Below are 90,995 nucleotides of genomic sequence, written 5' to 3' on the forward strand. Positions count from 1 at the left end.
CCGAGGCACGAGGCTGCGATCGGCTGCGCAGCAGTCGTCAGCTCTCTAGAACGACAATGGGTAGCTCACAATCAACCGCGTCTGGTCAAAGTCGCTGTTGAAGCTGCGCCGGTTGGTGGCGTTGTTCACCCGAATGCTCAAGCGCTGAAAGGTGCCGCTCTGGATGGTGTAGCCCAGCTCGGTGTCACGCTCCCATTCCTTGCCATTGCTGCCCGCAGCCGTGGTCGCGTTCTCGCCATGCCCGTAACGTACCATCGCCAGCAACCCAGGTACGCCCATGGCGGCAAAGTTGTAGTCGTACCGCACCTGCCAGGAGCGCTCGTCGGCATTGCTGAAGTTGCCGTTGAACATGTCGTTACCCAACGTCCGACCACTGCTGCCGTACACCGACATCCACTGGCTGTCGCCACTGACTTTCTGCAACCCCAGGTACAGCGTGTGGCCACCGGTCGCGGCCGACAGCAACGCATACCCGGTACGGCTCTGGATGTCGCCGATACGCGCCTGGCCATCTTCCTTGTCGATGAAGTATCCCAGGTTGGCACCCAGCACCCAGTTGCCCATCGGCTGCTTGTGCAGCAGGTTGAAGTAGCTCTGTTGATAGATGTCTTCGAGCTGTGAATGCCACACACCTACCAGCGTGCGCTGCAGGTTGAATCGGTACTCGGCGCCGGCGTAGTTGAACCCGTCGGAGGTCACCCCTGGCGCCGCCCAGGCCGACAGGTCCTGCATGTCCGAGGAGTTGCGCAGGCTTACTTCACGGTACTGGCCCGCCTGCAGGCTCAGGCCTTCGATTTCCCGCGAATCGAGCATCCCGCCGCGAAATGTCTGCGGCAGCAGGCGACCATCGTCGTAACGCAGCAGCGGAATGTCCGGCATCAGCTCGCCCACCTTGAGCTCGGTGGCGGAGATGCGCATTTTTGCCGCCAACCCGGCCCGGCCGTAGTCGTCTGCCGCGCGCCCGTCGTCATGTACCGGCAATAGTTCCGAACCGCTGACATCACGGCTGCTGTCGAGCTTCACGCCAAACATGGCGATGCCATCGAGGCCAAACCCGACAACGCCCGGGGTGTAGCCCGAAGTGAACTTGAGAATGAAGCCCTGGGCCCATTCGTCAACCTTGCTCTTGGCCGCCCCCGGGTCACGAAAGTCGCGATTGAAGTAATAGTTGCGCAGTAACAGGTCGGTCTTGGCATCCTCGAAAAAGCCGCCGTCCTGGGCCCAGGTCGGCAGGCTCGTGGCCAGGATCAAAGTCGCGGTGGCGACCGAACGCGCCAGGGTGCAAGGAGTGTGGATCATTATTATTGTTCTCCGCTTTTCATGGGCGCAGCCGCTCCCCGACAGGCCAGCCGGGCCCGTCCATCAGAGGCTGCGTAAAAGCCCGGCAAACGCCGGGCAGTACTCAGTGACTCAAGGCATCAGAAGGGATACTGGCGCGGCGAATGCTGCACGCTGATCCAGTGATCACGGGTGAACTCGTCAATCGCCCAGTCACCGTTGAAGCGCCCCAGCCCCGAGTTTTTCTCGCCGCCGAAAGGCGCGTTGGCCTCGTCGTTCACCGGGATGTCGTTGATGTGGGTCATGCCCGCGCGTACCTGCCGGCCAAAGCGCACGGCGCGCTCCAGGTTGTTGCTGAACACCGCACTGGAGAGCCCGAATTCGCTGGCGTTAGCCAGCTCCAGGGCATGGGCTTCGTCACGCGCGCGAATCAGCCCCACCAGGGGACCGAAGATTTCATTGCGGGCCAGGTCCATGTCGAGGGTCACCTCGCCATACACATGCGGCGCCAGCAGGTTGCCGTCTACCCCGCCCTCGTACAGCGGCTCGGCCCCTTCGCGTCGCGCCAGGGCGATCTTTTCCTCCAGGCCCTGGAGCTGACGGGCATTGATCAGCGGGCCGATCACCGTGTCTTGCAGGTTCGGATCACCGACCGCAAGGCCTTTGACCCGCGCGACAAAACGCTCGGCGAAGGCGTCGTACAGGCTGTTGTCGATAATGATCCGGTTGACCGCCATGCAGATCTGCCCCTGATGCAGGAACTTGCCAAACACCGCTGCGTTCACCGCCTGTTCCAGGTCAGCATCGTCCAGCACAACGAACGGGCTGTTGCCGCCCAGTTCCAGGGCCACGTGCTTGAGGTGCTCGCCGCCACTGGCGATTCGGCCGATGCCTCGCCCCACTGGGGTGGAGCCGGTAAAGGTGATCAACGACGGCAGTTCATGCTCGACGAAGGCGTCGCCAATCTCGCTGCCGGCACCGACCACCACGCTGAGCACGCCCGCCGGCAACCCGGCTTCTTCAAAGATCCGCGCCAGCAACAAGCCACCGCACACTGGGGTATCGCTGGCGGGCTTGACCACCACCGCATTGCCCAGCGCCAATGCCGGGGCAATCGAGCGCTGGGTCAGGTGCAGCGGGAAATTCCACGGGCTGATCACCCCCACCACGCCCAGCGCACTGCGGTACACCCGGCTTTCCTTGCCCGGCACATTGGATTCGACAATGCGTCCGTGTACCCGCGCTGGAAACGACGCCGACTCCAGCGCAATGGCCCGCGCTGCGCCCCACTCCAGCTGGGCCTTGAGCCGGGTGCTGCCCGACTCGCGGATGATCCAGTCGATGATTTCGTCGCGGCGCCGGTCGAACACCGCCACCACCTCGTACAGCACCGCCGCCCGCGCCGACGGCCCCAGTGCCGCCCACTGCGGCTGCACCCGGGCGGCCTCGCGGTAGGCGGCATCGAGGTCGTCGCGGTTGGCCTGGGGAATGTCCAGCAGCAGCGCATCATTGAACGGGTTGGTCACGCGCAGGCTTTTGCCGGCAGCGCCGGTGCGCCACTGGCCGGCAATCGGCTGCAGGTGCAGGTCGCTGTAACGAGGGCAGGTATCAGACATGAAATGCTCCTTGGACAGGTAAGGGTCAAACAGTGGGTTTGCTGGCGACTTCAGGCTCGCAAGCCTGCTGCGGCGCACGCACGTGGATACAGACGATGGCCAGCGCGCCGATCACCCCCGGCAGGGCAAAAGCGAGAAAGTTCTGCTGGAACGGCAGCTCCAGCGACAGCAGGCTGCCGCCGAGCATCGGGCCTGCGATGGCGCCCAGGCGACCGATACCGGCAGCCCAACCGACCCCGGTGGAGCGGATATGCGCAGGGTAGGCAATCGAGGCATAGGCATGGATCACCGCCAACGTACCGATGGTGGTGGCGCCGGCGATCAACAACAGCAGGTTCAGCACCAGCGGGCCTGGTTTGAAACCCAGTGCGGCCAACGACAGGGCTGCCAGCACAAAGAACAACGCCAGGGTGCGTTGTACGCCCAGCTTGTCGGCGAGCCAGCCGCCGAACAGCGCGCCCACCGTGGCGCCGATGTTCAGGGTCACCAGGAACGCCAGGCTCGAACCCAGCGGATACCCCCCGTGTGCCATCAGTTTGGGCAGCCAGGTATTGAGGCCGTAGCTCATCAGCATGCACATCGCGAACGCCACCCACAGCAGCACGGTCGCCAGGGCCTGGCCCTTGCTGAACAGCTGCGGCAGGCGTGCCGCACGCACCTGCGTGTCGTTGCCTGGCAGGCGCAATTCGGTGCCGGGACGAAAACCTGGATCAACCTTGACCAGCAATTGATCGAGTTCGGCGCGGCGCCCCTTGAGTTCGAGGAACGCAGCAGACTCCGGCAGGTAGCGCAGCATGAATGGCACCGCCAGCACCGGCAGCACGGCCACATAGAACACCGTCTGCCAGCCCCACTGCGGGATCACCGCAATAGCCAGCAGGGCCGACAGCACTGCGCCCACCGAGTAGAAACTCGACATCACGGTAATCATGGTGCTGCGCCGGCCTTGCGGGGCGAACTCGCTGATCAGGTTCACCGCACTGGGCACCAGCGCGCCCAGCGCCAGGCCGGTAACCAGGCGGCAGGCGCCCAGCTGGATCGGGGTGCTGGCATGGCCGGTCATGAACGCCGCGAGGCTGGCCATCAAGGTCGTCACGATTATCAGCTTGCGCCGGCCGAAGCGGTCGGCCAGTGGCGCCAGCAAGGTTCCGCCAAAGAGCATGCCGAACAGCGCACAGCTGCCCAGGGTCCCGGCCTCGATGGCCGTGAGCTGCCACTCCTGCATCAGGCGCGGCACCACCGAGCCGTAGATCACCATGTCATAGCCATCGAACAGCATGATGAAGCAGCCCCACATCAGGATCAGCAGATGGGTGCGATTGAAGGGTGCAGCGTCGATCACTTCACTGACGGAAGTCGTTTTCATAGCCACCTCTTGTTTTTATTGTTGTGCAGGAGCGGGCCCCTTCAGGGCTCGATGGTTTGCGTGGGCACCTCGATCAACACCGGCCGATTGCCCGCCAGTGCTTCGCTGAACGCACTGGCAAATGCCTCGGCGGTGGCCGCCTGTACCGCTTGCACGCCGTAGCCCTGGGCGATGGCACAAAAATCCAGGCCGGGTACATCCAGCCCCGGTGCATCGCTGACATCGAGCACATCGGCGAACCAGCGCAGGGCGCCGTAGGTGCCATTTTTAAGAATGATGAACACCACCGGGATGTTGTATTGGGCGGCCGTCCACAACGCCGTGATGCCGTAGTTCGCCGAGCCGTCGCCGATGATGCCGATGACGCGCCGATCGGACTTCGCCAGTTGCACACCCACCGCCGCAGGCAAGCCAAAGCCGAGCCCACCGGCGGCCGGGAAGAAATAGCTGCCGGGCTCGCGCATCTCCACACGCTGCCAGAACGCACCGACGGTGGAGGTGGATTCCTTGACGTAAATGGCATCCTTGGGTGCCAGCGCGTTGATCAGGTCGAACACTGTTTCCGGGCGCAGCAGGCCGCCTTCCTCGGCCACCGGTTGCGCTTTGGACAGGGCCACCGGCATGGGTCGATCAACCTGCGGCACGCTGTCGACCAACGCTGCCAGGGTCAGGGCGATATCACCCACCAGGGCATCGCCCATGGGGGCACGGGCAGCCTCCCCCGCGTCGCAGGTGATGTGCAGCAACTGGCATTCGGCGGGCAGGTAGTCGCCTGGGGCGTACTGGTGGTAACGGAACACCGGTGCGCCCACCACCAGGATCAAGTCGTGGTCGGCCAGGCAGCGGCTGATACCGGCAATCGCCGCCGGCAGCACACCCCGGAAACACGCATGACGGGTCGGGAACGGGCACCGCGAGGCCGAAGGTGCTACCCAGGCCGGCATCCGCAGTTTCTCGGCAAGTTGCACCGCAAGGGGGTTGCCGCCGCTGCCATCGACATCCGGCCCCAGCACCAGCACCGGGTTGCGCGCCGCCGCCAGGCGCTCGCACAGGTGCTCAAGCTGCGCCGGTGAAGGCAGGCCGGCGTTGACCACCTGGCGCCGGGCCAGGTGCTCGACCCCGGCAGGCGCTTCACAGGCCCAGTCGTCATAGGGAATCGACACGTACACAGGGCCGCGAGGCGCCAGGCTGGCCATGTGAATCGCCTGACTCAGGGTGCGCGGCACATCCTGCGCCGAGGCCGGCTCGTGGCTCCACTTGACCAGCGGCTTGGGCAATTGTGCGGCGTCGACGTTGGCCAGCATCGCTTCCACGCCGATCATCGAGCGCACTTGCTGGCCGGCCGTAATCACCAGCGGGCTGTGGGAATACCAGGCGTTGGTCAGGGCGCCCATGCCATTACCGGTGCCGGCCGCGGCATGCAGGTTGACGAAAGTCGGCTGGCCGGTGGCCAGGGCATAACCATCGGCCATGCTTACTACCGCCCCTTCGTGCAGGCCGAGGATGTAGCGGAAATCTTCAGGAAAGCCCTTGAGAAACGGCAGCTCGTTGGAGCCGGGGTTACCAAAGATGGTGGTCAGGCCGTGCTGGCGAAGAATGTCGTAGGAGGCGCGGTGAACCGTTTTCATAAAGACCCTTGCAGCTCGTTTTTAGAATGTGGGTTACTTTTGCAGTCACCACCAGATTGATCAAATTGATACTATCTCTATCAAAAATAGAACCTATCTATATCGTTGCGCGTGTTACGAGGCCCCATGAGCCACATTGACCTGAACCTGATCCGCACCTTCGTCACCCTCTTCGAGGCCCGCAGCGTGACCCTGGCCGCCGAGCGCCTGTTCGTCACCCAGCCCTCGGTCAGCTACGGCCTGGCGCGCCTGCGCGAACTGTTTGACGACCCCCTGTTCAGCCGCACCCGCGACGGTATCCAACCGACCTTTGTCGCCGAACAGCTGTACGCTACCTTGCGCGACTCGCTGACCCGCATCGAAGGCGCAGTGCAGAGCACACGCCAGTTCGACCCTGGCAGCACCGAGCGCAGGTTTCGCATCGCCCTTTCCGACCTTGGCGAAATGGGCTTCTTGCCGTTGATCCTGGCGCGCCTCAACCGCGAGGCGCCCCACGCTGAAGTCGAAGTGCTGCCCCTGCAGGTGGACCAGGTCGGCGAGTGGCTGGCCAGCGGCAAGATCGACGCCGCCATCTGCCGCCCGCCCGTTGCCGGTACCCGCAGCCAGGTACTGATGCGTGAGCGCTACGTGTGCCTGTTGAGCCTCGACCATCCACGCATCGACCAGGCCCTGAGCCTTGAGCAGTTCATTGCCGAGCGTCACATCACCGTGACCCGTACCACCGGCCACGGCAGCGTCGAGGATGTGCTGAACGCCATGAGCGTGCAGCGCCGGATCAGCCTGCAGGTACCGCACTTTTCGGTGCTGCCCAAGATCATCCCCGGCACCGACCTGCTTGCGGTGCTACCGGCGCAGATCGCCCGGTTGTTCGTTCAGGAAGGCGGCTTGAAGATGCTCGAGCTGCCGTTCCAGGTGGCCGAGTTCAACGTGTCACTCAACTGGCACCCCAACAGCGACAGCTCCGCCGCACTGCAATGGTTCTGCGCAACCGTCGCCGAGGCGATCATCGACGGCCAGGCCTAGGCACCGGCCATCATCGGCTGCGCCGGTGTGTGAGACGGCTTGAGCAACAGCAGGCAACCGGCAGCCAGCACAAAGACACTGGCAAACACGCCATACAGGTGCAGCGGTTGCCAGCCGCCATCGAGCAGCACACCGGCCACGGTCGGCGACAGGATCGCGCCAATCCGGCCGATGCCGATGCCCCAGCCCACCCCGGTGGCGCGCACCGAGGCGTCGTAGACCACCGGCGACAACGCATAGAGCCCGGCCACGCAGCCGTTGGAGAACAGCCCGATCAACACGCCAAGCCCCAGCGCTGTGCTGGCCGATGAACCACTGCCGACAAACAGCACCAGCAGCCCGGCCGTGATCAACATGAACAACGCCAGCACCCGCCCCAGCGGCCAGCGCGAGGAAAGCCCGCCGATCAGCGCCGCGCCGACGATTCCGCCGACACTGAGCAACACCCCGCCGGTAATACCTTGCTCGGCCGACAAACCTGCGGCCACCAGCAGCTTGGGTGTCCAACTCATGACGAAGTAGAAGCCGAACATCACCAGGAAGAACAACAGCCAGATCAACAAGGTGGTACGGCGCATGGTGGGGGTCAGCAACTGCCGGAACCCGGTGGCGGTATCGGCCTCATGAACCTGCGGCGCTGGCAACTGCGCCAGTGCCGGCTGCCCCAGCCGCAGCGCCAGGCGATTGACCCGCGCCAGCGCATTGTCCGGGCGGCGTGCCAGCAAGAAGTCCAGGGATTCGGGCAGCCACAGCAGCACCAGGGGAATCACCAGCAAAGTGGCAAGGCCGCCAAACAGGAACACCGAGCGCCAGCCCCACTGCCCCAGCAGCCACACCGCCAACAGGCCGCCCAGGGTTGCACCGAGGGCATAGCCGGTGGACTGCAGGCTGACCGCCAGACTACGCCAGCGCTTGCTGGCATATTCACTGGCAATCACGTTGCTGCTGGCAAGGATGCCGCCGATCCCGAGCCCGGTGAGCCCGCGCAACAGGGCCAGTTGCAGCGGGCTCTGGCTCAGTGCCGAGAGCAGCATGCCGACCCCCGACAGCGCCAGGCAGAACAGAATAAGCGGGCGTCGCCCCACGCGATCGGCCCAGGGTGCGATAAACAACGAGCCGGCCGCCATGCCGAACAACCCGGCGCTGAGCAGCAGCCCGATTTGCGCCCCGCTCAGGCCCCACTCGGCAGAAACCGAGGCGGCGGTGAAGGCCATCACCAGCACATCGAAGCCGTCGATCATGTTCAGGAAAATGCAGATACCGATGGCCAGGCACTGGAAGCTGCCCATCGGGCCATGGTCGACGCGGTGCTTGAGATCAAGGCTCATGGGCTCACCTGCAGGCCGGCAGCGACCAGCGGCGAAATCACAGATAGACGTGTGCACACACAAAGCGAGCGGCGCGAACCCTGGCAGTTACGCACCCTTGGTAAGCCATTCATGACTGAACCCTTTTTGTAATTGTTATCGCCTACGGTCGAGAGGGCTCCCGCCGTTGCCAGGGGCTAATCAATCAGATAATGGATCCATAGACAACAGGGCGAATCATGAAACGCCAGTACTATTGACGGTTTAAACTGCCTCATCACATAAGATTGATTTTATTTAAATGATATATATCAGATTCTTATATCGTGTTGTTAAAGTAAATAATTCTGTTCGATTATCGCCCGAGAACGCTGAGGCGTGCCTCGCTGCACGTGACGCTAATGGATCCATAAGAACCGCTGCGACCGCTGCGCGGCCAATCGCAGGCTATCGCCAGCGGCTACAAGCCCTGTAGCCGCTGCCGAGGAAACGAGGCTGCAATCGACTGCGCAGCAGTTGCCGTCAACTCAGCTGGCCGCTCTCCCGCAGCCAGGCTTCGGATCGGCGCAGGCCTTCTTCCAGGCTGACCTTGGGCGCATAGCCAAGCAGGCGCCGGGCCTTGTCGATAGAAATACCCCCCGTGCGCGAGAACATGTACATGGCGTCGGGCGTGATCTCGTCGGCGCGCTTGATCAGTCGGTTGAAATTCCAGAGGCCACGGGTCAGCGCCACGGCCAACCACAGTGGCAAGCTGCGCGGCGCGCCGGAGCGCCCTGCCCAGCGCCAGTGATGGCTGAAAAACGCCTTGCAGCTCACCGATTCGCTGGCGCTGATGTGAAAGATCTGCCCGCGCGCCTGCGCCAGGCCTGCAGCAAGCATCACCCCGTCGAGCAGATCGTCGATGTACACCGGCGTCCAGCGCCCTTCCCCCCGATTGGGCAAGATCAGCGCCCCGGCCTGGGCCATCTTCAGGGGCTCGCTGAGCCACGCACGCGAGCCGGGGCCGTAGACATCCCCTGGACGCACCACGGTGCAGTCGATTTCACCCGCAGCGTGGGCCGCCAGCACCAGGTGCTCGCTGGCCCCTTTGGCCACGCCATAGCGATAGTGATCGCCAATAACCACGTCGCAACGCTCGTCCGCTTGATCGGGGTATTCCCAACCCAGCGCGGCAATCGAGGAAAACTGCACGAAGCGCTGGGCGCCCGCGCTGATGGCGACATCCAGACAATTGCGTACGCCACGCACCGAGACCTCCCGGTACAGGCGCCAGGGCGCGGCCAGAGAAACCACCGCCGCCGTGTTGATGAACAGCTCGCAGCCGCGTGCGTGTTCTGCCCATTGCTGCGGCTGGGTCAAGTTGCCGGCGACGATGGCATTGCTGTCGTCGGCGCGCAGGTCCATGCCGCGCACCTCTGCGCCGAGCGCCTTGTAACGGCGCACCAGCGCCTGGCCGATAAAGCCGTTGGCACCGGTGATGAACACTGAACGCGGCACCTCAGGGGTTTGGCCCTGGGCACCGACCGGCATAACAGGATGGCTCATTGTGTGCGCTCCATCGGTTGTCAAGAAAACAGCACCTGGCTCACTGCACCGACGTTGCCCTGGCGCTAGGTGGAAAGGTGTTGGCATTGGGTGCCAGTCTTGGATAGGCCGCTTATTGGTTCTTGGCATTTACTGCCAGATTTTTATCATTTCGCGCCAGTCGCGCAGATATTCGCAACGGTTGTAGTGCGCCCACTACACACCTTTCGTGCCTCCCCGATACCGCAGAACCGTGCCTCCCTCGACCATGGTGTCCATCACGCCACAGTCGAGGAGAGCCATCATGGGCGCACGAATTCGAGTGATCTGGCACACGGTTGTGCAGGCCTGCGGCGGCACCTGGGCCCGCAACCGCGCAGCCACGGACGGCCGCGCCGCGTTGCTTGCCGCCCAGGAAGATGAAGAAGCCAGGAGCCTGGCCTGGGTCATGCAACTGCATGACCCGAAGAACGTCCGGCAACGCAAGGCGCAGCGCCGGGAGTGAAGCCGTGCCACGACTGCTGTGCGGGCAGCTTCGGATAAGTGGTCAGTAAATGGACGACGCACCAGAGGTTGTACGACTAAATTTAAAGGTCCGCATTGCCAACCCGGCATTCTTGCAGCGGTGACTCCTATGGAAAAGATCGCGAAAAAGTGGATCGGCTCCTCTGTAACCCGCCTGACCGAAGTGGGCCTTGTCACAATCATCGGATGCGTAGGGTCAACCGCCCTCCAGGCCGATGAGGCCTATGCAAAAAATCTGATCAAGAACATGTCCGACTATATGTCGGCGCAGAACAGTCTGTCGTTCAACTACGACACCATTCTTGAAGTTGTCACCGAGGATCATCAACGACTGGCGTTGGCCGGTTCCGGGACGGTTGTCATCAACCGTCCCGACAAAATACGCAGCACCCGCTCCAGCGGCTTTGCCGACATCGAGATGCTATTCGATGGCAAGACGCTGACCCTGGTCGGCAAGGGCAAGAACATCTACTCGCAGCTCGACGTTCCGGGCAGCCTCGACCATTTGCTCGATGTGCTCCGCGACAAGTACGACCGCCCGCTTCCGGGGGCTGACCTGTTCATGTCCGATCCCCAGGCGAAGCTGATGGAAGGCGTCACCGACATCAAAGACCTGGGCAGCGGGGTGATTGGCGGAGTCGAGTGCGATCACCTGGCCTTCCGGAAAAAAGAAGTCGATTGGCAGATATGGATCGCCCAGGGCGAGCGGCCCTATCCCTGCCGCTATGTCATCACCTCCAAGCAGATTGCCGGCGAACCGCAATACAGCATTCAGCTCAGCGACTGGAAAAGTGGTGAAGGTGCAAAGGCGGATGACTTTGTCTTCAGCAATCCTACCCAGGCCAAGAAAATAGAACTCAAGGACTTGCCCAATGCCGAGGACTTGCCGCTCAACTTTGTACGAGGTAAAGCCAAATGAACCTGCTGTTGAAGTCCGGTGGCCTCGTTGTTGTCGGGTTCGTGCTGATGTGCGCGCTGGAAGTGGGCGAACACCTGTCCATTCCGGGGGTTCACAGCCTGGTGCCAGAGGCCCAGGCAGTTGTCGGGCGTCCACTCACCCCGGTGAGTGTTGCCGGGGTGGCCAGACGTACGGCACGACGTAACTAGCGCTCCTGCCTGGTCCTGTAGCCGCTGGCGATAGCCTGCGATCGACCGCGAAGCGGTCGTAATTCAGAGGAAGATCGACAGCACGGCAGTGACACAAGCGGTCAATGTCACTGCCGTTGCGCCAAAAACCAAAGTACCAGCTCGGCTCGGCGGTGCTCGCCCTGGGCTACCCGTTGCTGGCCAGCCTTAACATCCGCCAGATTGCGCGGCCGTTCATAAAAGAGCTGGCCGACTATATTCGCGGCTCGGTGTCACTGGGCATGCACGACCGCTTGAGCGTCGTGTACCTGGAGAGCAGCCGCAGTGCCGCGCCCATGAGCCATCCGCCGGACGTCGGCCTGAGTTATCCCATCGTACCCACGGCGATGGGCCGGGGAGCATCGCCGCCTCCGGGCGTGACGAGCGCACGGCGCTGCTCAACGAGATCAAGGTCAGGACGCCTGAAGACTGGAATGTGTTTTACCCCCGGATCGAAGAAAGCATCCAGGAATTTCAGGCGCGGGGGTTTTGCGTGTCGTACGGCGACCTGCGCAAGGAAATCCACGCCGTGGCCGTGCCCATGCGGGCTATGGGCGACGGCGAGATCCTGGTGTTCAACTGCGGCATTCCCTCGTTCATGCTCAGCGAGGGACAACTGATCAAGGACGTGGGGCCACGGCTGGTATCGATGGTGCGCAGGCACGAGGCTGCGATCGGCTGCGCAGCAGTCGCCATACAGTCGACCGCCCTTGTATAGATCGAACCACTACCGACGCTGAATGTCGGTTGCAGTAAGCAGTCAAATAAAAGGCCCCCACGATGCCAACCAGAGCCAGAGCCACGATCGTCTGCCTGCGCAGTGGCAAGGTATTGCTCGTCAAGAAACGCCATGCCAAATGGAACTTGCCCGGCGGGGCCATCGAAGCGGGTGAAACCCCCTTGCAGGCAGCGCTGCGCGAGCTTGAGGAAGAAACACGACTGCAAGCCGAGAAAATGCTCCAACTCTGCGAGATTGCCATCGGCGACACCCTGCACTACATCTTCTGTCTGCAGGTAGACGACCAGACCAAAGCCATCCCCGCCAGAGAGATCAGCCAATGCCGCTGGGTGCGCAAAAAGTCGCTCAACGGCATCCCCCTGACGCTGCGTGCGGGCAAACTGGTGCGTCGCGAACTACCGGTACTGATCCCCTGAGCGTCGGGCTTTACGCGGGAACACCATAATGCCCATTTCTTTATCGCAAGCGACCGCCAGGCAAGCTGCACTCATGCTGGCGATAGCAGTGGCCATGCTGGCGGCCTCCGGCATCGAGCCCCATAGCCGGGTAGACTGGCTGCTCGAAAACGCCCTGCCGGCAATATTGCTGGTAGGCCTGGTAGTGGGTTGGCGTTATCTGCGCCTGTCGGCCAGCGCATATGGGGCGATCCTTGCCCTGTTGGCTATCCATGAACTCGGCGCCCACTACACCTATGCCAAGGTGCCCTACGAGGCATGGGCCCAAGCGCTTGCCGACCGCTCACTGAACAACGCCCTGGGCTGGGACCGCAACCAGTACGACCGTCTGGTGCATCTGAGTTATGGCGTGCTGTTCTGCCTGCCCCTGCGCGAAGTGCTGCAACGCTGCACCCCCTTACGGGGAATGTGGCTGGCCCTCCTTGCACTCAACGTCGTACTGAGCACTTCGGCGATGTACGAATTGATCGAATGGGTTGGCGGCCAGTACTTGGGAGAGGACCAGGCCAAGGCTTTCCTGGCGACCCAGAAAGACCCCTGGGACGCGCAAAAAGACATGGCACTGGCCGTGTTCGGCGCCTGCATGACTCAGGCCGCGTTGCAGTCCAAGCGCTGGCTGGGGTGCCGCGCCAACGTTTGAACCTGGCCTGGATCGTCCCTACTGCCCCCGCTGAAAATTCAAGGCCCTGCACACACCTAATGATGCGCGTGCAGGGCCTTGATCAGTTCGGCCTTGGTCATGGTCGAGCGCCCGCGGATGTCCTTGCTGCGGGCCTCCTTCATCAGGCTTTGCTTGGTCTGGCTGTCGAGCGAGGCGGTGGAGCTGCGCGCGTGCCCTTCACGGGTCTTGGCAGCACGCTTGGCTGAATCGGAGCGGGCCGTCTTCTTCTCGCTTGTCGACGTGCTCTGGCCCGAACCGCCGGCCTTTTCACCCCCACCCGACTGCTTGTTCACCGTCGCCCAGGCACGGGCTTCGGCTTCGTCTCTGGACACGCCCTTGTTTTCGTAGCGCTGCTCGATGTGTTCGGCCTTGCGCTTCTGTTTGTCGGTGTACTTGGCTTTGCTTCCCCTGGGCATGACGGCATTCCTCTACGGTGTTTCCCGTTGGAGAATGCCGCGCCGGCCAAGTGCCGCACGAGGGATGAACGGTCGTCAGCACGCCGGACCAGGCCCGCCGCCGCAGTACAGCGTTTGCCTAGACAAGTAATCGGCCTGTGGCAGGCACAGCAACACGACCGCACCCGCTGCTTCGCGCGCATGGCCAGGACCGCCCAGCGGAGAAGTCGATGGCGCCGTAGTGGTCCATCGCGGCCTTGACCAGGCGCTCGGCGAAGTCCCGGCCGGTGACGCTGCCTGCGCAGGCCACCGCTTCACCACTTGCCAGTGGCAGCGCCACTGCGCGTCCGATACCACGACCGGAGCCGGTCACCCGTGCGACGTTGCCTTCAAGCATGTTCATTGCGTGTTGCTGTTGCGTTGTTGTTTTCAGGCTCAAACGGCTCAACGGCCCCAGAGCCCGGCGAGATCGCCGGCTTCGAGGGCACCCAGTACCTGTTCGGTATGAGCGCCACGGGTGGGAATCGGTCCAGGGGTGACCACCTGCCCGTCAAAGCGCGGGGCCGGGTGCGCCTGCAGCAGGCCGTCGCGCTCGAAATACACGTCGCGCTCGACCATGTGCGGGTGCTGCGAAGCTTCACGGGGGCTGAGCACCGGGGCAAAACAGGCATCGGTGCCTTCCAGCAGATCGCACCAATGCTCGCGCGGCTGGCTGGCAAACAGCGTTGCAAAGGCTTCACGCATCGCAGGCCATTGCCTGGCGTCCCATTGGCGGGCAAAACGGGGATCGTCCTGCAGGCCGAGCTTGTTCAGCAGCAAGGCGTAGAACTGCGGTTCCATCGAACCCAGGGCGACATAACGGTCATCGGCGCAGCGGTAGGTGGCATAGAAGTGCGAGCCGTCGTGGACGCTCTTGCCACGTTGTTCGTTGAGCAGGCCCCTGCTGCCCAGCGACATCATCAGTTGCATCATGTGTGCCGAGCCATCGACGATGGCGGCATCCACCACGCTGCCCTGCCCGGTCTGGCGCGCCTTGAGCACCCCGGCCAGTACTCCGATGGCCAGGTACAACGCACCGCCGCCGATATCACCGATCAGGGTGATCGGCGACGAGGGTGCTTCACCTGCGGTACCGCTGTGGTACAGCGCGCCCGACAAGGCGATGTAGTTGTTGTCATGGCCGGCGGCGTTGGCCATCGGTCCGTGCTGGCCCCAGCCCGTCATGCGCCCGTACACCAGCCTGGGGTTGCGCGCCTGGCACTGCTCCGGGCCCAGGCCCAGGCGTTCCATGACACCGGGGCGCATGCCCTCGATCAGGACATCGGCACTTTCAATCAGTTTGAGCACCAGCTCGCGACCTTCGGCGGTCTTGAGGTCGGCCACCACCGAGCGCTTGCCACGGTTGAGCGGGTTGGTGGCGGCATTGGCCTCACCGGTGATCGAAGTGGACGTGCCACGCTCCACGGCAATCACATCAGCCCCCAGGTCCGCCAGGTGCATGGCGCAGAACGGCCCTGGGCCGATTCCGCAGATCTCGACAACATTGATACCTTGCAGCATGTGCTCTCCTTAGGGGTGTCCTTGTTGTTATTGGGGGGAACGCTAGCAGAGGATGGCGATGTAATCCTGCCCCCCGCCACGGGTGGCTATGGCCGCCGGAGCAGCGGGCTACTCTGGGCCCGCAATCGCTGGCAATAACAACAAAAGGAAGGAATGAGCGTATGTTCGAGTTACCTCCCCACTGGGCCCTGTGGGCAACCTGCTGCCTCGCCGCACCGGCGGTGGCTACCGCACAAACCCAGGTAGCGCCACCCAACCCGTACCTGGCCCAGTCCTACAACAACCAGACCCATTGGAACGACGGCGCTTCGGACAGCACCTCGATCAGCGTGGCGCGTGGTTCATACAAGATGACCCCGCAAGCCTACCGCGTGGTCCCGAACGAATCGGGCAGCCTGATGCAGTACACCGACAAGGTCGGTGGCACGGATATCTACTGGTACTGGGCCGGGTTCTCCTTGCGCAAACTGAAGATCGACGACGACTTCAACTTCAAGGAAATCGCCCGCGTCGACCTGCCGGTCAAACTACCCAACTACACGCCGGTGTCCACCGAGAAACGCCTGGAGCAAGCCGCCCAGGCCCGTAAGTTCCTCGACGCCAAGGATGAGAAAGGCCTGCTCGACTACATGCAGTCGCAGCCCAACCGCATGCTGACGGCCACCACCGACCAATTGCTGGGCGGCGCCATCTACTCGCTGCTGACCCGTGACAACGCCTTCATCGGCGCCAGTGCCCGCCGGGTGTTCCGCATCGACCAGAATGACGCCAAAGACCCTGCCTCGGGCATGAAACTGACCCACGAAGTGCAACTGCCCGACGCACTGTTCGACAACGAAAAGACCAAGCGCAGCGTCGGCATCCCGATGGACACTGCCTTTGGCATGGGCATGACCCTCAACGGCTACCTGGTGGTCAACACCATGGGTGGCACCGTGGCGACCCTGGACCGCACCACGCTCAAGCTGATCGACACCTACCGCATCGAAGGTAATGACGAGGTGTTCCTCAACTCCTTCGCCACCGGCCCTGAAGTGGATGGAGGCGCGGTATATGTGGCCTCCAACCAGAACATGTATCGCCTGGTGGTCGACAAGAACGGCAAGCTCCACGCCGACGAAGCCAGTGGTGCCTGGAAAGCCCCCTACGAGCGCGGCCCGCGCTTCACTGCAGTCAAAATCGGCGATGGCACCGGCTCCACCCCTACCCTGATGGGCTATGGCCCGGACGAAGACCAACTGGTGGTGTTCACCGACGGTTCGAAAAAGATGAACCTGGTCGCCATGTGGCGCGACAAGATTCCGGCGGGCTGGAAACAGAAGCCGGGCACCCTGTCGCCACGGGTTGCCGACCAGCGCCAGGTTGACCTGGGTGACGCGATCCCGACCGTGCAGTCGGAGCAATCGGTGGCGGTGTATGACGGCCATGCCTTTGTGGTCAACAACATTCCGGCACAAGACAAACCGGCGCTGGCCAAATCGGGCTACTACGTCACCATGCTCAACGGCATGACCCGCCCGGCGGCCAAGGGCGTGGCAATGCTCAAGTGGGACAGCGCCAAGGACCAATGGACCACCCTGTGGACCCGCACCGACGTCGGTTCGGTCTCAGTGGTGCCAATGATCAGCGGTGGCAGCCGCATGGCCTTGATCAACGGCGTGTACACCGCGCGCCAGGGTGAGGGTTACCACATCGGCATGGACCTGGACACCGGCAAGACCGTGCTGGAAATTGCCACGGGTAGCGACCCGGTGTTCAACGGCATGTATGCACCGATCAAAGTCGATGCCCAGGGCCGCTTGATGTATGGCATGGCCTTCGGCCTGGTATTGATGGACACCAACCGCATGCAGAAAGTCGAGCAGGTTGCCAAAAGCCAGTAAGCCACACCCTCGTTGACCAAACGCCCGGTGCCCAACACCGGGCGTTTTGCATGCCTTGTGGGCGCTGGCTTGGCGGCGATGGGCCGGTGCAGCTAGCCGATCAAGGGGCGCGGCCGATTGCCAGCAAGCCCCGCTCCCACCGTTCAAGCGCGGGGCGCATTAATCGCTCAACTGGCTGTCAATGACAATGCTGCCACTGAGCAGTTTGTGTACCGGGCAGGCATTGGCCACGCCCAGCAGTCGCTCGCGCTGGGCAGCATCGAGATCACCGTGCAGCTCGATTACACGCTTGATCTCGGTGCGCATGGGTGCGCTCTTCTCTTCCTTGATGATGTCCAACTGCACATGCACGTGCTGCAGCGGCCACTCCTTGCGGCGGGCATACATCGACAGGGTAATCGCGGTACACGCACCCAAAGCCGAGAGCAACAATTGGTGAGGGTTCGGGCCACTGTCGTGGCCTCCAAGCGCCTCGTTCTCATCGGCCAGCCACTGGTTCACGCCGGCGGACAGGTTGACGGTGTAGGGAATCTCTCCCAGTTCGGCATGCACGGTCGAATCGGTCATTTACGGGGGACTTCCTTGGCAATGGCCAAACCAGAAGGGCCTGGCGCGAGTGTCTTAACACTAGCGTCAGGCCCTCTGTCTGTGAAGTCACAATCACGATCTGCAGCGTCCTGTGGTTAGAACAGCTTGAGGAAGTTGAAGTACAGCCGCGGCTCCTTGCCGTTGTGATCCTCCAACGCTTCGGCCGACACCGAGCGAGTCAGCGGGAACGCCAGTTCAGGCGACAGGTACATGTCCTTGGCAACCTGGAAGTGGGCGCCGAAACCTGCCGACGACAGGCTCTGTGAGCCGAAATAGTCAGGGCTGTTGTTCCACACCTTGCCCACGTCCCAGAAACCGTAGTATTGCGTGGGCACGCGGTAGTCCTTGACCTGGTGGGCGGTGTTGTACTGCAGTTCGACCTTGCCCGCGATACCGTTGTCAGCAGCGACTTCCGAAGGGTCGTAGCCGCGGCCGAACTGGCTGCCGCCCACACCGAACTGCTCGGGTGACAACAGCGCATTGCCGAAGGCCGTCTGCCCTGTAAGGGCCAGGTACAGGTTCAGCCCTTCGAGCACCTTGCTCAAGTCCTGGATGCGCTGGGCGTCGTATTGCAGCTTGGTGAAGTCGGTCTGGCCGCCCTCACGCGAAGGGTTGGCGCGACCTTCGTCACTGGCGCCAAGCACGTCCAGGCCCTTGCTCACTTCGGCCTTGAGCAGGTTGCGGCCACCGTACTGGTCGGTGAAATCCCAGCTGGCGCCCAGGCGCAGGGCACGAATGCGGTCATCGCTGGACGGCGCCTGGTCGGGGTCGTCCAGGTACTCGGCCTTGCCGTTGAACCAGGTGAACGCCGCGGACGTCTTGAAGGTTTCGGCACGGCTACGAATCCAGGGGTGGGCGATGCGCACGGCCAGGGTATCGCCACTGCTGTTGGCATTGAGGAAGTCGAAGGTGTCGGCGTTGCCATCGTTGTGCTGGGCGAGCACGCTCAGCACCGTGCCCTGACTGCCCAGCGGCAGTTCGTACTGGCCTTCGTAGAAGGCCATCTTGTCGCCTTCGACCGAACGTCCAAGGCGCAGCGACAGGTGATCGCCCAGGCCCAGCGGATCGTTCACGCCGATCCCGCCATACACCTGCCAGGGCCCGAAGTAGCGACTGTCGCGGTTATCGAAGCCGATGAAGCCTTCCCAGCGGCGCAACTCGTTGGCAACGTCCAGGTCGGTCCCCTGCCCCACGCTCGAAGGTGACAGCACCGCCCGGCTGTCCAGGCCCGAGAGGTCGTTCATCAGCAACAGGTTGCGTTCCAGGGTCTTGCCGGTCAGTGGCGCTTCGTTGCGAATGTTCGCAGCATAGCGTTCCACGGCCTTGTTGCTGGGCCCGCTGATCTTGACCTGGTTGACCTTGCCTTCGACCACCTGCAGGCGTAACAGGCCCTTGTCGACCTTTTGCGCAGGGACGAAGGTGCGCACCAGTAAAAAGCCGTCGTCGCGGTAGCGCTGGGTGATCTGGTCGGTCACGGCGTTCACCTCGCCGAGCGTTACCTGGCGACCTTCGAGCCCCTTGAGTACGCTGGCAAAGGTACCTTGAGGGTAGTGATCGGCACCTTCGAGCATCACCTTGCGGACTTCAAAGCGAGTGCTGCTGGCGGTCAATGGTCGTGGTTGGGCAGGAGCCTGCACCTCGGGCGTCTGCGGCGACACCCGGGTAGGCGACAGCTCCAGGCTGCCTGGCATCTGCACCGCCGGACTGCGCCGACCGTCGGGACCGGGGGTTTCCACACGACCTGGGTCCAGGCCGCTCAGTGGCGCTGCCAGTACCGGTTGAACCGCCAGGGCGACGGCAATGCACAGGGCCAGGGCCGATTTTTGCGCGAAAGTGTTCATGATTACTTGCCTCCTTTTTGAGGCTGTTCCAGGTGACGGGGGATCACACTGCGGTTCCAGTCAGGGATCTGGAATTTGCCGTCTTTGAGTAAGCCGTTGGCATACGTCAGCACGTCGGAGACGTCTGGCAGGCGGTCCTGCTTGTCGCCGTAGGCGCGAGGCTTGCACACCAGCTGAACGTCGTAAGTGCGGGCAACCGCCGGGGTTACCGAGTAGTTCGCAACCACCGCCGACGGGGACTCCAGGGCGGTGCAGCGTTCGCTGCCCGGTGCCTGGGCGCTGATTGCAACGCCCTCTGCCCGGGGCTGGGGCGGTGTTGGCGGTGCTGCCGAGTCGCTAGGATCAGGCAGGTTGGCCGGTGCGGGTACGTCACCCGGCACGTCACCCGGTACATCAACAGGTACATCGGGCGGCACCATGGGCCCGGTAATGGTCAAGGTGCCGTCATAGAAGGTCACCTGGTAGTTGGCACCGGCATCGATACCGTTCTGGCGAATGGCATAAGGCCCCACGGCTTCACCCGGATCACGCTTGAGGCCCACCGCGACCGAGTCGTTGTACTTGAGGCCTTCGACACTGTGGGTCAGCGCAGGATCGGCCTGGCCCTGGACCTTGGTCTTGTCATCGGCACGGATCACCAGGGGCGCCGGGGTAATGGTCAGCACGCCGTCCTTGAAGGTCAGGCTGTAGTTGCCGCTGGTACTGCGCAATTCGCCTTGGCCGATCTGGTACTGGCCGACGTTTTCGCCGGCGCGGGTGCCGGCACCGGCGCGTGCCAGAGCACCACCGTTGAGCAGTTGATCCGGGGTTTCGTCAAACTTCTGTCCGCTCATGTCGTAACCCAGGTGCGGGTCGCTGTCGCCATAGACCTTGCTCTGGTCACGGGCGGTAACGGTCAGGGGGGCCGGAGTGATGCTCAGTACACCGTCGCGCACTTGGGTCTGGTAGCGCTGGTTGACGAAGTCACCGGTGCTGGCAGTACCGCTGATGGCATAGCGGCCAACATCGGAGCGCTGGGTAGCGTTGGTCTGTGGGGTCAGGCCGAGCGCAAAGCGTGGGTCGCCCAGTTGCTCTCCCACATACTGATCGAGTGCCTGCACGGCCTGGGTGTTGCTGTCGGCCGGGTTGGCCAGCACCAGGGGTCCATGGCTGAAGGTGGGATTGGCATCACCATACTGGCGGCTGGCGTCGTCGATCTGCACGGCCAGCTTGGCCTGGTTGGCGTTGAGTTTGACGGCATCGGCACTGGCGTCCTGGGTTTCCAGGAAATGCACCCGCGCCCGCTCCAGCAGCGGCCCGGAAGGCGCCTTGCCATCCTTGGGCTGTGCCCAGGCCTGGTCGTTCATCAGCCAGGCCAGCACGCCGTCCACGCGCGTGACCTTGTCGCCCAGAGCCACCAGCAATTGCTCGGAGGTGCCGTCCTGGCTGTTGTGCTGGATCTCGCCCTGGTTCATGGCGCCGCCGATGGCGTAGTCGTCCACGCCCCAGCCTGCGTCGGTGCCATTGCGAGGGTCCTTGGCGACCATCACTACGCCCTTGTAGGCGTCCAGGGCAAAGCCGACCGGCAAGTCGCCCACCTCGACGCCGTTTTTCTCGACCCGGGTCAGCGAAGTCTTGCCGGTATCGGGCATCAGTTTCCAGTGGTCGCCGTGGCTGTCGGTGAAGCTCAGGCCGTTGACCAGGTAGTCGGAGCTGTCCAGGTAGTTCATGAGGATGTTGGGGTCGATGGGCTGGCCGTTTCTATCGACGAAACCGGCAGCTTCGAACACCAGGTAATCGAAGCGCTGACCACCCTGCTCCAGGGTCACGTTGACTGGAGAGTCCACCCCGGACGCGGGCGATGCCGTGACGTCTTGATAGCCCACGTACTTGATCTGCTGGGCGCTGACGCCACTCATGCTTTCACCCGAATAAGGCGCCACCACGGTACCGGTGGTGGTCGCGCCGCTGGCGTTGGTCTGGTTGAAATGGAACACCCCGTTGCTGGCCTGGCCGGCCAGGATGCCGGCGTGGTTCAGGGAGCTGTCGAGCAGGACGCTGGCGCCCTGCACGGCCACTTTGGAACCGATCAGCGCCGTGTTGGCATCCTGGATCACCGAGGCGGTGTTGGCGGTCTTGATCCAGATGGTGCCGTTGCCGACATCGATGATCGCGCGCTTGCCGTAGGCAGCAGCGCCACTGTCGGCCGGGGTCGAGAGGTCGTTCAGGCGTACATCGCCGGTGGCAGCGACGTACAGGTTGCCATCCTTGAGCAGGATCGGCGCGTTGATATGAACCGAACCGCTGTCATTGCGCTTGGCCTTGTCCAGCGCAGTGCCGCTGCCCTGGCTGTCGTAGTCGGTGACGCTGCCCACGGTGCCACTGGCAATCAGTGCAAGGGTCTTGCCGCTACCCACTACCGGCGCAACGATCGGGGCGTTGACGTTGATGCGCTCACGGGCCTCGATACGTACATCGTTGTTGGCCAGGCTGTTGGCGATCACGGCGTTGCTGACGTTGTCACCGGTGGGCACCTCGACGATGTCGATGCGGTCCGGGTCCAGCAGCCACAGGCCCGATTGAGCGCCACCGGAGGCATCCACCGCGGCGTCGCGAGTGACACTCAGGCGCTTGCCCGAGGTTTCCACCACGCCCCCCTTGATGCCGCCCTTGGCACTGGCCTTGCCGGCAAACTCGGTGCTGCCTGAAGACCACACCACGACCTTGCCACCTTCGCGGGCGCCGTCGGCCTTGAGCTGGGCACCCTTCTCGACCCGGGTAGCCTGGGCAGCCTGCTCGGGGCCTTTGCCCTGGAAGCTGCCACCGATCAGGGCAGTGCCGCCGTTGCCAGCGCTGCCGGATACATCGACCTGGGCACCGCTGGCCAGGGTCACCCGATCACCCAGCACACTGATCTGGCCACCGTCACGGCCCTTGGCCGACAGATTACCGCTGACCTGAGTCTGCTCGGCGTTGCCCAGCACGATGGTACCGCCCTGGTTGCTGACCGAGTCGGCAATCACGGCGCCACCGACACTGATCACCGAATCCAGGTGCTTGGCGGCGCGTTGGGCACTCATGGCTACCACGCCTTCCCCGACCTCGATCTGTCCGCTGTTGCTGACACCGCCCTTGAGGCTGGGATCGACGCTATTGGCCTCGGCCGGGGAGCCGTCAACGGCCAGGCTGATCAGGCCATCGCCATGAAAGTCGAGGGTGGCCTTGGGGCCCGTGGCGAGGTTGACCTGGCCTTTGCGCGCCTGGATGACACCGGCGTTCTCGACCTGGGCCCCGAGCAGCGCCACGGTACCGTTGTCGAACACGCTGATCTTGCCGTCGTTGCGCACCAGGCCTTTGAGCTGAATGTCCAGCTTGCCGCCGTTGGCAAACTCACGTGCCTGCTCATCGGTGATGACTCCAGCACTGGCCAGCAAGGCACTGGTCGATACCCGAGAATTGGGGCCAAACCAGATGCCGTTGGGGTTGAGCAGCAACACCTGACCGTTGGAGGTGAGCACGCCCATGATCTTCGACGGGTCGCTGCCGATGACCCGGTTCAGGGTCACCGAGGTGCCGTCGGGCTGCTGGATATGCACCTTGTTGTCAGGGCCGATGCTGAACTTCTGCCAGTTGATCCCGGTGCGCGGGGTACTGGTGTCGATCTGCAGGGTGGACCCGCTCTGGTTGATGGAGCCTTGGCCCGAAATTACCTGGCCACCCTGGGGCAGCTCATCGGCGAACAGTTCATGGGGGGCCATGGCATCGCCTGCTGCCAGGGCAATGGCCAGGAACAATGGCGTCAACGCCAGGCGCTGGGGGCTGCTGAGTCGGGTGGATCGTTTCATGGACCAGTCTCCTCAATCTACGCAGCGAAGCGGCTGCGGGGTTGAGGCAATCATTGGCCGTGCGGGGAGTGCCGAGGGATCAGGGGATCATGAGAGTGATGTAGGGGATGCACTACAGACCGGGAAAAGGGTGACTCAATGCTGTTGCCTCTGCCGCGCACTCAACAGCCGTGGCCGCTTCGCGCCCAATCGTAGCCTCACGGCAGCGGCTACGACGTGGCCTGGGGCAGGCGCAGGCGCAAGGTCAGGAGGTTGCCGCCCTGGGGCGGCCAGTGCCAGCGCAACTGCCCGCCCATCAATTGCGCCAGGCGCTCGCACAACACCAGCGCCGGCTCCAGGCTATCGCTCGGGGCATTGAGTGGTGCATCGGGCGGCTGCGGACCGATCCGCAACTCCCAGAGCATTTCGGCATGCCCCAACAGTGCGCTGCTGGCCGTTACTTGCAAGGGCGCCGCCACCCACTGCCCACAGTGCCGGAGCAATAGGCCGACAATCTGCTGGTAGCGCTCACGATCGACCCAGGCTGGCGACGGTGCTTGCGGCGCCTGCCACTCGGCACTCAGGACGCCGTCGGCGGTGACCGCCTGCAGTGCATCACGGGTCAGGCGCACCAGGTCGGTCGCCCGCGGCCTGAGCAACAAGGTCCCACTCTCAAGGTCCGCCAGGTCCAGCAGTACGCCGATGCGGTCAAGTATCTGCCGCGTGTCTTGCCGCGCCTGTTGCAAGGCCGCGCTGTCTTCAAAGGTGGCGGCCACCTCGTGCAAGCGACTGGCGATCATTTCCAGCATGTGCCGGAACTCCTCGCCAACCCGGTGCAGAAACATCAGGCGCGCCCGCCTCACCGCCAGGTTCTGTTCGTTGGCATGGGTCAGGCTGATCAAAGCCTGTTCGTGTTCAGTCATGTCGACGAAGGAGCACAGCATGCCCACCAGCACCCCTTGTGCATCCCGGTACGGCGCGCCCCAATGATGCAAGGCAATTTTCCGGCCCCGGTCGTGCAGCACCAGTTCCAGGCTGTAGGGCTGCTGCGCTGCGGCCGCTTGCAGGTACTGCTGGTGAAACTGCAGGGCCTCCTGCGGGGGCACGCGTTCGCTGTCGATGACCCGCTTGCCCACCGCTTGCTCAAGGGTGGTATCGAGTACTTCCAGGAAGCGCCGGTTGCAGGTCAGCAGGTAGCCTTCGGCATCGCGCAGGCACACCGGCATCGGCATGGCCTCGAACAACGCGTGAAAGTACTGGTCGCGGCTTTCGTCGGGCAAGGCGCCGGCGGTGGCCGGCAGGCGTTCGAGCAAGCCACCGCGCCAGGCGATTTCCAGCAGTTCGGCAAGCGAGCCGGCATTGAGCTTTTGCAGCAATCGCGCCTTGTAGGTACTGACCGTACGGTCGCTCAGGCTCAGTTCGTCGGCGATGTCCTTGTTGCTGCGACCATTGACCAGGTACTGCAGCACGGTACGCTCCCGAGGCGACAAGTTGCGCAGTTGCTCGTCTTCGGCCTGCAGGCCTTGCGGTGCAGCAACGCTGCCCAGGCTTCTGACCGGGAACCACGCCCGGCCGCGCAGCAAGGTGCGCACGGCATCGCCGAGCTCCTCCACCGCTTCAAGCTTGCTGACGAAGCCCGAGGCGCCCGCCTGCAGGCACAAGCCGGCAATGTGCTCGGTGCATTGCGCGGTCAGTACCAGGGTGCGGGTGGGGCTTTGCCGTTGATGCAGGCGGCGGATCACTTCCAGCCCGCCCAGCCTGGGCAGTGCAAGGTCCAGGATCAGCAGCTCGGGCTCCAGGGCCAGCGCCTGCTGCAGGGCTTCGGCGCCGTTGTCCAGGGCCGCCACCACCAGGTGGCCTTGGGCATCGAGCAAGGCTTGCACGGCGGCGCGCAGCAAGGGTTGCTCGTCTGCAATCACGATTGTGTGCATGGCCATCGCTCCTGCGAAGTATCCGCTACAGCGTAGTGCATGGCCTTGCATTCGCAGCGCCGGGCGCGGTGCTCACACCCCCGGCGCCTCAGTGGGTCAGGCGAGGAAGGAGTAGAGAATCGCCGACAGGGTAATCAGGCCGATGGAATGTATCGCCATCATCTGGAACGTGGTGGAATTAAAAGTTGGAGCGGGAGGCTCCAACTTTTGGCCAAGGTATATTATACCGGCACAGCTACTTCAATAAGCCGATGCCCCATGCAATGAACCCGCCATGCTGGATCTGAATTGAGCGCCCCAGTGGCCATCTACACTTGTAATAATGTAGAAAGAGTCAAACGTATGACCAGGAATAGGTGTTCCAGCTTTATCCAGACGCGTGAACGAAAGCGCGACATGATACTTGTTTGCATTGCCTTTCCCGTCACTGCCGGACTGAACAACATACCGGTAATTCCAACGTGTATTTTCCCATCCAATGGCCTTGGAAAGCTGTTGCAAGTTCTGGTCTTTTGCATACGCCTCAGGTGTTTCCCAAACAGTGACTTGGTTACCCGACATACGCACGTGTGGGTAGTTCAATGTCTTGGCCCACGCCCGTTCATCTTTAGCGTTGAATGTGGTTAAGAATCGGTCCAGCGCCTGACAGGGAACATCAAACGCCTGGCTATAATTCCCCTTCGCATCTTTTGCACAGCTATCGGGCAAATGCGTTTGAGCAGGCGCTGCAAAAACGTGGGTGGCGGCCATCCCAGCAGCCAAAAACAACGATGCTTTCATTACAGGCTTCATATTTATTCCTTATTATATTTTACGTTAAAAATTTGTTTGAACCCTGTGATAAAACAGGGATTGTTTACGTTCACTTGAACGCTCAAGCACCGTCAGCATGAACAATCATTTCTAATGATTCACACCTTTCATTACAGACTCGCCAGGGTGGCTGAACTGATTCTTCGAATTGAACCATCCGTCAGTAATTTCGACTGCTCTGGGTCATGCCCATAGAGTACAAATGCGCCTTTGGACTTTAGCTGCTTAAACAAATTAAAGTTATTAATCATTCCTTGAGCATCATTGACCACCATGGCATCGGGGAGTGTCATCTTTTCAAGAGAGGCCTTTAAGTAGCACGCATCTGCAGTAATGACGACCGCTTTACCCTCTACATTGACTTTCAGTGACTGGTGCCCGGGTGTGTGCCCAAAACTAGGAATCAGTACAACCGAACCATCACCAAACAGATCATGTTCGCCATCAATTTCGAGGCGGTCGTGACCTAAATCATAATGGCGAGGTGCATATATTTCTTTTTCAATATTTTCCTCATTCTTAGCCGCTTCCCACTCACGCTTTTGAATAACCAATCGTGCATTAGGGATACACGCATTACCCCCACAATGATCGAAATGCAGGTGAGAGTTAATGATAAAATTAATTTTCAATGGGTCGACACCGAACGCTTCCAAGCGTTTAGCTACATCCTCACCCGGTACAAAATTAACCGTGGTTAAATCAGCAAAAACCCCCAGTGATTTTTTGACCACGTCTGGATCGCTCGATTGCAAAGGCAACTCAAGGCCCGTATCAAACAACACAGTACCTTTAGGATGCTCGACTAAATAGCACGGCACTGGAATAGCGAGATCACCTGTTTCACCCGCCATAAAAAAACCATAAGGCATCGTGATCCAGCCACATGTCATTGCATATAATTTAACGTCTTCCATCGCAATAGCCCTTTACGTGATGATGGTCAGCCTGCCCGATTTATCAGGTAGTTACCAGGCAGCCCGGTAGATCGCCTCGATATCTGCAGGCGTGAGTTTGCGGGGGTTATTGCGCATCAACCGATCAATCGTGCTGGCCTCCTCGGCCATCGGTGCCAAAGCGTCCTGCGGAACGTTGAAAGCGCGAAGGCCGGTGGGAATGTCTACGGCAGCACACAGTTCAGCCATCGCATCGACACTGGCGTCTGCAGCCTGACTATCGCTTAAACCGGCGATATTCACGCCCATTGCCTGAGCGACGTCGCGAAGACGCTCCGTACAGGCAAGCTTGTTCCAGCGCATTACATAGGGCAGCAGCAAAGCGTTGCTAACGCCGTGTGCTATGTTGAAGCGCCCCCCCAGCGGATAGGCCAGCGCATGTACTGCCCCCACGCCTGCGTTTCCAAACGCCATGCCGCCCATCAGGCTCGCCGTAGCCATGTCTTCCCGAGCAACAAGATCATCGGGGTTGGCATACGCTTTAGGCAAAGCGCGGGCAATTAACTTGATGGCGCCGAGCGCAATGGCATCGGTGATCGGCGAGCGATTGATCGAAAGGTACGCTTCGATCGCATGCACAAGCGCATCGACACCGCTGGCAGCGGTTACGCTACGCGGGCAAGTGCGCGTCATAACTGGACTCACGAGAGCAACGTCAGGCAGCAGGTAGTTGCTCACAATGCCTTTCTTGAGCTGCGCTTTTTTGTCGGAGAAGATCGCCACGTTAGTGACCTCCGAACCCGTGCCGGCAGTAGTAGGAATCGCGATCAGCGGAGGTCCCTTGCGGCTTACTTGATCGACGCCGAACAGCTCGGCCAGGGTGCCGTCATGTCCTGCGAAGGCCGCGACACCTTTCGCGATGTCGATAGCACTTCCACCGCCCAGCCCAATGAGCCCATCATGGCCACCCTCGCGAAAGGCGCGGGTACAATCTTCGACCAAACTGATTTCAGGCTCTGGTTGAACGTGGTCATAGAGGCCATACCGACGGCCACCCAGGTGGGCCAAGGCGAGGTCAACGGTGCCCGACTTGACCAGGATCGCATCGGTCACGATTAATGGATTATTAACTTTCAGCCGGGTCAACTCAGCGTCCAGGTGTTCAACCGCGCTGGCGCCAGTCAGGAGTTTATTGGCGATTTGAAAGGCAGAAACACTCATCGGCTCGTCCTCGTTTTTTTATTTGAGATGAGCCAAGAGATAACAAAACCTGTGCCAAATTCTTGAAAGGCCCGTGTTTGCTGGGCTTTGCCTCGTTTCTGCTAGCCTCAGACACGGCTAGCGATCACGATTTCAATCGGAAAAACGGCTGTCGATCAGAAACCTAATCAGACCTCTCCCAGCGTTTCATCTTCTGGACGATGGTTGCCTGGCTTACCCCGAGCGCTTTGGCTGCTAGGCGCGTGGTCTTGTGTACGCGCATTGCTGAAAGAATCGCGATCCGCTCTGCATTTTCTAGAACCTTGCGCAGCGGCAGGCGATTCTGATTCAAGCGATCATCGTGAAGGTTGAGAATTTCCTCAGGGAGATCCAAGGCCTCAATCGTGTCACTTTCGCAGACAACTACCAAACGCTCGACCAGGTTGATCAATTCGCGAATATTTCCAGGCCATGCATACTCGCAGAGCAGATCCAGGGTCTCTAGCCCCCACGTCATGTTGCGCTCATAGCGCTCGTTGAACTGCCTTAGGTAATGCTCCAACAGCGTGGAGATCTCTCCGGCACGCTCACGAAGCGCGGGAATGTGGATGGGCACCACGTTCAGTCGATAGTACAGGTCAGCACGGAACAACCCCTGCCCTACCCTCTGTCGCAAATCATGGTGGGTGGCGCTTATGATTCGGACATCTACTTCGCGCAATTCAAGCCCACCCACTGGTATGAACTGGTTGTCCTCGATAACCTTCAGAAGCTTGACCTGAAGCGACAATGGAAGATCGCCAATTTCGTCAAGGAACAACGTTCCGTGATTTGCCAGCTCTAGGAGCCCCCGCTTCCCTTTGGCCGCTGCGCCAGTGAACGCCCCTGGCGCGTAGCCAAACAACTCCGCCTCGATCAGGTTTTCTGGCATTGCTCCGCAATTGAGCGGTATGAAAGGTTCCTTAGCCCGAGCGCTGGCATTGTGGATGTACTGAGCGACGAGGCTTTTGCCGACACCGGTTTCCCCTAACAGCAGCACCTTCACGTCACTGCCTGCTACACGTCGTGCCTGTGCGAAAAGCGGGCCTGTTTGCGCCTGGTCAAAGACCAGCGAAGATTGAGCCAGTTTTTCATATTTTCCAGCATTCAACTGCGCTGTGCTCTGACGCAGCTTCTTGAGCCCAGCGAGTTCATCCCTTTCATGCTTCATGCGCAGAAGCTCGGTCATGTCACGTACGGCGCTGACGACGTAGCTGATGCGACGATCCTGGAAAATAGGTGTTGCGCTCACCAGCAGCTTCTTCCCGTTACTGAGGCTCTGCATAACGGAAACCGGAGCGCCTTGCTGGAGTACGCGTAAGGATGCGGATTGCGAAACGACACCGTCGCGTACCAGGTCGTGCATGCTGCGTCCAATGAGCTGATCGCTCTGCAGTCCAGTCAGACGCTCGTACGCGCTGTTTACCTTAACGGTAATTCCTACCCCATCCGTGATGTAAACACCGTCGTGCAGTGCGTTCAGAATCGTATCGAAGGTTTGATCAGTGAAGTTCACAGCGACGCTCTGAGCTAGCAAAAACGTTAGTGTAAGACGTTTGCTCGCGCAGTGACCCTACACTTTCAGAGATAGCGGCAGGCGTGAAGCCATGCTACCGCGGGACACGCCCGCGCCTACCGGGGGTTCAGCACTCGACGAAGGCAACCGCCAGGCCGCCGCGCGAGGTCTCCTTGTAGTTGGCATGCATGTCGGCGCCGGTGTCGCGCATGGTGCGGATCACCCGGTCCAGCGAGATGAAGTGTTCGCCGTTACCGCGCAGGGCCATCTGCACGGCGTTGATAGCCTTGACCGCAGCAATGGCGTTGCGCTCGATGCAAGGCACCTGGACCAGGCCCCCGACCGGGTCGCAGGTCAAGCCCAGGTTGTGTTCAAGGGCGATTTCGGCGGCGTTTTCCACCTGCATGGGCGTTGCGCCCAACACGTCTGCCAGCCCCGCCGCGGCCATGGCACAGGCAGACCCCACCTCGCCCTGGCAACCGACTTCGGCACCCGAGATCGAGGCGTTTTTCTTGCACAGGATGCCCACGGCAGCGGCGCTGAGCAGGAAGTCGACAATGTCGTTGTCGCAGGTCTCGGGGTTGAACTTCATGTAGTAGTGCAGCACGGCGGGGATGATGCCCGCGGCGCCATTGGTAGGCGCGGTCACCATGCGCCCGCCGGCGGCGTTCTCTTCGTTGACCGCCAGCGCAAACAGGTTGACCCACTCCATGGCACTCAGGGTCGAGCCGATCACGTTGGGCTTGCCCAGTTCCTGCAAGCTGCGGTGCAACTTGGCGGCACGGCGCTTGACGTTCAGCCCGCCCGGCAGGATGCCCTCGTTGCGCAAGCCGTTGTCGACACACTCGCGCATGGCCGCCCAGAGCTTGAGCAAGCCGCTGCGCACCTCGGCCTCCGGGCGCCAGGCGCACTCGTTGGCCATCATCAGCTCACTGACGCGCAACTGGTGCTGCTTGCACAGCGCCAGCAACTGCGCGGCACTGTCGAAATCGTAGGGCAACTGCACCTGCTCGGCGGTGTCCTGTGCCTGGCCGATCTGCGCGGCCTCGACGATAAAGCCACCGCCCACCGAGTAGTAGGTCTGCTGCAGCAGGCAACCGTTCTCGCTGCTGGCTTCCAGGGTCATGGCGTTGGGGTGGTACGGCAGGCTTTCTTCGAGCAGCAAGAGATCACGGCTGCACTCGAAGGCAATCGCGTGGCTGGCGTCGAGCAGCAGCGTCTGGCTGGCGTTCAATTGCGCAATGCGCGGCTCGATGCTGTGCGGGTCGATCTGGTCCGGCCACTGGCCCATCAGGCCCAGCAGGCAAGCGCGGTCGGTGGCATGGCCCACGCCGGTGGCCGACAGCGAGCCATACAGGCGAACCTCCACCCGACTCACCTGTTCCAGGAGGCCCTGCTCGCGCAAAGCCCTGGCAAAGGTGGCAGCCGCCCGCATCGGGCCTACGGTATGGGAGCTGGACGGCCCGATACCAATCTTGAAAAGGTCGAAAACACTGATAGCCATGCTAATGCCTGCACGCTCAAGCGACGACTGTCACCCTGCGGCGTTGTGAAAAAATTGATGGGTGTCGCGAAGTTGCGCGATACTGCCCGGTCACCGTGGCATTGACCAACGAATCTTTCTAAGCAAGCCTTTAGCAGCACTAAACAATGAGACGACAGATGAATGGCCAGATGTATGTCTGGCTCCACGTGTTTTCCTGTGCGGCGCGGCACCTGTCGTTCACCCGCTGCGCCGAAGAACTGCACATCACACCCGGTGCGGTGAGCCAACAAATCCGACAACTGGAAGAGCGCCTGGGCTTTCGCCTGTTCTTGCGCCGCGCCCGTGGCGTGGAACTGACGGCCGAAGGCCAGCGCCTGGCGCAGACGGTCAGCGAAGCCTATGGCAGCATCGATGCCGAATTGCGCCGCCTGGATGCCGGCGAGATTCGCGGCACCCTGCGCCTGCGCTCGATCCCCTCATTCCTGGCCAAGTGGCTGACCCCGCGCCTGCCGCGCCTGCAGCAACGCTACCCGGATATCCAGTTGCGCCTGGTGGCCGAAGACAGCAGCCAGGCCCTGCACGAGGGCGACTTCGACCTGGCCATCGACCTCAACGACGGCAGTTACCCGGGCATGCATTCAACGCCGCTGCTCGATGAGCAGATCTTCCCGGTCTGCTCCCCGGCCCTGCTTCGCGGCCGCCCGCCGCTGCATGGGCCAGCGGACCTTGCGCACTATCCATTGCTGCACGACATTACCGCCTGGCGCGGCAGTTCCGAGTTCGCGGAATGGGAGTTCTACCTGCAGGGAATCGGCGCCGGCGACCTGGATGTACGCCGCGGCCATACCTTCAACCGCAATCATTTGACCATCGAGGCGGCCATTGCCGGGATTGGCGTGGCGATTGCCCGGCGCACCCTGCTCAATGACGAGCTCGAGCGCGGTGCGCTGATCGTGCCGTTCGGCTCGGCCATCGCCAACCACAAGCGCTATGTATTGCACTACCCGCCCGGCGGCCTGGCGCATCCCGGCGTGCGGGCGGTACACGACTGGCTGGTGGAGGAAGCAGGCGGCTTCCGCACCCTGCACACGCCGACATAACGATCAACCCGGCCGTTCGCGCTCTACCTGGGCTGTACGCAACCATTGATTGAACTGCTGGGCGGGCATCGGCCGGCCGATCAGGTAACCCTGTCCGTGGTCGCACCCGGCGTTGCGCAGGAATTCGTATTGCTCGCGGGTTTCGATGCCCTCGGCAGTGATGCGAAAACCCAGGGCATGCCCCAGGTCGATGATTGCCCGAGTAATCGCCACGCCGTCGTCATCGCCCGGCAGGTCCTTGATGAAGGCGCGGTCGATCTTCAAGTGATCGATCGGCAGCATCTTCAGGTACGCCAGCGACGAGTAGCCGGTGCCGAAATCGTCCACCGCCGTGGCCACGCCCAGGTGCTGCAACTGCGCCAGCACTGCACAGGCGTGTTGCTGGCTTTCCATTAACAGGCTTTCGGTGATCTCCACCTCGAGCATGCTCGGCTGCAAGTCGAAGCGCTGCAGGGCCTGGGTCAGGCTGGCGACATAGTCGCTGCGCTCGATCTGCAAGGCCGCCACGTTGATCGCCACCGGGCCTGGCAGGCAATCGGCACTGCGCCAGGCGGCCAACTGCGCACACACCAGCTCCAACACCCGCTCGCCCAACGGGATGATCAGCCCGCTGCGTTCGGCCAGGGGGATGAACTCGGCAGGCGACACCAGCCCGTGCTCGGGGTCATGCCAGCGCAGCAACGCTTCGGCCCCCTCGACACGACCGCTGAACAGATCGACCTTGGGCTGGTACCACAGTTCGAACTCGTTGTGCTGCAAGGCACGCCGCAAGGCGCGCTCCAGGCACAGTTGCTGCTGCAGGCGCAGGGTCATGTCCGGGTGGTAACGGCGCCAGGCATTGCGGCCGCTTTCCTTGGCCGCGTACATCGCCGTGTCGGCATGGCGCAGCAGTTCATCGTCGCTGTATCCGTGGGCCGGGTACCAGGCCAGGCCGATGCTGCCGGTAACCAAGGCCGTGTTGCCATTGAGTTCGAAGGGCTGTTGCAGTGTTTGCAGCAGGCCCTGCACCCGGGCCACACATGACGATTCGGTGCCGACCAGAAAAAAGGCGAACTCATCGCCGCCCAGGCGGCATACGCAGTCGCCAGGGCCGATCATTCGGGCAAAGCGCGCCGTCGCCTGCTGCAACAGCAGATCGCCCATGTGATGGCCGAGGCTGTCGTTCACCTGCTTGAAGCCATCGATATCCAGCAACAGCACCGCCAGGGATTCTGTATCGACGATGGCGCTGCACAAGCGCTGCTGGAACAGCAAGCGATTGGGCAATCCGGTGATGGCGTCATAATGCGCCAACCGCTCCAGTTGCGCCTGGGACTGCTTGAGTTCGCGATTGCGTAAATTGATCAGGTGGTTGCTGCGGTTAAGCTGGGCAACGAACAGGCTGAACAGCCCCGTGCATGTCAGGGCGAACAGGAACAACGGCGAGGCGAACAGGCTCATCGACGGCCAGCCACCCAGGGGGCTGGCCGCCAGTTGCCAGAGCCCACCGGGCACATCGACATTGACGGTGACCGGATGGCGCTCGAACAACAGCGGGTCGCCCCAGATCATCCCGCCCACCGCGCCCTGGCCGTCGGCACCGCGCAGGGCCAGCTCGAAACCCGGGTCCAGGTCCAGCCCCGCGGCGCTCAGCAGGCGGTCGATGTCGGCAACGATGGAGACATTGCCCCAGTACAGCTTTACGCCTTTATGGCCCTTGAGAAACACCGGTCGCCGGTAGATCAGCCCGCGTCCGCCCTGGTACAGCTGCAACGGCCCGGCCAGCACCGGGCTGTAATGCTCTCGCGCACGCTGGAGCAACGGGTATTGAGCCGGCAGGTGGCGGTAGTCGACGCCGATCAGGCTCTGGTTGCCGTGCAGTGGGTAGACATCGATAACTTCATCGCCGGGTGCGATGGAGATATGGCGAATGTGCGGTACCGAGGCGATGGCCTGGCGGGCCATGTCGTGAAAGTGCTCGGGAGTAATCTGCCCGTCGGCGCTGATGAGCTGGGCGATGCCTTCGGTCTCGCCAAACGCCGAGCGCAACTGGGCCTCAAGCGCAGCACGCACACCGGATAAGCGCGCACTGGCATTGGCGATCACTTCGCTTTCCTGGCGCTGCACATCGAGGCGGCCGAGCGCTACCGATAAGCCGATGCCGATCAGGGCAAAGCCGATCGGCAGCAGGCGATTGAGGGTGGAGCGCAGACTCCTGGGCAGGACCAGACTGTCATCAAGGGCGAGGATTCTTGTGCTCATAGGTCCATTATTTGCGCAGGCTTTATGCGTTATCGGCGTTCTGGACGCAAAATTGAGCGAGGCTGGCTTTTTTTAGCGCGCTGGCGTTATGCTCAAACTGAAACGTTTCACCCATTATAGAAAAAGAGGTGCTGCGCCCATGGACCGTCTGCTCGATTCGCTCTTTCCCACCGCCAACGAGATCCCCGAGGCGTACCGCCTGGGCGAGCCGCTGGAGCAAACGGAGTACCTGGTCAACGGCCAGTTGCAGCGCTGGGACGGCCCCCTGGCCACGGTACGCAGCCCGGTCTGGCTCAAGGAAGGCGATCAGGAAACACAAGTGATCCTCGGTAAAACGCCGCTGCTCGATGCCGACACCGCCCTCACCGCCCTGGACGCCGCCGTACAGGCCTACGACAAGGGCCGTGGCGCCTGGCCGACGATGCGCGTTGCCGAGCGTATCCTGCACGTCGAGACCTTCCTGGCCAGGATGCGCGAACAGCGCACTGCCGTGGTCAAGCTGCTGATGTGGGAAATCGGCAAGAACCTCAAGGACTCGGAAAAGGAGTTTGACCGTACCTGCGACTACATCGTCGACACCATCGGCGCGCTCAAGGAGCTGGACCGGCGCTCCAGCCGGTTTGAGCTGGAACAGGACACCCTCGGCCAGATTCGCCGCGCGCCATTGGGCGTGGCGCTGTGCATGGGCCCTTACAATTACCCGCTCAACGAGACCTTCACCACCCTGATCCCGGCGCTGATCATGGGCAACACCGTGGTGTTCAAACCGGCCAAGTTCGGCGTGCTGCTGATTCGCCCGCTGCTCGAAGCCTTCCGCGACAGCTTCCCGGCCGGCGTGATCAACGTCATCTATGGCCGCGGCCGCGAAACCGTCAGCGCATTGATGGCCAGCGGCAAGGTGGATGTGTTCGCCTTCATCGGTACCAACAAGGCCGCCAGCGACCTGAAAAAGCTCCACCCACGCCCGCACCGCCTGCGCGCGGCGCTGGGCCTGGACGCCAAGAACCCGGGGATCGTGTTGCCCGAGGTCGACCTGGACAACGCTGTCAACGAAGCCGTCACGGGTGCCCTGTCGTTCAACGGCCAGCGTTGCACGGCGCTGAAGATCCTGTTCGTGCATGAGGCCGTGGTCGAGAGCTTTCTCGACAAGTTCCAGCGCAAGCTGGCTGCGCTCAAGCCGGGTATGCCCTGGGAACCGGGCGTGAGCCTGACGCCGCTGCCGGAAGCCGGCAAAATCGACTACCTCAATGGCCTGGTGGCCGATGCCATCGACAAAGGCGCCCGGGTCATCAATGAAGGCGGCGGAGCCAGCCGTGGCTCGTTCTTCTACCCGGCGCTGCTGTACCCGGTGAATGCCCGGATGCGCGTGTACCAGGAGGAGCAATTCGGCCCGGTGGTGCCGGTAGTGCCTTACCGCGACCTGCAGACGGTGATCGACTACGTGCTCGACTCGGACTTCGGTCAACAACTGAGCATCTTCGGCACCAGCCCGGCCGAGGTCGGCCGCCTGGTCGACACCTTCGCCAACCAGGTCGGGCGTATCAACCTCAATGCCCAGTGCCAGCGTGGTCCGGACACCTACCCATTCAACGGGCGCAAGAACTCCGCCGAAGGCACCCTCTCGGTTCACGATGCGCTGCGGGTGTTCTCGATCCGTACCCTGGTGGCCACCAAGTTCCAGGAGAGCAACAAGCAATTGATCAGCGACATCATCCGCAACCGCGATTCGAGCTTCCTGACCACCGACTACATTTTCTAGTTGCCGTCCGTCCAGCGCCGAAGATTTTGATTTGCCCAATGGCCGAAACTGTACAAGCATACAGTTTCGCGCCATTAACCCACGGCGCTTTTAAGGAGGATCTATAAAATGGCCGTCAAACCAATCCCCGAAGGACAACACAGCATCACCCCCTACCTGGGCATCAAGGATGCCGCCAAAGCCATCGACTTCTACAAGGCCGCGTTCGGTGCGGTCGAGATGTTTCGCCTCGACGGCCCCGACGGCCGCGTCGGTCATGCAGAGCTGAAGATCGGCGACTCCTCGATCATGCTCGCCGACCCCTGCGACCAGGCCGGCGGGCTGACCAGCAGCCAGTCACTGGGCGGCGCTGCCATTGGCCTGCACCTGTATGTCGAGGATGTCGATGCACGCTATGCCCAGGCCATCAAGGCCGGTGCCACCCAGGTCAGTGCCGTGCAAGACCAGTTCTACGGCGACCGCAGCGGCACCCTGAAAGACCCGTTCGGCAACCTGTGGTTCGTCTCCACCCACAAGGAAGACCTCACGGTGGAAGAAATCCGCGCCCGCGCAGCGAAACTGTTCGCCGGGCAGTAGCCTCGAATGCCCGGCGGGCGAATGGCCGCCAGCCGGGCTTTGCATTAAGGTGGCAGGCACAGGAAGGCTGGCCAGGATTGTCCATGAGAATCATCGAGAAGAACGCCGCGCTGGTGCGCACCCTCACCCCCGCCGAGGACGACCTGCTGCGCGGCTTTGTGCAGGGCAGCCTGGAGGGTCCGCGCCTGCTGCAAGCCAACCAACTGCTGCTCAAGGTCCGCGCCGCCGGGCACTGGCTGGCCTGTGACTGCCTGCCCCAGGCGATGCCGATACTCAACGTCAACCTCAACAGCAACACCGGCACGCTGTTCTTGAAGAACAATCCCGGTACCGCCGAGCATGACCCCGACTGTGTGTTCATCAAGGATGAGCGCGAAGCCGGGCGTGCCGAGGATGTCGACAGCCTGCCCGCCACCTGGCTCCCCCCCGATACGCCACTGCGCCTGATCGGTGAGTTTTCGCGCGCCACCGCCGGCACGGGCCAGGAAGGCAGCGGCGGTGAGAAGCGCGAGCAGCAGCGCCTGTTGTCGCTGCTGTTGACCCTGATCGAGGCCAGTGGCCTGAACGTCTATGCCACCCACCTGAAAAAAGACCTCACCAGCCAGTTCGCCGAACTGCGCAACGTGGCCAGCCGCTACCCGCTGATCGAACGCGTTCCTGCCAGCAACTACCTGGAAACCCGCCTGGACATGAAGCACATGATGATGCTCAAGGCCCGGCTGCGTGACTCCAGCGCCTTTGGCAACCATCGTCGCTACGGGCTGATGCTCGACTGCGTCAATCAGATCAAGACCCGCAAGGTGTACAACGAGCGCAGCGAAGACGGCTTCGACTTCCAGGGCCATCACCTGCTTTGGGGTGGCAGCAAGACCCCGGGTCCGTTGCTGGCCCTGGCGATCTACTCCCCCGCCACCGCCGGCAGCCACTTCTATGAACTGATCCATGTCGCCAGCGTGCCGGTGCTGTCGCGCGGCCAGTTTTTCCCGGTGTATCGCGACGAGGAACGCGAGCCACTGAAGATGCTCGTCTCATTGATCGATTGGATGGCCAGCAAGGGCGTGAGGGTGATCATGCGCCGTCCGGTGATCGGCAGCCAGGGTATGGATACCCTGGTACTGAGTGCCGACCAGGACCGGGTGCTGTCGATTTCACTGACCGAGCAGCCGCTGGGGCCGGAGCCCGAAGGCGAGACATTCAAGCGCTATGCCGACTTCAAGAGCCTGGATACCTTCCGCAAATACGTCGCGGGGTTCTTCATGCGCGGGCGCGAGTAGCGCCGCTGGTCGCCTGCATCGCACCCCGGGCGAGTGTGGCGGCCCAATGTCTGGACAGTTCATGAAAAGGAGTTTGGCCATGACCCGCAGCGCACTTGCCGCCCTGATATTCACCGCCTTGCTCGGCACCCAGGCTTTTGCCGGCAGTACAGGCCCCACCAACCCCAACCCCGACACTGCTCCGGCGACACCGGCGCTGCCGGGGGTCAACACGGGCACCAATCCCACCGATACCCCGCTGCCCAACGGCACCGACCCTCGAACCCAAGGCAATGACAACGGCCGACAGGGCGGTGTCGAGACCGATGGCACCCGGCGTGAGCCCCGCGATGGAACGGGGTCGGAGAATGGCGATCACGGCAGGGAGGGTGGAACCGGGACAGGCAGCTACTAGGCAGTACGACCGCTACGTGGCCGATCGCAGGCTGTCGCCAGCGGCTACACAGGGTTAGGACCGCGTCTACCACTGCCGCTTGTCTGGCCGCGTCAACCCCAGTTTCTCGATACGGTAACGCAGCATATCCCGGCTCAACCCCAGCAACCGCGCCGACTTGGTGACGTTCCAGTCGGTACGGTCGAGCATCTTGCGGACCATGTCGCGTTCCACCTCCGGCAAACTGGTGGTGCCCGGAATTTCCGCACTGCCTTGCAGCTCATGGGCATGCGCAGGCACCATCGGCACGTCCAGCGGTTCGTCCACCAGGCTCATGCAGACATTGAGTTGATGCGGGGCAATTTCCTCGTCCGGTGCAAGCAGCACGGTCTGCTCGAGCATGTTGCGCAGCTCACGCACGTTGCCCGGCCAGCTGTAGTTGAGCATCAACTCTTCGGCCTCGGGGCTGAAGTACAGGTGGGTCTTGCCATAGCGCTTGCCATGCAGGGCCAGAAAATGCCGGGCCAACAGCAGAATGTCTTCGCCTCGGGCATACAGCCTGGGCACTTTGATCGAGATGATGCGCAGCCGGAAGAACAGGTCGCGACGGAATTTGCCCTGCTGCACCATCTGCTCAAGGTTGCAGTTGGTCGCGCTGATGATGCGCAAGTCGACCTTGCGTTCCTTGACTGCACCGATACGGCGGATGGTGCGGTCTTCCAGCAGTTTCAGTAGCTTGGCCTGCAATACCAGGTCCATTTCGCCAATTTCATCCAGAAACAGGGTGCCGCCATCAGCCGCTTCGACCAGGCCAACCCGGCGGTCCTTGGCATCGGTGAAGGCGCCTTTTTCATGGCCGAACAGTTCCGCCTCCAGCAGGTTGGCCGGGATCGAGGCGCAGTTGAACTCGATGAACGGCCCCTTGCTGCGCACGCCGTCAAAATGCAGGGCACGGGCTACCAGTTCCTTTCCGGTACCGGTTTCGCCTTCAACCAACACCGGCGGCAGGTCGCCGCTGGCCATGCGCCGCTCGGCGTCGAGCAATTGCCTGAGGGTGTGCTTGAGCCCGAGCATGGCCGGCGATTCGCCGATCAAGGACTGGCCGCCGGACTTCTGCGCCTCGCGCTCCTGGTAGAACGACAAGGTGCGTTCCATGCGCTCCGCCGCCAGAGCCTTGTCGAGCATCAACTTGAGCTCGGCCAGCACCACCGGTTTGGTCAGGTAGTGGAAAGCGCCCTCTTTCATCGCCAGCACGGCATCCTCGACGTTGCCGTAGCCGGTCATCATGATCACCTTGAGCTCGGGCGCCCGTTCCGCCAGGGCCTTGATCAACTCATGGCCGCTCATGCCAGGCAGCGAGTTGTCGGTCAGGACCGCATCAGGCTGGCACTGCTGCAACTGGTCCAGCGCCTGTTCGGCACTGTGGCAAACGGTGACTTCAAAGCCTTTACGTTCCAGATAGGTCTGGATGTTCTCAGCGAGGATTTCATCATCCTCCACTACCAGGATGCTGTGCTCCATGGTCCCCTCCCGACGCAACATTAAAGATCAGGCATACACGGGTTCCCTCCTCCTCGCGGCTGCTCAAGGTGATTGAGCCGCCAAATCGTTCCATGATGCGCTTGACCAGCACCAAGCCGACCCCTAGGCCGCCCTGCTTGGTGGTAAAAAACGGTTTGAAGACCATGCGCTCCTGTTGCTCGCTCATGCCCTTGCCGGTATCACTCAAGGTTAGCTGGACCTTGCGTTCACCGGTGATTTCAAGCACCTCCAGGCTCAACTGCCCACCGCCGGGCATGGCCTCCAGGGCATTGGAAAACAAGCTGTTGAGGATTTGTGTGAGCAATACCGGCTGACTCACCACCTGAGCCGAGGGCGGCAAGCTGACCTGCAGTAGCACCTGGTTGCGCTCGATCTGCTGGGCGAAGGCATTGCAGGTGTCTTCGACGGCAGCCACCAGGTCGACTGCTTCGGCATCATCCTTCAAGGGCCGCAACGACACCAGCAGCTCGCGCACCCAGCGTGACATACGGTCGACCTGGCTGATGATGTCGCCGATATTCTTCTGCGAGCGGTCGCTGGCAATCTCCTGAGCAAGCTCGGCGCTGGAGCGGATCGTGGCCAGGGGGTTGCGCAGGCTGTGGGCCACGGCCGAGGACATTTCGCCCAGGGCGACGAAGGTTTCGCTGGCCACCAGTTGCCGTTGCTGGGTCTGCAACAGGCTCGCGGCGCGGCGTACGATCCAGAACAGGCCGAAGTAGATCAGCGCACCGCCCAGCAGGGTCGAGGTCCAGATCAGCACATAGCCACGCTGGATGCGCCGCACCAGGTCCTGGGGCTCCTTGTACACCTCCACCATCGACAGCACCTTGGTGCCACTGTCGTCGAACATGGGGATGTAGTTCTCGATGAACAGGTACTCGGGTTCACGCAGAAACTTCTGTTCTTCGCGGTCCTCATTGGCCTTGTGGTAGCTGGCGGACACCGGCACCTGTGAATTGAACGACTCGTCGAGGTCATGATCGGCGTCGATCTTCTTGCCGATCAGCTGCGGGTTGGTGGACCAGACGATGGTCCGGTCCAGGGCATAGACATTGCTAAGCAAAGTGTCGGGCAGGTGCTCGACATGGTCGAGAAACTCGTTGCGGGTGGCCGCTGCCAGGCCGGCACTGACGTGGGCATGCTGGCCATCCAGGCGTGGGTCGAGCAACTCGGCCATGGTGGTGCCCGGTGGAAGGCGTGAGTGACGCACTTCGGCCTTGGCCATGGCCTGGATGAACTGGGCGGTGAGCATGGCATCGCGCTCGACGCTGTCGTTGACCACGAAGCGCGTCGAGACATAGCCGAGGCCGATCGCCACAGTGGCGATGATCAACAGGCTGACCACGGAAAACCAGCGCAGCAGGTTGAACTCGCGCAAATTGCGGTTGGGAATGGATTGCGTGTCGCGGCCCTCATCGGCCAGTTTCTTGTTCAGCACCTGCATCGGGTTTTCCTGGCGGGCTGCATTTTCTTAGAACTTATAGCGCAGTCAGGTTCCAGCGTTTTACATCAATTCTTATGGCCATTCGCCCAGTGATAGTATTTTGCCTTTAGTCGGTCTCTACTGCTCCACCACCCGCCGGGCCGTGCCCCCAAAGTAGGGGAATCCTCGCGGTGTCATTCTTTGGCAGGCCGTTCGTGAACCACACGGAAGGTCAATTGTACGCAGGTGCCCTCGCCCTCGCTGCTGGTCAGGCGCACAGCGCCACCAAAGCGCTCCATGATCCGCTTGACCAGCACCAGGCCCACACCCAGCCCGCCTTGCTTGGTGGTGAAAAAGGGCTTCATGGCCATGCGCAACTGCTCCTCGGCCATGCCCTTGCCACTGTCACACACGCGCAGGATCAAGGCCTTGCGGCTGCAACTGACCTGCTCGATACGCAAGGTGCCGCCTTCAGCCATTGCCTCCAGCGCGTTGGCGATCAGGCTGTTGAAGATCTGCCCCAGCAGCACCGCCTGGCTGAGCACCTGCACACCCCCCAGCGCGTCTACCTTGACCTCGATGCCCTGGCGCTTGACCGGCAGGGCGAAGGCCTGAAGGCTGTCTTGCAGTACCCGCTCAAGCTCCACCGGCGCGGGCTCATCGTTGAGTGGGCGCAAGGACTGCAGCAATTGGCGTACCCAGTGCGACATGCGATCGACCTGGCTGATGATGTCGCCGATGTTCTTCTGGGCCGGGCCTTCCTCGAACTCCTGGGCCAGTTCGGCACTGGAGCGAATACTCGCCAGCGGGTTGCGCAGGCTGTGGGCAACGGCCGAGGACATCTCGCCCAGCGCCACGTAGGTCTCGTTATTGATCAAGCGTTTTTGCTGCACCGCCAGTTGACGATTGGCGCGATACATCAGCCAGTAAAGCCCGCCGTAGACCAGCGTCGCGCCCACCGCGACCGCCAGCCAGATCAACAGCAGGCCTCGCTCGATACGCAGGATCAGGTCGCGAGGCTCCTTGTAGATTTCCACCATGGCAGTGACGTTTTCGCCCTCGGCATCGAACAACGGGATGTAGTTCTCGATGAACAGCTGCTCGGGCGGGGTAATGAACTTCTGCTCGCTGCGCGCCTGGTCCACGTCGTGATAACTGGCCGAGACCCGCACCTTGTTTTCGAAGGCCGTCTCCAGGTCGTCATCGGACTCGATCATCTTGCCCACCAGCGCCGGGTTGCTCGACCAGATCACCATGCGATCCGGCGCATAGATGTTGGCCAGGAGCATATCGGGCAAGTTGGCCACATGATCGAGAAACTCGCCCCGGGCGCTGCGCCGGGCCTGGGGATCGACATCGGGAAAGCTCTGGTCCAGGCGCGGGTCGAGCAATTCGCCCATGGTGCGCACATTGGGGATGGACACATGGCGCACCTCGGCCAAGGCGATTGCCTGGATGAACTGCGCCGTCAGCAGCGCATCGCGCTCGACGCTCTCGTTGATCACGAAGCGGCTGGATATCAGCCCCAGGCCCACTGCCACCGAAAGGATGATCGCCAGGCTGACGAAGGCATACCAACGCAGCAGGTTGAAGGGCCGCGTGCCAGTGCCTGCGGGGTGGTTGGCTTCTTGCAGGGGCGGCGAATCCAGGCGTGATTGCAAGTCCATCGCGAACTCCGGCAGATGCGTTCTAAGGTTATAGCCCAGTTCCCGTCATTACCCCGCGCTGTTCCCCCAATCGCCCCCAACCCTGGGTCATCGGCCCCGGCGCTGCAGCGTCGAAAACGCCTTCGAATGCCCCGCAGGCCTTGCGCCAGGCGTGTTTGACAATTCTGGTACGGAAGTTGCCGAGCTTCGTGCAGACGACCCAAGTCCTATGGGCCCGATTGCAAGAGGGAAGACTCATGCACCGTCCAACGCCCCACCCGCTGGCTTTGCTGATCATGGCAAGCCTGATCCAGGCACCCGCCCAGGCCGCGCTGTATGAAGTAGACCCCGGGCCCTACCTCCCCGCAACCGGCGGTTTCGCCGCCTGGTATCAGGACACCCACGGTCGAGTTCTCGACCTGTGCCTGACCAAGGCCGTCAGTTCACGGGTTGGCGGCGCCCCCGGCGCCCCATCGTACATGTGTGTGCTCAACCCGGCACCCGGGGTGTTCGATGACACCCAGCCGATCAGCTTTCCCACCAACTACCCCGATGAAACCTTCTGGTTCACCGCCGATGCCGCGATTGTCGATGCTGCCCGCGGCATAGACCTGAGCTACGGCACCGCTATCGAAGCGGCGTTTGCCGCCGAGGAAGTAAAAGAAGGCGAGCAAGTCAGCTTCGCCCGGGTCCGTATCCGCGTCGATGTACCGACCGCAGGTACCTACATCGTCACCCACCCGTATGGCGTCGAAGTCTTCGACGTACCGGCAGCGGGACGCCGGGCGATCAACATGACTCGCGACATTGGCATCGGCTCGCCGAAAACCTATACCGGTGCTCTCAAGGGCGATGTCGGTCCGTTCCTGCGTGGCGTCGGTGGCCCTTACACCGAGACCAACCCGGCCACTGGTGCCAGCGAGCGCTTCATTGGCGACCCGAACCTGGAGGAAGCCGTCACCGGCAGCCCGTTCAACACCAACTTCGTGCGCATTGAAGGGCCCAACGGCATCGACTTGCGCACCGAGCTGTTTTCGGTATCCGGCAAACTGTCGGAGGTGATTCGACCCACCCCGGTCATCGCCCAGCGCAGCACCTACTCGCGCCACAGTGAAAACGGCGATCTGCGCGCCCAGCAGGATGTCTTCGTGCTAGCCCCACCACCTCCCGGTACCGCCACGCTGATCAGCCAGACCCCGAACCTGACGCTCACCGAAGCCAACAGCACCGGTGCCTGGTACGGCCAGTCCGCCTTGAACCCTGCCCTGCCGCTGGACCTGCAAGTGACCGCCGACAACCAACTGGCGATCCCCAGCAGCACTCCCACCACCCTGACGATGCCGCTGACTGACCTTGTAGTGATCCAGCGCGCCGAGTTCAGCCTGAACGGCGGGCAATTGACCCTGGTCGCCTCGACCAGTGATGAAACCAGCCCGCCAGTGCTCACCGCCACCACTGGCAATGGCGCCCCGATCGGCACCTTGAGCGGCAATGGCGCGGTCAAGACCCTTACCACCGGGCTTTCGCCTCTCCCGCCAGCCAGGGTCACGGTGACCAGCGGCAATGGCGGTAGCGACAGCGAAGAAGTGGTGCTCGTGCCATGAACATCATCTCGCCACGTCCCGTAGCAGGAGGCACCATGAACAACTGGCCACGCCTGGCGCTCTGCGCAGCCGGGCTTTCCCTCTCGCTGGCCGGCACTGCCTGGGCCGGCCTCAAGGCGGTCGATCCCGGCCCCTACACCCTGGCCACCGGGCGTTACCCGATGTGGTACCAGGACCACGACAACCTGTCGCTGGAGCTCTGCCAATCCAGGGCCGCGAGCTCTCGCTTGCCGGTCTCGGTGCCACCAAACTACATGTGTACGTTGCTACCGGAACCCGGCGTGTACGACGATAACCTGCCCCTGGTGTTCCCGGACAACTGGCCGCCAGAGATGTTCTGGTTCCTGGCTGAAACCGAGATCCCTGCGGTAGGCAACAGTGGCTATGAGCTGGATGTCTACGTCGCCGGTATCGAGGCGGCATTCGCCAGCGAAAACCCGATTGATGGCGACCAGCAGAGCTTTGCTCGGATCCGCCTGCGGGTCTCGGTGCCCGTGGCCGGCACCTACGTGATCACCCACCCCTACGGCAAGGAAACGGTCAATGTCACCACCCCGGGCCGGCGGGCAATCAACATCACCCGGGATATCGGCATCGGCGCACCGGGCGACTTCAGCGGCGTGCTCAACGGCGCCGTCGGACCGTTCCTGCGCGGCGTCGGTGGTCCTTATACCGAGATCAACCCCGACACCGGCGCGACTGAAACCTACATTGGCGACCCGAACCTGACCGAGCGGATCACCGGTAGCCCGTTCAACACCAACTTTGTGAGTATCGAGGGCCCGCCCGGCATCATTCGGACCGAACTGTTCACGGTTTCCGGCAAAGTGCTCGATCCTCGCGCGCAGGTGGCGGCGGAGCTGGAGCGTGCCAGCTACCATCGCAATGCCGCGGGCACCCGTGTCGAGATATTCGCCAAGGCACCCAACAACGCCACCCTGTGCTTCCGCCAGACCCTGGCGCTGGTACCCGGCACCCCGCCTTCGCCATGCCAGTTCAACCTGCTGAGCGACCACAACGGGCTGTTCTTCGCCGATCACCTGAGCAGCGCAGCACCACCACCTGTGATCGTCGTCACGGCCACCGACCCTACCGGCGCCAAGCGCCCTACGGCTTTGTCGAGAAAGCTCGCCGACGTGGTCAAGGTGCAGACTGCCCGCTATGACTGGGCCAATAAGCGCCTGCGGATCGAGGCCAGTTCCAGCGACGAAGTACAGGTCCCCGACCTGGTTGCCCAGGGCTACGGTCGCCTGTCCAAGTCCGGCACGCTGCAGACCCTCACCGTCAATGACGTGGCCCAGCCGCCTTCGCACGTGACGATCAAGTCCGCCGCCGGTGGCAGTGACACCGAACCCGTGGTGATCGTCGGCAATGCACCGGTGGAAGCCGACAACCAGGCGCCACTGGCACAAGCCGACATCGGCAGCACGACCTTCGGTGTTCCGCTGACTCTGACTCTGCTGGCCAACGACAGCGATCCGGACGGCGACGTGCCGCTGACCATCAGCGACCTCACTCAACCGGCCAGTGACCAAGGCACTGTCGCTTTGAGTGGCAGCACTGCAGTGATCTATACCCCACCGGCGGTAGTCAATGCGCCCATGGTTGCCACCTTCACCTACCGTGCCCAGGACAAAAAAGGGCTGAAGTCCGAAGTAACCACGGTGACCGTCAACGTCGCCCCCAACCAGGCGCCAACAGCCGTCAACGACACGGCTGCCACCCTGGGTGTGACGCTGCCGATCAACGTGCTGCTCAACGACACCGATCCGGAAGGCAACGGGCCACTGACCGTCGCCAGCGTGAGCCAGCCGGCCGGTGGACGCGGCAGTGTGAGCACCGATGGCAACCTGGTCACCTACACCCCACCGGCCACCATCACGGCAGCCTTCACGACCACCTTCACCTACGTCGCCCGGGACAGCCTCGGCGCCCTGTCGGCACCGGCCACCGTCACCGTGCAGGTCTCGCCACGGCCAGCAGCGGAAACTTTCGCCGTAACCGCCGCGACCGTCACCGCGCGTTCCAACAACCGCTTCAACTGGGACCTCTCCGGCACTTCCTCGGTGACGACCGGCAACACCATCACCGTGCAGGTCACCACCCCGACCGGGCTGGTCACCCTGGGCAGTACCACCGTGCCGCTGACCGGGCGCTGGCGGTTGACGGTGAGCAACAGCACCACGGTGGTTCCGACCGCAGCACCGACGGCGACCATCCGCAGTAGCCAGGGCACCGTTCGTACCGTGCCGGTCACCGTGCAGTAACCCGCGGCAACAGGAGATACGACCATGGCGCGCCTGACCACCCTGCTGATGTGCCTGACCTTGATCGGTCAGGCCGCCCTGGCCGATGACCTGATGGACAACGCCGACCTCGCCGTTGGCGGTGATCTGGGCGAACCGCTGTCGATGCAGCCACTGCCCGCTGGGCAGCAGGCACTAATAGACCAGAACGGCCAGTCCAACCGCGCCGCCATCGGCCAGGACGGTCAGGCCCTTCTGGGCCGCATCGTCCAGTCCGGCGGGGCACAGGAGGCGTACATCCTGCAGCAAGGCAGTGACCTGATGGCAACCATTACCCAGCAAGGTTACGGCAACGACGCTTCGATCACCCAGAGCGGCAGTAACAACCGCGCCCAAATCGAGCAATACGGAAATAGCAACAGTGCCAGCATCGTCCAGGCCGGTACGGGGCTCTCAAGCTCCGTGATCCAGGCCGGTAGCGGGCAGCACGTGCAAGTCAATCAATACCGTTAAACCTGGAGGCAACACCATGTTCAAGCTCGCTCCCCTAAGCGCCGCCATTGTTCTGGCCCTTGCCGGCCAGGTCATGGCTGACAACAGCCAGTCTACCCAGAACCAGACCGGTACCGAAAACATCGCCGAGGTCAAACAGACAGCGGCGGCCATGAGCACAACCACCCAGAACCAGATAGGCCTGGGCAACAACCACATGACGGTGCAGGAAGGAGGCAACAGCAGCATCAACCAAAGCACCGTGGGCGACTACAACGCAGGCTATGCCGAGCAACTGTTCGAGTTTGGCAGCCAGATCAATCAGCAGTCGGCCGGGGCGTTGAACAACACCCATGCCAGCCAGTCCCTGGGCACCGAGAACCAGGCCCTGCAGACCCAGGAAGGCAACGGCAACTTCTCGTTCGTCTACCAGGACACCCAGACCAGCAGCCAGGCCACCACGCTGCAATACGGCAACGACAACCGTGCCTTCGCCGAGCAACTGAACCCCACCATGGTCACCAGCGGCATCAACAGTGCGCTGGTCATCCAGAACGGCACCAACAACTACGCCGCCGCCGAACACATCACCCACAACAGCGGTCAGGTCGGCATCTACCAGACCGGCGACGACAACTGGGCCTATGGCGACCAGCGCGAAGGCCAGGGGGGCACCGTGGCTATCACCCAGATCGGCACGGCCAACTCCACGGAAGTCTGGCAGGACACCCAGGCCAACAGCCAGGCGACCGTCACTCAGATCGGCCAGACCAACGAAGGCGTGATGGACCAAAGCTTTGGTGACAACAACGTGGCCAGCATCTTTCAGGTTGGCGATCTGAACGCCATCTATGCCGACCAGTTTGAATCGATGGGATCGCTTGCAACCCTGGTGCAGTCCGGTAGCGGCAACGTCAGCTACACCTACCAGACCGGCGACAACCATGTGTTGTCGGTGACGTCCTCGGGCACAGGCAACAAGGTGCTGGCCAGCAACTGGAAAGGTGACAAATCCGGTGGCCAGTTCGGCAGCAACCAGCGCGCCGAAATCAACCAGGCCGGCACCGGCAACAGCGCCAACCTGACCCAGAAGGACATGAACCAGTTGGCACGTCTTAACCAGAACGGCACCGGAAACACCGCCGAACTGACCCAGGCCGAGACCCATAACGAGCTGTATTTCGAGCAGAACGGCAGCGACAACCTGTTGATCGCCGATCAGCGCGGCAGCGAAAACTACGCCTCAGGCACCAGCATTGGCGCGAGCAACAACATCAAACTGGACCAGTCCGGCAGCGGCAACCAGAGCTACACCTGGCAGCTGTATGGCGACAACAACAAAGCCACCATCACCCAGACCGATGGCGTCAATGTTGCTTTCGTGACCCAGGGTGGCTCGGGTAACCAGGCCATGGTCGATCAGAGTGGTGCGAGCATGACCGCAACCGTGCAGCAGTTCGGTACCGGCAACCAGGCGACGGTGCTGCAGCAGTAAGTGCTTCACGGGGCAGGCCCGTTCCCACATTGCCCCGCCATGGACAACCGCGCGTTTTCCCGCTTGGCCGCTACCACCGATGGGGGTGATAGCGGTCCTTTTTCTTTGCGCTCCCGCCACAACTCGCAGACCAGAGCCTCGCCTTAATATTTTATTTTTTTCCTGACACCTTTACTTGCGAATGATAATCCATATCATTCTCGACCTTCCGAGAGCCCTGGCCTTTTGCCAGCCCCGCTCACCTTAGGTACCAGGAGAGATCTGACATGGCGTCGCGCTTCACATTCTGCCCCTTGAGTCTTGCCGTGCTGGCAACACTGGGCACTACTTCCCTTACCGCTGCTCCCCTGCCCCTGGATCACGGCGAAGTCCAGGTCCAGCCCACCGACCTGCCGGTCGCTGGCAGCCGCCAGGCCATTGAATTGGAGAACACCCGGGTACTGGGCACGGCCGAGGAGGAACTCAAGCAAGCACCCGGGGTGTCGATCATCACGGCCGAAGACATCAAGAAGCGCCCGCCGGTCAACGACCTGTCCGACATCATTCGCCGCGAACCAGGGGTGAACCTCACCGGCAACAGCAGCAGCGGCGCCCGCGGCAACAACCGCCAGATCGACCTGCGCGGCATGGGGCCGGAAAACACCCTGGTCCTGATCGATGGCAAACCCTCCACCTCGCGCAATGCCGTGCGCTATGGCTGGAGTGGCGACCGCGACACCCGCGGCGAAACCAACTGGGTACCGGCCGAAGAAGTCGAGCGCATCGAGATCCTGCGCGGCCCGGCGGCGGCGCGCTACGGCTCCGGCGCCATGGGCGGCGTGGTGAACATCATCACCAAGCGCCCGACCCAGGATTATCGTGGTTCGATGACCGTCTACAGCGTGTTCCCCGAAGACGACGCCGAAGGCATGGGCAAGCGGGCCAACTTCAGCCTCAGCGGACCGATCACCGACGACGTGATCTTTCGCGTCTACGGCAGCCTGAACAAGACCGACGCCGACGACATGAAGATCAACAGCGACCACCAGGCCTTCGAGGAGTCGTTGATGGCCGGCCGCGAAGGCGTGCGCAACAAGGACGTCAATGGTCTGGTGAGCTGGAAGATCGACCCGTCCAACACTGTCGACCTCGAGTCCAGCTACAGCCGCCAGGGCAACATCTTTGCCGGCGACACCATGCTCAACGCCGGTGGCGAGTTCGTCGAAAGCCAGGTGGGCAAGGAAACCAACGTGATGCAGCGTTCAAGTTTCGCCGGCACCCATCGCGGTGACTATGACTGGGGCACCAGCACCGCATCGCTCTCCTATGACCTGACCCGCAACGAACGACTCAACGAAGGCCTGGCCGGATGGGGCGAAGGCGCCCCCTCTGACGGCGCCGGTCGCTTCGAGTCGCGCCTTCGCAACACTCGCGCCACTGGCGAGGTCAACCTGCCGCTGAGCGCAGGGTTCGAACAAGTCCTGACCCTGGGTGGCGAATACCTCTACGAGTCGCTCAACGATCCAGGCTCCCTGCGCCCGCAAAGTTATGACCCAGGCAGCGAGCTGTCGGGCTTTGACCGCACCCAGACCAAGAGCACCGCACACAGCTACGCCCTGTACACCGAAGACAACATTGAGGTCGGCAGCAGCACCATCGTTACGCCCGGGTTGCGCTACGATCACCACGAAGACTTTGGCGGTAACTGGAGCCCGAGCCTGAACGCCTCGCACCAGATCACCGAGGCGCTGAGCATCAAGGGCGGTATCGCGCGCGCCTACAAGACCCCGAACATGTACCAGTCCAACCCCAACTACCTGCTCTACAGCCGTGGCGGCGGCTGCAACTCCAGCGAACTCAACAACGGTGGCTGCTACTTGTTGGGCAACGCCGACCTGGACCCGGAAACCAGCGTCAACAAAGAACTGGGCCTGGCCTACGACAAAGGTACCTGGCGCACCAGTGCGACCTACTTCCGCAACGACTACAAGAACAAGATCGAGGCCGGCAACCAGACGTTGTTCCGGCTGCCCAACGGGCGCCGCATCCTGCGCTGGGAAAACACCGACAAGGCGGTGGTAGAGGGTGTGGAAGGCAACCTGTTCATCGCCCTGAGCCCAAGCCTGGATTGGAACACCAACTTCACCTACATGATCGAGTCCGAAGACAAGAAGACCGGTGAACCGCTGAGCATCATTCCCGAGTACACCGTCAACACCACGCTCGACTGGAATGCCACCGAAAAGCTCTCGTTCCAGCTCAACGGCACCTATTACGGCAAGCAAGAGCCGCCCAGCTACAACGCCCGCGCCAACGAGGCCCTGGACAAGCGCGTACAGAAAGAAGTCGACCCCTATGGCCTGGTGGGGATCAGCAGTGGCTATGAATTCAACAAGCACCTGAGCGTGCGGGTGGGCGTGAACAACCTGTTCGACAAGCGCCTGTATCGCGAAGGCAACTCCGATGAGGCTGGCGCACTGACGTACAACGAACCTGGTCGCGCTTACTACGCCTCTTTTACCACCTCATTCTGAGGTCCTACACCAGGCCGGCGCTAAAACGTCGGCCTGCACCCCTAGATTTATCGTTTTAGCATCAATAGTTTGTAGGAATACTCTCAGTTTTCGCCCGTTTTAATCCACGCCAGCACACTTCCTATACTATCGCTCCTTGATTCGACATATCGTGAGTGCCCTTCCGGCTATAACCAGATTTTCCTTCCTGAACGACTCGGGAATTAGCCCCACAGACCCGATTATGGAGTTGCACAATGACCTCGGTGTTGATTGTTGAGGATCATGCGATAGTTCGCTATGCGTTGATTACCTTGCTCGAACGCGATCGCCATCAGATCGTCGGTGAAACCGCCGATGGCTCCAACGCCGTAGCGTTGGCGCGCAAGCATTGCCCAGAAGTAGTGATACTTGACCTTGGCCTGAAAAAAATGGACGGCCTGAGCGTGCTCAGAAGTTTACGCACCCTCGCCCCGCCACCCCGGGTGCTGGTGCTCACCGCCCAGCCCCCTGACCTGTTTGCGCGACGCTGCCTGGATGCCGGTGCCTCGGCGTTCGTGTCCAAGGACAACGACCTGACGGCAGTCACCTTCGCCATGGACGCGATACTCAAGGGCTATTCACTGTTCCCTGACCTGTCGAACTTTCGCAGCCCGCTCAAGAGCGAAGCGGAACGCCTGGCCAAACTGTCTGACCAGGAGTTGAACGTTCTGCGGCTATTGGCGCGGGGAGAGTCGAACAACGAGATTGCCGAGCGCATGCTCCTGAGCGCGAAGACCATCAGCACCTACAAGACCCGGATCATGGAGAAGCTGGAAGTCAGCTCGCTGGTAGCCTTGTTCGAATTGTCCAGGCGCAACGCGCTCTGAATCGCCCATGCACCTGCTGACTGTATTGCTGCTCGGCAGTTTGCTTGCCTTTTCGCCGTCCCCCTCCCTTGCCTCGAATACTGGCGAACTCCGCCAGTTACTCGCACGCTCGGTCAGCAGCAGCGTTGCGCCGATCCTCTCGCCTGAAGACCGACGCTGGCTGAGCAACAGGCAGCGGTTACGCCTGGGCACGTCATCGCCGGACTACCCCCCCTTCGATATCAATGTCAGTGACAACGAGTATGAGGGGCTGACGGCCGACTTCGCCGGGCTCATCAGCGAGCTCCTGGGTGTTCCCATCGAGGTTCGCCGTTATGCCAGTCGTGACCTGGCCATTGCTGCCCTGCAGGCAGGGCAGATCGACCTGCTGGGCAGTGCCAATGGCTTCGAGGCGGCGCACGCGCAACTGGTGCTCAGCCACCCCTACACCGACGACCAGCCAGTGATCGTGACGGCCGCCGGCAAGCGACTACCTGTCGACGCCCCCCTCAACGGCTTGCGCCTGGCCATGGTCAATCACTATCTGCCCAGCCACACCATCCATGACCTGTATCCCCAGGCCAGGCTGCAATTGTACAACTCGGTGCAGGCAGGCCTTTCAGCCGTCGCTCTGGGGCAGGCCGATGCGTTCCTCGGCGATGCAGTCAGCAGTGACTACCTGATTACCCGCAACTACCTGGGTAGCGTGCAGGTGGATCACTTCATCAAGAACACCCGCGGGGGGTTCGCCCTTGCCATGCCCCGCGATGACACCACCTTGCAACGCCTGGTGAACCTCGCCCTGAGCAGTATCAGCGACAGCGAGCGCTTGAACATCCTGCGTCGCTGGACCAGCGGCAGTGCCAGGGTGCTGCTCGATCGCAGAACACTTGACCTCGATGCCGTCGAGCGCGCCTGGATCGAGCAGCATCCTGTCGTGCGGGTCGCTTTCAACAAATATTTTGCGCCCTTGAGCTTCTATGACGACAACCAGCAATTTCGCGGCATCACTGCCGACGTGCTGGAGCAGGTCGGCCTGCGTACAGGGTTGAAGTTCGACATCCTGCATGTGGACTCGCTGGCAGACCTGGTCGCTCGGGTTGAACACGGCAGCGCAGATATTGCCGCCGCACTTGCGCCCAGCCAGGCACGCAAAGCGGCATTGCGCTTCAGCCGCCCCTACATGGTCAGCCCGCGCGTGCTGGTAACGCGCAACAGTCCTGATGCGATACAGAGCGCTGAGCAACTCAAAGGCAAACGCCTGGCGTTGCTACGTGGGCACCCCCTGAAAACCGAATTGCAGGCCCAGTTCGCTCCCATCACCCTGGTCGAAGTCGACGACCCGTTGACCCTGATGGAATATGTAGTGGCAGGCAAAGTCGACGCCGCCTTGGCGTCACAGCTCAATGCCGCCTACTTCATCAGCCGGATGTTCAAGGGCCACCTGCACATCGCCACAATCCTCAGTGACCAGCCGGGCGCTGCAGCCTTCGCCGTCGCCCACGATGCCACTGTGCTGCACTCGATCCTCAACAAAGCCCTGCTCAGCATCGCGCCGGACGATATGGCCAAGCTGACCGGCCGCTGGCGAACCAATGCACTGATCAGCGACAGCCCCTGGTACAACTACCGCAAGCTGGTGGCGATGATTGTGCTGGGTGCCGGCGTGTTGATCAGCGCTGTGATTATCTGGAACCGCTACCTGCGCAAAGTACTCGAAGCACGCAGTGCAGCCGAACAGGCCTTGCAGCAAGAACTGGGCTTCAGTCGGCAATTGCTTGAACAATTGCGCGTGACCAAGGACCAGGCTGAAGATGCCAACCGGGCAAAAAGCACCTTCCTGGCCACCATGAGTCATGAAATCCGTACGCCCATGAACGCTGTCATTGGTCTACTGGAGCTGGCGATCAAGGAGGCCGAGCACGGGCAGGCGGACCGCGAATCGCTGCAGGTCGCCTATACGTCGGCCAACGGTTTGCTGGAGCTGATTGGCGACGTCCTGGATATCGCGCGCATCGAGGCCGGGCACATGACCCTTGCGCCCCAGGCAACGGATCTGCACGCCTTGGTCAATGGCACCGTTCGCGTATTCGAGGGCATTGCCCGGCTCAAGGGGCTGCACCTTGGCACTGATCTACATAGCGTCGGGCAAGCGGTGGCGGTCGATCCCGTGCGTCTCAGGCAGGTCCTTTCCAATCTGCTCAGCAATGCGCTCAAGTTCACTGAGCACGGCAGCGTCACGGTGGGCATGCGACTCGATGAGGACCAACCCGGACACCTGGGTGTCACCTTGTGGGTCGAGGACACCGGTATCGGGATCAACGCCGAAGATCAGCAACGGTTGTTTCACAATTTTTCCCAGGTCGGGCCTCAACCCACTCGACAGGGGGCCGGCCTGGGGCTGGTGATCAGCCGCACCTTGTGCCAACTCATGGGGGGGGACCTGCAGTTGTACAGCAAGGAAGGCCAGGGCACGCGCATGCAGGTCAGCCTCTTGCTGCCCGTGGCCGAGACCACACAGTGCCCGCTGCCTGAACCCTTGTCGCGCCCCCTCCAGACACCCCGGCAATCGATCCTGGTCGTCGACGACTACCCGGCCAATCTCATGTTGCTGGAACGGCAATTGAGCGTGCTGGGCCATGAAGTCGATCAGGCGCAAGACGGCCAGCAAGCGCTGGCGCTGTGGCAAGCGCAGCCGTTTGATGTGCTTATCACCGACTGCAATATGCCGGTCATGGATGGTCACCAACTGACGCGGCGCATCCGCCTGCTTGAGCAGCAGTTGCAGCGTCCTGCCTGCCTGATCCTCGGGCTGACGGCCAATGCCCAGGCCGAAGAGCGCCAGCGTTGCCTGGACAGCGGCATGAATGACTGCCTGTTCAAACCTATCAGCCTGAACGAACTGCGCCGTCACCTTTATTCGGCTATCGCCCCTCTGCCACCGGCCGCTGCGCAGCTTGACGAGCACGCCAGTGGCTTTGATGTCGACAACCTCAAGTACCTGACCCTGGGTGATCCGGCGCTGGTGGAGCGCCTGCTGAATGAGCTGGCCCAAAGCAACCGTGAAGACCTCAAGGCCCTGCATGCCCTGGGGCCACAGCCTTCACGCCAGGCCATCCGTGCCTTCGCCCACCGGATCAAAGGCGGGGCCAAACTGCTCAAGGCCCCGGGGGTGGTACGCCACAGCGAGGCACTTGAGCAGGCCTGTGTGGGTGGCGCGGCAAACGATCAGCTGTACACGATGCTCGCCACCCTGGAAAAAAGCCTGCTGGCACTGGACACGCAACTGAAACAGGGCATCTCGGCCTGAGCGTCCTCAATGCAGCTGTAAGGTCGAGTTGATCTGACTGATGGCATCGACCACATGTTGCGATCCCTGCTGAATTTCCAGGATCACCTCGCCGGCTTCATTCGCCAGCTCTACTCCCAGGCCTGTCCGGCTCAAGCTGGACTGCATGCTGGCCACCGCAGTCAGCGACAGGTCGTGGTTCTGCCGCACCACTTCGACAATGTCCAGGGTGGCCTTGCTGGTTCGCGCCGCCAGGCTGCGCACTTCGTCGGCGACTACGGCAAAGCCGCGCCCGTGCTCGCCCGCCCGGGCGGCCTCGATGGCGGCATTGAGGGCGAGCAGGTTGGTCTGGTCGGCAATGCCGCGGATCGTCTGGACGATCTGGCCGATCAGCTCCGACTGTTTACTGACGGCATCAATGCTGCGGGCTGCGGCATTGAGGTTCTGGGAGATTTCCTCGATCACTTGTACCGTCTGCCGTACGACCTGCGACCCCTTTCGCGCACAAGCATCATTTTGTACCGACGTGGCATGGGCGGCTTCGGCGGCTGTTTGCTGGGTACTGACCTGGGAGGTGATGTCACTGGCGAACTTGACCACCTTTTGCAGCCGACCACGGGCATCGAAGATCGGATTATAGGAAGCTTCCAGATAGACCATCTGCCCGAGCTTGTTGACTCGTTCGAAGCGATGCGAATGGTATTCGCCACGGTTGAGCGAAGCCCAGAAGGCTTTGTAGGACGCCGACTCGCTTTCGCTCTTGTGGCAGAACAGGCTGTGATGCTGGCCGACGACTTCGTCGTGGCGGTAATGCATGGTATCGAGAAAATTCTGGTTGGCCTTGACCACCCGGCCTTCGGGGGTGAATTCGATCACCGCCATGGAACGGCTTATAGCCTTGATCAGGCTTTCATTCTCATGATCGCGCAGCACCCGCTGCGTGATATCGCAGGCCACCTTGATCACGCTGGTCACCTGCTGGCTCGGCCCTATTACCGGCATGTAGCTGGCTTCCAGCCAGACTTCCTGGCCCTTGCGATTGAGGCGCATGAACGTCCCGCTGACCGCCTCGCCCCGCCCCAGGTCGCGCCAGAGTTTTCGATAGTCCTCGCTGCTGGCGTAGTCCTGCTCGCAGAAAATCCGATGGTGCTTGCCGCAGATCTCTTCAAGGCGGTAGCCCATCGCCTTGCAGAAGTTGTCGTTGGCCTCGAGGATCACCCCGTCAGGGCTGAACTCGATCATCGCCATGGAGCGACTTATAGCGGCCAGTTTGGCGTTGATCCCGGCCATTGCCCGGGTGCATTGCTCGATTTCAGCCAGATCGGACTTACGATGAAAATCAAACATCGGACTACCCTCCACGCTCAGGATGTTGCTGAGCATAGATAAACCTTTGCGCCGTGCAAGCACTCTGACATCACCCTCCCCATCGGGAGTAGGTGGGGGTTTTCAACTGCTTTCGCGCACCACCAGCTCGAAGCCCAGGTCCTGGTTGTGCATGGCCGCGCGCTTGCCGTCGAGCAGCCCCAGCAATGCCTGGGCAGCGCAGCGACCAATGGCGGCGCGTGGGGTACGGATCGAGGTCAGGCGCGGGACCATGTGTGCCGAGGCCGGCAAGTCGTTGAAGCCGACCATCGCCACCTCCTGTGGCACCTTGATCCCCAGGCGCAGTGCCTGGAGAATCGCGCCTTGGGCCAAGTCGTCGTTGCAGAAGAAGATGCCGTCGACATCCGGGTGTTGCGCCAGCAACTGACTGAACAGCTCCCCGCCCAGGCCGATGGATGAAGGTTGCGGCGACAGCACCTGCAGCTCATCGGCGAATCGCCCAGCGGCGACCAGCGCCTGGCGAAAACCTTCGGCCCGCTGCATAACCCGTGGATCCAACTGCGCCGCGATAAAGCCCGGGCGCTGGCAACCGCGCTCAAGCAAATGGCGCGCGGCAGCAGCGCCGGCCTGTTGCTGGGAAAACCCCACCGACATGCCCTGGGCCTCGACACCCAGCTCCATCATGTGAACGCAAGGCACGCCACTGGCGCTGAGCATCTGCTTGGCCGACTCGCTGCGGTCAAAACCGGTGAGCAGCATGCCGCGAGGCTGATAGGCGAGGTAGTTGCGGATCAGGTTCTCTTCTTCGGCGATATCGTAGTGATAGTTACCGATCAGCACTTCCAGGCCACGGGGCCGCATGACCTCGTGGATAGCCTCCAGGGTCTCGATGAACAACTGGTTGGACAACGAGGGAATCAGCACCACGATCGACTCGCTCTGGGCCGAGGCCAGCGCCCGCGCGGCAGGGTTGGCCACATAGCCCAGGGCCGTGGCTGCCTGCTTGACCTTTTCCACCAGCTCCGGGGCAACCGTGCTGACGCCGCGCAAGGCGCGGGAGGCGGTGATCGGGGAAACCCCGGAAAGCCTGGCCACTTCAGCCAGGGTGGGACGACCGGTAGTACGGGAGCCGATGCGGGTCATGGGGAGGTTTTATTTTCGACTTGCAAAGAATAGGGAACGGGCACTAAGGTAGCGCTGTCTCAGATCAACGGCAATGCATAACTGCAGGACGCCTGAAATGAGCACCCAGACTGCTTGTACAAAATCAATAACATCTGGGTGGGAAGCGCCCGAGGCGACTGACGCCTCGACCAAAGATAGCGCTATCTCACTCCGCAGGAGGTACCGATGAACCCACCCCTGTCCGCAATCGTGGTAATGGGCGTAGCTGGCTGCGGCAAGAGCTCCGTCGGTGCCGCCATTGCCGGCCAAAGCGGCGGCCGCCTGATCGAAGGCGATGCCTTCCACCCTGTTGCCAATATCACCAAGATGAGCGCCGGCATTCCCCTGGACGACGACGACCGTGCCGGTTGGTTGATCCGCCTGGGTGAAGAACTGCAGGCCACCCTGAAGGCCGGTGAACGCCCCATCCTCACTTGTTCGGCGCTGAAAAGACGCTACCGCGATGCCCTGCGCCATGCCGTACCAGACCTGGGCTTTGTCTTTCTCGACCTCACGCCTGAAGAAGCCAGCCGCCGGGTGCTTGCCCGCCCCGGTCACTTCATGCCGGCCAGCCTGATCGACAGCCAGTTCGCCGCCCTTGAACGCCCCGACGGCGAAGCCCTGACCCTGCCCCTGGATGCCACCCTGCCGGTAGACCAGCTCGCCATACGGGTAGACCTGTGGCTAAAGCCCTGCGGTGAACCGGTACTGGCGCGAACGGCCTGACCTGGCAGTTTTCCGGCTCACCAAAGATAGCGCTATCTCGCGTCGTAAATGCTGCAAATGCTCCGCCCACAACAATGACAAGACGAGGCACTGAACCATGTTCGGTTTGGCAACTGATACCTACTTGCTGCTCGATGCAGTGGTCACCATCATCGGCCTGGTGCTGCTGATCACACACTTCAAAGTCCACCCTTTTGTCGCCCTGACCCTGGCTGCCGGCTTTCTCGGCCTGACTTCGGGCATGCCGGTGGCCAAGGTGATGAAGTCGTTCCAGGACGGCTTCGGTGGTGTACTGGGATTCGTCGGCATCGTCCTGGCCCTGGGCACCATGCTGGGCAAGCTGATGGCCGACTCCGGTGGTGCCGACCAGATCGCCCAGACGCTGATCCGCGCCTTCGGCAAACAGAAAGTGCATTGGGCCATGATGTTTGCCGCCTTCCTGGTTGGCATTCCGCTGTTCTTCGAGATCGGTTTCGTGCTGTTGATCCCGCTGGTGTTCATCGTCGCTCGGCGCTCGGGTGTGTCGCTGATCAAGATTGGCATCCCGCTGCTGGCCGGTCTGTCGGTCGTGCATGGGCTGGTACCGCCGCATCCGGGACCGCTGCTGGCCATCGGCATCTTCAATGCCGATATCGGCAAGACCATCTTCTATGGCCTAATCGTCGCCCTGCCCACTGCCATCATTGCAGGGCCCCTGTATGGCAACTTCATCTCCCGCTACATTCCCGGTTCGCCCTCGCAGGAACTGATGGACCAGATCGCCCGGGAGTCGGAGCAGAAAAACCTGCCCAGTTTCACCGTGACCCTGATCACCGTGCTGTTGCCGGTGTTCCTGATGCTGCTGAAAACCTTCGCTGACGTGGTGCTGCCAGCCGAGCACATCGTGCGCCAGTGGATGGACCTGATCGGCCACCCGATCACCGCCCTGCTCGCCGCCTTGCTGCTGGCCTTCTATACCTTTGGCGCGGCCAGGGGCTTTTCCCGCCAGCAGATCATGAAACTGCTCGACCAGAGCCTGGCGCCGACCGCTGCTATCGTGCTGATCGTTGGCGCCGGGGGTGGTTTCAAGCAGATGCTGGTGGATACCGGGGTAGGCAATGTCATCGGCCAGATGGCGGTGCATGCACAGATTTCGCCGATCATGCTGGCGTGGCTGGTGGCGGCGGTAATTCGCATTGCCACAGGCTCGGCGACGGTGGCAACCATCACCGGGGCCGGCATCGTGGCACCGGTGATCGGCATGATCCCGGGGGTCAACCGTGAATTGCTGGTGCTGGCAACCGGCGCGGGCTCGTTGATTCTGTCGCACGTCAACGATGCCGGCTTCTGGCTGGTGAAACAGTACTTCAACATGACCGTGGCCGAGACGTTCAAGACCTGGAGCATGATGGAGACCATCCTGTCGGTGGTCGGCATCATCTTCATCATGTTGTTGTCATTGGTGGTTTGAGGCATTTTCGCGGGGCGACGTCTCGACTCGCCCCGCGATGTACTTAAAAGGCCGCCTTGAAAATCGCCTCGATCTCTTCCTGGCTGGCCGGGCGCGGATTGGTCAACCCACAGGCATCCTTCAGCGCGTTGCTGGCCAGCGTCGGCACATCCCCTTCACGCACCCCCAATAGCGCCAGGCCGACCGGAATATCGATAGCCCGCGACAGGCTCTCGATGGCGGCAATCGCCGCGTCACTGCCCTGCTCCGCACTCATGCCGCTGACATCCACCCCCATTGCCTTGGCCACATCACGCAGGCGCGCAGCGCTGACCTTGGCGTTGAAGCGCTGCACATGCGGCAGCAGCACCGCGTTGCACACGCCATGAGGCAAGTCATAGAAGCCGCCGAGTTGGTGCGCCATGGCATGCACATAACCCAACGAGGCATTGTTGAAGGCCATGCCGGCCAGGAACTGGGCATACGCCATGTTCTCGCGCGCCTGCAGATCGCTGCCTTCGGCCACGGCCTGGCGCAGGTTGTCGCTGATCAGCTCAATGGCCTTGATCGCACAGGCATCGGTAATCGGGGTCGCCGCCGTGGACACATACGCCTCGATGGCATGGGTCAGCGCATCCATCCCCGTCGCAGCCGTCAGGCCCTTGGGCATGGCCGCCATCAGCGCCGGGTCGTTCACCGACAACAGCGGCGTGACGTTGCGGTCGACAATGGCCATTTTCACGTGGCGGGCTTCGTCGGTGATGATGCAGAAGCGGGTCATTTCACTGGCCGTACCGGCAGTGGTGTTGATCGCTATCAGCGGCAGTTGCGGTTTGACCGAGCGGTCGACGCCTTCGTAGTCGCTGATGTGCCCGCCATTGGTAGCGCACAGGGCGATGCCCTTGGCGCAGTCATGGGGCGAGCCGCCGCCCAGGGAGATCACGCAATCGCAACGCTCACGTTGCAGTTGTGCCAGGCCCTGTTCGACGTTGGCGATGCTGGGGTTGGGTTTGGCGCCATCGAAAATCGACGAATCGATGTCGCGCACGGCCAACAACTCGGCAATGCGTGTAGCGACACCGGCCTTGGCCAGGCCAGTGTCGGTAACGATCAACGCCTTGCGCAGCCCATAGCCGGCTATGGCGGCCATCGCTTCGTCCAGGCAATCAATGCCCATGATGTTGACGGCGGGGATGAAGAACGTGCTGCTCATGGCGAAACCCTCGTGCAATATTCCATTGCCTTCAGGATCCGCCTGTCTGGCCAGCCCCGTGTTGATCTGGGGCAAGCCTCGTTCAGCCCAGGAACAACCGGTAGGCCGGGTTGTCGGTTTCGTCCCAGTAGCGATAACCCATGTCGTCGAGTGCGTGTGGCAGGCCAGCCTGCTCCTCCTCAGGCACCTCCAGGGCAGCGAACACCCGCGCTTCGGCCGCGCCATGGTTGCGGTAGTGGAACAGGCTGATGTTCCAGCGCTTGCCCAGGCGCTCCAGGAAGCCCAGCAACGCCCCCGGCCGCTCGGGAAACTCAAAGCGCATCACCCGCTCATTGGCACCAGGGCCGGCATGCCCGCCAACGGTATGACGCACGTGCAACTTGGCCAGTTCGTTGTCGGTCAGGTCCAGCGCGCTGTAGCCCTGCTCGCGCAGGTTGGCCAGCAACTGTTCACGAGGGTCGTTTAGCGGATGGGTCTGCACGCCGACAAACAGCCGCGCCTCCTTGCCGGGGTAGTAGCGATAGTTGAACTCGGTGATCTGGCGCTTGCCCAGCGCCTGGCAGAAAGCGCGAAAGCTGCCGGGCTGCTCGGGGATCGTCACGGCGATGATCGCTTCGCGCTGTTCGCCCAGCTCGGCGCGCTCGGCCACATGGCGCAAGCGGTCGAAGTTGACGTTGGCGCCAGAATCGATGGCCACCAGGGTCAGGCCACTGACTTGCTCGCGGGCCACGTACTTCTTGATCCCGGCCACCGCCAGTGCCCCCGACGGCTCGGTGATCGACCGGGTGTCGTCGTAGATATCCTTGATCGCCGCACACAGTTCATCGTTGCTGACCGTGATCACTTCATCCACGTAGTGGCGGCACAGCTCGAAGCAATGGGCGCCAATTTGCGCCACCGCCACGCCTTCGGCAAAGCTGCCGACCTGCGGCAGCACTACTCGCTCGCCTGCTGCCATGGCTGCTTGCAGGCAGTTGGAATCCTGGGGCTCGACGCCGATCACCTTGACCTGCGGGCGCAAGTACTTGACGTAGGCGGCGATGCCAGCGATCAACCCGCCGCCGCCCACCGGCACGAAGATCGCATCCAGTGCGCCGGGCTGCTGGCGCAGGATCTCCATGGCCACCGTACCTTGACCGGCAATCACGTCCGGGTCGTCGAACGGTGGGACGAAGGTCGCGCCTTCACTGTCGGCAAGTTTCAGAGCATGGGCCAGCGCATGAGGAAAACTGTCGCCGTGCAGCACCACCTCACCACCGCGCGATCGCACGCCGTTCACTTTCAATTCCGGGGTGGTGGTTGGCATCACGATGGTTGCGCGCATGCCCAGCTCACGGGCAGCGAGGGCTACGCCCTGAGCGTGATTGCCGGCTGAAGCTGTGACAACCCCGCGCTCGCGCTGGACCGGGCTCAGGCGGCTGAGGCGGTTGTAGGCCCCGCGGATCTTGAATGAAAACGTCGGCTGAAGGTCTTCACGCTTGAGCAGCACCTGGTTCCCCAGGGCCTGGGACAACGCCGGAGCAGGCTGCAATGGCGTCTCGATCGCCAGGTCGTACACCGGCGCGGCAAGAATGCGCCGCACGTAGTCGGACAGCAGATTCAGCGACGCGGACGGTGTGCGAGGGCTAACGGCAAGGCTGGTCATCGGTGACTCCTGGTTTTTTCAAAGTGCCCAGGAGAGAGAGAAAGAACCCGCCTCCAGGGCGGGTTCTGTGCAAGTGCCAGCTAGCCCGCCAAACTGATAATGGCGGTAATAATGCTGTGCTGAGGCGACTGCAGGAATGTATTCATGGCAGGGAAACTAGCCCAGCTGTACAGCCAAAGTCAAGCGGGCTCTCGCGCCGACTCCGGCACATCGAACACTCGGTCGAAGCCCCACTGGAATGCAAAGGCATAGACGAAGAAAAACAGGAACAGCGCAAGGTTGGTCAACAACGCCGCCCACAGGCTGATCTGCAACCAGTACGCAACCACTGGCAACAGGATCAGCACCATCCCGCCCTCAAAGCCCAGTGCATGCACGAATCGCCGCCACAGGGTGCGACGCCGTTGCGCCTGGCGCGCTTCCCAATACTCGAAGATCCAGTTGTAGAACATGTTCCAGCCCAGGGCCACGGCTGAGAGGATCAGCGAGAGCACCGTTGAATGCGCCATGTCCGTATCAAACGCCCAGGACAGCGCCGGCGCCACGCACATTACCGCGATGGCTTCATAGAGAATGGCCTGGACGGCCTTGCGCGCCTTGCCTTGCATGACGGGTTCCCCTCGACAGATGAGGCTCCACCCTAGCTGCGTTGAGGCTCGGGTTCAATTGAGCTAGATTGAGCCTCCCTCAATCAGGTTGAACGTCATGTTCGCCAAACTGCCCCTGACTGCCCTGCGCACCTTTGAAGCGGCGGCCCGCCTGGGTGGTTTCAAGGCCGCGGCCGATGAACTTGCGGTGACACCGGCAGCGGTCTCGCACCAGATCAAACAGTTGGAAACCCACCTGGGCCTGCTACTGTTCCAGCGCCGCGCCCAGCGCGTGGAACTCACCCGCGAAGGCGAGCAGCTGTACCGCCAGGTACACCAGTCCCTGGGCGACCTGCAACAAAGCCTCGCCGCCTTGCTTCCCGCTTGCGACCAGCAGCAACTCACCCTGACCACCACCGCGGCCTTCGCCAGCCTCTGGCTGATCCCGCGCCTGGGTGATTTTCATCGACGTCACAGCGACATCCAGGTCAAAGTGCAAACCAGCAACGCGCTCATTGACCTGCACCGCGACCGCAGCCTGGACCTGGCCCTGCGCGCCGAGTTCAACGCAGACCCGACGCTGTACCGGATGCCGCTGATGCCTGAGCATTTTGCCGTGTACACCCCACCTGGCTGGCAGGAGCCACCCGCCGACCAGCCGCTGGTGCTGATCGAAGCGCCGTGGGTATCGGCAAGCGGTGCAGCCATCGACTGGAGCCGTTGGTGCGAAATGGCGGGCAAACAGGCATGGCTGCAACGTGCCCGTTTCCATCACTACGACGACGAGCACCACGCCTTGCAGGCAGCCGCCGCAGGGCACGGGCCGGTGCTGGCGAGCAATGTGCTGGTGGCTGAAAGCCTGCGGCTTGGGGTGTTGCAGCCGTGGCGCCCGGACATTCAGTTGCCAGCGGCGCAATACAATGCAGTGTGCGTACCGGGTCAGGAGCGCCAGCCAGCAGTGCGTGCTTTTCTGGATTGGCTGTCGGGCCATCGCGGGGCAAAAAAACGCTCTACAACCTGCCTTCCTTGACGCCAGAAAACCGTCCAGGTGATTGGACAACCCCCCATTCTGCTGCTTGTATCTAAGTCCTACAGCACCGAAAGGTCGTACAACTTCGCACAACAGGATGGGACGAGGATCGCGACGATGGCCTACACAGTCATGATGGTTTTTGGCACACGCCCCGAAGCAATCAAGATGGCACCCCTGGCCCAGGTGCTGCGCCAATGGCCAGACGTCGAGCTGAACATCTGCTCCACCGGCCAGCACCGGGAAATGCTCCAGCAGGTGCTCAAGGACTTCGGCCTGAGTGTCGACGAAGACCTGCACGTGATGACCCAGAACCAGACCCTCAATGGCTTGTCGCAGCAATTGCTCGAGCAACTGGACGCCACTTACACCCGTATCAAGCCCGACATCGTCCTGGTCCACGGTGACACCACCACCAGTTTCATCGCCGCCCTCGCCGCCTTCAACCGGCAGATCCCGATCGGCCACGTCGAAGCCGGATTGCGTACTGGCAACCTCAAGGCACCCTGGCCCGAGGAAGCCAACCGGCGCCTGACGGGGGTGATCGCCGACCTGCACTTTCCGCCCACCAACCGTGCCCGCGACAACCTGCTGCGCGAAGGCGTGGTGCTGGAAAACATCGAAGTCACCGGCAATACCGTTATCGACGCGCTGCTGTGGATGCGCGAGTACCTGAACAAGAGCCATTGGCGGCCGGCCCCCGACTCGCCCCTGGCGCAACTGCGCGATGACCAGCGCATGGTGTTGATCACTGGCCATCGGCGGGAGAACTTCGGCCAGGGATTCGAGCGCATCTGCCTGGCCCTGGCAGAACTGGCCTTGCGTTACCCCGACGTGCAGTTCGTCTATCCCGTACACCTCAACCCACAGGTACAGAAAGCCGTGTACGGGTTGCTCTCGCACCAATCGAACATCCTTTTGATCGCCCCCCAGGACTACCAACATTTCGTCTGGCTGATGGACCGCGCCTACCTGATCCTCACCGACTCCGGGGGCGTCCAGGAAGAGGCGCCGGCACTGGGCAAGCCGCTGCTTGTGCTACGCAAAGTCACCGAGCGCCCCTCGGTACTCGAAGGCGGAACGGTGAAGCTGGTGGGCACCCTGACCGAACGAATCGTCAAAGAGACCAGCCTGCTGCTCGATGACGCCGACGTCTACAAACGCATGAGCCGGGTCTTCAGCCCCTACGGTGATGGCCATGCCAGTGAACGCATCGCTGAACGACTGAGCCGCTGGCTCGAGGAAAACGCTCGCGAGCGCGATGACTCATGAGCCTGGCGTTCATCGACTTCCTCACCTATGTACTGTTCGGCCTCAAACTACTGGCGATTGCCCTCGCAACGCTGATGTTCCTGCTCGGCCTGGACGACCTGTTCATTGATGTCGTCTATTGGGGCCGCAAGCTGGTCCGTCGCTTTCGCATCTACGACAAGTACGAGAAGGCCGACGAAAAGCGCCTGTTCGAGGTGCCGGAAAAGCCCCTGGCAATCATGGTCCCGGCCTGGAACGAGGTGGGCGTGGTGGGTGAAATGGCACGCCTGGCAGCTTCGACCCTCGACTACGAGAATTACCAGATTTTTGTCGGCACCTATCCCAACGACCCGCAAACCCAGGCCGATGTCGATGCCGTGTGCCTGCACTACCCCAACGTTCACAAAGTGGTATGCGCCCGCCCCGGCCCCACCAGCAAGGCTGACTGCCTGAACAACATCATCGATGCCATCCTGCGCTTTCAGAGCGATGCAAAGATCGAGTTCGCAGGTTTCATCCTGCATGACGCTGAAGACGTCATCTCGCCCATGGAACTGCGGCTCTACAACTACCTGCTCCCCAACAAGGACATGATCCAGATTCCGGTGTACCCCTTTGCGCCGGAATGGAAGGGCTTTACCGCCGGCCACTACGTCGATGAGTTCGCCGAGAACCACGGCAAGGACGTGATCGTGCGCGAAGCGCTCACTGGCCAGGTGCCCAGTGCCGGGGTCGGCACCTGCTTCAGCCGCCGGGCAATCAGTGCCCTGCTCGAAGACGGCGACGGCATTGCCTTTGATGTTCAGAGCCTGACCGAAGACTACGACATCGGTTTTCGCCTCAAGCAAAAGGGCATGAAGTGCATCTTCGCCCGCTACTCCATGACCGACCCGCAACTGGCACTGGAACGTGACTGGCACTGGGGCATGAGCCGCGAATTCGCCCAGGTGATTTGCGTGCGCGAGCATTTCCCAAGGGACTGGCAGCACGCAATCCGGCAAAAATCGCGCTGGATCGTTGGCATTGTTTTCCAGGGCACCAGCAACCTGGGTTGGAGCCGCAAGGGCGCACTCAACTATTTCCTTTGGCGCGACCGCCGCGGCTTGATTGCCTACCTGCTGAGCTTTCTCGTCAACCTGCTGTTCCTGGTACTCCTGGCGATGTGGCTGGTCACCGTGGTCGCGCCCGACAGCTGGCGTTTCCAGTCGATCCTGGCCGACAGCCCGACTCTCACCCTGCTGCTTTGGCTCAACGGCCTGATGCTGATCAACCGCCTGTTCCAGCGGGGTTTCTTCGTCACCCGCTACTACGGGATTGTCGAAGGGTTGTTGTCGGCGCCGCGGATGATGTGGAGCAACTTCGTCAACTTCTTCGCCAACCTGCGGGCCTTGCGTCAGGTCATGGAGATGGGTGACTCGCGGCGCGTCGCCTGGGACAAGACCACCCACGAGTTTCCGGCCCTCACTACCCCCATGCGCACGCCCCTGGGCCAGCGTTTGATCGACAAGGGCCTGATTACCGAGGAGCAGTTGCAGGCGGCTGTCACCAACCCGGTACGCCGGCGCCTGGGCCGCGAGCTGCTGCTGCGCGGCCTGATCACCAGCGAGCAACTGGTGCAGACCCTGGCCGAACAACTCGACCTGCCCTGGGCGCCGCTCAATCCCTTCAAGATCGACCCCAGGCTGATCGCTCAAATGCCACGCAACCTGGCCGTACACTACGCCGTGCTGCCCGTGGCCGAAGAAGGCCCGACCCTGGTGCTGGCCAGCGAAAGCCCAGTCAGCCAGGTGTCGCTGGGCGTCATCAGCCGGCAGCTCAAACGCCCTGTCAGTTGCCGCCTGGCACCGCAAGGACGGGTGACCCTCGGCCTGCGCTACCACTACCCGAGCCCCTGGCAGCACGAGGAAGTCCGGCACATGATCGCCGTCCTCGAACGCCATCAGGACGATGCCCGACTGCTCGAGCGGGTCTGCCATCACCAGATCAAACTGGGCACCCTGCTGCAGGTGCGCGGCACAGTGCCGGTGACCCTGTTCAACCAGGCCCTGATCGACTTCAACCCCGACACCATGACCCTGGGCGAGCACTTGATCGAACGCGGCATTATCACCGAAGCGGTACTGCAGGACGCGCTCGCCGAACAGGCCCGCGAACAGCGTGAAGCCTTTGAACTGACTCGGGAGGTGGCATGAGCCTGCCTCCGCCACTGAAGGCCGCCTGCCTGCTGTTGTCGCTCCATGCCGTGCATACCCTTGCTGCGCCCCTGAGTGATTTCGAGCGCTTTCGCAGCTACCCCTACATGGAGCGCAGCTACCGTGAGGCAAAGAAAGACAACTGGAAGGAGGTCGAACGCCTGACCCGCCACCTGCTGGAGCGGGTACCCAACAATGATGAGGCCCGCACCCTGCTGATCCAGGCCCTGGCCCACCAGCGCAAATACCGCGACGCCGAACAACTGGCCGAACAAGCCAAAGCCGCCGCCCCTGATGCGCTGCTGGAGTTGCGCCTGACCTGGATCGAACAGGACCCGCCCGCCGCCAGCCAGGTAGAAGGCTGGATCGCCAGCAGTCCACTGAACCAGCGGGTACGCCTGTGGCAGGCCTACAGCCTGAGCCTGGCCAAGTTTGGCGGTGCTGCCAAGGCGCTGGAATGGCTCAACCACCTGCCCGCCAAGGGCGATGACAATATCTTGCGCCTGGCCCGGGCCAACTGGGCCGAACAGTTGCACAACTGGGGCCAGACCATCGACGCCCTCGCGCCGCTGGCTGCCCGCGGCCAGCTACCGGCACAAGACTGGCAACGCCTGGCCAACGCCTATGTGCAGCGCCTCGACGAAGCCCCGCTGCAGCAACTGCTGAAAACCTCACCCTCGGCCGACATTGCCCGCCAGACCCGCCTGGCCATGGCCAACCGCGCCATCGCCATGGGCCACGACCAGCTTGCCCAGCGCTGGCTGCAATCGTTGCCCGAGGCCGATCTTCAGCATCCGCAGCAACGTCAGCAGTTGTGGGAGCTGGCACGCCAGGGCAACGACAGCATCCTCGTGCGGCGCCTGAGCAATGAACTGAACCGGCCGTGCCTGGAGACCGCCGAGTGGCTGTCACGCCATGACCCGGACCTGGCCCGCCAGCAGTTCGGCCAGTGTCGCTCGCAGGACGATCCCAGGACCTGGCTGGTGCTCAACCAGCGCTTGAACGGTGCCGGTGGCGGCGCCCGCTCGGCCCAGGAATGGGAGCGTTACTACCAGCAGACCGGTGACCTGCAAGCCCTTGAGCAGGCCACCTTTCTGCAGCTCAAGGCAGGCCATGCCGCCCACGCACGCCAATTGCTCGAACGCGCCTACGACCTACGCCAGGGCCGTTTGCCGGCGTCGCTGCTGCAGCGCCTGGCGGGGCTTTACAGCCAGGCCGATGCGCCACTGGATGTGCGCCGCATGAGCGGCCTCATCCCACGGGTCAATGCAGCCAACCGGGCGTTGTTGCTGGCCAGGCTGGCGGAGCACGGCGAGTGCGCAGCGGTGCGCCAGGCGGTCCCGGCTACCCCCACCGAAGTCGGGCAGTTCCGCGCGCTGGGTCGTTGCGCAATGCCCGAACGCCCTGGTGAAGCCGTGGTGTATTACCAGGCTGCCGAACGCCTGGGCGACACCGGCAGTCGCCTGCCCCTGGCCTATGCGCTGGAGGCTGCGGGCGACTCGCAAGCCGCACAACCGATCTGGAACAGCCTCAGTGACAGCCAATGGACCGACAATGCCCGCCTAACCGCGGCCCGCAGTGCCCTCAACGCCAACGACCCGGAGCGCGCCAAGGCTTACTGGAACAAGGTCGCGCACCGCAGCGCCGATGACTTTGCCCTGGGCGCCGCGATTGCCCAGCGCCAGGGCGATACCACTTCCGCCCTGGATTACCAACGCCAGGCGCTACAACACAACCCGCGTGCCGACCATTATTACGGCGCCTCGTTGACCGCCCGGCAGGCCGGCGAACTTGAGCAGAGCGATGCCTGGCTGGCCGAAGCCGTGCGCCTTGACCCAGGCAACCCCCGCTACCGCGCCGACTACGGCATGCACCTGGCGGGCTCGGCGGATCCTGCGGTACGCCGCCAGTCGATCCCGCACCTGGAACGCTCCACCCGCGACCTGCCCGAGGATTACCGCCTGGGCGAGACCCTGGCGCTGCGCTATATCGAAGCAGAGAACAGCGCCGCGGCGCGCCAGGAGCTGCGTCGGGTACTGGATATAGAACAGGACCTGGTCGACGAAGGCGACGAGTACGGCAGCCTCGAAGCGCGCAAGTACCGCCAGCGCCGGGCTCACGAAGCCTTGTTGCGGCGTGACAGCATCACCCTGGCCAGCACCTGGTCACCAGCCGGTATCTCGACCAATGACAACTTCCGTGACAACCGCCAGGAGCGCCGCGCCGCCTCGCAGAATGTGCAACTGGCCATGTGGGACCACGCCCTGGGCGCGGAGCCAAGCCGCAATGGCAGTTCCCTGTCGGTGTACGGCCGCGTACTGTTCGGCGGCCAGAGCCGCACCGACTACGCCCAGAGCATGGGTACCGGTGTGGGCCTGCGCTACAAGCCGCTTGGCCAGGCCAACCTGAACCTGTATGCCGAGCTGTACCACCAGCGCCAGATCGATGATGAGCACTACAACGGCCTGACCCTGGGGCAACTGCTCAGCCCGAGCAAGGTCGGCGACAACTGGGGCGACCTGCGTGGCAATGCCGAGTCGAGCAACGACCTGCTACTGCGCGCCACCTCCTCGTTCATGGACCAGGGTGACTGGCGCAACGACTGGCGTATCGATGAAGATGAGTGGAACGAGCGTTCCCTCTACCTGGACGCGGCGTGGTGGACCCGCGCCGGCGACCACCAGTGGCTGTCACGCTACCAGCAGGGCCATACCTGGAAGCTGCGTACGGACTCACCGCAAACCGTCATGCCCTACGGCTTTCTGGAGTTCTCAAGCCAGGACCCGAGCAACGACTGGCGCCAGGACCTGCGCACCGGCGTCGGCCTGCGTTGGCAGTGGTGGTTCGACGATGACCGTTACAACGCCTATCGCGGCACCCTCAAAGTGCGCGCCGAATACCAACAGTCGCTGGGCGGCAACCTGTATGAGCGGGCCAACGGAATGTTGCTTGGCGTGGAGATGAACTTCTGATGCACAGACTGACCGCCTTGCTGTTACTTGCCCTGTGCCTGCATGCCCACGCCGATGAACAGGTGTTCTATCAGCCGCTAAACCGGGACGCGCAACTGACCCAGGAACAGTGGCGCACCTTGTGGAAAGCCACCCGGGCCCAGGGCGGAAAAACCCTCATCGTTCAGTGGACCGCCTACGGCGACAGTGACTTCGGCGGCGCCGGCGGCTGGCTCGCCAACAGCTTGCGCAGCGCCCACGAACAAGGCCTGCAACTGGTGCTGGGGCTGTACATGGACGCCGCCTACTACCAGCGCATCGAGGGCATCGACAGCGCTGGGCTGAGTGCCTACTGGAAAGCCCAGCTGGGACGTTCCCAGGCCCAGCAGCGCAATGTTCGCCAGGGCTGGAAATTACCGGTGACCGGCTGGTACCTGCCCATGGAGCTGGACGACCTGCACTTCCAGGACCCGCTGCGGCGCCAGGCGCTGTCGACCCAGTTGCAAACGTTCGCTCGCCGCCTCGATGCGCCCCTGCACATCAGTGCCTTCAGTGCCGGACACCTGAGCCCTGCGGCCAACGCCCGGTGGCTTGAGGAACTGGCCGGCCTGCAGCTGCAGGTGTGGTGGCAGGACGGTGCCGGCACCGAACGCCTTGCGCCCTTGGTGCGCCAGCAGTACCAGGCGGCGCTGTCCTGCTCCATCGGCATCGTGCATGAAGCTTTTCGTCAGGTCAGCAAGGAAGGCCAGCCGTTCAGGGCGGTGGCCGCCACCCCGCACGCCCAGGCCGGCTGTCACCCCACTGCCGTGTTCTCGCTGCGGTACCGGCCCTGGGCCAAGGGCCTGCTAACCGACCATGGCAACTGAGGCGTATCTGGAACTCACCGTATTATTGGCGATGCAGTTGCTCCCGCCCTGCTCCGCTACCCCCGCGGCAACCTGATCCTGAACTGCGCCCCACCCAGGGCCGACTGGCTCACGGTCAAGGTGCCACCCTGCCCCTCGATTGCCCGTCGGCTGATCGCCAGGCCCAGGCCAAACCCACCGGTGGTGCGATCCCGACTGCGGTCCAGGCGATAGAACGGTTGGAAGATCAACTCACGCTGGTCCGCTGGAATGCCGATGCCGTCATCCTCCACCGTCAGCAGGCAGTGCCCCTCGGCATCCAGGCTCAAGCGCAGCAGCAGTTGGCGGTCGCAGTAACGCATGGCATTGCGCACAAGATTCTGCAGCGCCCGCGCGGTCAAGCGTGGGTCGAGGATAAAACGCGGCAGGTTGTCGTCGGCGCGCACCTGCCACTCGATGTCGCGGCTATCGAGCTCCTCGGCAAAACTGCCGAGGATACTGTCGACCAGCTCCAGCAACGACACCTCGACCCGTTCACGGGCCTGGTCGGCATTCTGCAAGCGGCTGTACGACAGCAGTTCGAGGACCAGCTCATCCAGTTCGCGCACATGCCCCACCAACTCGAGCAAGCGCTTGCGACAGCTGGGCGGCACTTCGTCGAACAGCAGCACCAGGCCAAAGTCCAGGCGGGTCAGCGGTGTGCGAAGTTCATGGGAAACGGCGTTGAGCAACTCACGCTGCTGGGTCAGCAGGCGCTCGACGTCCTGGGCCATGGTGTCGAACACCTGGGCCAGCTCGCCGATGTTCGAGCGCGCCGGGATCTGCGTACGCTCCGACAACTGCCCCTGACCCAAGCGCCGCGCCGTCTCCTTGAGACGCTCGAGGTCACGCCAGTGCGGCCATACCCACAGCAGCAGACAGCCCAGCAAGGCCGCGCCGATCAGCACCGTGACGCCCCACGACAACAGGTTGATGTCCACCGGGTCAGGCGGGTTGCGCAGCTCCACCGCCCAGGTTGAATCCAGGGGCGCCAGGGCCGAGTTGTAATAGCCCCAGTCGCCCAGGCGCACCACATTCTCCCCTCCACTCAGCCGGGCCCGATCGTCATGGGACAAGCCGATCTGGTCCTGACGACGCAGCTCGATCTGCAGCGGGGCGAAATCTGCCGCCAGTTGTCGCTCGACCTCGGGCCATTGCGCCGGCGACACCTGGCGAAAGCGCTCAACGATCAGCTTCTGCACGCCCTTGGCCTGGTCCAGGTTGTAGGCGATGAAGCGCTCGTGAAAGGCACCGACAATCGCGTCGGGAATCAACAACAATGCCCCGGCATAGGCGGCGATGGTCACCAGGTACAGGCGTACAAGGATTTTCAGCATGGGTCAGGCACCCGATCAGAACTCCCACTCGACACGGCTGAACAAATAGCCCTTGCCCCACACGGTCTTGATCTTGCGGGCTTCGCCAGCACTGTCATCGAACTTGCGGCGCAGCTTGGAAATGGCCACGTCCACCGAGCGGTCAGTGCCGTTGAATTCAATACCGCGCAGTTGCTGCAGGATACGGTCGCGGCTGAGCACCTCACCGGCGTGGCGCGCCAGCACCACCAACAGGTTGTACTCGCCACTGGACAGCTCTACCAGTTGCTCACGCCAGAACACATTGCGCTCGGCCAGGTCGATGCGCAGCCCGCCGACCACGATCAGGTCGGTTTCCAGACGCGGTTCGTTGATGCTGCTGCGGCGCAGCAAGGTACGCACCCGGGCCAGCAGCACCCGTGGTTCGCAGGGTTTGGTGACGTAGTCGTCAGCGCCCATTTCCAGGCCCAGGACCTGGTCGTGGCTGTCGTCGCGGGCGGTGAGCATGAGAATCGGCAGGGCCTGGGACTCGGCGCGCAGCAGGCGGCAGACCTGCAGGCCATCGAGCCCCGGCAGCATCAGGTCGAGGATCACCAGGTCCGGTTTGCTGCGCCGGGCCTCGGCCAGTACGTGGTCGCCCCGGGCAATCACACTGACGCAAAAGTCGTTACGCTGCAGGTAGCTGGCGATCAGTTCGGACAAGGCGCAGTCGTCTTCGACCAGGAGGATGTTGGGCATGGGCAATTTGACAGGCTGGAAAAGTCAGGCAAGGATATAGGACCTTCTGCGCAGCCAGCGCAACCCTTCACACTTTTTCACACTCGGCCTACACAGCTTAACAGTTGGACGTTGGCCTCCTGCCTTAGCATTGCCGGGTCATTTATGGAAGATCCGCATGTTCAGTTCAAGCCCCGTCCGTCTGCGCGCCTTGCTGCCGCTGCTTGCCATTACCCTGTCCCTTGGCGCGTGCTCCGACAGCACCCCGGACGAGGAAAAGGCCCCGCCAAGCGCCGTCACCATCGAAACCGTCCGTGTCCAGCCGCTGGCCATCAGCACCGAACTCAATGGCCGCATCCTTGCTCCCCGTACCGCAGAAGTGCGCGCCCGCGTCGCCGGCGTGGTACTCAAGCGGGTATACCGCGAAGGCAGCGACGTCAAGCAGGGCGATGTGCTGTTCAAGATCGACCCGGCGCCGTTCCAGGCAGACTACGACAGCGCTCGCGCCGTGCTCGCCAAGGCCGAGGCCAACCGCTACCAGGCGCGCTTGCAGGACGAGCGCTACCGAGAGCTGATCACCATCAACGCGGTCAGCCGCCAGGACCACGACAACGCCCGGGCTGCTGTGATGCAGGCCGACGCGGCAGTCGCCGAAGCCAAGGCTGCGGTAGAGCGGGCAAAGCTCAACCTGGGTTATGCCACGGTTACCGCACCGATTTCCGGCCGCATCGGCCGGGCCCTGGTCACCGAAGGTGCGCTGGTAGGTCAGAACGAGACCACGCCGCTGGCGACCATCCAGCAGTTGAACCCGATCCACGCCGATGTGACCCAGTCGACCCGCGAGCTCAACGCCCTGCGCCGTGCCCTGCGCGCTGGCGAGCTGCAGCAGATGGGCCAGGACCAGGCCAAAGTCACCCTGATCCAGGACGACGGCACAGCCTACCCGCTACCGGGCAAGCTGTTGTTCTCCGACATCAGTGTCGACCCGAGCACTGGCCAGATCACCTTGCGCAGCGAGTTCCCCAACCCCGACCTTGACCTGCTGCCAGGCAGTTTCATTCGCGTACGCCTGGACCAGGCTGTGAAGCAGCAAGGTATCAGCGTGCCGCAACGCGCCATTCTGCGCGACAGCGCAGGCCAGCCGCGCGTGTTGCTGGTCGATGCCCAAGAGCGCATCAGCGAACGCCCGGTGGTGCTGGGCAGCGTGCAGAACGATCGCTGGATCGTCAGCGACGGCCTGGCCCCCGGTGACCGCGTAGTGGTCGAAGGCGTACAGCACGTACGCCCAGGTGATCAGGTACGGATCGACAACCCGGCCAAAGACGTTCCATCCATCGCCAAGTCCACCGGCCAGTGAGGGCCTGATTCATGCCGCAGTTTTTCATTGACCGCCCTGTGTTTGCCTGGGTGGTCGCGTTGTTCATCTTGCTCGCCGGCGCCTTGGCAATTCCACAGCTGCCGGTAGCCCAGTACCCGGACGTAGCCCCGCCCCAGGTGGAGATCTACGCGATCTACCCTGGCGCTTCGGCGCAGACCGTCGATGAGAGCGTGGTGAGCTTGATCGAGGAAGAGCTCAACGGTGCTGACAACCTGCTCTACTTCAGCTCGCAAAGCAGCCTGGGCAGCGCCACCATCACCGCCACCTTCGAGCCTGGCACCAACCCGGACCTGGCCCAGGTCGATGTACAGAACCGCCTGAAGGTGGTTGAGTCACGCTTGCCGCGCCCAGTCATCCAGCAAGGCCTGCAAGTGGAGAAGGTCTCTACCGGCTTTCTGTTGATGGTGACCTTGACCGCCGAGGACGGCAGCCTCGATGAAGTGACGTTGAGCGACTTTCTGGCCCGTAACGTGATGAACGAGATCCGCCGCCTCAAAGGCGTCGGCAAGGCCCAGCTGTATGGTTCCGAGCGGGCCATGCGGATCTGGCTCGACTCGCAGAAACTGATCGGTTTCAACCTCACTCCCGACGACGTCAACGAGGCGATTGCCGCCCAGAACGCCCAGGTCGCCCCAGGCAGTATCGGCAACCTGCCCGGCACCGGTACCCAGGAGATCACGGCCAACGTGGTGATCCGTGGGCAGTTGAGCACCGTGCAAGAATTCTCCGATATTGTCCTGCGCGCCAATCCTGACGGCTCGCGGGTGACCATTGGTGATGTCGCCCGGGTTGAAATCGGCAGCCAGGAGTACCAGTACGGCACCCGCCTGAACGGCAAGCCGACCAGCGCCTTCAGCGTCAAGCTGTCGCCGGGCGCCAACGCCATGGAGACTGCCACTCTGGTGCGCGACAAACTCGCTGAGCTGTCGCGCTACCTGCCGCCGGGCTCCAAGTTCGACATCCCTTACGACACCTCGCCCTTCGTCAAGGTCTCGATCCAGCAAGTGATCACCACCCTGCTCGAAGCCATGGCCCTGGTGTTCGCGGTCATGTTCCTGTTCCTGCAGAACATCCGCTACACCCTGATCCCGACCCTGGTGGTACCGGTGGCCCTGGCGGGCACCTTTGCCGCGATGCTGGCACTGGGCTTCTCGGTCAACGTGTTGACCCTGTTCGGCATGGTGCTGGCCATCGGCATCCTGGTGGACGACGCCATCGTGGTGGTGGAGAACGTCGAGCGGATCATGAGCGAAGAAGGCCTCTCGCCCCGGGATGCCACCAAAAAGGCCATGGGCCAGATTACCGGCGCCATCGTCGGTATCACCCTGGTACTGGTGGCGGTGTTCCTGCCGATGGCGTTCATGCAAGGCTCGGTGGGCGTGATCTACCAGCAGTTCTCGGTGTCGATGGCGGTGTCGATCCTGTTCTCGGCGTTCCTGGCCCTGAGCTTGACCCCGGCCCTGTGCGCGACCCTGCTCAAGCCGATCGCCAAGGGCGAACACCACGAAAAACGCGGCTTCTTCGGCTGGTTCAATCGCCGCTTCGAAAGCCTGACCAACGGCTACCAGCGCTGGGTGATCCAGGCGCTCAAGCGCAGCGGTCGTTACCTGATGGTGTATGCGGTGCTGTTGGCAGGGCTGGTCTATGGCTTCAGCCAACTGCCCTCCTCGTTCCTGCCCACCGAAGACCAGGGCTACACCATCACCGACATCCAGCTGCCGCCGGGTGCCAGCCGTGCCCGCACGGAACTGGTCGCGGCACAGATCGAGGCGCATAACGCCACGGAGCCGGGTGTGGGCAACACCACTCTGATTCTTGGCTTCAGTTTCTCCGGCGAAGGCCAGAACGCAGCGCTGGGGTTCACCACGCTCAAGGATTGGTCCAAGCGCGGTGCCGACGACAGCGCCCAGGCCATTGCCGACCGCGCCAATGCTGCCTTCAGCCAGTTCAAGGATGCCATCGCCTACTCGGTGCTGCCGCCGCCGGTAGACGGCCTGGGTACCTCCAGTGGTTTCGAGTTCCGCTTGCAGGACCGTAGCGGCCTGGGCCATGCCGCCTTGATGGCTGCTCGTGACCAACTGCTGGCCAATGCCGAGAAAAGTCCGATGCTGATCAACGTCCGCGAAAGCGCCCTGGCGGAAAGCCCGCAGGTGCAACTGGAAGTCGATCGCAAGCAGGCCAACGCCCTCGGCGTGTCGTTTGCCGACATCGGCAATGTGCTCAACACCGCAGTGGGCTCCAACTACGTCAACGACTTCCCCAACCAGGGGCGGATGCAGCGGGTGGTGGTGCAGGCCGAAGGTGACCAGCGCAGCCAGGTCGAAGACCTGCTCAAGATGCATGTGCGCAACAGCAGCGGCAAGATGGTGCCGTTGGCAGCGTTTGTCCAGGCCAAGTGGATTACCGGCCCCGTGCAACTGACGCGCTACAACGGCTATCCAGCCGTTGCAGTGTCGGGCGAGCCGGCGCCGGGCTTCAGCTCGGGGCAGGCCATGGAAGAAATCCAGCGCCTGGTCGACCAGTTGCCACCCGGCATGGGCCTGGAGTGGACCGGCCTGTCGCTGCAGGAGCGCTTGTCCGGCGCCCAGGCACCGATGCTCATGGCCTTGTCGTTGCTGGTGGTGTTCCTGTGCCTGGCCGCACTGTACGAGAGCTGGTCGATCCCCACCTCGGTATTGCTGGTGGTACCGCTGGGTGTACTGGGAGCGGTGATTGCCGTGAGCCTGCGGGGGATGCCGAACGATGTGTTCTTCAAGGTAGGCCTGATCACCCTGATCGGCCTGTCGGCGAAGAACGCGATCTTGATCATCGAGTTCGCCAAGAGCCTTGTCGATGAAGGTCATGACCTGATCGATGCCACGGTCCAGGCAGCGCGCCTGCGCTTGCGTCCCATTGTCATGACCTCGCTGGCCTTCATCCTCGGTGTGGTACCGCTGGCCATCGCCACCGGCGCCAGTTCCGCCAGCCAGCAAGCCATCGGCACCGGGGTGATCGGCGGCATGCTCAGCGCAACGCTCGCCGTGGTGTTCGTACCGGTGTTCTTCGTGGTGGTGATGCGCCTGACCGGCAAGCGCCGGACCCGATTGCAGCAACCGCAAGCGGCGACTGACCCGCAGTAATCTGGACAGGCGGCGGCGTGCATGGGAAGGTAATTGGCTGATCTTGCCAGGAACCCTTTCATGACACCCGCCGCCCCTGCCTTCTCCATTCTGTTGCTCGCTGGTGGCCGAGGCCTGCGCATGGGCGGCCAGGACAAAGGCCTGCTGGCCTGGCACGGTACACCGCTGATTGCCCATGTCCAGGCGGTGGTTCGGCCGTTGACCGACGACCTGATCATTTCCTGCAACCGCAACCTTGAACAATACCGGCCCTATGCCGATAAACTGGTCTGCGACCCTGAGGCGGATTTCCCCGGCCCCATGGCCGGGGTATTGGCAGGCCTTGCCGCCGCCCGTCACCCGTGGCTGCTGGTACTGGCGTGCGATGCGCCGCAGATCGACACGGCGCTGGTACTTGAGTTACGGGCAAAGGCCTTTGAACACCAGCAAGCATGCATGGTGCGCCAGGGTGGATACTGGCAACCGATGTTCAGTGTGATACCCAAGGCCCTTGCCGGTGATCTTCAACAGCGCTGGCAGCAGGGTGAGCGCAGCCTGCAACGGGCACTGCTGGCGCATCCGGTGCAAGCGCTGGAGTGTGCCGACGACGATGCGCGGTTGTGCAACTTCAACTCGCCGGAATTTCTGCAGCGCTGACCCGACGCCGCACAGGTGCGTGTAGCCGCTGGCGTCAGCCTGCGATCGGCCGCGCAGCGGCCATGGTTCCCTTACCGTCCGCAACCCGCTCAACGCAAGCGCGAGCGAATCCGGTGACACACGTTCAGCACCTGCTGCACCTCACTCTCGCCAAGGTCGATCTTGCACGCCATGTTGCTGAACACCTTGGCCGCCTCGGCCTTGAGCTCACGGCCCTTGTCAGTGAGCAACAGGTTGCGCCGACGACGGTCGGTCGGGTCAAGGTAGACAGTGATGAAGCCGTTGTCGGCCAGGCGCTTGACGATGGGCGTCAAGGTCCCCAGGTCGAACAGCGTCAGCTCGCTCAGGGCACTGATCGAGACATCATCCTTGCCCCACAACCCGGCCATCACCAGCAGTTGCGGATAGGTAACACCGCGTTTCCTGAGCGGCTCGGCATAGTCGCGTACCATGGCGTTTGCTGTGGAATACAGCGAAAAGCACAGCATTTTGTCGAAGTCGAACGTTGGGTCAAGCATGCACACCTCCTTTGACCTGGCTGTACGCATGCACTGCATCCACCACTACCGCCAGGGCCTGCGGTGGGGTCGAAGGCAATATGTTCTGCCCCAGGTTGAACACGTGCCCGGTCCCCGCACAGGCAGGACCGAAGGCCTGCAGCGTGCGCTGCACTCCCCGGCGGATACAAGCCTCATCGCCCAGTAGCACGGCTGGATCAAGATTGCCCTGCAGGGCCACCGTGTTGCCCACCAGTTGCCGCGCCATGCCCAGGTCGTAGCTGGCATCAAGGCCCAGGCAATCGGCACCGCTCTGGGCCGTCTCCACCAACCACTGGCTGGCTCCGCGGGTATAGAGGATGGACGGCACGCGGTGCCCGTGCTGACTCTTGTGGAGCCGCGCAAGTACTTCACGGGCATAGAACAGCGAAAAGCGTTGGTACATGCCATTGGCCAACGCCCCGGCAAATGGATCAAGCAACATCACGGCCTGGGCTCCGCTTTCGATCTGCGCGTTCAGCGAGGCTGCCACAGCCTGGCTGGTGGTCAACAACAGTCGGTGGAGCAGTTCCGGGCGCCGATAGAGCATCCGCTTGATCAGCTGGAAATCACCCGGTGGCCCACCTTCCACCATGTAGCAGGCCAGGCTCCAGGGGTTGCCGGCAACGCCGATCAACGGCACTTTGCCCTCCAGCGCCCGACGCGACTGCGCCACCGACTGGTAGAGGTATTCCTGGGCCCGGGGATCCGGTACACGCAAGCGCTGAATGGCTTTTTCATCGCGCAACGGATGACGCAACCGTGGCGTCTCGCCATGGACGAAGTACAACCCCAGCCCCATGGCATCGGCCAGGGTAAGGATGTCGGTGGTCACCACTGCCGCATCCAGACTCAGGTACCGAAACGGCTGCAGTGTAGCCTCGGTGGTGTAGTCAGGTTGCTTGAGCAACGACAGGTAGCAACCGGCCTTTGCCCGCAGCAAGCGATACTCGGGCAAAGGATGACCGGCCTGCCCCATCAGCCACACCGGCGTGTGTAGCGTCGGCTGACGCAGCAAGGCCTTGATGAAGGAATTATTGTGCAAGGACGGGTAACTCATGCTGGATTCGCGAGAATCGTTGGAAAGACCGCCTGTCAGAGGCGGCTGGGTACAGCATTGGCCATTTCGCGGCGCAAGGCCGAGATCGTGGCACAGTAGTCGGTCTGGGCAAAAATCGCCGTGCCGGCAACAAACATGTCGGCACCGGCCGCTGCGACCTGGCCGATGGTCTCGAGGTTGACTCCGCCATCAACTTCCAGGCGAATGTCACGACCGCTGTCGTCGATCAGCTTGCGCGCCGCGGCTATCTTGGGCAACACCTGGGGGATGAAACGCTGGCCACCAAATCCGGGGTTGACCGACATCAGCAAGATCAGGTCGAGTCGATCCAGCAGGTAATGAGCGGCGTCCAGGGTACTGGCTGGGTTGAACACCAGGCCCACCTTGCATCCCAGGTCTTTTATCAGCTGCACCGAGCGGTCCAGGTGCTGCGTTGCCTCAGGGTGGATGGAAATATAATCGGCACCGGCCTCGGCAAAGGCCTGAATCAGGCTGTCCACCGGCGACACCATCAGATGTACATCGATCGGCGCGGTAATACCGTAGCGGCGCAAGGCCTTGCAGAACTGCGGCCCCATGGTCAGGTTGGGTACATAGTGGTTGTCCATCACATCGATATGGATGACATCAGCACCGGCGGCCAGCACTTGCTCGACTTCTTCACCCAAACGGGCGAAATCGGCCGCCAGAATCGAAGGTGCAATCCAGAACTCTTTCACGCGCGTACTCCATTACTCATTGACTAATCGTTGCAACAACCCGGACGCCCCCTGCCCCAGTGCAGCGCTGATCTGGGCTATCAACGCAGGCCTGGGTGCATCGAGGTGGAAGTGATGTCCGCCGTCATGCCAGTGCACCCGGGTATTGAGTGGCAAGGCGTGCCTGCGTTGTTCAAATTGGCTGCCTGCAAACAGTCCCTGGCGTCCAAGCAGCAGGTGCAGCGGGCAGGTGATTTGTTGCAAGAACTCACAGGCCTGGCGCTCCGTCAGTGGCAGGAGCTCAGGCAGTACCAGCCGCGGATCATGCCGCCAGCGGTAGCCGTGCCCCAGGTTGATCAGGTCGCGCATCGCCAGCAACCGGGCGCCTTCTGCACTGAGGCTGCCATTGATGCTATTGCGTCGTTCGGTGATAGCCGCTTCCAGGCTGCTGAATCGAGCTTCTTCCGGGCCGCTGAAACCGTGCAGGCGCGTACGTAATGCCAGGCGCAACAACCGTTGGGCCTTGCGCAGGTGCTCGACCGTGCTGCCTTCGGGCACCGCAAAGGGCGCTCCCATCCCATCGATGAATACCATGCTGTCGATAGTGCGATTCATGGCTGCAAGAATCGACGCCACGCCGGTACCCATGGAGTGGCCGAGCACTGAAAAACGCTTCCAGCCCAGGCTTTCGACCAAGGCGTTCATATCGTCGGCGTGCTCCCACAGGTAATAGCCACTATCGGCGCGCCGGTGTTCGGAGCGACCGTGGCCGGCAAGATCCGGGGCCACCACAAAATGGTCATGCAACAGGGGCGCGATACGCTCGAAGGAGGCTGCATTGTCCAGCCAGCCATGCAGGGCAAGTACTGGATGGGCATCTTGATTGCCCCAGGTGCGCAAGGCGAAGTGGTTGCCGTTGACGTCCAGCGATTGATCGCGGCCTCGATTGCCCAGACTCATGGATTGACCTTCCTCAGTGATCGCGCGTTGCGACAGCTCATCCCGCCACCGCCAGCTGTGTGTTGCAAGCCATGCGCTGCAACTGCTGGAGGTCGAACTTGCCATTGGCGGTGCGCGGCAGGCTACTTTCAATGGTGATCGACAGAGGTACCTTGTGAGCTTCGAGGCCCTGCCGGCATCGTTCGAGCACCTGAGCGACCGTCAACTGCGAACCTTGGGCCAGGGTGACGAAGGCCCACAGCCCTTCACCGACCGCTGCATGGTCGACGCCAACCACCGCGGCGGCCTCGATACCGTCGATGGCGTAGAGGTACCCTTCCACTTCACTGGGACTGACTTTCATGCCACGGGACTTGATCATGTGATCCATACGACCACGGAAATACAAGTAACCGTCCTCATCCAGGCTGCAGTAGTCACCGGTGTACAACACGCTTTCGCCCGGATAGCGTCCAGGCTTGAGCTTGAGCGCCGTGGCCGCAGGATTGCGCCAGTAGCCCGCCATCACCGTGGCCCCGCGAATCACCAACTGACCGACCTGATGTGGCTCGTCGATGAGCCGGTCCTCATCGTCCACCAGCCACAGCTCGGTGTTGGGGATGGCAATACCGACACTCCCGGGCTTGCTGTCGATGTCTTCCGGAGGCAGGTAGGTGCAGCGTTTGCATTCGGTCAGACCGTACATGGAGTAGATCTGTGCCTGGGGGAACAGCGCTTTCATCTGCGCGATATGCGGCGCCTTGAGGGCCGCACCGGTATTGGTGACCATGCGCACGTCGGGGAAGATCGCCTCGCGCTTGCGCGCATACTCATGCAACAGCACCAGCATGGTCGGTACGAAGGGGATCACCGTGACCTGGTACTGGCGAATCTTCTTGATCAGGAAGATCGGCCAGGTAAATTCCTTTTCCAGCACCAGCGTGGCACCGGCGCTCATGGCCATGATCATCTGGTACAGCCCGTAGTCGAACGACAGCGGCAACGAGCACAACACATTGTCGGTCTCGTTGTAGCCCAGATAAGTGTGCAGGGAACCGAGTGCTGCCAGCATGTTGCGGTGGGTCAGCATCACGCCCTTGGGCATCCCGGTCGACCCCGAGGTGTAGATGATGGCCGCCAGGTCCAGGTCCAGGTTGCCACTTGGCAGCGGTACGCCTGCCCCCTGGCCCAGCAGGCTTTCAAAGGTTTGAACGTGCGTCGAGCCGGCCTCGCCGTCGAGCAACACGATGAGCTTGAGGTGGCTGAGTCGCGCCGTGTCAGCCCGCAAGCTGGTCAATTTTTCGGAAGTCGTGATCAGCACCGAGGCTTCAGCATCGCGAACGATGTAGTCAAGGCTGTCGGCAAGCGTTTCGAGCCCCACATTGACGACCACACCCCCCGCCTTGAGCACACCCCAGAACGCACAGACCGTTTCTACCCGGTTGCCCAGGCACAGCACCACCCTGTCCTGGCGCTGCAGGCCGTTGACCTGCAAGCCCGCCGCCAGCCTGGCACTGGCCTCGTCGAGCTGGGCATAGGTGTAGGTTTCATCGGCATAGATGATCGCGGCCTTGTCCGGATGCTGTCCGTTGCGTGCTTCCAGTACATCCTGCAGCAGCACTTCAGACGCCTTCATGGTGCACCTCGATAGCCTCCACCGCTCGACGGCCCGTGGGAACCTGTCGGTGAGCGTCGATGTAGCCAGCCAAGCTCGCCACGGTCTTGAAATGCCCTGGGGTGATGGTGTCGGGGTTGACGAAAAATCCTTCGATGTCGTCCTCCAGGCTTACCAACAGTTCCATGGACGTCAGCGAGTCCAGCCCCAGTTCGTCGCGAAGGTGCGAGTCGGCACTGATGGCTACATGCTCCGGAAGGTTCAACACCACCCGCAGGATGTCCGCCAGTTGGCGTTGGGTCGCCGCCTGGGCAATGGGCATCGGCATTACCTTGCTGACGGTGCCGAGCAGTTCATCAAGCGCCACATCGGCATGGCTGTCGCGGATTTCCACGGCGCTTTGCCGGGCTCGAGCCAGAAACAGGCGGTTGTGGCTGACCACTACTTCGGCAGGGTGGCCATGGCTGTGGAACAGCGTCGGCGAGGCCGTGGGCCCATATGCACCCGAGGCCGTCACCGCAAGCAGGTCACCTTCATGCAAGGCCTCCAGCTGGACATCTCGGCCAAGCAGGTCGTCGGGGCTGCAGAGCGGCCCGGAGATATGGTACTCACGCAGCGGTCCGCCGTTGTCACCGGTGGCCTTGACGATCCGGAAGTTGCGCTTGAGAACCTGGCCACTGCCGGCTGCCGCGCCGTGGCAATTGGTACCACCGTCGGTCACAGCGAAGGTCTTGCCGTGGTTTTCCTTGATGTTGTCGACGGTCACCAGCAACGACCCACACTTGCCGGCAACAAAGCGCCCGGACTCCAGAATGATCCGCGTGCGAGGAAACTCATGATGGAAGGCATTGAACAACGGCGCCAGCAACTGCTTGAGCCTCGCCGTGTCGAGTTCCTTTTCGTTTTCGTAGTACTTGATACCAAGGCCGCCGCCAACATCGACCATACGCAGGTCCAGGTTGTAGCGGCGGTTCAGGCTGCGATACAGCTCCAGAATGTACTCGGCGTTGTCGTACACCGACTGCGCATCGAGGATTTTGGTGCCGTTATAGACATGGATGCCTTTGATCCTGATGTTGGGCAACGCCAGGTAGTGGCCGAAGTTGGCCACGGCAGTGTCTTCTTCGATACCGAAATGCGTGGGTCGTCCCCCCATCTTCCATGGAGAGCCCGCGGCGGAAAAATTGGGGTTGATCCGAATGGCGACCGGTGCGTCACAGCCCAGCTCGCCCGCCAGGACAGACAACTTGCGCAGTTCGCTCTCAGACTCGACCACGATGGCGAACACCCCCACTTCCAGCGCCCGACGATGTTCTTCAGGCTTTTTGTAGGGGCCCAGCAGAATGATGTCCTGGGGCGCAACACCAGCTTTCAGGGCAATTTCCAGCTCCGCCAGCGAACAGACCTCGGCATTGCCACCGTAAGAGCGGATCAGTTTGACCAGCGACAGGTTCGGGTTGACCTTCAACGCATAGAAGATGTCCACACACTCGGGCAACGCATCGCGCAACTCGTTGAAACTGCTGCGTAACACGGCTTCATCGTAGAGGTAGGTGGGTGTCCCGAACGTCGCCTTGGCCTGGAGTACCAGGTCCTTGGAAAGCTTCATCTTATGCTCCCTTCTGTTCTTATAGTCTGCCGCCGCAGCGGCGTCGCCCCATTGTGTAAGCGCCTTCGCACAAACTCCGTAGCAGTTTGGCTTCATTGCAAATTGCGTATCACTGACACGATCCCTCGCTTCGCGCCTAAAACTTTGCGCGCAAAGTTTGTCGAAATTTTGCGTCCGGGGTTACGGTGATGTCAAGGTAATTCCATGTTCGCCGGGCTGCGGCTTAAAGCCACAGTTCGCCCGCCAGCGAACACAGCACAGCGCAATTTCACTGCACCTGGCCCATATCAGTGCGCATGATGACTAATGAATACGGGGTGTTTATCTGATCCGTAGTTCTGCCAGGTTTCTGAGTCTGTTTTGCCTCGGCCCAGCTTCCTACAGTGCGCCTGGGCTCTGCCCCCACGGCAGAGCGAGCCATACAGGAACTGTGGAAAAAAGCCATGAGCACACATCAACAGGCGCAGGCCTACAACTACAAAGTGGTCCGACAATTCGTGGTCATGACGGTGTTTTGGGGCATCGTCGGCATGGCCATGGGGGTCTGGATCGCCTCGCAACTGGTCTGGCCGGAACTGAACCTGGAACTGCCGTGGACCAGCTTCGGCCGCCTGCGCCCGCTGCACACCAGCCTGGTAATCTTCGGATTTGCCGGTAGCGCACAATTTGCCGCCAGCTACTACGCGGTACAGCGTACCTGCCAGGTACGCTTGTTCAGCGACAAGTTGGCCGCCTTCACCTTCTGGGGCTGGCAAGCGACCATCGTGATCATGCTGGTCAGCCTGCCGCTGGGCCTGACCACCACCAAGGAATACGCCGAGATCGAATTCACTGGCGCGGTCTGGATGGCCATTGTCTGGGTGGCCTACGGCGTGGTGTTCTTCGCCACCCTGCTACGCCGCAAGGCCAAGCATATCTATGTCGGCAACTGGTTCTTCGGTGCTTTCATTGTGGTAATCGCCATGCTGCACGTGGTCAATCACCTGTCGATCCCGGTGAGCTGGTTCAAGTCCTACCCGGTCTACTCAGGCGCCACCGACGCCATGGTCCAGTGGTGGTACGGCCATAACGCCGTGGGCTTCTTCCTGACGACGGGCTTTCTGGGGATGATGTATTACTTCGTGCCCAAGCAGGTCGGCCGTCCGGTGTACTCGTATCGCCTGTCGATCGTGCATTTCTGGGCATTGATCACCCTGTATATCTGGGCGGGTCCGCATCATCTGCACTACACCGCCCTGCCGGACTGGGCGCAATCGCTGGGCATGGCGATGTCGTTGATCCTCCTGGCACCGAGCTGGGGCGGCATGATCAACGGCATGATGACCCTTTCCGGGGCCTGGCATAAGCTGCGCGACGACCCGATCCTGCGCTTTCTGGTGCTGTCGCTGGCGTTCTACGGCATGTCGACCTTTGAAGGCCCGATGATGGCCATCAAGACCGTCAACGCGCTGTCCCACTACACCGACTGGACCATTGGCCACGTTCATGCGGGCGCCCTGGGCTGGGTGGCGATGATTACCTTCGGCTCGCTTTACCACATGATCCCGAAAGTGTTCGGCCGCGAGCGCATGTACAGCACCGGCATGATCAACGCGCACTTTTGGCTGGCGACCATCGGCACCGTGCTCTACATCGCCTCGATGTGGGTCAACGGCATCACCCAGGGCCTGATGTGGCGCGCCACCAACGACGACGGCACCCTGACCTACTCATTCGTCGAAGCATTGGTGGCCAGCCACCCCGGCTTCCTGGTGCGCTTTATCGGCGGTGTGTGTTTCCTCGCCGGCATGTTGCTGATGGCCTACAACACCTGGCGCACGGTGCGGGTGGCCGATGAACACCTGGCCTTCCATAACGCGCGCATCGCCTGAGGAGCATCACAATGAACGAGTGGCTGTATGCGCTGTATTGCCTGAGCGGCGTGTTGTTCTTCTACCTGGTCACCAGTGCCTGTCTACGCGGCCATGATCGCGAGGTCGATGATCAGACCAGCCTGATACCCTTTGCCGACGACCCGTTGGTGGCACAACGGGTCGAACGGGCGATTGGCAAGCCAGTACCGGCCGTGAAACCGGACGCGGCATTCAGGGCCTGACCTGATAGTCCGGATGGGTCGCTGGCGGGCATTGCCGGCGATCCATTTGCACGCAGCCAGGCCTACCCAACCGAAAGCGAAATTTCCCACGCCAACTTGAGACCTTCCGGGAACGACTTACTTCGATGCAGCCTATAAGGTTCATGCCCTGTGCCCCCTACAGGACAAGGACTTCCATGCCGCGCCAGTCAGACCTGCGCTTTACCTTCCAGCCCCTGGCCAGCGAGGCACAGTTCGAGGTCATCGACTTCGACCTCGAAGAAGGCCTGTCCCAACCCTTCAGGCTTGCCCTCACGCTCTCCAGCCATGACCCCGACATCGCGTTCGCCGGCCTGCTCGACAACCCCGCGCGCTTCACCCTCTGGCAGGGCGAATACGCCGTGCGCCATGTCCACGGCCTGGTCAGCCGCCTCACCGTCGGCACCAGCGGCTTTCGCCGCACCCGCTACCAGGTGCTGGTCGAGCCCACCCTGGCACGCCTGGCCTTGTGCTCCGACTGGCGCATTTTCCAGGCCCTGAGCGTGCCGCAGATCATCGACAAGGTGCTCGGCCAGCACCGCATCTTCGACCGCAAGCTCATCACCACCGCCACCTACTCGCCCCGTGAGTACTGCGTGCAGGCCGGCGAAACCGACCTGCAGTTCCTGGCCCGCCTGGCGGCCGAAGAAGGCTTGCTCTACACCTTCGAGCACTCCGCCAGCGGCCACCGCCTGGTGTTCACCGACCGTGTGCTGGGCCTGGGCCAGATCGGTCCCGACGACGACCGAGAGGTGCGCTACGAGGCCAGCCCCGGTGGCGACCAGCCGCTGCCGGCGCTCTGGCAGTTCAACTACACCGAACAGGTACGGACCACGCGCCAGGTACAGCGCGACTACACCTTCACCCACCCGCGCTATACCCAGCAGCACGAGGCCACCGGCCAGGAGCTGCAGCGCCAGGCCAACCGCTATGAGCGCTACGACTACCCCGGCCGCTACAAGCGCGATGCCGTCGGCAAGCCCTTCACCCAGACCCGCCTGCTGGCCCTGCGCAACGATGCCCGCCTCGCCGAAGCCGTGGGCGACAACCCGCGCCTGCAGCCCGGCCTGGGCTTCGACCTCGGCGGCCACCCGCGAGAGGCCTTCAACAGCCACTGGCGCGCCCTGCGCATCAATCACCAGGGCGTCCAGCATGACAGCCAGGAAGAAGACGCCAGCGATGCCAGCCAGGGAACGCACTATCAGCAGACCGCCTGGCTGATCAACGGGCGCGTCGACTGGAAGGCCGACCTGCCCCCCAAGCCGCGCATCGACGGCCCGCAGATGGCCACCGTGGTCGGGCCGCCCAACGAAGAGATCTACTGCGACGAATGGGGCCGCGTGAAGCTCAGCTTTCCCTGGGACCGCCAGAGCAAGCACGATGCCACCAGCTCCTGCTGGGTGCGGGTTTCCCAGGGCTGGGCCGGCACCACCTGGGGCGCCATGGCCATTCCGCGCATTGGCCAAGAAGTGATCGTCAGCTACGTCGATGGCGATCCCGACCAGCCCATCGTCACCGGCAGGACCTACCGCGCCACCAACCTGCCGCCCTACGAACTGCCCAAACACAAGACCCGCATGACCTTGAAGAGCCAGACCCACAAGGGCCGCGGCTCCAACGAGCTGCGCTTCGAGGATGAACTGGGACACGAGGAGGTGTTCATCCATGCCGAAAAAGACCAGAACAACGTGGTCAAGCACAACGAGACCACGCGGGTGGGGAATGATCGCAGTGAGCGGGTGGAGCAGGATGAGCGGGTTGAGATTGGTCGGGATCGGTTCGAGGTAGTGGGTAACGACGAACAAGTGACGATCGGTCAGGACAGACATAACGACATCGGCCGCGATGACAGCCTGAGCATCGCCCGCCACCACACCATCACTACAGCCCAGGACCGCACCGAGACGGTCGGCAACCATCGCCGCGACACGACCACCGCCAATCACTGGGTGGAAATCGGTGGACACCTGGAACAGCGCGTTGCGGGTCATGTCGATCTGGAGGCCGGGCAGGCGATTCGTCATCGTACCCAGGAATACGAAATACAGGTTGCCCAGCGTATGGTCATCAAGGCACCTGGCGGCACACTGCGCCTGGACGAGGCCGGCATCACGCTCGATGGCGTTGCGATCCACATCAATGGGCCGATTCGCCAAAGCCCCGAAGGCGGTACGCATGCCTTCACCCTCAGCGGCATTCCCAACCCAGGCGAGCCTGTTTGCCTCAGCTGCATGCTCAAGGCCATCGAGGAAGGCCGCAGTGTGATACGCCTACAAGGAGCCAGCGCTTGACCTACGCACTCAAGGATCATCTGTTCGCACGTCTGCGTGAGTCTGAACGCTATCGGCTCACAGCCATCGTCGAAATGGCACGCTTGCCGACATCGATACGCGAGCATCTCGTGAACTACGCGAGCACATCCTCGTGGCCACTGCTACAGCAGCCAGAGTTCACCCAACTGCAACCGATTGGTCCTTGGTTGTTTGCCGCTCGTCCAGGGGCAACCCTGCATGGCCAGAACGACTTCTACGGTACCCTCGGCCCCATTGCAGGCGATGCCGTTTGCGGCTGGCTGATCAGCGCAATGCCACCGGCTCAACTAGTCACCCACCTGAGCCACGCCAATACGGTGATCGCACCCGATGGCGGCAAGTACCTGCTGCGCTATCACACCGCACACACCCTCATGACCCTGCACGCACGCCGTGACCTCCCAGGCATCGCAACCTGGCTGATGCCCATCCACAGCTGGTGGATACCAGCGACTTGCTCCACACACAATGAGTGGCAATGTGTATCTGGTTCCGACCTGATACCTGATCAGCACCTTCCCCCCATTCAGCTAGATCTTCGCTGCTGGGACGCACTGGCGGGCGACCCTCTCGGCTATCAACTGGCCGACCTGCTGGAACAGCCACTGGCAGCCAAAGGCATAGAAGACAACGGTCACATTACCCGGCTCGGCCTTGCCCAGCATCACTTGGCCAAGGCGCGTGAACTGGGCCTGAACAGCCAGGACGATCTTATCGGCTACGTCACCTTTAAGGCGCTACAAGACGACGCGCTATCAGAATTGCCAGCCTGGCAAACAGCGTTGAAGGAAGCCCTTGATCAGAAACGCCCATTTGCCGAAGCGCTGCAGCATTGCCTGCGTCAGCATTCTCTCTGAGGACGCCTCATGTTCAGCCTGGATGAAATCTTCGCCATCAATCGCAAGTTCTGTGAACAGCTGAGCGAACCCTTCGACAACAGCCCCGCCGTCA

Annotated in this window: 69 protein-coding genes and 2 pseudogenes; 35 read left to right on the forward strand and 36 right to left on the reverse strand. The window is 62.3% G+C overall.

Going from position 1 to position 90,995, the window contains the following annotated elements; translation table 11 throughout:
• Positions 1-45 precede the first annotated feature (45 nt).
• The 4 genes from H621_RS0126360 to mdlC form a co-directional block, all read right to left on the reverse strand.
• Positions 46-1,299: an OprD family porin gene (locus tag H621_RS0126360; RefSeq protein ID WP_028946247.1), complete on the reverse strand. Its 1,254-nt coding sequence runs from the start codon at positions 1,297-1,299 to the stop codon at positions 46-48.
• A gap of 119 nt (positions 1,300-1,418) precedes the next feature.
• Complete coding sequence (locus H621_RS0126365; RefSeq protein WP_028946248.1) at positions 1,419-2,894, reverse strand: aldehyde dehydrogenase family protein; 1,476 nt, start codon at positions 2,892-2,894, stop codon at positions 1,419-1,421.
• A gap of 25 nt (positions 2,895-2,919) precedes the next feature.
• A complete protein-coding gene (locus H621_RS0126370; protein WP_028946249.1) occupies positions 2,920-4,260 on the reverse strand; it encodes an MFS transporter in 1,341 nt (446 codons plus the stop codon).
• 41 nt (positions 4,261-4,301) lie between these two features.
• Positions 4,302-5,888, reverse strand: a complete 1,587-nt coding sequence (mdlC, locus tag H621_RS0126375) for a benzoylformate decarboxylase (protein WP_028946250.1) — start codon at positions 5,886-5,888, stop codon at positions 4,302-4,304.
• A gap of 126 nt (positions 5,889-6,014) precedes the next feature.
• Here mdlC and H621_RS0126380 point away from each other — a divergent pair, with 126 nt between their 5' ends.
• Complete coding sequence (locus H621_RS0126380) at positions 6,015-6,911, forward strand: LysR family transcriptional regulator (RefSeq protein WP_028946251.1); 897 nt, start codon at positions 6,015-6,017, stop codon at positions 6,909-6,911.
• Here H621_RS0126380 and H621_RS0126385 read toward each other — a convergent pair.
• Both H621_RS0126385 and H621_RS0126390 read right to left on the reverse strand, forming a co-directional pair.
• A complete protein-coding gene (locus tag H621_RS0126385) occupies positions 6,908-8,239 on the reverse strand; it encodes an MFS transporter (protein WP_028946252.1) in 1,332 nt (443 codons plus the stop codon). The two genes, H621_RS0126380 and H621_RS0126385, sit on opposite strands and share 4 nt — an antisense overlap.
• A gap of 501 nt (positions 8,240-8,740) precedes the next feature.
• Entirely contained in the window at positions 8,741-9,763 is a 1,023-nt protein-coding gene (locus H621_RS0126390; protein WP_158259250.1) for an NAD-dependent epimerase/dehydratase family protein, read from the reverse strand.
• 283 nt (positions 9,764-10,046) lie between these two features.
• On the opposite strand from H621_RS0126390, the gene H621_RS0126395 reads away from it, so the two are divergent.
• The 7 genes and pseudogenes from H621_RS0126395 (at position 10,047) to H621_RS27665 (ending at position 13,226) form a co-directional block, all read left to right on the forward strand.
• Positions 10,047-10,247 carry a hypothetical protein gene (locus H621_RS0126395; protein ID WP_028946254.1) on the forward strand — a complete coding sequence of 67 codons (201 nt, stop codon included), beginning with the start codon at positions 10,047-10,049 and terminating at the stop codon, positions 10,245-10,247.
• 18 nt (positions 10,248-10,265) lie between these two features.
• On the forward strand, positions 10,266-11,186 hold the full coding sequence (locus tag H621_RS0126400) for a DUF2092 domain-containing protein (RefSeq protein WP_245219135.1): 921 nt from the start codon (positions 10,266-10,268) through the stop codon (positions 11,184-11,186).
• Positions 11,183-11,374: a hypothetical protein gene (locus H621_RS0126405; protein ID WP_028946256.1), complete on the forward strand. Its 192-nt coding sequence runs from the start codon at positions 11,183-11,185 to the stop codon at positions 11,372-11,374. The genes H621_RS0126400 and H621_RS0126405 overlap by 4 nt, the downstream gene beginning before the upstream one ends.
• A gap of 104 nt (positions 11,375-11,478) precedes the next feature.
• A pseudogene (locus H621_RS29370) lies at positions 11,479-11,688 on the forward strand (IclR family transcriptional regulator); the annotation flags it as partial.
• 140 nt (positions 11,689-11,828) lie between these two features.
• Positions 11,829-12,110: an IclR family transcriptional regulator gene (locus H621_RS29070; protein WP_028946257.1), complete on the forward strand. Its 282-nt coding sequence runs from the start codon at positions 11,829-11,831 to the stop codon at positions 12,108-12,110.
• A gap of 62 nt (positions 12,111-12,172) precedes the next feature.
• Positions 12,173-12,547 (forward strand): NUDIX domain-containing protein, encoded by a 375-nt coding sequence (locus tag H621_RS0126415; RefSeq protein WP_028946258.1) that lies wholly within the window; start codon positions 12,173-12,175, stop codon positions 12,545-12,547.
• A 28-nt stretch (positions 12,548-12,575) separates the two neighbouring features.
• On the forward strand, positions 12,576-13,226 hold the full coding sequence (locus H621_RS27665) for a DUF2238 domain-containing protein (RefSeq protein ID WP_051270752.1): 651 nt from the start codon (positions 12,576-12,578) through the stop codon (positions 13,224-13,226).
• A gap of 56 nt (positions 13,227-13,282) precedes the next feature.
• Here the strand turns inward: H621_RS27665 and H621_RS0126425 are convergent, their stop codons facing one another.
• The 3 genes from H621_RS0126425 to H621_RS0126435 all read right to left on the reverse strand — a co-directional run bounded on the left by H621_RS0126425 (position 13,283) and on the right by H621_RS0126435 (position 15,202).
• On the reverse strand, positions 13,283-13,663 hold the full coding sequence (locus tag H621_RS0126425; protein WP_028946259.1) for a hypothetical protein: 381 nt from the start codon (positions 13,661-13,663) through the stop codon (positions 13,283-13,285).
• Positions 13,664-13,781: 118 nt separating this feature from the next.
• The gene (locus H621_RS0126430) at positions 13,782-14,045 is read right to left on the reverse strand and encodes a Rossmann-fold NAD(P)-binding domain-containing protein (RefSeq protein WP_028946260.1); all 264 of its coding nucleotides are present in this window, start codon (positions 14,043-14,045) and stop codon (positions 13,782-13,784) included.
• A gap of 41 nt (positions 14,046-14,086) precedes the next feature.
• Positions 14,087-15,202 (reverse strand): CaiB/BaiF CoA transferase family protein, encoded by a 1,116-nt coding sequence (locus H621_RS0126435; RefSeq protein ID WP_028946261.1) that lies wholly within the window; start codon positions 15,200-15,202, stop codon positions 14,087-14,089.
• 161 nt (positions 15,203-15,363) lie between these two features.
• Here H621_RS0126435 and H621_RS0126440 point away from each other — a divergent pair, with 161 nt between their 5' ends.
• On the forward strand, positions 15,364-17,085 hold the full coding sequence (locus tag H621_RS0126440; RefSeq protein WP_028946262.1) for a hypothetical protein: 1,722 nt from the start codon (positions 15,364-15,366) through the stop codon (positions 17,083-17,085).
• A 159-nt stretch (positions 17,086-17,244) separates the two neighbouring features.
• On the opposite strand, the gene H621_RS0126445 is transcribed toward H621_RS0126440, so the two are convergent.
• The 9 genes from H621_RS0126445 to H621_RS0126480 all read right to left on the reverse strand — a co-directional run bounded on the left by H621_RS0126445 (position 17,245) and on the right by H621_RS0126480 (position 31,216).
• Complete coding sequence (locus tag H621_RS0126445) at positions 17,245-17,652, reverse strand: OsmC family protein (protein WP_028946263.1); 408 nt, start codon at positions 17,650-17,652, stop codon at positions 17,245-17,247.
• Between the two features lie 116 nt (positions 17,653-17,768).
• On the reverse strand, positions 17,769-19,514 hold the full coding sequence (locus H621_RS0126450; RefSeq protein WP_028946264.1) for a ShlB/FhaC/HecB family hemolysin secretion/activation protein: 1,746 nt from the start codon (positions 19,512-19,514) through the stop codon (positions 17,769-17,771).
• Between the two features lie 2 nt (positions 19,515-19,516).
• Positions 19,517-23,338, reverse strand: a complete 3,822-nt coding sequence (locus tag H621_RS27670; protein WP_051270754.1) for an MBG domain-containing protein — start codon at positions 23,336-23,338, stop codon at positions 19,517-19,519.
• 209 nt (positions 23,339-23,547) lie between these two features.
• On the reverse strand, positions 23,548-25,248 hold the full coding sequence (locus H621_RS27840; protein ID WP_051270756.1) for a response regulator: 1,701 nt from the start codon (positions 25,246-25,248) through the stop codon (positions 23,548-23,550).
• A gap of 240 nt (positions 25,249-25,488) precedes the next feature.
• Positions 25,489-26,040: a hypothetical protein gene (locus H621_RS28360; RefSeq protein ID WP_084168062.1), complete on the reverse strand. Its 552-nt coding sequence runs from the start codon at positions 26,038-26,040 to the stop codon at positions 25,489-25,491.
• Between the two features lie 131 nt (positions 26,041-26,171).
• A complete protein-coding gene (locus H621_RS27680) occupies positions 26,172-26,978 on the reverse strand; it encodes an N-acyl homoserine lactonase family protein (protein ID WP_036990454.1) in 807 nt (268 codons plus the stop codon).
• A gap of 51 nt (positions 26,979-27,029) precedes the next feature.
• Complete coding sequence (locus H621_RS0126470) at positions 27,030-28,178, reverse strand: iron-containing alcohol dehydrogenase (RefSeq protein ID WP_028946266.1); 1,149 nt, start codon at positions 28,176-28,178, stop codon at positions 27,030-27,032.
• Positions 28,179-28,341: 163 nt separating this feature from the next.
• A complete protein-coding gene (locus H621_RS0126475; RefSeq protein WP_028946267.1) occupies positions 28,342-29,712 on the reverse strand; it encodes a sigma-54 interaction domain-containing protein in 1,371 nt (456 codons plus the stop codon).
• A 127-nt stretch (positions 29,713-29,839) separates the two neighbouring features.
• Positions 29,840-31,216, reverse strand: coding sequence for an L-serine ammonia-lyase (locus H621_RS0126480; RefSeq protein ID WP_028946268.1), 1,377 nt, complete (start codon positions 31,214-31,216; stop codon positions 29,840-29,842).
• A 146-nt stretch (positions 31,217-31,362) separates the two neighbouring features.
• Here H621_RS0126480 and H621_RS0126485 point away from each other — a divergent pair, with 146 nt between their 5' ends.
• Positions 31,363-32,298 carry a LysR substrate-binding domain-containing protein gene (locus H621_RS0126485; protein ID WP_028946269.1) on the forward strand — a complete coding sequence of 312 codons (936 nt, stop codon included), beginning with the start codon at positions 31,363-31,365 and terminating at the stop codon, positions 32,296-32,298.
• A 3-nt stretch (positions 32,299-32,301) separates the two neighbouring features.
• Here H621_RS0126485 and H621_RS0126490 read toward each other — a convergent pair whose 3' ends face one another.
• Positions 32,302-34,539: a putative bifunctional diguanylate cyclase/phosphodiesterase gene (locus H621_RS0126490; RefSeq protein ID WP_028946270.1), complete on the reverse strand. Its 2,238-nt coding sequence runs from the start codon at positions 34,537-34,539 to the stop codon at positions 32,302-32,304.
• A gap of 139 nt (positions 34,540-34,678) precedes the next feature.
• On the opposite strand from H621_RS0126490, the gene H621_RS0126495 reads away from it, so the two are divergent.
• From H621_RS0126495 to H621_RS0126510, 4 genes are all read left to right on the forward strand, one after another.
• Positions 34,679-36,298 (forward strand): NADP-dependent glyceraldehyde-3-phosphate dehydrogenase, encoded by a 1,620-nt coding sequence (locus tag H621_RS0126495; RefSeq protein WP_028946271.1) that lies wholly within the window; start codon positions 34,679-34,681, stop codon positions 36,296-36,298.
• Positions 36,299-36,406: 108 nt separating this feature from the next.
• Positions 36,407-36,874 (forward strand): VOC family protein, encoded by a 468-nt coding sequence (locus H621_RS0126500; RefSeq protein WP_028946272.1) that lies wholly within the window; start codon positions 36,407-36,409, stop codon positions 36,872-36,874.
• An 83-nt stretch (positions 36,875-36,957) separates the two neighbouring features.
• A complete protein-coding gene (locus H621_RS0126505; RefSeq protein WP_028946273.1) occupies positions 36,958-38,148 on the forward strand; it encodes a hypothetical protein in 1,191 nt (396 codons plus the stop codon).
• Between the two features lie 79 nt (positions 38,149-38,227).
• Positions 38,228-38,542, forward strand: coding sequence for a hypothetical protein (locus H621_RS0126510; RefSeq protein WP_028946274.1), 315 nt, complete (start codon positions 38,228-38,230; stop codon positions 38,540-38,542).
• A 66-nt stretch (positions 38,543-38,608) separates the two neighbouring features.
• Here the strand turns inward: H621_RS0126510 and H621_RS0126515 are convergent, their stop codons facing one another.
• The 3 genes from H621_RS0126515 to H621_RS0126525 all read right to left on the reverse strand — a co-directional run bounded on the left by H621_RS0126515 (position 38,609) and on the right by H621_RS0126525 (position 43,153).
• A complete protein-coding gene (locus tag H621_RS0126515; protein WP_028946275.1) occupies positions 38,609-40,042 on the reverse strand; it encodes a sigma-54-dependent transcriptional regulator in 1,434 nt (477 codons plus the stop codon).
• The gene (locus H621_RS0126520; RefSeq protein ID WP_028946276.1) at positions 40,011-41,507 is read right to left on the reverse strand and encodes a sensor histidine kinase; all 1,497 of its coding nucleotides are present in this window, start codon (positions 41,505-41,507) and stop codon (positions 40,011-40,013) included. Before H621_RS0126520 ends, H621_RS0126515 begins: the two co-directional genes overlap by 32 nt.
• A gap of 173 nt (positions 41,508-41,680) precedes the next feature.
• Positions 41,681-43,153, reverse strand: coding sequence for a sensor histidine kinase (locus tag H621_RS0126525; protein ID WP_028946277.1), 1,473 nt, complete (start codon positions 43,151-43,153; stop codon positions 41,681-41,683).
• A gap of 236 nt (positions 43,154-43,389) precedes the next feature.
• Between H621_RS0126525 and H621_RS0126530 the strand changes: the two genes are divergently transcribed.
• From H621_RS0126530 to H621_RS0126560, 7 genes are all read left to right on the forward strand, one after another.
• Positions 43,390-44,736: a hypothetical protein gene (locus tag H621_RS0126530; RefSeq protein WP_028946278.1), complete on the forward strand. Its 1,347-nt coding sequence runs from the start codon at positions 43,390-43,392 to the stop codon at positions 44,734-44,736.
• A gap of 35 nt (positions 44,737-44,771) precedes the next feature.
• Entirely contained in the window at positions 44,772-47,003 is a 2,232-nt protein-coding gene (locus tag H621_RS0126535) for an Ig-like domain-containing protein (RefSeq protein ID WP_028946279.1), read from the forward strand.
• A 24-nt stretch (positions 47,004-47,027) separates the two neighbouring features.
• Complete coding sequence (locus H621_RS0126540) at positions 47,028-47,495, forward strand: curlin (RefSeq protein WP_028946280.1); 468 nt, start codon at positions 47,028-47,030, stop codon at positions 47,493-47,495.
• A gap of 16 nt (positions 47,496-47,511) precedes the next feature.
• A complete protein-coding gene (locus H621_RS0126545) occupies positions 47,512-48,969 on the forward strand; it encodes a curlin (RefSeq protein WP_028946281.1) in 1,458 nt (485 codons plus the stop codon).
• A gap of 266 nt (positions 48,970-49,235) precedes the next feature.
• Positions 49,236-51,482, forward strand: a complete 2,247-nt coding sequence (locus H621_RS0126550; protein ID WP_028946282.1) for a FepA family TonB-dependent siderophore receptor — start codon at positions 49,236-49,238, stop codon at positions 51,480-51,482.
• A gap of 236 nt (positions 51,483-51,718) precedes the next feature.
• Positions 51,719-52,330, forward strand: a complete 612-nt coding sequence (locus H621_RS0126555) for a response regulator transcription factor (RefSeq protein ID WP_028946283.1) — start codon at positions 51,719-51,721, stop codon at positions 52,328-52,330.
• Positions 52,331-52,337: 7 nt separating this feature from the next.
• Positions 52,338-55,619, forward strand: coding sequence for a transporter substrate-binding domain-containing protein (locus H621_RS0126560; protein WP_028946284.1), 3,282 nt, complete (start codon positions 52,338-52,340; stop codon positions 55,617-55,619).
• A gap of 6 nt (positions 55,620-55,625) precedes the next feature.
• Here the strand turns inward: H621_RS0126560 and H621_RS29375 are convergent, their stop codons facing one another.
• The 3 genes and pseudogenes from H621_RS29375 to gntR form a co-directional block, all read right to left on the reverse strand.
• Complete coding sequence (locus H621_RS29375; protein WP_413694620.1) at positions 55,626-56,063, reverse strand: methyl-accepting chemotaxis protein; 438 nt, start codon at positions 56,061-56,063, stop codon at positions 55,626-55,628.
• 99 nt (positions 56,064-56,162) lie between these two features.
• Positions 56,163-56,981 (reverse strand): annotated as a pseudogene (locus H621_RS29380) (PAS domain-containing protein); the annotation flags it as partial.
• A 66-nt stretch (positions 56,982-57,047) separates the two neighbouring features.
• Positions 57,048-58,067 carry an HTH-type transcriptional regulator GntR gene (gntR, locus tag H621_RS0126570; protein ID WP_028946286.1) on the reverse strand — a complete coding sequence of 340 codons (1,020 nt, stop codon included), beginning with the start codon at positions 58,065-58,067 and terminating at the stop codon, positions 57,048-57,050.
• Between the two features lie 207 nt (positions 58,068-58,274).
• Between gntR and H621_RS0126575 the strand changes: the two genes are divergently transcribed.
• Positions 58,275-58,814 (forward strand): gluconokinase, encoded by a 540-nt coding sequence (locus H621_RS0126575; RefSeq protein WP_028946287.1) that lies wholly within the window; start codon positions 58,275-58,277, stop codon positions 58,812-58,814.
• A gap of 97 nt (positions 58,815-58,911) precedes the next feature.
• On the forward strand, positions 58,912-60,264 hold the full coding sequence (locus tag H621_RS0126580) for a GntP family permease (protein ID WP_028946288.1): 1,353 nt from the start codon (positions 58,912-58,914) through the stop codon (positions 60,262-60,264).
• Positions 60,265-60,307: 43 nt separating this feature from the next.
• Here the strand turns inward: H621_RS0126580 and yiaY are convergent, their stop codons facing one another.
• From yiaY to H621_RS0126595, 3 genes are all read right to left on the reverse strand, one after another.
• Positions 60,308-61,456, reverse strand: a complete 1,149-nt coding sequence (yiaY, locus tag H621_RS0126585; protein ID WP_028946289.1) for an L-threonine dehydrogenase — start codon at positions 61,454-61,456, stop codon at positions 60,308-60,310.
• 82 nt (positions 61,457-61,538) lie between these two features.
• Positions 61,539-63,101 (reverse strand): threonine ammonia-lyase, biosynthetic, encoded by a 1,563-nt coding sequence (ilvA, locus tag H621_RS0126590; RefSeq protein ID WP_028946290.1) that lies wholly within the window; start codon positions 63,099-63,101, stop codon positions 61,539-61,541.
• 179 nt (positions 63,102-63,280) lie between these two features.
• The gene (locus H621_RS0126595; protein WP_028946291.1) at positions 63,281-63,709 is read right to left on the reverse strand and encodes a PACE efflux transporter; all 429 of its coding nucleotides are present in this window, start codon (positions 63,707-63,709) and stop codon (positions 63,281-63,283) included.
• A 97-nt stretch (positions 63,710-63,806) separates the two neighbouring features.
• Between H621_RS0126595 and H621_RS27685 the strand changes: the two genes are divergently transcribed.
• The 5 genes from H621_RS27685 to H621_RS0126620 all read left to right on the forward strand — a co-directional run bounded on the left by H621_RS27685 (position 63,807) and on the right by H621_RS0126620 (position 71,978).
• Positions 63,807-64,718 carry a LysR substrate-binding domain-containing protein gene (locus H621_RS27685; protein ID WP_036990457.1) on the forward strand — a complete coding sequence of 304 codons (912 nt, stop codon included), beginning with the start codon at positions 63,807-63,809 and terminating at the stop codon, positions 64,716-64,718.
• Between the two features lie 117 nt (positions 64,719-64,835).
• Complete coding sequence (wecB, locus tag H621_RS0126605) at positions 64,836-65,990, forward strand: non-hydrolyzing UDP-N-acetylglucosamine 2-epimerase (protein ID WP_028946292.1); 1,155 nt, start codon at positions 64,836-64,838, stop codon at positions 65,988-65,990.
• Positions 65,987-68,161, forward strand: coding sequence for a cyclic di-3',5'-guanylate-activated glycosyltransferase NfrB (gene nfrB / locus H621_RS0126610; RefSeq protein WP_028946293.1), 2,175 nt, complete (start codon positions 65,987-65,989; stop codon positions 68,159-68,161). Before wecB ends, nfrB begins: the two co-directional genes overlap by 4 nt.
• Positions 68,158-71,133 carry an NfrA family protein gene (locus H621_RS0126615; protein WP_028946294.1) on the forward strand — a complete coding sequence of 992 codons (2,976 nt, stop codon included), beginning with the start codon at positions 68,158-68,160 and terminating at the stop codon, positions 71,131-71,133. The genes nfrB and H621_RS0126615 overlap by 4 nt, the downstream gene beginning before the upstream one ends.
• On the forward strand, positions 71,133-71,978 hold the full coding sequence (locus H621_RS0126620) for a DUF4434 family protein (protein WP_028946295.1): 846 nt from the start codon (positions 71,133-71,135) through the stop codon (positions 71,976-71,978). The genes H621_RS0126615 and H621_RS0126620 overlap by 1 nt, the downstream gene beginning before the upstream one ends.
• A 56-nt stretch (positions 71,979-72,034) precedes the next feature.
• Here the strand turns inward: H621_RS0126620 and H621_RS0126625 are convergent, their stop codons facing one another.
• Entirely contained in the window at positions 72,035-73,333 is a 1,299-nt protein-coding gene (locus H621_RS0126625) for an ATP-binding protein (RefSeq protein WP_028946296.1), read from the reverse strand.
• 15 nt (positions 73,334-73,348) lie between these two features.
• Entirely contained in the window at positions 73,349-74,050 is a 702-nt protein-coding gene (locus H621_RS0126630; RefSeq protein WP_028946297.1) for a response regulator, read from the reverse strand.
• A 157-nt stretch (positions 74,051-74,207) separates the two neighbouring features.
• Between H621_RS0126630 and H621_RS0126635 the strand changes: the two genes are divergently transcribed.
• Genes H621_RS0126635 through mobA form a run of 3 tightly spaced genes read left to right on the forward strand, consistent with a single transcriptional unit; the run spans position 74,208 to position 79,162 of the window.
• Positions 74,208-75,386, forward strand: coding sequence for an efflux RND transporter periplasmic adaptor subunit (locus H621_RS0126635; RefSeq protein WP_028946298.1), 1,179 nt, complete (start codon positions 74,208-74,210; stop codon positions 75,384-75,386).
• An 11-nt stretch (positions 75,387-75,397) separates the two neighbouring features.
• The gene (locus H621_RS0126640) at positions 75,398-78,526 is read left to right on the forward strand and encodes an efflux RND transporter permease subunit (protein ID WP_028946299.1); all 3,129 of its coding nucleotides are present in this window, start codon (positions 75,398-75,400) and stop codon (positions 78,524-78,526) included.
• 60 nt (positions 78,527-78,586) lie between these two features.
• Positions 78,587-79,162 carry a molybdenum cofactor guanylyltransferase MobA gene (mobA, locus tag H621_RS0126645; RefSeq protein ID WP_028946300.1) on the forward strand — a complete coding sequence of 192 codons (576 nt, stop codon included), beginning with the start codon at positions 78,587-78,589 and terminating at the stop codon, positions 79,160-79,162.
• 89 nt (positions 79,163-79,251) lie between these two features.
• On the opposite strand, the gene H621_RS0126650 is transcribed toward mobA, so the two are convergent.
• The 6 genes from H621_RS0126650 to H621_RS0126675 are packed head-to-tail and all read right to left on the reverse strand — an operon-like array spanning position 79,252 to position 85,619.
• The gene (locus H621_RS0126650) at positions 79,252-79,680 is read right to left on the reverse strand and encodes a MarR family winged helix-turn-helix transcriptional regulator (protein WP_028946301.1); all 429 of its coding nucleotides are present in this window, start codon (positions 79,678-79,680) and stop codon (positions 79,252-79,254) included.
• On the reverse strand, positions 79,673-80,758 hold the full coding sequence (gene hemE, locus H621_RS0126655) for a uroporphyrinogen decarboxylase (RefSeq protein ID WP_028946302.1): 1,086 nt from the start codon (positions 80,756-80,758) through the stop codon (positions 79,673-79,675). Before hemE ends, H621_RS0126650 begins: the two co-directional genes overlap by 8 nt.
• 35 nt (positions 80,759-80,793) lie before the next feature.
• Entirely contained in the window at positions 80,794-81,477 is a 684-nt protein-coding gene (rpe, locus tag H621_RS0126660; protein WP_028946303.1) for a ribulose-phosphate 3-epimerase, read from the reverse strand.
• Positions 81,478-81,489: 12 nt separating this feature from the next.
• Complete coding sequence (locus tag H621_RS0126665; protein ID WP_028946304.1) at positions 81,490-82,416, reverse strand: alpha/beta fold hydrolase; 927 nt, start codon at positions 82,414-82,416, stop codon at positions 81,490-81,492.
• 37 nt (positions 82,417-82,453) lie between these two features.
• Complete coding sequence (locus H621_RS0126670) at positions 82,454-84,031, reverse strand: class I adenylate-forming enzyme family protein (protein ID WP_036990460.1); 1,578 nt, start codon at positions 84,029-84,031, stop codon at positions 82,454-82,456.
• Entirely contained in the window at positions 84,018-85,619 is a 1,602-nt protein-coding gene (locus H621_RS0126675; protein WP_028946306.1) for a phosphopantetheine-binding protein, read from the reverse strand. The genes H621_RS0126670 and H621_RS0126675 overlap by 14 nt, the downstream gene beginning before the upstream one ends.
• A 443-nt stretch (positions 85,620-86,062) precedes the next feature.
• Here H621_RS0126675 and ccoN point away from each other — a divergent pair, with 443 nt between their 5' ends.
• The 4 genes from ccoN (at position 86,063) to H621_RS0126695 (ending at position 90,901) form a co-directional block, all read left to right on the forward strand.
• Positions 86,063-87,490, forward strand: a complete 1,428-nt coding sequence (gene ccoN / locus H621_RS0126680; protein WP_028946307.1) for a cytochrome-c oxidase, cbb3-type subunit I — start codon at positions 86,063-86,065, stop codon at positions 87,488-87,490.
• Positions 87,491-87,501: 11 nt separating this feature from the next.
• Positions 87,502-87,714: a hypothetical protein gene (locus H621_RS0126685; RefSeq protein WP_028946308.1), complete on the forward strand. Its 213-nt coding sequence runs from the start codon at positions 87,502-87,504 to the stop codon at positions 87,712-87,714.
• 176 nt (positions 87,715-87,890) lie between these two features.
• Positions 87,891-90,023, forward strand: coding sequence for a type VI secretion system Vgr family protein (locus H621_RS0126690; RefSeq protein WP_028946309.1), 2,133 nt, complete (start codon positions 87,891-87,893; stop codon positions 90,021-90,023).
• Entirely contained in the window at positions 90,020-90,901 is an 882-nt protein-coding gene (locus tag H621_RS0126695) for a DUF4123 domain-containing protein (protein ID WP_051270758.1), read from the forward strand. The genes H621_RS0126690 and H621_RS0126695 overlap by 4 nt, the downstream gene beginning before the upstream one ends.
• Positions 90,902-90,995: the final 94 nt, after the last annotated feature.

Source organism: Pseudomonas vranovensis DSM 16006 (assembly GCF_000425805.1).
In the GTDB taxonomy this organism is placed as follows: domain Bacteria; phylum Pseudomonadota; class Gammaproteobacteria; order Pseudomonadales; family Pseudomonadaceae; genus Aquipseudomonas; species Aquipseudomonas vranovensis.

Coding starts and splice junctions, on each gene's coding strand:
- H621_RS0126360 (WP_028946247.1), bottom strand. CDS start 1,299: ATGATCCACACTCCTTGCACCCTGGCGCGTTCGGTCGCCACCGCGACT.
- H621_RS0126365 (WP_028946248.1), bottom strand. CDS start 2,894: ATGTCTGATACCTGCCCTCGTTACAGCGACCTGCACCTGCAGCCGATT.
- H621_RS0126370 (WP_028946249.1), bottom strand. CDS start 4,260: ATGAAAACGACTTCCGTCAGTGAAGTGATCGACGCTGCACCCTTCAAT.
- mdlC (WP_028946250.1), bottom strand. CDS start 5,888: ATGAAAACGGTTCACCGCGCCTCCTACGACATTCTTCGCCAGCACGGC.
- H621_RS0126380 (WP_028946251.1), top strand. CDS start 6,015: ATGAGCCACATTGACCTGAACCTGATCCGCACCTTCGTCACCCTCTTC.
- H621_RS0126385 (WP_028946252.1), bottom strand. CDS start 8,239: ATGAGCCTTGATCTCAAGCACCGCGTCGACCATGGCCCGATGGGCAGC.
- H621_RS0126390 (WP_158259250.1), bottom strand. CDS start 9,763: ATGAGCCATCCTGTTATGCCGGTCGGTGCCCAGGGCCAAACCCCTGAG.
- H621_RS0126395 (WP_028946254.1), top strand. CDS start 10,047: ATGGGCGCACGAATTCGAGTGATCTGGCACACGGTTGTGCAGGCCTGC.
- H621_RS0126405 (WP_028946256.1), top strand. CDS start 11,183: ATGAACCTGCTGTTGAAGTCCGGTGGCCTCGTTGTTGTCGGGTTCGTG.
- H621_RS0126415 (WP_028946258.1), top strand. CDS start 12,173: ATGCCAACCAGAGCCAGAGCCACGATCGTCTGCCTGCGCAGTGGCAAG.
- H621_RS27665 (WP_051270752.1), top strand. CDS start 12,576: ATGCCCATTTCTTTATCGCAAGCGACCGCCAGGCAAGCTGCACTCATG.
- H621_RS0126425 (WP_028946259.1), bottom strand. CDS start 13,663: ATGCCCAGGGGAAGCAAAGCCAAGTACACCGACAAACAGAAGCGCAAG.
- H621_RS0126430 (WP_028946260.1), bottom strand. CDS start 14,045: ATGAACATGCTTGAAGGCAACGTCGCACGGGTGACCGGCTCCGGTCGT.
- H621_RS0126435 (WP_028946261.1), bottom strand. CDS start 15,202: ATGCTGCAAGGTATCAATGTTGTCGAGATCTGCGGAATCGGCCCAGGG.
- H621_RS0126440 (WP_028946262.1), top strand. CDS start 15,364: ATGTTCGAGTTACCTCCCCACTGGGCCCTGTGGGCAACCTGCTGCCTC.
- H621_RS0126445 (WP_028946263.1), bottom strand. CDS start 17,652: ATGACCGATTCGACCGTGCATGCCGAACTGGGAGAGATTCCCTACACC.
- H621_RS0126450 (WP_028946264.1), bottom strand. CDS start 19,514: ATGAACACTTTCGCGCAAAAATCGGCCCTGGCCCTGTGCATTGCCGTC.
- H621_RS27670 (WP_051270754.1), bottom strand. CDS start 23,338: ATGAAACGATCCACCCGACTCAGCAGCCCCCAGCGCCTGGCGTTGACG.
- H621_RS27840 (WP_051270756.1), bottom strand. CDS start 25,248: ATGCACACAATCGTGATTGCAGACGAGCAACCCTTGCTGCGCGCCGCC.
- H621_RS28360 (WP_084168062.1), bottom strand. CDS start 26,040: ATGAAGCCTGTAATGAAAGCATCGTTGTTTTTGGCTGCTGGGATGGCC.
- H621_RS27680 (WP_036990454.1), bottom strand. CDS start 26,978: ATGGAAGACGTTAAATTATATGCAATGACATGTGGCTGGATCACGATG.
- H621_RS0126470 (WP_028946266.1), bottom strand. CDS start 28,178: ATGAGTGTTTCTGCCTTTCAAATCGCCAATAAACTCCTGACTGGCGCC.
- H621_RS0126480 (WP_028946268.1), bottom strand. CDS start 31,216: ATGGCTATCAGTGTTTTCGACCTTTTCAAGATTGGTATCGGGCCGTCC.
- H621_RS0126485 (WP_028946269.1), top strand. CDS start 31,363: ATGAGACGACAGATGAATGGCCAGATGTATGTCTGGCTCCACGTGTTT.
- H621_RS0126490 (WP_028946270.1), bottom strand. CDS start 34,539: ATGAGCACAAGAATCCTCGCCCTTGATGACAGTCTGGTCCTGCCCAGG.
- H621_RS0126495 (WP_028946271.1), top strand. CDS start 34,679: ATGGACCGTCTGCTCGATTCGCTCTTTCCCACCGCCAACGAGATCCCC.
- H621_RS0126500 (WP_028946272.1), top strand. CDS start 36,407: ATGGCCGTCAAACCAATCCCCGAAGGACAACACAGCATCACCCCCTAC.
- H621_RS0126505 (WP_028946273.1), top strand. CDS start 36,958: ATGAGAATCATCGAGAAGAACGCCGCGCTGGTGCGCACCCTCACCCCC.
- H621_RS0126510 (WP_028946274.1), top strand. CDS start 38,228: ATGACCCGCAGCGCACTTGCCGCCCTGATATTCACCGCCTTGCTCGGC.
- H621_RS0126515 (WP_028946275.1), bottom strand. CDS start 40,042: ATGGAGCACAGCATCCTGGTAGTGGAGGATGATGAAATCCTCGCTGAG.
- H621_RS0126520 (WP_028946276.1), bottom strand. CDS start 41,507: ATGCAGGTGCTGAACAAGAAACTGGCCGATGAGGGCCGCGACACGCAA.
- H621_RS0126525 (WP_028946277.1), bottom strand. CDS start 43,153: ATGGACTTGCAATCACGCCTGGATTCGCCGCCCCTGCAAGAAGCCAAC.
- H621_RS0126530 (WP_028946278.1), top strand. CDS start 43,390: ATGCACCGTCCAACGCCCCACCCGCTGGCTTTGCTGATCATGGCAAGC.
- H621_RS0126535 (WP_028946279.1), top strand. CDS start 44,772: ATGAACAACTGGCCACGCCTGGCGCTCTGCGCAGCCGGGCTTTCCCTC.
- H621_RS0126540 (WP_028946280.1), top strand. CDS start 47,028: ATGGCGCGCCTGACCACCCTGCTGATGTGCCTGACCTTGATCGGTCAG.
- H621_RS0126545 (WP_028946281.1), top strand. CDS start 47,512: ATGTTCAAGCTCGCTCCCCTAAGCGCCGCCATTGTTCTGGCCCTTGCC.
- H621_RS0126550 (WP_028946282.1), top strand. CDS start 49,236: ATGGCGTCGCGCTTCACATTCTGCCCCTTGAGTCTTGCCGTGCTGGCA.
- H621_RS0126555 (WP_028946283.1), top strand. CDS start 51,719: ATGACCTCGGTGTTGATTGTTGAGGATCATGCGATAGTTCGCTATGCG.
- H621_RS0126560 (WP_028946284.1), top strand. CDS start 52,338: ATGCACCTGCTGACTGTATTGCTGCTCGGCAGTTTGCTTGCCTTTTCG.
- gntR (WP_028946286.1), bottom strand. CDS start 58,067: ATGACCCGCATCGGCTCCCGTACTACCGGTCGTCCCACCCTGGCTGAA.
- H621_RS0126575 (WP_028946287.1), top strand. CDS start 58,275: ATGAACCCACCCCTGTCCGCAATCGTGGTAATGGGCGTAGCTGGCTGC.
- H621_RS0126580 (WP_028946288.1), top strand. CDS start 58,912: ATGTTCGGTTTGGCAACTGATACCTACTTGCTGCTCGATGCAGTGGTC.
- yiaY (WP_028946289.1), bottom strand. CDS start 61,456: ATGAGCAGCACGTTCTTCATCCCCGCCGTCAACATCATGGGCATTGAT.
- ilvA (WP_028946290.1), bottom strand. CDS start 63,101: ATGACCAGCCTTGCCGTTAGCCCTCGCACACCGTCCGCGTCGCTGAAT.
- H621_RS0126595 (WP_028946291.1), bottom strand. CDS start 63,709: ATGCAAGGCAAGGCGCGCAAGGCCGTCCAGGCCATTCTCTATGAAGCC.
- H621_RS27685 (WP_036990457.1), top strand. CDS start 63,807: ATGTTCGCCAAACTGCCCCTGACTGCCCTGCGCACCTTTGAAGCGGCG.
- wecB (WP_028946292.1), top strand. CDS start 64,836: ATGGCCTACACAGTCATGATGGTTTTTGGCACACGCCCCGAAGCAATC.
- nfrB (WP_028946293.1), top strand. CDS start 65,987: ATGAGCCTGGCGTTCATCGACTTCCTCACCTATGTACTGTTCGGCCTC.
- H621_RS0126615 (WP_028946294.1), top strand. CDS start 68,158: ATGAGCCTGCCTCCGCCACTGAAGGCCGCCTGCCTGCTGTTGTCGCTC.
- H621_RS0126620 (WP_028946295.1), top strand. CDS start 71,133: ATGCACAGACTGACCGCCTTGCTGTTACTTGCCCTGTGCCTGCATGCC.
- H621_RS0126625 (WP_028946296.1), bottom strand. CDS start 73,333: ATGCTGAAAATCCTTGTACGCCTGTACCTGGTGACCATCGCCGCCTAT.
- H621_RS0126630 (WP_028946297.1), bottom strand. CDS start 74,050: ATGCCCAACATCCTCCTGGTCGAAGACGACTGCGCCTTGTCCGAACTG.
- H621_RS0126635 (WP_028946298.1), top strand. CDS start 74,208: ATGTTCAGTTCAAGCCCCGTCCGTCTGCGCGCCTTGCTGCCGCTGCTT.
- H621_RS0126640 (WP_028946299.1), top strand. CDS start 75,398: ATGCCGCAGTTTTTCATTGACCGCCCTGTGTTTGCCTGGGTGGTCGCG.
- mobA (WP_028946300.1), top strand. CDS start 78,587: ATGACACCCGCCGCCCCTGCCTTCTCCATTCTGTTGCTCGCTGGTGGC.
- H621_RS0126650 (WP_028946301.1), bottom strand. CDS start 79,680: ATGCTTGACCCAACGTTCGACTTCGACAAAATGCTGTGCTTTTCGCTG.
- hemE (WP_028946302.1), bottom strand. CDS start 80,758: ATGAGTTACCCGTCCTTGCACAATAATTCCTTCATCAAGGCCTTGCTG.
- H621_RS0126665 (WP_028946304.1), bottom strand. CDS start 82,416: ATGAGTCTGGGCAATCGAGGCCGCGATCAATCGCTGGACGTCAACGGC.
- H621_RS0126670 (WP_036990460.1), bottom strand. CDS start 84,031: ATGAAGGCGTCTGAAGTGCTGCTGCAGGATGTACTGGAAGCACGCAAC.
- H621_RS0126675 (WP_028946306.1), bottom strand. CDS start 85,619: ATGAAGCTTTCCAAGGACCTGGTACTCCAGGCCAAGGCGACGTTCGGG.
- ccoN (WP_028946307.1), top strand. CDS start 86,063: ATGAGCACACATCAACAGGCGCAGGCCTACAACTACAAAGTGGTCCGA.
- H621_RS0126685 (WP_028946308.1), top strand. CDS start 87,502: ATGAACGAGTGGCTGTATGCGCTGTATTGCCTGAGCGGCGTGTTGTTC.
- H621_RS0126690 (WP_028946309.1), top strand. CDS start 87,891: ATGCCGCGCCAGTCAGACCTGCGCTTTACCTTCCAGCCCCTGGCCAGC.